The organism is Emticicia sp. W12TSBA100-4, from assembly GCF_040253585.1.
In the GTDB taxonomy this organism is placed as follows: Bacteria; Bacteroidota; Bacteroidia; order Cytophagales; family Spirosomataceae; genus Emticicia.
Genome location: NZ_JBELAU010000002.1, coordinates 230,686 through 346,028 on the forward strand (window position 1 = coordinate 230,686; position 115,343 = coordinate 346,028).

Genomic DNA, 115,343 nt, shown 5'->3' on the forward strand with positions numbered 1-115,343 from the left:
TAATTGAGAGCTGAGAATATCTACTTTTTCAAAAGTTACATCGGCTTTATTCAGTTCGGCATTTGTTTTTGCAGTTTCGAGGGCTTTTTCTGAAATATCATAGGCCGTAACTTTAAAATTCGGTAATTCTTTGGCCAATGAAATGGCAATACAGCCACTTCCTGTGCCGATGTCGAGAATTGATAACTGGTTATTAGTAACTGGTAACTGGTTTTTCTGTTTGTCAACAATATACTTTACCAACTCCTCCGTTTCGGGTCTTGGAATGAGTACCGAATCATTGACTAAAAATCTTCGTCCGTAAAATTCGGTTTCGCCCAAAATGTATTGAATTGGTTCGTGGGTGTTTAATCTTTCAATAATAGTTGCCCAATCAATGGCTTTTTCAAATGATTTATCGCTGAGAATATCAATTTTTCTAAGACCTAAATAAAATTCCATCAACCAAAAAACAATTTCTTTTGCTTCTTGTGATTCGTAGGCCGTAATTTGTTGTAGTAAATTATCGTATAATTGTTTGCTTGATTGCATAAATTTGCGTTGAAGTTGGCGAGTTTTCTACTCGTCGCACAAAAATATTCATTCATTCACTCATTCACTAATTCAAGCATTGGATTTCAAAGAAAAATATATGCTTCGTGCCTTACAACTGGCCGAAATCAGTCGGGGAAGTGTAAGTCCGAACCCAATGGTGGGTTGCATAATTGTGCATAATGACATGATTATTGGCGAAGGTTGGCACAAAAAGTACGGAGATTGGCACGCAGAAGTAAATGCCGTGAACTCAGTTAAAGATAAAACTTTACTTGCGGAAGCAACCGCCTACGTGACGCTCGAACCGTGTTCGCATTTCGGAAAAACGCCTCCGTGTGCCGATTTGCTGGTAAAACACCAACTAAAGAAAGTAGTGATTTGTAATCACGACCCATTTCCGTTGGTTGCTGGAAAAGGCATTCAGAAACTGCTTGATGCTGGTATTGAGGTAGTTACGGGAGTTTTAGAAGAAAAAGGAAGGCTATTAAATGCTCGTTTCTTTACGGTAGTTGAGAAAAACCGACCTTACATTATTTTGAAATGGGCTGAAACTGCCGATGGTTTCATTGCGGGCGAAAATTTCGAGCAAATCAAGATTAGTAATGCACTTTCGCACAAGCTTTCGCACAAATGGCGGAGCGAAGAAGATGCCATCATGGTCGGAACAAATACTGCTTTGCATGATAACCCAAGATTAAATGTACGAGAATGGACTGGCAGGAATCCAGTTAGGATTGTGATTGATAAAAATAGGCGTTTACCCGAGGACTTACATGTATTTGATAATTCAGTAAAAACATTGATATTATCTGACCCTTTTGCGTGGGAGGAATATCAAAAAGAAAAAATACAATCAATCATCATCGAAGGCGGAACGCAACTTTTGCAGAGCTTTATTGATGCTGAAGTCTTTGATGAAATCAGAGTTTTTAGAAGTCAAAAGCAATTAAAAAAAGGAATTTTGGCACCAGTTTTGCCTAAAAATATTACGATAATGTCTCGGCAAAATCTGTTGGATGATGAGCTAATCATTTATCAGTCAGATAAATAAGAATTATTTTATAGTGAATAATGGGTTTGAAACCCTATTTTTGTGTGTTAAATAAAACTTACTCCAAAGAAATTAGAACATGAAAATTGCCATCGTAGGCTGCGGAAATATGGGTATGGCGTTTGCTCGCTCGTTTTTGCAGTATGATTTAGTAAAAAAAGAAAACTTACTCCTTATCGAAAAAAGTCAAGAGCGAAGCGAAGCACTCCGCACAGCCAAAGAAGGCATGGTTGTGAGTGTGATTAACTCGCAAATTGCTGATTATGAGCTGATTATTCTTTCGGTAAAACCACAAGATTTTGCTTCTGTACAAGACGAACTCCGTGCCGTTATTCAGCCACAACAAGTGGTTTTGTCAATCATGGCGGGTGTACCGATGTCGAAAATACAGGCTGTTCTCGACCATAAATTAGTGGTGCGTGCTATGCCAAATACCCCAGCTATGTTGGGTATGGGAATCACTGGCTTCACGGCTTCGCCCGAAGTTGATGCACCGAAACTCCGCAAAGTTGAAAACCTAATTAATGCAACTGGCCGTTCGGTTTATTTGGAAGATGAAGGTATGATTGATGCCGTGACGGCATTGAGTGGCAGTGGACCAGCTTATTTTTATTACATCGTGAAGCACATGATTGAAGCGGGCAAGAAAATGGGATTTGATGAAGGAATGGCAAGTTTGCTTGTAAAACAAACAATGTTGGGTTCGTATCACCTCATCAATAATGCAGAGCAAAGTCTTGATGATTTAATAAAAGCGGTTGCTTCAAAAGGTGGAACAACCGAAGCTGCTTTACGAACTTTTGAAGAAAATAATATTCCAGCAGGAATCATGAAAGGTATTTTGGCGGCTGAAAATAGAGCTAAAGAATTATCGAAATAATATAAGGAAGGCTTCGGACTGGGCGTCCCCTTCACGAAGCCTTCCTTCATATTTGCAACTCTACACTTCAATAAAACCGTTTATCCATTTCTTATACCCTGCATATACGAAACTTTCGTAAGATTGTTGTGTCAAAGCCACTATTGTAGTCAATAGCATGAAAAGTTTTGACCTCAGCATCTAACATTCGTATGAAATTAGCTAAAATTTTACTTTCAACTTTTTTTCTTGCCAATACGCTTACTTTCGCACAATCCTCAGCTGTGTCGGGGAGTGGAGAGCGTACTACTTCGACAGGCGATAAAATAACTTTGCAGGAAGCCATTGATTTTGCTTTGAAAAATAACCTTTCAATCAAGCAAAATAATCTACAAGTAGAGCAGGGACTCAACACCCTCGAACAATCGAAATGGGCAAGGTATCCAACATTGAATGGCGGTACAAACTTCAACCTATTTTCTGGTCGAAATATTAATCCCTACACCAATGGTATCATTACGAACACCGTTGGTTCAAATGGTTTTGGTTTGAACAGTGGCGTAACCCTTTTTGATGGCTATCAAACCCGCAATGGCATTGCTCTCAATCAACTGAATTTAGAAGCATCTCGCCTTGATTTGCAAGCCATGAAAAACCAAATCACGCTTAATATTGTGGTGGGGTACTTAAATGTGCTTTCTCAGCAAGATTTATTGGCAGTTGCTCAACGCCAAATGGAAGTGACACAAACCCAGCTTGAGCGTACACAAAAACTCGTAAATGCAGGTTCGTTGCCCGAAACCAACCTTTTTGATATAAAAGCACAATTGGCCAATGATGAGGTAAGCGTTGTAAATGCCGAAAATGCCATTATTTCAGCCAAATTGACTTTAAAACAATTAATGAACGCAGGTGCTGACCGTGATATAGATGTGGTAAGGGTCGAAGTACCGAATCCAAACATTCAGCCTTATCCGACTTCCTCTGCTCAAGTTTATGAAATTGCTCAGAGCTTTTTGGCTGATGTGCAGGCGGCCGATATGCGTGTAAAGGCTTCACAGAAATCGGTTGATATTGCCAAAGGTTTGAAAATGCCAGTCGTAACAGCCAGTGCAGGTTTGAATTCATCATATTCTACTGCGGCCGAAAATGTGAGCGTTACACAAAAAATTGTTGAAACCGAAGCTGGTTATGTAAATGTTGGAGGAACTCGTTATCCCGTTATTGCCTTTTTGCCAACCTCAACTTCTACGAGCGAAAAAATCAATTATTTCCGTCAGCTCGGAGGAAATAGTAATGCTTCTTTAGGTTTGAGTGTCAGAATTCCGATTTTTAATGGATATAGCACCAAGTTTAGATTAACAACTGCTCAAATTAACCAAAAGCAGAGCGAAGTACAAGCCGAAAATGTACGTTTACGTTTGCGTCAGGACATCGACCAAGCCTACGTAAATCTCACAAACTCAGCCAAAAGATATTCGGCATTAGGTAATCAGGTGAGAGCTTTGGAAGAATCTTTCCGTGCGGCAGAGTCAAGGTTCAATGTTGGTTCATTGAATGCCTTAGATTACAGCATTTCAAAAACGAACCTCGACCGTGCCAGAATCAATCAGATTCAAGCCAAATACGATTATATTTTCCGAATCAAGATTTTAGATTTCTATCAAAATAAACCGCTTTCGTTTTAATTCTAATGATTGAATGAGCGAATGATAGAATTTTGAATGAAAAGCTGCATTGGCATTGTTAGGAAACTGTAAGCGACTCAATCGTCATTCGTAAATCGTAAATTCTTTACTGTCGTCCATCGACTATGGACTAAATAAAATTTCTCAATGAAAAAATCAAATAGACTCTGGTGGATTTTGGGTGGCGTTGTTGCCCTACTTGTTATATTTTTATTGGTTGCCAAACAACAAGGTTGGATTGGAAAAGAAAAACCAACCGAAGTTGAGTTTGTAAAAGTTGGTAAATCTGATATTACAGAAACCGTTTCTGCATCGGGGAAAATTCAGCCCGAAGTTGAGGTAAAAATCACACCTGACGTACCAGGCGAAATCATTGCTTTATACGTAAAAGAAGGCGATTCTGTGAAGAAAGGACAACTTTTATTGAAAATCCAACCAGAAAACTATATTTCGATTACGCAACGTGCCGAAGCCGTAGTGAATCAGACCAAGGCAAATGCCGAGCAGGCAAAATCAACGATTGCTCAAGCTGAAGCTCGTTTGGTAAGAACCCAAGCCGAATATAATCGCCAAAAAAGATTATTTGATGAAAAAGTTGTTTCGGCATCTGATTTAGAAATTGCAGAAACCAATCTGAAAGTTGCTCGACAAGATTTGGAAGCAGCTAAATCAAGCGTTGAGGCATCGAAATTTAACGTAAAAAGTGCTGAAGCAGGTTTGAAAGATGCTTCAGAAAATTTGCGTAAAACAAGTATTTATGCTCCAATGAGCGGTATCGTATCGAAATTGGCCGTCGAATTGGGTGAAAGGGTTGTTGGAACTTCACAAATGGCTGGTACTGAGATACTTCGTATTGCGAATTTGAATAATATGGAGGTTAGAATCAACGTAAACGAAAACGACATCGTGCGTGTAAGTTTGGGTGATACAGCCATCATTGATGTAGATTCGTATGCCATGACTGGTAAAAAATTCAGAGGAATTGTTACTGAAATAGCCAATACGGCCAATGGTTCGGGAACAGGTTCGTTGGCGGCTACTTCAACTGATGCCGTAACGGAGTTTGAAGTAAGAATCAGAATTTTACCAGAATCATATCGTGAATTAGTTGACCGTAAAGCTCGCAAAGTATATCCTTTCAAACCAGGTATGACTGCCACCGTTGACATCGTGACTGAAAAGAAACTGGGTGTAATGAGTGTACCAATTGCCGCCGTAACGACTCGTGGGGCAGACGATGCTGCAAGTAAAGAGGAGAAAAAAGATAGTGATGCTCCAGCAGCAACAACTCAAGAACCAAAACCTACGAAAAAAGATAAACCTAAAGAAGTAGTATTTATTCACGATAAAGGCAAAGCAAAAATACGTGAAGTAAAAACGGGAATTACTGATACAGCCGCAGGAACAATCGAGGTGATTAGCGGTTTGAAAGAAGGAGAAGAAATTGTTTCGGGGCCATTTATTGCAGTTTCCAAAAAACTGAAAGATGGTGAACTGATAACGAAAAAAGTAGAGAAAAAAGACGATAAAGACAAGAAGAAGGAATAAATAGTGAGTTCATTTTAAACTATTTATATGGTATATTTAAGGAAGTCTTTGCTTTGAGCGAAGACTTCCTTATTTTTTTTATTCAAGTCTTTTAATTTACTTAGCATTGAAAAAGTAGAACAAGTTTCCAAACTTGTTCATAATCGTTGGAATAGAATGAAAATCACAGTAATTGGAGGTGGAAGCTGGGCTACGGCAATCGTAAAGATATTGAGTCAAGGAAATGTGCAAATAAAGTGGTGGATGCGAAGCGTAAATGATGTAGAGCATATCAAAAAACACCATCATAATCCTAAGTATTTGAGTAGCGTTGAGGTTCATCCTTCTAAAGTAAAGCCTTACACGAATCTCAAAGAAGCATTGAGAGGCACCGAATGGGTGATTTTGGCCGTTCCTGCGGCTTTTGTAAGCGATGCCGTCAAATCTATATCAGCAGAAAATTTAGCCAATAAAAAAATCATTTCGGCTATTAAAGGTATGATTCCTGAAAGTAATCAACTTATTACTGATTATTTGGCAGAAAATTACGGGGTTTCGCATCAAAATATGGGAATCATTGCGGGGCCATGCCATGCTGAAGAAGTAGCTCTTGAAAAACAGTCATATCTCACAATTGCTTCTCCGAATATCGAACTGGCCACCGAATTTGCCGAATTGATGCGTTGCAGATTCGTTAAAACTTCTGTTTTAACCGATATTTATGGGGTAGAATATGCCGCAGTTATGAAAAATATTGTGGCTTTGGCTTGCGGAATCACACACGGGTTAGGTGGCGGTGATAATTTTCAGGCAGTAATGGTTTCAAATGCTATGCAAGAAATCAAGCGAGTAGTTGACGTAATTGCACCAATGGAGCGAGATTTAAGTGCCTCCGCTTACTTGGGCGATTTGCTCGTCACGGCATATTCGCAATTTAGTCGAAATCGCACTTTTGGTAATATGATTGGTCGAGGATACAGCGTACAAGCGGCTCAACTCGAAATGAATATGATTGCCGAAGGCTACTACGCCGTAAAATGTATCTACGAAATGATGCAGCAACACGCAATAGAAATGCCCATAACCAATTTTGCCTATCAAACTCTTTATAAAAATGCTTCTTTGAAAAAAGAATTTGAGATTTTGAAGGGAAAGTTGAAGTGATTTTCTTCTTCGATGCCTCGTTACCTTCGACTTCGCTCAGGCAACGAAGAAGAACGTTTTTCGGTGGGTGAGCGGATCGGACTGCCGAAGCAGCCGAACCCCACCGAAAAAACAATGAATCATCTTTCAATTACTAACCTTGCAATCGAAACAATTGGCTTTTCAATATCGGTTTTGTTTTCTTGCAAAAGTCTCACCACATAAAGTCCATTTGGTATTCTTGAGATATCAAGTTTTAGCTCGCCATTTGGCTCTTTATTGTAGCCTATTTTAAAGTTTTTTCCTGTGTAATAATCGTAAACTTCCAGTTTTTCTATTTTACCAAAAGCAGTCGCTTTTGTGCCATCTTCGGTTTCGAGGACTTCTGGCTTTAGCAAAACATCATTTGATAGTGCGATATTTGGGTAAATAGATAACTTTTTAGGTTGGGGAAGTTTTTCTTGGGTGTCTTCAATAGAGCAGATATTACTATTGCTTACGATTCCATAAGTCCCTGTCGAAAACTTGCCCTTTATATTTGCATAACCTACCACCACCACTTCTCCCAACACAGTTTCTTCCATTTTTAGATTGATATTCGGATTATCTTCGACTTTAATTTCTTGGGTTTCGTAGCCAATAAAACCAAACCGTAATTTTTGGTTTTTCTCTATTTCAATTTTGTATTCTCCGGCAGCGTTTGAAATTACCCCTTTCTCCGTACCCACAATCTGAATCGAAACCCCTGGTAAACCCGAGCCATCGTTGGCGTCTGTGATTTTACCAGAGATAATTTTCTTTTGGGCATTGACCGAGAAACTCAAAATCAGCATTGCTGCAATCGAATTTCTGATGAATTGTTTGTTTGAAAAATGAGGTAAGGTAATTCGTAGGTTCTGATTAGATAGCTTTTCAACAGGAACTTCGTAGAAAAGCTGATTTTCTTCAATAATCCATTCTGGAAACCACTGATTTATATCGAATTGGGTTTGGAGTTGAGTATTCCGAAAGCGTCCGCACAATGACTGGCTTTTCTTTGATGCAGTATTTCTGAAAAAAGCAATTAGTTCGGTATCAGACATTTGCGTGAAGTCTCGAACATTTTTTTGACAAGAGCTACAGAAGCCTCCTGTTGCAGTAGGAGTGAAATTATCCCAATTTTCGTGGCAAGGTTGGGAAATTGAGAGTTGAAGAATATTTTTCATAAGCATCAATGTTTTAGGTTTTGCAGTATTGATGCTTATGAGTTTAATTTTCCATAAGAAAATTAAAAAAAAATTTAAACCCTACTCAAAACCCTTGATACCAAAAATACTACGCCCGACATAATGATTTGTACGCTCGTCAGAACGCCCACGCTCATGTTGGTTTTAGCCGTTTCGAGATTCATAAAATGATGCACACTTACGCTGATTGATACCAAAATAATTCCGCACAAAACAGCGATAATGATACTTTTCATAAAATCAGATATTTTCGGATTTTTACGAAGCAACAAAATAGTTCTTAGCGATAGACACAATGGTATTATCGCAATGATGATGGCATAAATAATTTCCATGATATTAATTCAGAAAACTTCTGATTTTGGCAGCAGTTTCGGCGAGTTCTTCTGGTGAAAGTTTTAGTTTGTTATGAAAATTCATATCGCTCATGCTATTCATTGGAATCAGATGAACGTGGGCGTGAGGTACTTCCAAACCAATAACAGCTACACCTACACGCTTGCAAGGAACAGCCTTACGAATGGCTGGCTCGATTTGCTTAGCAAAAGCCATCAGACCCGCATAAAGCTCATCGCTGAGGTCGAATAAATAATCAATTTCTTGTTTAGGCACTACCAAAACGTGGCCAACGGCACACGGGAATACATCTAAAAACGCAAAATATTGCTCGTTTTCGGCAATTTTATGGCAAGAAATTTCACCTGCAATGATTCTTGAAAATATGGAAGCCATTTCTTTAGATATGAGATATAAGACTTGAGATATGAGAAAACGACGACTATTTTCCCAACAAATCGTTCAGAGCGTCTTTAATAGTTGTAAATTTATACTGAAAATTGGTTTCTTGTGAAAGCCTTTTGTTCAGCACAAAGTTACCACCAGTTACGACAATTCCCATTTCTCCGAAAACTAATTTTAATGCAAAACTCGGAACATTCGGCAACCAAAGTGGCTTTTTCAGCACTTCCGCAGCAACGTTTGTCATTTCTTGATTCGTTACAGGATTCGGTGCAACGGCATTATACGGTCCTTGCATTTTTTCATCTTCGATGGCTTTTACGAAAACCCCACAAAGGTCATCTACGTGAATCCACGACATAAATTGTTTTCCGCTTCCCAGAGCTGCTCCAAAACCAAGGTGAATAGGTTGAACAAGTTTAGGTAAAGCTCCACCTTTTTCGCTCAAAACAATGCCGATTCTAACACTCACGATTCGAGCAGCATTCGTCACTTTTTTTGCATGAATTTCCCAAAGTTTGGTACATTCAGCCAAAAAGTCATTTCCTAAAACACTACTCTCATCTAATTTAATATCGCCCGTATCGCCTCCATAAATCCCTATTGCTGATGCAGAGATAAAGCCTTTGAGTTGAATGTTTTTTTCTTGTAAATATTTATTAATCAACTCAATAGGCTGAATGCGAGAATCAATGATTTCTTTTTTCCGTTCGTCTGTCCAGCGTTTATCGGCTATGCCTGCCCCTGCTAAATGGACTACATAATCGGTTGCTTCTAAAGCACCTTCTTCAATATATCCTTTCTGAATATCCCACTGAAAAACCTCTACATTGGGTAATTTTTCTTTTTTTCTGCTCAAGTAGGATACCTTATGACCTTTTGCCAAAAGTAATTCTGTGAGCCGATGCCCAATCATACCCGTGCCCCCTGTAATTAGAATATTCATTTTCGATTAATTTTATTGGTTAAATCTTCACCCGTAGGAACGTCCAAATTGGACGTTCCTGCAAAATTTATCAGCATGCAGCTTTATAACACCATAAACAAAAAACAGGTAAATAGTCATTCAGCTACTTACCTGTTTATTTAACCCTTATATGTTAGAATTGTTTGCGAAAACCAGTAAAACGGAACGCCGCCCGCTAATTCTCCAATAAGCACTTACTTTCTCTTACGCTTACCTTTGTCTTTACTGCTTGTTCGGCTGCTTTTTGGAGCAGTTCGACTTGGTTTTTCTCTGCGGCCTCCTCTGCTGCTTGAAGTGTCTCGGTTGTTGCGTTTCTTACTGCTTGCTGGCATTGATTTGCCTTCCAGACCTACCAATTCCAAATCCATGCTTCTACGCTCCAAGTCAGTGCCTTTTACGGTTACTTTCACGGTATCGCCAAAGTTGATGACTCGACCTGTACGTTTTCCTACAACTCGATAATTATTTCTGTCCCATTCGTAAAAATCATCTTTCAAATCAGCCAAACGAACCATTCCTTCACAACTGGTAGAAGTAATTTCCACAAAAATTCCGAAATCAGTTACGCCCGTCACAACGCCCGTAAAAATCGTTCGGCGTTCTTGCAGACTCATGAATTCTACTTGTTTGTACTTAATTGAGGCTCTTTCGGCTTCGGCGGCGAGTTTTTCTCGGTCAGATGAATGTTTCGATTTCTTCTCATATTCATCGTGCGAAACCTTGTTTCTGTCTTTCGGTGAAGCTGTGAGATAATGTTGCAAAAGTCGATGTGCCATCATGTCGGGATAACGACGAATAGGCGACGTAAAGTGGCTGTAATGCTCAAAAGCAAGGCCAAAATGCCCCAAAGGTTCGGTTGTATAACGAGCCTTCGACATCGTGCGAACTGCCAGTTGTTCGAGTACATTCTGTACGGGCGTTCCCTCAACTTCGGCCATCATTTTGTTCATCGAATTCGATAAGGTTTTATCCGAATCAGTTTTGATTGAAAACCCAAATCGACCAGCAAAATTGGCGAAGTTCTGTAATTTCTCAGGATTTGGTGGCTCATGCACACGATAAACCATCGTTGGAGAGTTCTGAGCGGCTGGCGTTCCAGTTTTGAACGGTCCGCCGTGCGGTTCTGAGTTCTGAGTGTCTTTTGTCTCGTGTCTCTTGTCTCCCATCTTAAAAACAAACTCCGCCACTTTTTTATTGGCCAAAAGCATAAATTCTTCGATGAGCTTGTGGGCATCTTTTCTGATTTTTAGCACCACACCGAGCGGTTTACCCGTTTCATCAAGTTTGAATTTTACTTCGTTGGTTTCAAAATTAATAGCTCCATTTCTGAAACGCTCTTTTTTTAGAATCTTTGCTAAATGATTAAGCGTATGTAGCGGAAAACGGTACTTTTCAAGAACTTCGTCTGGCTCAGTTATAGGATTTAGCACATCGCCTTCTTCGTTTTCTAACACCTCTTGGGCATCTTCGTAGCTAAATCTATGGTCAGAGTGAATAACCGTGCGTCCAAACCATTCGTTTACCAGTCGTCCGTCGTGCGTCATTTCAAAAACTGCCGAAAACGTCAGTTTATCTTCATGTGGGCGAAGCGAACAAAGGTTATTAGATAATTTTTCGGGCAACATCGGAATCGTGCGGTCAACCAAATAGACCGAAGTGGCACGGTTGAGAGCTTCTTCTTCGAGTCGTGTACCTTCTTGCACGTAGTGCGTTACGTCGGCAATGTGAACGCCAATTTCGTAATTCTGATTTTCGAGGATTCTGAAACTCAGAGCATCGTCAAAATCTTTGGCATCGTGCGGGTCAATCGTGAAAGTCAGAATATCTCTAAAATCTCGTCTTTTCTTGATTTCTTCTTCGGTGATAGCCTCCGAAATGGCCGCTGCTTCTTCCTCAATGGCTTTATCGAATCGGATTGGTAAACCAAATTCGGCCAAAATTGCGTGCATTTCGGCATTATTATCGCCTGATTTTCCTAAGATTTCGGTCACTTCGCCAACTCCTTGCTGAATTTTAGTTGGGTATTCAACGATTTTTACGATAACCAAATCGTCTTTCGTTGCACCATTGATTTTATCTTTTGGAATAAAAATATCATCGTGCAGATTTTTGTGGTCGGGGCGAACGAGGGCATAATTTCCAAAAACTTGAATCTTGCCCACTATCTCTTTACGGCCACGTTCGATAATTTCGATAACTGCACCTTCTGGATTATCTCCTTTTTTATAAAATTCGCCATAAACGGCTGCTTTTACTAAATCACCATCGATTGCACCTTTTAAGTCATCGGCATTTACCCAAATATCGGGTTTTGTATCGTCATATCTGATAAAACCAAAACGAGCATTTACGTGGTCAAGGCGACCAACGACTGAATTTGCGTTTACATCAACAGTATATTTTCCTTTATCAACTTGGTGTACTTTCCCTTCTTCCAAAAGGTCTTCCACGAGCATTCCATACAAGGCTTTTTCTTGCTTATTTTTTACATCATAATGCGTAAATAGGTCTTGTAAAGTGTATGGACGCTCAATATTCACCGACAAAAAAGCCAAGATCTCGGCTTTTAGTTGGTCATAATATGATTTTTGTTTGTTTTTTGCCATTATTTGTGGGGCGAATTAGGCAAAAATCGCTGCCAATTCTACCAATATATTATTTTTTATAAACGATTTAATATTCCCAAATTTGAAAAGGGATTGAAATGCGAGTCAAAAGAGCAAATTTTGTAGCGACAAAGCAAATAAAATGCTCAAGACGACTCTCTTACAGACAAATTTACTACAATCAAAGGTAAATATCATTACTGTTGGGGAGAAATAAAGGAAAGAGGCTTATTTCAAAATACTACCACCAAACGATTTATAAAATCTAATAGCTTCTCCGCATTAGCGTTTGTTCGGAACAATTTTAGTTTTTTTCATTAGATTTGTTTGACAAAATTCCAACACAATGAAAATATCTACCAAGTGGAACAATTCTAAACAATAATGTAATCATCAAAAAACAGCTTATACTATCATAATTTTCAAGCAACCATCAAATGTATTTCGACCGAAAATGGTGCAGTTAAAAAAATACTACAAAGTGCTGTTTTTACTGTAAGCCTAAAATAATACCTAACCAAATATTGATAATTATGAATCTTCCTACCATTCGCCTTTTTCAACAAAAAATAAATCTTCGGGACTTATCAACTCCGCAAGAAGTTGTGGCTTATATGGGGGCAATGCAAGCCCAAGATTTAGAGATGTCGAAATGGGCAGTCGGGCTTCGTTTGTCAAATTCGACTAAAACCCTCATCGAAAATGCGTTGAATGATGGGTCGATAGTTCGTACGCACATTCTTCGCCCTACTTGGCACATTATTTCTGGGCAAGATGTACGCTGGATGATGGCACTTACTGGCAAAAATATCAAAACATTGGCAGCTACGTATGAGCGTAAGTTAGGAATGGATGCTGCTTTATTCACTAAAGCCAATGATTTGATAGTGAAAGCATTGGAGGGTGGCAAGAGCCTTACTCGCCAAGAACTTATGCAGAAATTAGAAAAAGGTGGTATAAAAACAGATTCCAGTCGAGCCGTGCATTTTATGATGAATGCCGAAACCGATGCGATTGTTTGTAATGGTACCCCTAAAGGAAAAGAAATAACTTATGCTCTACTTGACGAAAAAGTACCCAAAGGGTTGATACTTAACAAAAAAGAAAGCCTTTTTGCTTTGGCTCAACGTTATTTTAGAAGCCATTCGCCTGCTACCTTACAAGATTTCCATTGGTGGTCGGGCTTATCAATGACCGATGCACGAGCGGGATTGCAGAGCATCCAAAACGAGTTAGAACAAATGGAATATGAGGGAAAATCGTATTTCTTGCATCGAGAAATTGAGATTTCTGACTCAGAAGATTCAGTATTTATGTTACCTGCTTTTGACGAATATTGCGTGAGTTATAAAGACCGGAGTGCTGTTTTTGATAAACATTTGCAAGGACAAGCCATAACGAGCAACGGAATTTTTAAGCCAATCATTGTTATCAATGGAAAAGTCGAGGGCGTTTGGAAGCGAACAATTCTGAAAAATAAGGTTTTAATCGAACCTACTTTTTTTGATGCTTCTAAAAAAGTTGATGTTGAAAAAATGCAGTCAGCTGCTCAAGGTTTTGGAGATTTTTTGGAATTGGAGGTTGAGATTTAAAATTAATTTAAAGGAAAATATCGTTCATTGCCGTCAGTTAAAACTGACGGCAATGAATTTTTCAAAGCACCATTTTCAAATAGTAGTGCTGAACCATCAAAAATTCGCAATCGCTAATCTTCAATCAACATCACCTCCAACCGCCACCAAGCGATTTATAAAGTCCGATCACTGCTCCGTATTGACGTTTTTTGAGATTTATTAGCTCTATCTGAGATTGAAGGGCATTTTTTTGTGCTGTAATTACTTCAATATAAGTTGCTCTACCCGAGCGAAATAACTCCGATGAATTATTGATTGATTGCCTAAGCACATCTACTTCTTGTACTTTTAGGTCATACATATCATTGGTATTTTGAATCAAATTTAAATGATTATAGACTTCCGTAAAGCTATTCACAATAGTTTTCTGATAATTGGTGTAAGCCATTTTTTGGTCGGCCTTAGCTGCCATTAGGTCAGAAATAATCTGGCGACGGTTGAGCAACGGAGCAGTCAATCCGCCAAAAGTATTCATCGCAAAAGATGATGGATTTAGAAACAACAGTGCTTTAAATGCCTGTAAACCAACCGCTCCAGTAATATTGAGCGATGGATAAAAAGCAGCTTTTGCCGTAAATAAATTGGCATTGTTTGAGAGTAATTCGTATTCAGCTTGCTTAATATCTGGTCGATTTTCGAGCAAGCTTGATGGAACTCCCGAAGTAAGTTTTGGCGGAATCACATTTGCCCAAATCACCTTCGGACGAGCAATTGACTGTGGATAACGCCCTACCAAAAAATTGATTTTACTTTCAGCATCAATGATTTCTTGTTTCACATCAATTTTTAAGGCTTTTGAACTCAGCAATTGGGCATTTAATAAATCGACACCCAATTGGTTGGCTTGCCCTGCTTGTTTCAAAATTCTTGTCAATTCAACGGCTCTTTCTTGCAAAACGATGTTTTCTTCCAAGAAGTCTAACTCATTATCAAGAATCAATAACTCGTAATAAGCAGAAGCTATTTGAGCTACTAATTCGCTCACTACTAAACTTTTACCCGATTCGCTGGCCAGTAATTTTGCAGCAGCCGATGCTTTCTGGCTTTTCAGTTTTCCCCAAATATCAATTTCCCACGAGGATTGTACGCCCAAATAAAAATCAGGCACAATTGGCTGAGGAATTTTCTGTTTATCTGTGATATTATTTGAGAAATTTGTGTCAAAATTACCAACGCCATCAAATGTATATTTACCAAATTTTTGTTGTCCGATAGCAAAATTTCCTGCTAAATCTGGCTTTCCGAGTCCTTGCGTAAATCTTACGCCCGCACGAGCCATTTCGATTTTCTGCAAAGCCATTTGCAAATCAAAATTATTATTGATGGCCGAGTCAATGAGCGTAATAAGAACTGAATCTTTAAAAAAAACACGAGCTACTGGCAAACCCACCTGCAAACTATCCGATTGCTGAGTAAACTTCTGAGGCATAGCCAACATTGGTCGATTTTGCGGTATTTCTTGCTTTACTTTACAAGCCCCCAATAAACCAACGATAGCCAATAAGCAAATACTTTTATAGTTAAACATACGCTTCTTCTTCGATAACTTTTTTAGTTTTTTTCTTTCGTTTTCTACTACCAATTCCTGCAAAAATGACATATAAGCCTGGAATAATAATTACCCCGAACACCGTTCCGAACAACATTCCTCCTGCGGCGGCCGTACCAATTGTTTTGTTTCCAATTGCTCCAGCACCCGATGCCACCATGAGCGGAATCAAACCCGCAATAAAGGCAAAGGATGTCATCAAGATTGGGCGGAAACGTGCTACTGCACCGCCAACGGCTGCTTCAAGTACAGATTTCCCTTGTTTATGTTGGAGAATGGCAAATTCTACAATCAAAATGGCATTTTTACCCAACAAACCAATGAGCATGACCATTGCCACTTGAGCGTAAATATTGTTTTCTAAACCAAAAGTATATAAGAAAAACAACGAGCCGAAAATGCCGACTGGCAATGATAGAATTACAGGCAGCGGCAAAAAGAAACTTTCGTATTGGGCAGAAAGCAATAGATAAACAAATAATAAACAGATAGCAAAAATATACACCACTTGGTTGCCCGAAAGTACCTCTTCACGAGTCATACCCGACCATTCGTAAGCGTAGCCACGTGGCAAAGCAGTTTTGGCAACTTCTTCAACTGCTCTAATGGCATCGCCCGAACTGTATCCTGCTGCTGCTTCGCCATTGAGCATGGCTGACACGTACATATTATAGCGAGTTAATTGCTCGGGGCCGTACACACGCTCAATGCGACTAAAGATAGCATAAGGAACCATTTCGCCATTTTTGTTTTTGATACGTAGCTTCATAATATCATCGGGCAAGGCTCTGTATTTAGGGTCGGCCTGAATCATTACTTTATACATTTGTCCAAACAAAATGAAGTTTGTGGCATAAAAACTACCAATCAACGACTGCAAATTACTCATAGCAGCATCAACCGAAATTCCTTTTTTAGCGGCCATATCTTGGTCGATATGAATCATGTATTGCGGAAAATTTGGGTTAAAACTCGAAAAAGCATCTTTGATTTCAGGGCGTTTTTTCAGTTCTCCGATAAATTTCTCGGCAACTTCGGCCGTTTTTTGAAGATTTCCTGAACCAGTTTTATCTAATAATCTAACCTCAAATCCACTGGCATTACCAAAACCTGGTACGGCGGGCGGCGGAAAAAACTGAATCTCAGCATCTTTGATATGCTTCGTTTTTTCGATTAGTTGCTCAATAATATCGTTGGCAGTTGCTTTACGTTTGTCCCACGGTTTGAGGTTAATCGTACTCATACCAAACGAAGCCCCCACTCCATCGGTCATCATACTAAAACCCGACAAACTCGAAATCGACTCAACTTCGGTAATCGTTTGGGCAATTTTATCTACTTCGTTCATCACTTCTTCCGTACGCTCAAGAGTTGCTCCTACTGGCGTTGTTACGTTAGCGTAGATTGTTCCTTGGTCTTCGGTTGGAATAAAACTGGTTGGTAAAACACTACCAACGCCCCAAGTAGCCACGCAGAATCCGCCCAAAACCAAGACTGTCACCAAACGTCGATTGGCAATGAGGCGTAGCAAACTGCCGTATCGGTCAGAAAGTTTATCGTAACCACTATTGAATTTATGAAAGAAACGAGTCAAGAAATTTTCTTTTTGATGCTCTCCGTGGGTGTTTTTGAGCATAATCGCACATAAAGCAGGCGTGAGAGTAAGGGCATTTACGCCAGAGATAACAATCGAAATGGCCATCGTGACCGAAAACTGTCGATAGAAGACACCAACTGGCCCCGATAAAAATGCCACAGGCACAAACACCGCCGACATTACGAGCGTAATAGCCACAATTGCCCCACTAATTTCGTCCATTGATTCGATGGTGGCTTCACGGGCATTGAGGTGTTTTTCTTGCATTTTGGCATGAACCGCCTCCACGACCACAATGGCGTTATCGACCACGATACCGATTGCCAAAACCAAGGCAAAAAGTGTGAGTAAGTTGATAGAAAAACCAAAAAGCTGCATAAAAGCGAAGGTTCCGACCAACGAAACTGGCACAGCCAACACAGGAATGAGTGTTGAGCGGAAATCTTGTAAGAATAAAAACACTACGATTGCTACCAAAAGGAAGGCTTCGATGAGCGTTCGGATAACTTCGTGAATAGAAGCATCTAAGAATCTCGAAACATCATAGCTAACTGTATAGGTCATTCCCGGTGGGAAAGTTGTTTCTTTTAGATAAGCCAAACGGTCTTTGATATTCTGAATTACTTCGCTGGCATTTGAGCCTGGGCGTTGTTTCAATACGATTGCGGCCGAAGGTTTACCATTTTCTTTTGAAAGTACATCATAATCGAGCGAGCCAAATTCTAAATCAGCAACGTCTTTCAAACGCAACATTTCGCCACTTTCGGTTGCCTTGATTACTACATTTTCGTATTGCTCTTTAGTAGTCATTTTACCAGTATATCGCAATACATATTGCATCGACTGAGCCTGACGACCCGAACTTTCGCCCACTTTTCCTGGGGCGGCTTCTACGTTTTGTTCTTTGAGAGCTTTTACAATATCATCGGCTGAAATTTCGTAAGCATCCATTCGAGCTGGCTTGAGCCACACACGCATGGCGTATTCACGAGAACCCATAATATCGGCAAAACCCACGCCATCAATACGTTTTAATTCGGCCAACACATTAATATCGGCAAAATTGTAGATAAATTTCTCGTCAACGGTTGGGTCGTTGCTGATGAGATTGATGTACATGAGCATCGAATTCACCTCTTTTTCGGTCGAAACCCCTGCTTTGATTACCTCTTCGGGTAATTCGTCGAGAACGGTCGTTACACGGTTTTGCACGTTTACGGCTGCTACGTCGGGGTCGGTTCCTACCTCGAAATATACTTGAATGATACTCGTGCCGTCGTTTCCAGAAGTAGAAGTCATGTAGGTCATGCCTGGCACACCATTGATGGCACGTTCAAGCGGAGTTACTACGGCTTTGGCACAAACTTCGGAGTTTGCACCTGTATATTTGGTCGTAACGGTTACGGCAGGCGGAGCAATATCGGGATATTGTGTAATTGGCAGGCCAGTCATGGCCAAAACGCCCAAAATCACAATAAACAAAGATATGACCAGCGATAGCACTGGCCTGTTAATGAAATTTGTAAACATAGTTTTCGGTGGGCTTATTCGGGTGTATTTACGTAAGTTAGTTCCTTAGAAATCTCGTTCATTTCCACAAATTGTGGTTTTACGGTCATTCCATCTTTGATGTTCTGCACACCCTCATAAATGATTTTATCGTCTTCGTCCAAGCCCGATTCTACAATGTAATAATGCGGCATCCGATGCTTTGAAGTAATGGCTTTGGTTTTTACTTGATTTTTACTGTCAAGCACATAGACATACATACGGTCTTGAATCTCGAACGTAGCTTTTTGCGGAATAATCAAAGCATTTTTGTAGTTTTTCAATAATCTAATTTTTCCACTCGCTCCGTGTTTCAATACTTTTTCGGGATTATTGAATCTGGCTCTGAAAGCAATATTTCCTGTACTTTGGTCGATTTCGCCCTCGGTAGTTTCTATTTTCCCTTTAAATGGATGTTCTTCACCATTAGCCAAAATCAAAGTCACATTGCTCGAATTATGAGCATTTTCCTTGAAATTTGTTACATAATTGAGGTACTCTTTCTCCGAGACATCGAAATAGGCAAATACTTCACCGTTATTCGAGATATTCGTCAGCAGCGTTCCGTCTTCAATCAAAGAGCCAATTTTGTTTGGAATTCGATTCACGATTCCACTAAATGGAGCTTTGATTTGCGTATAACTTAGCTGAATTTTAGCGTAAGATTCATTAGCTTTTGCTTCCTCAACTTTGGCTTTCATCATCTCAACTTTATTTTCGGCAGCCTTCAATTCAGTATTCGACACAACATTTTTCTCGACCAATCTTTTTACATTACTGAGGTCGATTTCGGCTGCTTTCAATTCGGTTGTGATACTTTTCAAAACCGCACCTGCTTTCGCAATTTCTTCGTTAAGCTCTGGGTTATGAATTGTAAAGAGCAATTGCCCTTGTTTTACGTATTTCCCTTCGTCGATGAATATTTTATCGAGATAACCTTTTATTCTGGCTCTGATTTCTACATTCTGAACAGCGTTAATTTCGGCCACATAATCAGTTGACAGCGTGGTGTCAATCTTGATGGGAGAAGTTACTGGGTAATTCTCCGCAACTTGCTTTTGTTTGGTTTCTTCATTGGCACAAGACGATACAATTATTACCGTACAAATACCTAACAGTGCGTGTTTCATTTTCATTCTTTGGTCAGTTGTAAAGCTTAGATAATCAATGAGTTATTTTGAAATTATAGTAATTTTATTTGACCTACAAAGTTTTCTTTGAAAGTCAAAAATGATTATTAAAATCGTACAATGAATCGACTATTTACCGAATAAAATTGGGCAAATTGACTCATTTTCAAAATAATAGGGATATTAAATAGGTGTAGTTAAAAATACTTAGGAGGTGGGGTACTTAAACCTAAGTAAATCTCATAAGTATTTTTTAGGTAAAAATGTGCGTTGAAGTGTGCGAAAAAACCACGAACATCGAACGTAGAAACAATTCCATTTATGGGTTCATTAATCTCTTCAACACCTGTTTCGTTCGTATCAGCCATAGGGCTATTATCTTCGAGTAATTCTATACCAGTGTCCGTACAAGAAAAACCATCTTTTGAAGCCATATCAAGCAACATCGTATAACTACTCGAAAATAGGGTAGTTAGCAGTAGCACAATATAAATTTTATCAACGATTTTCTTTCTCACAATTCGGTAATTCTATTTGTTTAGCAAATATAACTTAAACAAGTCGAAATTGAGAATTGTTAGATTACAGAAGGATAGCAAAAAGTAGATTTTACAAATAAAAATGTTTAAAAATGCCTTTAAACAGCAGAAAAACAAGGTTTTTGTTAAAAATTAGAATTTTATTAGAAAATTGTAAATCAATTTCTATACTTAGTAAATTATCATTTTTTCTTGATTTTATATTAAAACAAAAAAGGCTCTCACTACTAAAAGTAAGAGCCTTTTGTCTATCAGAATAGATATTCTTATTTAAAAACCTCATTTAGTAAACCAGCCAATCTTACACCACCCTTCAAGAGTTGTTGATTAAGCATTTCTACGTTTTCAAAATCGTAGCGATAGCTTAGGCGTGGCTCTTGAGTTTTGATTCCTGCATACAATTTATCGGCCAACTGATACGACTCAAAAAACCATTCGGTCATGGGTTGTTTTTGCCACTCACGGCGTTGTTGCTTACTTACGTGATTGATATTCGCCGAATATTCGGTATAACTTAAGTTTTGAAATTCAATCAGTTTGCTGTCCCAAAGAGCGTGTAAGTTTGTGGCATCGGCAAACCAAAAGGCTTTGATTCGGTTTCCGCCTAAATCTTCCAAACGACCTACGTGCATTGGTTGGTGAATGTCACCCGCAATGTGAATTAACAAGCGAAGATAAAAACGCTTTTGTTCGAGGCTAATTTTCTTGTTTTTTAGTTCGCCAATCAAAAAATTGAGTTTTGTGTAGGCATCCGTTTTCGTGTCTTCCTGCAAATATTTGGTAAATTCTTCATTATTCAAACCAGTTTTGACATTGATATAGTGCCACGAGTCCAGATATTTATACGAAGTATCAGACTTTATAAAATCCGCCCAATTACTCGAAATAGCTACCGATTCTGTACCCAAAATTTTACGAATATTTCGTTTTGCTTTACAAGACAGATACGAACTGGCAATATGCCCCACTACTCGATGTCCAGTCGAACCCCAAGAAAAGCCTTGTAAGGATATTGCGAGCAAAAGAAGTAGTATAGATGTTTTTTTAAGCATTATGGTAATAGTTTGTTTGAAATTTTATGCAAATTAACGAATAAACCACGGGGTTTCACGATGTAAATGCACTGAGTTTCACGAAGTTTTAAAAAACATTGTGAAACTCAGTGCAAAACTCCGTGAGACTCCGTGGTTAAAATATCGGTCAAATGCTTATTTTTTCTTAACCTTCATAGCAACTGGGTCCCAGTTGATGATTTTTTTATCGAAATAACTCAAATTACAAGCCAAGGCTGGTGCTGCGGCACGGAATCCAAAAACAGGGTCTTGTATGGTTTCTTGACTTCCTTTACGCACATTTTCAAAGAAATTCTGGAAATGTTGAGCGTGAGCATCGTCAGTTTTAGGTGTCTCAAATTTTATCTCTTCCACTGGTGGAGCTACACGGTCAGACTCTGCATATTTAGCATCATATTCTTTCTTATACTCAGCTTGCATTTCGTTCGAGAATGTAGCGTAGCTTTCGCCCGCACCATAACCTGGAGCTTTTGGTAATTTACGCTTCGTAAGAGTCAAACCTTGGGCATTCCACAAAATCTCACCTTCTGTTCCCACAATACGAGTGACGTTTTTGATTGCCCCTGCATTGGCAAAATTTACACGCAACACAGCTTGGAATTTTGTATGTTTGTCAGTGTCGGGATAATCAAGCACCGTTACCATTACATCAGGCACATCACGGCCATCTTTCCAGTAGCTCAACTCGCCCGAAGCAAAGATTCTTTCTGGCCCAATCGCACCCGTTGCGTAATGCATTCCTGTAATCAAATGCACGAATAAATCGCCCGCTACGCCCGTGCCATAGTCACGGTAATTTCTCCAACGGAAAAAACGAGTAGCATCAAATGGACGTTTTGGGGCATCGCCCAAGAATGTATCCCAATCAATTGTTTTTGGCGAAGCATCTGGCGGAATCGAGTATGTCCACGCACCCAAAGCATTATATCGGTCATAAGTTGCTTCTATGAAATTTAAATCACCGATAGCTCCTGTACCCATCAATCTACGAGCTTCGGCATAAGCCGCTCCACTACTTGGCTGGCTTCCAACTTGCACGGTTTTGCCAGTTTTTCTCCAAGTATCAATCATTGCGTGGCCTTCGTCGATGTGTTGCACCATTGGTTTTTGACAATACACATTTTTGCCAGCTTTCATAGCAGCAATACTGATGTGGTCATGCCAGTGGTCAGGCGTGGCTATAATTACGGCATCAATATCTTTGCGGTCTAAGATTTCTCGATAATCACGAGTCGTGAAAAGGTCTTTGTTGAAAGCTTCTTTGGCGTGAATCAAACGGCCATCGTATAAATCGGCGGCTGCTACAAACTCAACATCAGGATTACGGAGAGCGGCACGAGTATCACCATGCCCTTGAATTCCGAAACCGATTGTTGCAAAACGAAGCTTATCGTTAGGGCTGATTTTCTTTAAATCTTTGATGATATTAAAAGGTTTGGCAAAAGTATCGGTTGCCAACAAAACTGAAGCCGCTCCTACGCCTTTAATAAATTTTCTACGAGATGATTGCATAATGAATTGATGATAGATTTTAGGCAATACTCAAAAAAACAGTATTGCAGGGTGAATATTTTTGAAGCGATGAATTTAGTGCAAAAAAAGGCTTTTGTAAATGTTTTCAGCGATTTTATTTTAAAAAAATTTAATAAAGAACTTCTTTCGACAAGCTCCGAGTATATATCGACCATTGACGCATAGTTCCGTGTGACCACAGGAGAGTATCGAATAGTGGATTTACTTATTTTGTCATATAATTTGTGATATATTTACTATCAATTATCAATCTTAAAAAATCTCTATTAATCAAAAAAACTTGAAATGCGACGTCGAATTTTCTTATCGCTATTTCTCTTTTAAAAATTTACCACGGAGGCACAGAGAACACGGATTTACACGAAGAATTCTCTGTGTAAATCTTAAAATCCGTGCCTCCGTGGTTAAGAAAAACAAAAAATATGCTCAATAAAATACTAACAATCCTACTTCTCGCAAGCTCAATTGCCACTGCTCAACCAAAATGGAAGCCCATCACGCAACAATCAAAACCGTGGTCGAGATGGTGGTGGGAAGGCAATGCCGTAAATCCTAAAGACCTGACCTACAACATGGAAGCCTATAAAAAAGCAGGTTTGGGAGGTCTGGAAATTACACCGATTTATGGCGTAAAAGGCTACGAATCGCAGTTTATAGATTTTCTTTCGCCCAAATGGGTTGATATGTTTAAGCATACCCTCAAAGAAGGTTCTCGCCTCGGCATGGGTATCGATTTGGCAAATGCTTCGGGTTGGCCTTTTGGTGGTCGTTGGGTTACGCCCGAAGATGCTTGTAAAGCTGTTTTTCATAAAACATATCAACTAAAAGAAGGTGAAACGCTCAATGAAAATATCACTTTTGTACAGCAACCAATTTTAAGGTATGTTTTGCCAAAGAAAACCGAACTTAAAGATTTAAAATACCCTATTTCAAAAAATGATAATTTGCAGGAATTAGCCATTGACCAAGTGCGTTTCGAGCAAGCACTGCCACTACAAACTTTAATGGCATATTCAGATAAAAATGAAGTTTTGAATTTAACAGAAAAAGTAAACAAAGAAGGCAAGCTAAATTGGCAAGCTCCCGCAGGAAATTGGACACTTTATGCAGTTTTTCAAGGTTTTCATGGCAAAATGGTTGAGCGTGCAGGGCCAGGTGGCGAAGGAGATGTAATTGATCATTTTTCGTCGAAAGCAATTAAAAATTATCTTTCGGCATTCGATAAAGCTTTTGCAAAAACTGATGTTTCGAGTATGCGAGCATTCTTCAATGACTCTTATGAGGTTGACGACGCTCGTGGACAATCTGACTGGACAGAAGCACTTTTCGATGAATTCAAAACTCGCCGAGGGTATGATTTACGCAATCATTTACCTAATCTTTTCAGCAAAGAAAAATCCGACCTTAACCACCGAGTTTTATTTGATTACAGAACCACAATCGGCGATTTGATTCTTGAAAAATACACCTCTGAATGGACAAAATGGGCTCACGCAAGAGGTAAAATAGTGCGAAACCAAGCACACGGCTCACCAGCTAATACTTTAGATTTATATAGCGTAGTTGATATTCCCGAAATAGAAGGAACTGATTTATTGAGAATAAAATTTGCATCATCGGCATCGAATGTGATGGGCAAAAAACTTACTTCTTCAGAATCTGCCACTTGGGAAAACGAGCATTTTCTTTCAAATCTGGCTGATGTGAAGCGTGCTTTAGACCTCTTTATGGTTGGTGGTGTAAATCACATTTTTTATCACGGCACAAATTATTCGCCCAAAGAAGCGGCTTTCCCTGGTTGGTTGTTTTATGCAGCGGTACATTTTACGCCTCACAATCCTTTTTGGAAAGATTTCGGTAAACTGAATAATTATGTGGCTCGCTGCCAAACTTTTCTGCAAGATAGCAAAGGCAATAACGATGTGTTGTTTTATTTCCCAATCACTGACCGCCTAACCGAGCCTTCACCCAAAGGTTTACTGGAGCATTTCGATGGCGTAACGCCCGAATTCAATGGTACAGACTTTAAAGAATTAGGTCAAAAACTCCTTGACCGAGGCTATGGCTTTGATTTTATTTCTGACAAACAAATCGGAAATCTAAACACCAAAAATCAAGTAATCCTGACGGGAGGAATCAGCTACAAAACCATCTTATTGGCTGAAAGTGAGCAAGTTCCACTCGAAACTTTCGAGAAATTGGTTGCTTTGGCAAAACAAGGTGCAACTATCATTTTCCATAAAAAACTCCCTACCGACATTCCAGGCCTGAGCAATTTAGATGCTCGACGAACAAAATTCAAGGCATTATTGGCTGAGTTAAATTTTGTAAAAAACAATGCAGGTTTCAGCCAAGCTAAAATAGGTCAAGGTTCGTTTTTAGTAGGCGAAAACTTAGACGAAATGATGATTCTTGCAAAAGTTTACCGAGAAACAATGATTGATAATGGCTTACAATTTGTCCGAAAAACACACACAAAAGGCAATTATTATTTCGTAAACAACAAAAGCACAAAAGCTTTTGACGGTTGGGTAAAACTTTCTGTTGATGCACAATCGGCCGCTTTGTATAACCCAATGACCGAAACTTTGGGCATGGCAAAATACAACGCTAAAACCAACGAAATTTATCTGCAATTGGCAGCGGGCGAATCGTGCATAATCGAAACCTATAAAACGCCAGTCTCGGGAGCAGCTTATACCTACTTCAAACCAAAGGGTGAAGCACAAGAATTGACAGGTACATGGAAGATTAGTTTCTTGGAAGGTGGCCCCGAATTACCAAAAACCGTAGAGACAAATACGCTCGGCTCATGGACAAAGCTGGACGGTGAAGCCTATAAAAATTTCTCTGGTACAGCGTCATATTCACTTGATTTTGCAAAACCAAACGCATCAGCAGCAGGCTATTGGCTTGATTTGGGCAAAGTTGCCGAAAGTGCTACTATTACAATCAATGGTAAGTTTTTGGGAACTTTACTTGGCCCAACTTACCGAATTTTTGTACCAAACTCATTACTAAAGGCACAAAATACTTTAGTCGTAAATGTTTCAAATTCAATGGCAAATCGAGTAATTGCAATTGAACAAAAAGGTGAGATTTGGCAGAAGTTTTATAATATCAACGTATCGGCAAGGTTACGACCAAATTTGGGAAAAGATGGCTATTTTACGACCCAAAACTGGCAACCAAGAGATTCGGGTTTGCTTGAAAAGGTGACTTTGACAGCAGTTGAGGTCTTTTAAACATAGCTTAATTTCAACAATTATATACAACTTCAATTCGTTTATCTTTAAATTTTCCTAATTTTGACGTAAAGCCAAATATAGAAAGATGAAAATACTCGTAATTGAAGACGAAGCGAAGACTGTGCAGCTCATCAAACAAGGGCTTGAAGAACAACTATGGGAAGTTGATGTAGCTTACGATGGCTTGATTGGCCTACAACTGGCCACCCGCAATGCGTACACAATTATTATTTCGGATATTATTTTGCCAGGAATCAGTGGTTTGGAACTTTGTCGACAGTTACGTAGCAAAGGTGTGGTTTGTCCGATTTTGTTGCTTACTGCCCTCGGCACAACTGATGATAAAATTGTTGGACTCGATGCTGGTGCGGATGATTATTTGGTAAAACCTTTTGAGTTTAAAGAATTAATGGCTCGAATAAGAGCTTTAACACGACGAAACTTTGGTTCGATTCAAACCGCTAATCTACTCAAAATAGCCGACCTCGAAATGGATTTAGATGCCAAAACCGTGACTCGCAGCGGCAAAGAAATAACACTAACCGCCAAAGAGTTTTCTTTGCTCGAATATTTCATTCGTCATCAAGGAAGAGTGATTTCTAAAGTGGAACTGGCCGAGAAAATTTGGGACGTAACATTCGACACTGGCACAAATGTGATTGAGGTTTATGTAAACTTTCTCCGAAAAAAAATTGATAAAGATTTTGAGCCAAAATTATTGCATACGCAAATTGGAATGGGCTACGTTATGAAAAAACAAATTTGAGTTCTGAGTGGTGAGTTCTGAATGGTCTGAAACAGCAAACAAAAACTCAGCACCGCAGCAGCGACATATTAAACTCAGCACTCTAAACTCAGCACTCTAAACTCATAACTCAGCACTCCTCTCATGTTAAACATTCGCTCTCGGCTTACTTATCAATTTATGGCTATCGTGACGGCCATTCTACTGTTTTTTTCGGTGGGAGTATATTTCTTTAGTAAACTTTATCTCGAAAAACGTTTTTTCAAACGCCTTCAAGACCGTGCAGTAACGACCACTACCCTACTTTTCGACCTCCAAACGGCCGATACTACGGTACTAAAACTTGTCAATACTGCCGATAAAGAATTATTGAGCGATGAAAGCATTTATGTTTATGATGAAAATCTGAAAAAACTTGTGTTTGCAAGTCAAGAACCCTATTCGAGCCTATTTGAAGAATTGATTCCGAGTATGCAAAAACAAAATAAACCAACGTATTATCATGCTGGATTCTATCAAACGCTGGGTATTCAGCTCAAAAAAGACACCGCAAATTATTGGGTAATTGTGAGTGCCATAGACCGAAATGGCAAAGAGGCTCTTGAAGATTTACGCAAGATTCTGACTGTAATGATACTCGTTGGACTATTGCTTTCGGGGCTTTCTGGGTGGTTTTTTGCCGATAAGGCTCTCGCTCCGATGTCGGGCATTATTACGCAAGTAAATGAAATTTTTCCTGCTAATACCGAAAGACGTGTCGAACACCCGAATCGTTCTGACGAAATTGGGCGTTTAGTTGCAACTTTCAATCAACTGCTCGACCGTATCCAAGAAGCATTTACGATGCAAAAAATGTTTATCGCCAATGTTTCGCACGAATTGAAGAATCCACTCACCAAAATTTATTCTCAGATTGATATTACATTATTGCAAAAACGCACACCCGAAGTATATGAAGAAAGTCTAAAATCACTCCAAGAAGACACCCGAACACTTACACAACTGACTAATACTTTACTGAACTTAGCCAACACGGTAGTCAATTCCGAAGCTATTCAACGCCTACCCTTACGTATGGACGAACTTTTGTGGGAAGCTAAAAGTCAGCTCAAAAAATGGCACGACAACTATGTGATTAATATTGATTTCAGTGATTTTCCCGAAGATGAAGAAGCTCTGATTATTGAAGGCAATGAGGCTTCATTAAAAGTAGCGTTAATGAATCTGATGGATAATGCCTGTAAGTTTTCAGAAAACAACAGCGTTTTTGTGAGTTTTTCGGCTACCGTAAAAGAGATAAAGATTTCGTTTATGAATAATGGGCCAATCATTCCGAAAGTTGATTTGCCTTATATTTTTCGTCCATTTTATAGAAGTAATTCCACTGCCAAAGCCACTAAAGGTCATGGTGTTGGTTTGGCGATAGTTTCGCAAATAGTAAAACTACATAATGGCGAAATCAGCGTGGTTTCTACTATTGATGAAACTGTTTTTACTTTGGTTTTTCGGAAATAAACTTCCCCTCCCCAATTTTAAGCTAAATTTAAAGTCGATTTAATTCGTCTTTAACCTTGACACTGTTAGTTTGTAACCATAAACTTAAAAAAACAAATAAGCGTATGGAAACGACAGAATCTAACAACAACGGCCTTTTGAAAGTAATCATCGGCGTAATGGTAGGAGTATTAGCACTTTTAGGCTATTTATTCATGGGGGCAAGAAACGAAACCCTCGAACTCCAAAAATCACTCACTTCAAAAGTAGAACAATTATCTTCTACACAAATCAAACTTGACTCTATCTCAAAATCATTGGATGAGAAAATTCTTGAAGTACAAAGCTTGGGCGGAAACGTTGCTGAACTGGAAGCAGTTAAAGCTCAACTCGAAAACGACAAGAAAAAATTGAAAACTGACCTTACTTTCTCAGTTCAGAAATACGAGTCAAAAATCAAAGATTATGAAACATTCTTAGCTACTAAAGATGATGATATTCGTAAATTGAAAGAAGAGAATGGAATGTTAGTTGCAAAAACGCAAACGCTCGAAAACGAAAAACAACAAGTTATCGTAGAAAATGCCTCTCTTAAAACTGAAAAGGAAGTTCTTTCTACTACTTTGGCTGATGTAAACACTAAAAACAGTGATTTAAGTCGTCAGGTAACTTTGGCTTCGGCAATGAAGGCTATCAATGTACAGGTTACAGCCCTTTCTTCAAAAGGTAAAGAGCGTGATGGTGGTGCATACAAAGCAAGACGAATCGACCAATTAAAAGTATCTTTCATTATGCCTTCAAATCCTGTGGCAGCACAAAACAACAAAGATATTTATGTTCGTGTACTTGATGCCAACGGTGCAGTTGTAGAAAACGGTAATGGTGGAATCGTACAAGCTGACGGAAAAGAAATCGGTTATAGCTTCAAACAAAGCGTGCCGTTTGAAAACAACGACCAACGTGTTGACTTAGTATCGGGCAAAGGTGCTAATTATACTAAAGGAAAATACAGCGTTGAACTTTACTCAGAAGGCTTCAAAATTGGTAAAGGAGCATTTGAAGTAAAATAAGTAGCCCTTTCTATTTAGTTTTATAGTAAAGACGGTCTGTGTTTTTCGGAACGCATTCCGTCTTTATTATTTCCACCAAATCCCTATTATACAATCACTTATCTAACCATCTATAATCATGAAACGATACAATTTAAAAATATTTCTCTGGGATGTACTACTCATTTGTGCCGAAATATTCTTTCAAATAGCGAGTTTCGTTTTTAAGATTTTTCGCCAATATCCACTTGCTTATACTGCTTTATTCTACTTATTTATCACGATGGCGTTTTGTTACTACCCAATTCTCGACCATTGGAGTGCTGGGTTTATTATGATGAGTCTGCCTTTGGCGGTCTTGTCTGGACTTACGGCGGCGTGTTACCTACTCATAAAAAAACAAAAAATCGTACCTGCAACGGGCTTCATTTGGGTACTTCTGGCTTTTCCGCTTATCAAACGTATGGTCGGAATTAGCAATGGAGAAATGAAGTCCGAGAATGTTTCTGCCTTAAAAGTGTTGAGTTTCAATGGCGAATGTTTCGACGAAAAACATAAAACCGACGAACATTGGACAAAATTACAGGCCGATATTGCTTGTTTTCAGGAATATTCACCCAACAAAGATATTGAGTCGAAATACGCTAATAACGTAGTAAAATTGACTAAATTCGATAAAAAAGGACTAATTGGTTTGGCGATGTTTTCGCAATATCCGATACTGAAACAATATAGCAAAGTTTGGGATAGAGGAAACCAACCCAACATTAATGGTTATTTGTGTGCTGACATTGCCTATAAAAACGATACCGTGAGAGTCGTGAATGTGCATCTTTGGTCAATGGGTGTACGCCTTAATTTGGCAATTGATGCCCTAAAAAAAGGACACATAAAAACCTTTGCCGTGGAATTGGCCGATAGTTTCCGCCGTTTGAAAGAAGGTTTTGAGAAACGTGACGAACAAATGCGTGAAGTAGAATCTTATGTTTCGGGAAGTAAATATCCTGTCATTATTTGTGGGGATTTCAACGAAACACCTTTTGGGTATTCTTACGGAAAACTCAAACTGAGTTTCAAAAACGCCTTTGAAGAAGCAGGACAAGGGCTCGGTTTTACACTAAATCGCCAACCTTATTTCGCCCGAATCGACCAACAATTTGTGAGCCACGACTGGCACGTAGAATCATGCAAAACGATTTCAAGCGTCGATTTCTCCGACCATTTTCCAGTAATGGCCAAATATAGTTTAAAGAAATCGCTTACTGAAACACCTGCTTTAGTAGCTATCAAGTAAAACAAGTATAGAACGCAGATTATGATGATTTTTATGATTTATCAAGATTTTTATATCAAATATCATAATAATCTTAAAAATCTGCGTTCTATATTTTTCAAACTTATTTAAACTTCACACTGCTGAAATTTCCGTTTACCACAATCTTGCAATCAGCCGAACCTTTACCGATTTTACCAGTATAATATTTCACTGGATTGAAATGATGGTTTTCTTTCTTTGCATCAGCATCAGAGTTGGTCGTAAACGAAATTCCACGTTCGTTCGGATAACTGAAATCTCCATAGTTAGCTTTTACTTCAAAATCATACGAAACGTTATCGCTTAAAATTAAATTAACTGGCGAATAACTGGCGTTGAGGTTCAATTCTTTAACATTCTTGCCCAATTCGCCTAATTTAAAACCTCCCGAAAATTCGAGTTTTAAATTCGATGATTCATTGATAGTTCCAATCAAACCACTTGAATATGAGATTTTTGCGTTTAATTTTCCTACTTCTTTAATATCAATTTCGCCAAAGCTATTATTGAAAATCAAATCGTCGGCATGTTCCATTTTTATACCCGAATACGAAGCCTTTAATTTTCCACCAGTCATCGAACGAATAGTCGAGCCTTTACTAAACGACAAACTAATATCCGACTGCGGATTAGAAATATCTTCGGCAATCAATTTTCCATAACTTTGATTGACCATCAACAGCGAAGTAAAAGATGGTAAGATAGTATTTCCGAACGAATTTTTGACTTTTAAAACATTTCCTTTCGGCATAAATACCTTATAATCAATCTTTAAAGAATTTTTTTCATTACTTCCACCTTTCCAATTCCACGTGTTATTATTATAATTTCCTCCTTCACGGTCAATCGTGGTTTTTATACTTACCGTACCATCAGCTTTTTTTCCTTGCACATCAACCGTACTAATAAAATTGGCGGCTCGCTCTTCAGAAGTAGCATTTGCCAAAATTGTTACCTCAACTTTAATCTCATCTTTATTCCAAAAGCTCACGTTTATATCTCCAAATTGATTTTCGAGTGACACTTTATCGCTGGCCGAAAGTGAATACGAAAACGTAACACTTTTTCGGCGTTCAATCCATTCTGGCGTCGAATTTTGTACTGGGTCTGTACCATTATTGGCAAAAGATATAATCGTTATGAGCGAGAAAAATACCGTCATTAACTTCCCCATCAATCGAGAATTAGGAGAAGCCGACTTATACCATTGTGTTTGTCTTTTCATTTTTTGCTTCTTTAATTTTCTGAATAATTTCTAACTGCTGATTTAACAACTCAATCTGCATACTAAGGTTTTGAATCATTGCTTTAAGCAACTCTTCTTGGTTCGGATTTTTGGGTAATTCTTGTTTAAGATTCTGATAATTTTGGTTCAAAACCGTTAATTCGGTATCAAACTGATGATAGAGTTCGGGGTCTTCTTTTTCGATGGTTTTTAATTCTTCACGCTTCGCTTCAACCAACGATGCAAACTGTGTTAGTTCTTTTGCATAAGTCGGACTCAAAGCCATGATTTCTGGATTCTGAGAAGCAGGTTTGGCATAATTATATGCCAAATAGCCCACCATCAAAAACACCGCAAAGCCAGCCACCATTCCCAACGCAAATTTCGGTCGGCTACCAATCCAATTTTGTAAACTCACGAGTTTACCTTCAGGCTTGGCATGAATGTTTTTTGCCTCTATTTTTTTCCATAAGTCAGCCGACGGCTCGTAGTCGTCAAATGCCTCACGGTTATCTCTTACAAATCTTTCTAATTTATTCATAATAATTACTCAAAACCCCTAAAGGAGGATTAAAACTGAATTTGAAAAGACCACTCTCAAGGCAAGACTGTAACTCGACAACATCCATCTTCTGTGGACTGTTGACTGTCAACTGTGGACTTTTATTTTATAATCTCCAACAGCCTCTTCTTTGCTCGCATGTATTGCGTGCGAGAAGTCGATTCGTTGATACCTAAAATTTTACCGATTTCTTCGTGGTCATAGCCTTCAAACAAATACAATGATAGCACTACTCTAAAACCTTCGGGTAGCTGTTCCATTCCTCGTTTTATTCGCTCAACCTCAAATTTTACTTCTTCTTCATTATAATGATTCGACTGCAAATCGGCGATGTCATGTTCGTCACCATCAAATTCGTCAATATCCACAAACTGCACTTTTCTTGACCTAATCTGATTAATGGCTTTGTTGACCACTATTTGTTTCAACCATATTCCAAACGTAGATTCCTGACGAAAATCTTTGATTTTGGCAAAGGCATCAATAAACGATTCTTGTAATACATCTTCGGCCTCTCCTACATGGTTGAGTATTCGCATACAGACACTAAACATGGCTTTTGAGTAGTGCTTATACAGTTCATACTGTGCTTTACTCTCGCCACGCTTGCATCGCTCGACCAAGTCGAAGTGCTTGTCAATGAAAATAGTGTTCGTCAGAAAAGTGCCGTGTTTTATGGTTACAGTCAAATGACGCAACTAAAAATAAAATGTTGCATGAAACGTAAAACAATTTTGAAAATTTTGAGACTTTTAGCAGTTGGCTATTAGCTTTTAGCTCTTTAGTCGCAATTTTTACGCAAATAAATCATATAGTTTTTAGCTAAAAGCTAATAGCTAACAGCCAAAACCTAAAACAACACATAAATAGAAGCCAAGCTAAGCCCCAAACCGAGTAGAAATCCAGCACCAACCTGTGCGGGCGTATGAGCATTCAATGCCAAACGTGCCGAAATGACGTATCCCGATAGAATAACCAAGAAGAGTAAAGGAAAAAAAAGACCATGCTCACCAAACTGCACCAATATACCAGCCAAAGCACCAATCATTCCTCCAACGCCGGCCGCATGAGCCGAAATCTGCCACCAAAGACTAATAATTCCTACGCATAAAATAACAGCTGCAATGCTCCACAAAATAAATCCACACGGAAAAAGCATGGAGTTTTTAGAATAAAGAAAATATCCCAAAGCGGTGTAGATGAGAGCGGTTACAAAATACGGCAATCGACGGTCTTTCAGATTATCAAGTTTTAGGCTGCTAATCATGCCCCAACGTTTGAGTAAATACACAAAATAAGCAGGCAAAGCAAAAGTATAAATAAATACAAAACCCACTACTGCCAGTTTCATGAGCATTTCGAGCGATTCAGCTCCCAGCGGAGCAGGTGCGATAAAGAGCAGTAATAAAAATAAAATTGTTGGCATCAACAAAGGATGCAAAGCTATCGAAAGAAAATTAGCGAGTCGAGTATTCAAAGAATAATTTGTTTTTTTTTCAAAGTTATCAAAATGAAAGCATCCCACAAAGATATGTCTTCCCTAAAAGTTTTTCATTTTCACGAACTAAAAATAAAAGTCCATCGTTATTCTGATGCAAATAAAAATATTAGGCAGTTTCTTTGGATATTATTACTAAACGAAACATCTTTGCATCCTATTTTAAGAAATGCACATCAGGCTCCCCATATCGCCAGTTCGACGATTCCGATATTTCAATATCAGACAGTAATTGTTTTGTCCAGATGGCAAAACCCCTTCTCATCAAAAAGTTTTCTTATTTTTTCATTTAAAACCATTTAGGATACAGCGTCTCCGTTTGAGGGAAAGCCCAATAAATGACGATGAATAACACAGCACTCACATCCGAAGATTTATATATTGTGCAAGTAGCCAACGAAAGCCACTATCATTTGGCCGAAACTATTTGTGATGAAATGGCCGAAAGTGCCAAAGCACGTGGCACAGGTATTGCCAAGCGTTCGCCCGATTATCTAAGAGAAAAAATGCGTGAAGGCAAAGCTATAATAGCACTTACTCGTGAAGGCGATTGGATGGGATTTTGCTACATCGAAACATGGGAGCATGGTAAGTTTGTAGCAAATTCGGGCTTAATCGTACATCCTGGATACCGTAAAAGTGGAATTGCTACCCGAATCAAGCAAAAAGCATTTGAGCTATCTCGCAAAAAATACCCCGATGCAAAAATCATTGGCTTAACTACGAGCTTAGCCGTAATGAAAATCAACTCTGATTTGGGCTACGAACCAACGACTTTCAGCGAGCTACCAGCCGATGATGCTTTCTGGAAAGGCTGCTCAAGCTGCGTTAATTACGATGTGCTTACTCGTACGAATCGCAAGCATTGTTTGTGTACAGGAATGTTGTTTGACCCTGCCGAGGCAAAAAAGAAAGAAGATGCAGGTAAAAAAGATGAAACTTGGAATTTCTTGGAAGAATTACCTTTGTATGAACGTTGGATGAGATTTAAGCAAAGAATTTTATTAAGACGTGAGGAACGCCGAAAAAAAAAATTAGAGGAAGCCGAATTGATGGCATAATCGACACTATAAAAGGAATAATTGAGTAAAACATAGCTGGTTATTTGAAAAACGTGCCACACTTTTGAAGTGTGGCACGTTTCGTTTCAAGATTATTTGGTTTTATTTGCATAAAAAAACGCTTCATGGATTCAAAACCTCTACCAAAAGATTATCTAAAACTACATTTCATTGTCATTATTCTGGGTTTTACGGCCATTTTGGGTCGTTTGACCGATGTTTCATCTTTGGGCGTAGTGTTTTATCGTACACTTTTAGCCGCATCAGGTATGTGGATTGTGGCTCAATTTCAGAAAAAAAGCCTAAAAGTTTCGTGGAAAGACGCACTCCCACTCTTGGGCGTTGGGGCAATCATGTCGTTTCACTGGATTTGCTTTTTTGGTTCGGCTCGTGCTTCTACGGTGGCAGTGAGTTTAGTTACTTTTTCTACGACCTCGTTTTTCACGAGTATCATTGAACCAATTGTCCGTAAAACCAAAATCAGTTGGGTAGAGGTTTTTCTTGGAATTTTGGTGGTTTTAGGAATGTATTTTGTCTTTACGTTTGAAGGGAAATATATTGTAGGTATTCTGATTGGTTTGGTTGGAGCTTTATTGGCAACCGTTTTTTCGGTAATTAATGCTCAATTTGCCCAAAAGTACGATGCTCAAATCGTTACTTTCTACGAAATGGTCGGAGCATTTGGTGCGATGTGGATTTACATTCCGATTATTATTTTTGCCTTACCGAATGAGCATTTTCAACTGATGCCTACGAACTACGATTGGCTTTGGGTGGGTATTTTGGGTTTGGTCTGCACGGTATATCCATATATTGAAATGATGCACTTGCTCAAAAAAATCTCGGCATTTACGCTCAACCTTTCCATCAATATGGAGCCAATCTATGGCATCATTATGGCCTATTTTATCTTTGGCGAAAGCGAAAAAATGACTTCGGGCTTTTATATTGGCGGTGCATTGATTTTATTATCAGTGGTGTTGCATCCGTTTTTGAAGAAGAAGTGATAAAGATTAAAAATAGTGAAGTATATGGCAAAAAAAGAAGAACATAAATGTATTGAAAGTGATGACTTGCTAAATCGGACAAAAGTCAATATTGAAAAATTTGGGCTACAAGTTATTATGGTCAGTTCAACCGATTATTTGCCATCATTTGCTTATAGTATTGGCTTATATGAAAAATATAAGCATCCAGAGATTATTTGCTTTGGACTTTCCAATAAGTTAGGGCATGAAATAATAAATGATGTTGCCAGTCTAATCAAGAATGGTGAAACCATTAGGGCTAATACAAATTATAGTACAATTTTTGAAAACAGTAAAGCTGAGTTTTTATCTATCGACCCCAAAAATATTGACGATTATTTTGGGGCTGCAATAGAATACTATAATTCAAATAACTTTCCTGCACTTCAACTTATTTGGACAGATGAAAATAATAGATTCCCTTGGGAAGAAAATTTTCAAGAGGAGCTTATTTATACCCAACCCTTACTTGATAGAAATGCTGATTTTAAATTTAGAGAAGCAAAGAATTTGGGTATTTTCACTACAAAACAATGGTTAGAACTTGGAGAACCGATTCTTAGAGTTGTTCACGATAATGACGGTGATTGGCAGTTTTTGACAGAAAATTTTATGTCTGAAGATGTAAGAATTGTTGCCTTAGAGCAAATGGTACTTAAAGATAAAACCTTAAATGACATCTTTTATCTTGATTATGGCCAAGCCGCAGAAAGAGAATCAGTTGGTGGAGAATGGACAATAATAGATGAGGAAGAAGAGAATGATTGATTATGTCCATTACACAATTTAGAAAATTGTGATACAAAAAAGCCTTTCAAAATAGTTTTTGAAAGGCTTTTTACATGATACCAGAAAAAATTATTTCTTTCCGTAACGTTTGTTGAATTTATCAACACGACCTGCTGTATCAAGCAATACGTTTTTACCAGTGTAGAATGGGTGTGAGTCAGAGCTAACCTCCACTTTGTAAACTGGGTATTCGTTACCATCTTCCCAAACGATACTTTCTTTGGTATTGGCACATGATTTTGTCAAAAATTTGAAACCTGTTGACAAATCCCAGAAAACAACTGGTCTATAATTTGGATGAATATCTTTTTTCATTACTTTATTTATTGAAATTCCTATTACTTTTCTAAAACGGACTGCAAAATTAGAGATTTCAATTGAAAAAACAAAAACTATACAATTATTTTAGTCGTTTTTTATGATAAATTTCCTTCAAACCATATAAGTATCACTTTTCATAGCCCAAAACCTTGAAAATACTTACAGCCAAATAGTTAAGACCGAAAAAATATTTTTACCTTCATACAACTTTAAAGGCATCTTCTGCATTTACATCATAAGAAACGTCTGTTACGAAACCACTTGATAGCAACCTCGACCATCGAAAGCTTACGAAGCAAAAACCCCATTGCCCAAAAGAATATTTTTGAGCAGTATGGAAGCTTTTTGTATCGGGTGGCGTATCGGTACGTGCGTGACCGCATGACGGCCGAAGATTTGGTGGTTGATTCTTTCCTCAAGATTTTTGAAGGAGCCGCCAATTTTAGATTCGATAATTTGCGGTCGTTTGAAGCTTGGATGAAAAGAATTGTGATTAATGAGTCGTTAATGCTACTCCGCAAACAGGCAAATTTTAATCTGATGCCCGAAAGCGAAGCCATCGAAGTGCCAGTCGATGATAATATATTGGATTCGATTTCGAGCGATGAAATTCATCAACTCATTGCCGAGCTACCCGATGGTTATCGAACTGTTTTTAATCTTTTTGCCATTGAGGGTTACTCGCACAAAGAAATTGCCGAGCAGCTAAATATCAACGAAGGAACGTCAAAATCGCAGCTAAATCACGCTCGAAAATTATTACAGAAGAAAATTCTATATAGGCAAACTGCTAAGCAAAGTAGCACGAGCCAAATGAATAAAAATCATGAAGACAGAGGAGTTTTATAAGAAAATTCAAGAAAAAGTCGGTGAAACTGAAATGGATTTTGAAAGAGAATTTCCTTTCGGCAAATCATCATTGCAAGAATCTCCATTCGGAGAGTCGCAGTTTCTTGAATGGAACAAACAAGATGTATGGCAACGCATCGAGCAAAAACAAACGAAGCGTAAAAAGCCATTTGTGTGGTGGCAAGCCGCAGCAGCAAGCATTGTTTTGCTGGGTGGATTAGGTATGTATTTTTATAATAATGAAACCGCAGTAACAGCTCATAATCAAGTAATTAAAGAACAAACTCCTACTATTTTAACACAACCAACCTTAAACCCTACTACTGAATCTACACAACTGATGGTCAATAATGGCAGCCACAAAAATAATGTGGAAAGAGCAATGACTATGAGCAAAGAACAAACAACACAAGCACTTGAAACAAACCTCAACGAAGAAAACTTAGAGACAGAAGAGCCAGACGTAGCTGTCAACGAAACTCAAAATAATGTTTCATCAAGCGAAACGGGATCGAATACAGCACAACAAACGCCAGCCAATGATAATTATAGATTTGTACCGTATCAGGGTTTTGTTGAGAAACGAGTCGCTCCACAACGCCGTGAACGAGTAGCGATTTTGGAAATCCCTGACGATGAAGAAGACTATAACCAAGCTCCACGAAAAGAGAAAAAGAATGGTTTGGTAGCTCGTTTGAGCAGAAAAATTGGTAAAAAAAGTACAGAACCCAACGAAGAATTACCTGCTGTGAATAGTGGCAAACCCAACAAAGTTTGGGCTTTTGTAAAAGAAAGTTTCAAGAATGAAACAATGGCCGCTGACTCGACAAATAGATAATAGGCGAACTTCTTCCGTAATAGATAACTTTTCAAATTAATAAACTAATTTCCCCTCCTTTTTTCAAGGAGGGGTCGCCTGACGGTAGTCGGCGGGGGTGGTTGAAAAGGCCGATAAATGCTTAAAAATATGCAGATTTGGAACAAACCACCCCGACTGGGCGTCTCCGTCAAAATTCGACTTCGTCAGAATTTTGCCACCGAGCGTCGGTCGCCCCTCCTTCAAAAGGAGCGACCGTCGCACGGGGGAAATTTCACAGAATACTGATTTTAACTGGAAAGTTGTTTAAAATAAAAACTCTCCCACTTCTAAATGAATAAACTGCTCACATTACTATTCTTGTGTTTGACAACGCTTGCTTTTGCCAAAGAAACCACCGACATTGACTCAATTGTGGTGAATATTGGTAAACGCAAACGAATTGTGCTTTGGGGACAAACCAAAGAAGACTTAAAGGCTCTCGAAAAGTACGATTTGAATAGAATTGTAGTGCAGATGAATCAAGATTTGGACGAAATGCCATCGAACGTTCGTCGAAGTTTCAGACAAGATTACGAAGGAAATAGCTACACCAAAGAAATGACCACCCAACGACAACTGGAAGGCATGACTTCGTGGCAACGCCTTAAACGCAATACCTATCTCAATCTTTCGGTGGGACTAAACTCAGCTAACTATCTATCTGTCAGCACCGTTACGTACAATCCGTTTAAAATGACGGAACAAATTTTTCGTCAAAACTTCCTGACTTCACCGAGTTTGAGCGTGGCATTGATGCGTCAAGAAAGTTTTATTCGTACTGGTCATAAAGAAATTGTACTTCGCTACGGCTTTGATGTAAGTTGGTATCATTTGAGAAGCATCAGCACCAAACGCAACGCTTATTTGCTTCGCCTCAATAGCCTTGATAATACAAAATATGATACAGTGGCGGTTTTCAAACCCGCCCGCAATGGCGATAATTACTACACCATTGACCGCCTAAACGCCACCGCTTTGCCGAAAGAAATAACACCTTATACCAACAATCAGTCGTTGTTTTATACTGATTTTAAGATAATTCCAACCATCAATTTCTACGGACAAAACAATCAAAAAACCTTCAATTTTGGCATTGGGGCTTATATCGGAATGTTGCTGAGAGGCAGCAGAAACTACGCCGAAATAAAAGCCCTCAATCGGCAAGAAACAAAAGTGAGCATCAAAAACCCAGAGAATCCCTACCGTTACGGAATCATTCTGAATATGGGCTATGGAGTAGTGAATCTTTTTGTGGAAGCTGATATAAAAAATGTTTTCTTGAATAAATTAGAACGAAGTTCGGCCACTCAGAATATTACGACCGTTGGTTTGAGATTTGGGAGGTGAAAAACCTTTTTCAATTGTATCTTTGAAAAATCTTTTTAAATAAATCCATTTTAAAGTTTTTTCTAAGCACTCTTCATGAAATCACAAACTAAAACCCTCCTACTTGCTTGCTTTTGTTGCTTTATTTTTGTGGTAAGCACATTCGCCCAACCTAAAAAACAAAAAGAAATTGCCGTCATTGGTTATTATGCTGGCAATAGTCAAGACATCGACCAGTATCAAGTCGATAAACTCACGCACATTATTTTTTCATTTCTGCACTTAAAAGGAAATGTATTGGCAGTTGACAATAAAAACGACAGTCTGACTATCAAACGTTTAGTAGAATTAAAAAAGAAAAACCCGAGACTCAAAGTTATACTTTCGTTGGGTGGTTGGGAAGGCTGCTATACTTGTTCGGGCGTGTTTTCTACCCAAAAAGCACGAGAAGAATTTGCCGTTTCGGTGAAAAAGCTTTTTGTAAGTTTCAATGCCGATGGACTGGATTTAGATTGGGAATATCCTGCCATTGCTGGCCCTCCTGGGCATCCGTTTATGCCCGAAGATAAACCAAATTTTACGGCACTCATCAAAACTCTCCGAGCAACTTTCGGCAATAAATACGAATTAAGTTTTGCAGCAGGTGGTTTTACTAAATACATTGAAGAATCAGTTGAATGGGAGAAAGTTACGCCGCTACTCGACCGAATCAATCTGATGAGCTATGATTTAGTGCATGGATACAGCGAAGTAAGCGGTCATCACACAGGTTTATATTCTACGCCACAGCTAAAAGAATCGGTTGATAATGGTGTAAAAATGCTCCTTGCCAAAGGTGTGCCTGCCAATAAAATTGCGATTGGAGCGGCCATGTATGGTCGGGTATTTAAGCTAAGTGCCACCGAAAACAACGGACTTTATCAACCTTGTAAGTTTGAGCGAGGGGTTTCTTATAATAGCTTGGAAAAATATTTAGTCGAACACAAAACCTACAAAAAATATTGGGATTCCACGGCTCAAGCTCCGTATCTGTTTTCGGAAGAAGAAAAATTGTTTTTCTCTTACGACGACCCCGAGTCAATGAAACTCAAAACTGAGTACGTAATCAAGAATAAACTAAACGGAATAATGTTTTGGCAATTACGTGAAGACAAACCACAAAATGGCTTACTCGAAGTGATTGATAAAACGCTGAAAGCAAAGTAGATTTTGATTTACGATTTACGAAGTATGATTTACGAATGCTTCGCCGTAACAATTAAATTATCAAATCATAAAAAACGTGTCTCGACCTTCCACTCCGCTCAGGTACCGAGACACGTTTTTTATCTGTGGACAATCGACCACCGACCATTGACTATTTTTTAGCAATTCTATAAAGGCGACCTTGGTCTGTAACGGCGTATAAAGCACCATCTTTGCCTTGTGTTACATCACGGAAACGTTGAAATTCTTCGGTTAATAATCTTTCTTCGCCAACAACACGGTTATTTTCGATAATCAAACGAGCAATGTGCATTCCGCTCAAACAGCCTACAAAAAGGTTGTTTTTCCATTCTGGAATCATATCTCCGCTATAAAAAGTCATTCCACTTGGCGAAACAGATGGGTCCCAATAATAAACGGGTTGTTCCATACCTTCTTTTTGCTGAATGACAGGCTCACCGATTTGTTTACCACTATACTCAATTCCGTAAGTAATCGTTGGCCAACCGTAGTTTTTGCCTGCCTGTACGTGGTTGATTTCGTCGCCACCTCTTGGGCCAAACTCATTCGAGAACAATTCGCCAGTTACTGGGTGAAAAGTCAAACCTTGCACATTTCTATGTCCGTAAGAATACAATTCTGGTTTTGCTCCTTCTTTTCCTATGAATGGATTTCCTGCAACTGGTTTTCCGTCAGTTGTGATATGAACAATTTTACCTAAGCTTGAATTTAATTCCTGTGCTTGTGGGCGAGTAACTCTATCCGAACGCTCACCTGTACTCACGAAAAGGTTTCCGTTTTTATCAAAGATAATTCTTCCACCGTAGTGCAGATTACCTTTGTGGGCAGGAGTTGCTCGGTAAATAACCGTTGCACCTTCAATTTTGGTTTCATCAGCCGAAAGTTTTCCTTTGGCTACCGATGTATGCGTTCCACCCGTTACATTTTCAGAAAAAGTCCAGTAAATCATGCGGTTTTTCTGAAAATTCGGGTCAATTGTAATACCCAACAAACCACCTTGACCATCTGAATTTACGGCTGGAGCCCCAGTAATTGGCTTGCTCAATTCGCCACTGACCTTTGCGATTCTCATTACACCGCTTTTTTCGGTGATAATTAATCTACCATCGGGTAAACTTTTTACACCCCACGGAGAAGTTAATCCTTCGGTTAAAACTTTAACTGCGTAAGGCGTTTGCGTTTTTACAGCCCCCACACGGGTTTGTCCCGCAAATGCCGATGGATAAGTAGAATTCGGAGCTTTTGTTTCTACCGAAGTGCTTGCACTTTGAGCACACGAAGCATAAGCAAGCGTACTGAAAGCCAAAGAAAATAAAATATGTTTTTGCATTTATTTATTGATTTTTACGATAAAACTACTACATTTTAAGCCAAAATACTATTAATTTCTTGTAATTCTGAGGCGTCGAAAGAAGTATTTTTTAGACATTCCAGCGAATCTGTCAATTGCTGAGGCTTACTTACACCCAAAATAACCGACGTAATGCGTGGGTCTTTCAAAATCCAAGATAAGGCCATTTGTGCCAAATTCTGTCCACGTTTTACAGCCAAATCATTGAGTTTGATTACTTTATTTACGTTTTCTTCCGTGATTCGATTTTCTTCAATCGCACCGTTTCCACGACCCGAAGCGGCTCTCGAATCGGCAGGAATACCTTTGATGTATTTGTTTGACAATAAACCCTGTGCCAATGGCGAAAACGCTACACAACCCGCACCATTTGCTTCCAAAACATCAAGTAAACCACCTTCTACCCAACGGTCGAACATCGAATATTTGGCTTGGTGAATGATACACGGCGTGCCTAATTCTTTCAAAATCTTAGCGGCTTTTTCGGTGTCGGCGGCACTGTAATTTGAGATTCCCACATACAAGGCTTTTCCTTGACGAACGATCAGGTCAAGTGCAGACATTGTTTCTTCGAGCGGTGTTTCGGGGTCTGGGCGGTGGTGGTAAAAAATATCCACGTAATCTAAACCCATTCTTTTGAGACTTTGGTCTAAGCTCGAAACCAAATACTTTTTAGAACCCCACTCGCCATACGGGCCTTCCCACATATAATAGCCCGCTTTGGTCGTAATCACTAATTCATCTCGGTAAGGTTTCAAATCTTTTTTCAAAACCTGTCCGAAAGTTTCTTCGGCCGAACCCGCTGGTGGCCCATAATTATTGGCTAAGTCGATGTGCGTAACGCCACTATCAAACGCCAATTTTAAGATTGTACGGGCATTTTCGAAATTATCAATGCCACCGAAATTATGCCAAAGACCCAATGAAAGTGCTGGAAGTTTTAGTCCGCTTTTACCACAACGACGGTACTCCATGTCTTGATATCGCTGCGGTGATGCTGTGTAATTCATAGAATTTGTAGGTTTTGTTTAATTAGAAACAATTTGAAAAGGCAAAAAACTGAACTTAGAATCTTTATTTCAAGTTTTAAACGTACGATAATGATTTTTATGCAACAATCACTATCGTGAATCTTAGTGCAAAGTTGGGATTTCTTCTCAGAAAAAGCATTGAACTGGAACAAGAAATAAAAAATTATAAGAATTTAGGTCGAATTCATGCAAGAAAGCATTCAGAACTATATTTCAAGATTTGTAAGCCTTACGCCCGAAGAATTATCGGTTGTAGAAAATTGTATGCAATTGCGGGAATTTCCCAGAAAAACGATGCTTCTCAACGCTGGAGATGTCTGTAATTTTGAGGCTTATGTGCTGAAAGGCTGCATCAGAGAATATTTTATTGACCACAAAGGGCAAGAATTAACGCTCGAATTTGCGGTGGAAGATTGGTGGGTAAGCGATATTACGAGTTTTGAAAACCAAACTCCGAGCATTATGTATATCGAAACGCTCGAAGATTGTGAACTTTTGGTACTTTCTCGTGCATCAAAAGACGAATTATTGGCTCGTGTTCCGAAGCTCGAACGAATGTTTAGATTGATGATCCAGCGACATTTGAGTGTGCTTCAAAAACGTCTGTTTCGGACAGTTTCCTATACTGCAATGGATAAATTTGAGGAATTTCTAAGACGCTACCCTTCGCTCCCGCAGCGAGTACCACAACATTATATTGCTTCGTATCTGGGCATTACGCCCGAATTTTTAAGCAAATTACGAAAACGACAAATGAAATCGTAGGGGCGTATCGTATACGCCCAAAACAAAAAAAGCATTGCTCGAAACCGAACAATGCTTTTTCTGTATCTATTACGCTATTATTTTTTATACATCACTTGTTTCACTGCATCTACCGTACGTTTTACGTTTGGTAACGTAGCTTCGATGAGCGTTGGAGCGTAGTGAAGCGGAATATCCATGTTATTTACACGAATCACTGGAGCATCTAAATAATCAAATGCATGACGTTGTAAGTGATAAGTAATTTCTGATGAAATCGCAGCTAATGGCCATGCTTCTTCAACTACTACACAACGGTTTGTTTTCTTCACTGAGTTGATAACGGTTGCGTAATCAATCGGACGAACAGTGCGTAAGTCGATTAATTCTACACTAATTCCATCTTTTTCTAATTCGGCAATTGCAGGAAGAACAACCCTTGGAATCATTTTTCCGAACGAAACGATAGTAACATTTGAACCTTCTTTTATTACATTAGCTTTGCCTAATGGAATAATATATTCGCCTTCTGGCACTTCGCCTTTATCGCCATACATTTGCTCCGACTCCATAAAGATAGTCGGGTCGTTATCACGAATTGAGGCTTTCAATAAACCTTTAGCTTCATAAGGGCTACTTGGCACTACAACTTTCAAACCTGGGGTATTTGCAAACCAGTTTTCAAAGTTTTGTGAGTGTTGAGCTCCTAACTGACCTGCATTTCCTGTTGGTCCACGAAATACAATCGGACAAGAGTATTGACCAGCTGACATTGCCATAAATTTGGCCGCCGAGTTGATAATTTGGTCGATAGCAACCAAAGAAAAATTGAAAGTCATAAATTCGATGATCGGACGCAAACCATTTACGGCAGCCCCAACTCCAATTCCACCGAAACCTAATTCGGCAATAGGCGTGTCGATAACTCGTTTTGCTCCGAATTCATCTAACATCCCTTGACTTACTTTATAAGCACCGTTGTATTCGGCTACTTCTTCACCCATCAAGAAAACGTTTTCATCACGACGCATTTCTTCCGATAAGGCTTCACGTAGGGCTTCTCTAAATTGTATTTCTCTCATTTTCGCTTAGAATTTTGCATTTTTGCGGACGTAAAATTAGTGCATCTGTCCCGAAACTCAAAACAATCTTGTGTAATATTCAATATTTTAAAAAGTGTTTAGCTATTAGTTATTAGCTGTTAGCTTTTTATATCCCATAACTACTTGACTATAAATTAATTACAATAAATTATATTGAATAATATGTATAGAAAAACCTGATGCTTCAATAAAAAGAAAAGCGTCAGTTTTTCAACCGACGCTTCATCTTTCACTTGTAAATAGTCATTATTTCACATCATTAGCACTAATTGCATTTCCTTGTAAAGTCGGTTTAAAAACATCAAGGTCATAGAACAGATATGCCAATTTTATTACCCCACGGGCATACGGCTTGAGGGTTCCATCTTTTGTTTTTTCAAAAACCTCTTTTACTTGTATTAAATAAGTATCTTCATTTCTGGCCATTGATGCCAAATAAGATATTGAGCCACTACCAAAAATTGTCTGGTTTGCTATCTTTTTACCATCTCGGAGCAACGAAACATCAAATTCTTGTACAAATAGTTGTTTCTTTTCTTTGCGGTCTCTTTCATAAAACGGAAAAGTTTTTAAGGCTAATTCAGTATCCTTACGCCCAAAAGCCAAATTGGATGGAGCAATTTTACCGTTAATGAAACATTGTACTTTGATAATTTTCTTTTTTTCTTCCTGAGGTGTCTCTACTACTTCTATGGCACTCTGGGCGAAGCTTATCGTTGATGTTAGACCTAAAGCAATAGCCATTACCTTGAGTCTGAGTTTGGAAAAGTTTATCATTTTACAGCAATATTTTTAGTTGAAGCTAAAAAGTTGAACATTTGTGTTTTGATGGTTAAAAGCAAAAGTTTTATTATTAAACGGTATCAAAAGGCGTGCCAAACCAGTTTTTTGCAAATTATTGCTTATTTTGGGCATAAAATCTGATATAATATTGTAAATCGTATTGAGTTGATTATACAAGAGTCCTGATTAAAGTCTTATTTTTAATTTAACAAAGAAAATTCTATCATGCCAATCAATATACGTCCAGCAATTTTAATCATCGAAAATGGGCAAGTACTTACCATGCAGTATAATTATGGAGGGCAAGAAGTATATAATTTGCCTGGAGGAAACTTAGAGCTGGGCGAACACCTAAGCGATGCCCTCGCCCGTGAAATGCAAGAAGAACTCGGAATAGAAGTTTGGGTTGGAGAAATGGTTTTAGTTGGAGAAGTCTATTTTGAAGACCGTAAAAAACACACGCTTCACCTGCTTTTTGAAGGAAAAATCACAGCAGGAATTCCAACACTAAACCCAAAAGAAACATCGGCACTGGCCATTAAATGGCTTACTATAAATGATTTAGAGATAGTAAACTTATATCCAAACCTCTCTAAATCTATAAAAGATTATTTGAAAGGAAAACTCAGCAATAAATATATTGGAAAGATTGACCAGCAGTGGTTTTGAAATAGTCCACGGTCTATGGCCACCAGTCAACAAAAGTAAGTTGAAAATTTATGCGTAGCCCAAAACAACATAAACGCTCCTGATATTCTCTAATCAAGAACTCGCCTTCATGGCACGAATCTTAGGTGAGTAAAGATAAAGCAAAGCTATTATCGAAAAACTTCCCATTGTTGCAAAAGCAATCGGGAAGCGACTGGCGTCGTTTCCGTAAATCCAAGCTGAAAAGAATGCTCCTAAACCAATACCTGCTTCGAGCGAAATATACATCGTAGCCAATGCTCTACCACGATTTTCTTCTTCGCATAAATCGACAGTCCATGCCTGCGTAATAGGAGAAATCACGCCTAAAGCCAAACCAAAAAGAATGGCAGAAGCTACAAAAGTATAAATATTGCTGGCAAAAACTGGTAACATCATTCCAACAATCAGGACCATACAAGCCCATCGAAGCACCGAAATTCGACCATTCCGGTCAGAGAACTTTCCTGCAACAACCCTTATAAACAACGATGCAAGCGTATAAATCAGAAAGAAGATTCCTTTGTTTTTGAGTCCGACTGTTTTGGTCAAATCAGGGGCGAGTGTTACGATTGCACCATAACTAAAAGAGGTCAAGAAAACCACAATTGCTGCTGGCAAAACCATTCGATCGAACATATCATTTCGATTGACTTTCAGTGAATTAAGTGTAAATTTCTCTTGTTTTTCTTTCGGCAAAGTTTCTTTCATGTTATACAAAATTGCTATCGAAATGAGTGCAAACATCGACGAAATATTAAACAACACATTTATCGAAAAAGTATCGGCTATCCAACTTCCCAAAGCAGGGCCAAACGCCATACCGAGGCTTCCCATAAGCCCGTGCACACCCATTGCTTCACCTCTTCGATGCACTGGCACGATGTCGGCAATATAAGCAGCCGTTCCAGTTGGTTTAAAGCCTGTGGAAAAACCATGAACCAAACGCAAAAATAAAAAAGGATAAACCGTTGTAACCAAAGGATAGAAAAAACCACAAACGAAACAAACCAACGACCCGAAGGCCATCACAGGAACACGGCCAATGCGGTCAGTGAGACGACCACTAAAAGGGCGTGAAAGCCCAGCCGTGAGTGTAAACAAACTGATAATCAAACCTTTATACTCTTCGCCACCCAGACTCGTCAGATAGTCGGGAAGCTCTGGAATAAGCATATTGAAACTACAAAAGAACACCAGCGAACTCAGACAAAGCAGCCAAAATTGGAGAGAAAATATACTATCAGATTGTTTTTTCATAAAAATCAAAAGCCGTCAAAGTCTCAGTGAAGTTTTTCTAAAATATGTAGGCTTCTATGACCTTTTAGAAGAATTTTTCTGCAAAAATAAGAGCAAAATCTCGAAACAGAAAGGCGGGGGTGAATTAGGATTTATGAATGACGATTTACGAATGACTTTTAACAACATAAATACTTAGTAGTCAATCACTTGCATTGTTTTAATAAACTTGTATTATTTTTATTTAGAGATTCTTTTTAATGATTGAAAACACTCATCAAAACTCACTACAAATGATATTTATTCAAAAATTCCTTTAAACCTTGTGCAACCAATCTAATCAAAGCCTACGTCCTTACCCACAGAATACAGGAATTACAATCAGTTTTATATCTATCCAATTTTTATGAAAAGATGTGTACACAATAATTTTTTATGTATTACTCTTAAACTAACAAAATCAAAATGAAAACCAATTTTTTCAAGATTACAGCTTTGTGCTTTGCATTGAGTGCAGCAATGATTGCTTGCGACAAAACAGCCAACACCGTAACATCAAGTGATCAACTCGCCAATGCTGTAATTGACAGTCAAACTGCCAACGAACAATCAGAAGCAGGCTATGAATTAGCCGATGAAGTAACTTTTATGCCTTTTGGAGGGCGTAATTTTAGAGAAACTGGAGAAGCTCTTGATAAAGGAAACGGATTTTTTCCGATGCTTGGCTTGGGTTGGAGTAAACCTTGGAAAGGAAAAGACGGAAACTGTGCAACCGTAACCAAAACAGTAGCCAACAACGTAATCACAATCGTATATGACTACACGACAGTAACAGGTGGTGTTTGTAATGATACCGAAGTTGGTGGAAAAATGACAATCACGATGCCAGTAAAACCAGATTCAACATTCTCTGGAACTTTAGTAAGAACCGTTACTTACGATAATTTAAAGCGTGATTCGCTTACTGTGAATGGTTCACATACCATCACAACAACAGTTGTAAGTGGCAAAGCAACTGCCAGCGAGAAATTGGCGAAAATGACAATTTTAAACTCAAATTCGGGTAAAACAATTACTTATACAAGCACTCGCTCAAGAACAGTTGATAACAAAGGCACATCGAGCCGTAGCGATGACGAATCATCAGTGACTGGTTCGACAACAGGGAGCTCAAGCGATGGCACAACTTTCTCAAGCAATATTACAAAGGCTCTCGTGACTAAAAACTCATGTTCTACGTCTAAGGGATTCCCTGTGAGTGGAACAGAAGAGATTGTAGCACAAGATGGCACGAAAAAAGTAGTTGATTACGGCGATGGTACTTGTGACTTGAAATATACAGAAACAACCAACGGTGTGACTGTGGAAAAAGAAAGAACAAGAGGCGGCAAAGGTGGAAAGGGGAAGAAGTAATCAATAATTTAATCATAGAATTTTTCAATTTTTCATAGAATAATAGAAAAAGGTTAGTAACACGTTTAAATATTCGGAAAGCGTTGCCAAAATTTTGGCAACGCTTTTTTTTATTCATCAACCAAAAACGTTTTCTTTGTGTAAATACAAAAAACAAATACCAATGAAACAATATGTAGTTGTAGCCCAAGATGGGCGTGATGAAGAAGCTCTCGACCGACGTATGGCTGCTCGACCAGAGCATTTGGCGGGAGCAAAAGCCCTAAAAGCTAACAATAATTTTATCGTAGGTGGAGCAATGCTCGACGATAATGAAAAAATGATTGGCTCAGTAATGATAGTGCAATTTGAAAACGACGAAAAAATGCAGGAATGGTACGATAATGAACCATATATCAGAGATGGTGTTTGGAAATTCGTGGAAGTAATGCCTTTCAGAGTAGCAAATATTTAAGTACCGCAGCTATCAATAATGTTTTCATAGAATCGTGCCAAGGGATTTATTCCTTTCAAACACAATTCTATGAAAAATTATTGTCTAACTAAGACAATACCTATAAATAACTGATAATCAATTAAATAAAGCCAAAATACTCTATCTTTAACATCAATCCTACGTTATTGAGTTAGCTTTTCGGCTAACCATAGGTATTCCTTTACAAATGAATCAATTTGCTTTTGAAAAGACTCATCTAATAGATTACCCTCAGTATCAAATTTCTTATCCACCAGTGGCGTAACAAGCATTTGAGGAGAAACAATACCAAATAAAGCACCGATTAATAAAAGCATTTGTTGGCTCGCTCGCATTCCTCCCATTGCACCAACCGAAGCCGTCACGATTCCAAAAGGTTTATGGCTTTGTTTTGGAAAATGGTCGAGTAGATTCTTCAATGCTGGCGAATAGCCTCCGTTAAATTCGGGCGTAACCAAAATAAAAGCATCGGCCGAAAATATTCTTTCTCCCAAATGTTTCCATTCATCGGGAACTGCTTCGAGCGAAGTCCATACTTTCTGAATCGCAGGAAGTGGAAAATCTCTCACATCCAATAAACTCACTTCGTGTGTGGTTGTTTCTGACAAAAATTTATGCAAAAACTTCGCAACTCTTACCGTTACGCTCTCGTGTCGGGGGCTTCCCGAAATAATCTCAATTTTCATAAATTGCTTATTATCAATACTCTACTTGATTACTAAATTCATCAGAAGCTCATCGGGATATCCATCAACAAAACCTCTGCATCGCTACTTGCTTTGATTTGTATTGCCTCAGTTTCGCTCACTCCCAAAGCATCTCTACGGCCTAATTTCTGACCATTTATCTCAATTTCTCCTTCCAAAACAAAAGCATAAACACCGTTTCCTTGACGTTTGATTGCGTAAGAAATATCAGTTCCTGCATCAAGGTTTCCGAGCGAAAACCATGCATCTTGATTGATTCCTACGCCACCATCATTAGATTCAAGCGGCGAAACTACGGTCTGAAATTTATTCTTACGTTCTTCAATCGAAAATTCTTGTTGGTCATAGCGTGGCTCAATATTTTTGAGTTTCGGAAATACCCAAATCTGCAAAAACTTCACCGCTTCACCATGATTTTTGTTCTTTTCGGAGTGATAAATCCCCGTTCCAGCCGACATGATTTGCACTTCACCTTTTTTGATGATGGCCGTATTGCCCATGCTGTCTTTATGCTCTAAATCGCCAGAAAGTGGAATCGAAATGATTTCCATGTTGTCATGCGGGTGTGTACCAAAACCCATTCCGCCCGAAACGGTGTCATCGTTTAAAACTCTTAAAGCTCCAAAATGAATTTTGTTTGGGTCGTGGAAACCAGCAAAACTAAAAGAATGATAACTATTGAGCCAACCATGATTGGCATGTCCACGTTCGTTGGCGTTGTGAAATATCGTTTTCATAATTAAAATACATTTACATTTAATGTATATACATATTTATTTTTTAATTAGTTCAATCTTGATTAATGAATAATTGAAAATTGGCAATTAACAATTGCAAGTTATTGATTATTAACTATTTGTGTTTTTACACTTCAATCGCACGATTCAAAAAAGCAATATAGGGCTGCATTGCTTTGAAGCCTTTCAAAACTGTTTCAGTAAAATTGGGTTTTAAGATTTCTTTTGCATCAATAACTGATGAGGCCGTGAAACTTTTGAGTTTAATCAACTCTATGGCAGGATTCGCATCATCATAACCTTTGGGTGGACGAACGGTTGCAGCGTCTCTATCAAGTCCATTCGGGAAAATGTTTTTGAAACTTTCCGCATTTAAAATATTAGTAAATTCATCAAAATTATAATCGATTTCGATGCGAATCTTCTTCAAATCATCAGGTTCGGGCATCCAAATTCCGCCCGCCAGAAAACATTGAGTTGGGTCGATGTGCAAATAATAACCTGCCGAATGAGCCTTTTTTCCACCTTTGCTAAACGATGCTCCAAAATTAGTTTTGTAGGGGTCTTTATTTTTAGAGAAACGCACATCACGATTGATTCTGAATGTACAATTTTTAACTTCGAGTTGAGCTTCTTCGATACTTTTATCAAACTTTTCGATGCCTTTGATGAGTTCTTGTACTACTTCGACGAAGTTATTCTTGGCTATTTCAAACATTTTGCGGTTGGCATCGAACCAAGGTTTATTATTATTTTCTTTCAATGCTGAAAGAAATTGTAGTGTCTGTGCTTGAATCATAATTTTGATTTATAAGGGTTAATTTTATAAAACTAACAAGTCAAAACTGCGAAAGGTTTAAGAAAATAGGATGATTTAAATCGGATTTATTATTAATTCTCTCTATTGACAAGTTCCTACGACTCAACTTCATTTCCAGATTTTTGCCCTTGTTCAAAAGCTGTAATATTGTTGAGCGTAATGAAAGCAATTTGTGTCAGTGCTTCTTCGGTCAGAAATCCTTGATGCGAAGTGATTAGCACATTCGGAAATGTCATCAATCGAGCCAATGTATCATCTACCAAAATTTCTTCCGAAAGGTCATTGAAGAAGATATTACTTTCTTGTTCGTAAACGTCAAGCCCCAAATAACCCAATTTTTTACTTTTCAGGCCTTCAACTACTGCTTGAGTATCAACCAACGCCCCACGACTTGTGTTAATGAGCATTACCCCTGTTTTCATTTGAGTAATTGACGTTTCGTTAATCAAATGAAGAGTTTTATCAGTAAGCGGACAATGCAACGAAATAATATCTGATTGCTGTAAAACTTCGTCGAGTGTTTTATATTTTACGCCCGAATCTATTAACCCTTGACTTGGGAAAACATCGTAAGCGATTACTTTACAACCAAAACCTTGCATGATGCGTGCAAATGCCTCACCGATTTTTCCTGTACCAATCACACCAACGGTTTTCTGATAAAGGTCAAAACCGATGAGTTTTTCGAGTGAAAAATTACCTTCACGTACTCGATTATAGGCTTTGTGCGTTTTCCGATTGAGGGTCATTATCAAGGCAACGGCGTGTTCGGCAACTGCATGAGGCGAGTACGCAGGCACACGGACAACACCAATATTTGCTTTTTTTGCGGCATCCAAATCAACATTATTGAAACCCGCACAACGCAAAGCAATGAGTTTGATACCCAGTTTTGCCAGTTTTTCGATGATTGCGGCATTTACTTTATCATTCACAAAAACACAAATGCCATCGAACCCTTCGGCCAGTCGCACGGAAGTTTCGCTCAGTGCCACATCGTAAAATGTGAGTTCGTGGGTTTGATTATGCTTTTCAAAGAAATCTTTGTCGTAAGGTTTTGTGCTAAAAAAGGCGATTTTCATGGAGAAAGATGTGTTTTATGTAAAATTATTTGGTGAAGATACGAATAATTATTGAGCATTACTTTTACCAATCTGATAGCTAATTGATAAATGATTGGAAAAACCTAAAGCCGAATGACTACTAAGTGCGTAATCAAAAATGAATTGTTTTGAATGAAATCCAAAGCCAAAATGAGCGTTGTTAAGTTTAGAAGTAAGCCCCGTACGGAGATAAAAATGCTTAACAATTTGATATTCTAAACCCGCCTTGATTAGCGTCGGTAGTTCAATGTCTTTTTCGGCTTCGGCAACTAATAGAATCTGTTTACTTGGAGTAAAAGAAAGCCCCAAACGAAGCACCGTTGGAATATGTTGTGAAGCAAAAAGTTTCGCTCCAGTGAGGTTATAAGCATGAAAACCCATTTGGAGTTTTGAGCTAAGTTTGGTCATTACTCCGAACTCGGTCAATAACGTATTTTTTGAAGCAAAATTTTCGATGGCGGCTTGAAAGTAGCTTACTTTTAATCCTAATGAAACTCGATTCATATTTTTACCGATGGCCAAACCGAGCTTTTGTTCATTATAAAGTTTATCGCCAAAACGCTCAATACCAAGTCCGATATTAGTAAATTTTGTATTGTAATTGCCTGATAATGAGAGCGTTTGCAGACCCGCAATAGTATAGCGAGCATGATACGATGTACTAACAAAATTTTCTTTCAGAAAACCTAAACCAGCGGGATTGCTGAATATGGAGTTGCGGTCGGCTATTGCGGTGGTGGCGTTGCCAATTCCCCAACTTTTTGCTCCAATTGGGAATGGTTCGCCCGAGGCTAAAATCAAATGTGTTTTCAAAAAAAACATCATTCCGCAGAAAACAAACGTTTTCCACTTTCTGATAAAGTTTTTATAACGAACAGCAATTGACTTTGACATTTCTCCGAATTTTGGGCAAAATAGAGAAATATCAAGAATCTGACAAGTAAAAAAGCCTTGAAATCAGACTTTCGGTACAGATTTCAAGGCTTTTTAAAGAGCTATATCGCTCAAGATTAATTAAACCTACGTTTTACGATGTCAATAAATTCTTCGGCTTCTGCACCTGTAATATCCCACATGTAGCGAGGAACGTATTTTTTCAAAATCAACTCTTTAGCCTCGCTGAAATCTTTACATAATTCGAGTTCTTCGAGTGCATGAGAAAAAGCCTGAATGTTTCCACCAAAAAGATTATTGGTAAATAAAAAACGTTGATTCAACGAAATTGCACCTGTAATGCCTTCGATGCGAGAATTTTGGTGATAATCCAACACCGATTTGCTCGATTGAGCTTGGTCATTGACCGATTTTTGGTCGCTGGCCAACTTTTCATTGAGTCTAATGTCTTCGGCTTCTTTCGGTGCTATTCTCTCGGCAATTGCTTCGTTTATTCTCGGCGTGAGCGATTCTACTTTCTGCTCATATATTGGCGTTGGCTCTGGTCTTGGTACGACAACAGGAGCAGCAACTTCTACAGGTTTTTCTACATAAACAGGTGCAGGCTCAACGATACGCTCAACAACTGGCGGAGGTGTTTCGATAACCCTTTCTATTACTGGCTGTGGCTCGTATCTTGGTTGTTGTACTTCTTCTCTTGATTGTGTTGTTGGCACTACAAAATCAAAGAAAGACGCACTTTCAGGTGCTACTTTTGGTGCTTCTTTGCTCGGTACTAATTCTTCTGGAATCGGTACGATTTCGGCAAATTGAGCTAAATATTTTTCTGGATTTTCGGCCGAAAGCGGAGTTTCTTCGAGCCAAGTCATGGCCTGATTGGCAAAAACAAATTCCTGACCGTTGAGTTTTTCGGCGATTTTGGGCAGAATATCTTTATTAATAAGAATATATTTTGTGAGCGGACGAATGTTTTCTTGACTAAATTTGAAACTTGGTAAATCTCGCATCAATTCTTTGTAGAATGTTTGCGGTTCGAGAATAAGCACTAAAGTTTCACCCACAGAATCGACCAAAAGTGGCTCAAAATGCTCTCTTTTTATCGAAATATGTTGCGAAACGGTATTCATAAAAGTTTTGAGTGCTTGCTGAACTTCCGAAGCACCAAAATCAAAATACGGACTACGAAGGCGTTGAGTATCGGCCTGCCATTTATCGAATAAAGCCTTGATAGTAAGCATATTCACTTGTTGAAGGCTGGTCAATCCAAGTATTTGCTTTCCCGTAATACTGCTATATTCGGCAAAAAAATCATTACACACCTTAGCGGCAAAAGCCTTACTGTATCTCTCGACAGCGGACAAATTCAATTTGTTCGACATTAGTAAATTCGTTTTTTTTGTATTTTATTAGTGGATGGCTATGGTTTTAGCTAAAAAAGCTACTTGACAGCAAAATTAACGCAACTTTGTTGCCAGTTTTTATTAGAACGAAAAAAATAATTAAATAATGTTTATCGAACCAAAAAGAGGGAGAATTCACGAACAAAGAACTGGCTGGATTGAAGTGGTTTGCGGCTCAATGTTTTCGGGGAAAACTGAAGAGTTGATTCGCCGACTGAAACGTGCAAAAATTGCGAAACAAAAAGTTGAGATTTTTAAACCTGCCATTGATGTACGTTACCACGAAATTGATATTGTATCGCACAACCAAACGGCGATTCGCTCTACGCCTGTGCATTCATCAGAAGAGATTTTATTGATAACTTCTGATTGTGAAGTTGTTGGCATTGATGAAGCTCAGTTTTTTGATCGAGGAATCGTGGAAGTTGTTAATAAACTGGCAGAAAATGGTAAACGAGTAATTATTGCGGGGCTGGATATGGACTCTCGTGGTATTCCGTTTGGTCCAATGCCAGCTTTGATGTCGATTGCCGAATACGTGACCAAAGTTCATGCTATCTGTGTTGTCTGTGGCGATATTGCCAATTATTCTTACCGAAAAGTGCCAAGCGAAGCACAAGTAATGCTCGGAGAATTAGATTCGTACGAAGCTCGCTGCCGAAAATGCTTTCATGCGGGATAATTACAAGATATGAAATCTGACGGGGCCGCCCGTGCGGATATGAATTATAAGACAACATTTCATTGCCAAATAATTCATATCTCATATTTTAATCTTTATCATTTCTCCAAAATAGCCTTCCAACCTTCATAAACTGCTTGATATTCAGCCACTTGTGAAGCATTTGGCTCGATAACTTTTAGTTTTGTAAGTTTGCTCATGGCTTCCTTTGGCGAACTATAAATTCCTACGCCGAAACCTGCTCCGAGAGCTGCACCTTTTGCTCCGTCGGTATCATATAACTCAACAGGTGTGTTGGTTACATTTACCAAAGCATTGCTAAAAATATCGCTCAAAAACATATTGGCATTTCCTGCACGAATCACCTTCGGAATTACACCATTGGCTTGCATCAATTCAAAACCATAATGTAACGAAAACGCAATTCCTTCTTGTGCTGCACGGAAAATGTGGCTTCTTGAATGAATATTAAAGTTTAGATTCTGAAACGAAGCTCCTAAAATTCTGTTATTTAACAGACGTTCCGCACCATTTCCGAAAGGCATCACCAAAAGTCCATTACTACCGATTGGTGCTTGAGCCGCCAATTGGTTCATTTCTACGTAATTGAGGTTATTTCCAAAATTTTCTTTTACCCAACGGTTCAAAATACCCGTTCCGTTGATACAAAGTAAAATCCCGATACGAGTAGTTTCTTCAGTCAATTGATGATTCACGTGAGCAAACGAATTGATACGAGATTGTGGGTCATACGAAACTTGGTCGCTTACGGCATAAACCACGCCTGAAGTTCCAGCCGTTGCGGCAATTTCACCAGGTTCTAAAACATCCAACGAAAGTGCGTTATTTGGTTGGTCACCCGCTTTATAAGTTACAGGAATTCCAGCTTTTAGACCCAGACGTTGAGCAATTTCGCTCGTTACTTCGCCGTGATTACTGAAAACTGGTTTTATTTCTGGAATCAAATTATCATCAAAACCATAATAGTCCATCACATCTGCCGAAACCTCATTTGCTTGAAAATCCCAGAAAATACCTTCTGAAAGCCCAGAATTTGAAGTCGTGATGGCATCTGTGAGCATCATGGCAATATAATCGCCTGGCAACATGATTTTATCGCATTGCTCATAAATATGTGGCTCGTTGGCTTTTACCCAAGCGAGCTTTGAAGCCGTAAAATTTCCTGGTGAATTGAGCAAATGATTCAAACAAACATCTTCGCCAATATCCGAAAATGCTTTTGCACCAATCTCAACGGCACGGCTATCGCACCAAATAATTGACGGACGCAACACTTTCTTATTTTTATCGACCATCACCAAACCGTGCATTTGGTAGGCAATACCAATCGCACCGATATTTTGAGGGTCAAAAACTTTTGATGCGTTTACACGTTTGATTGCTTCAATGGTGTTTGCCCACCACATTTCGGGGTCTTGTTCGGCCCAACCTGCTTGCGGAGACGAGATGCTCGCCTCAACATCGGGATATTGTGCCGAAGCGATAACTTGTTGTGTATCAGCATCTACAACCGATGCTTTGATAGATGATGTGCCAATGTCAATGCCGAGTAATAACATGCGATAGGTTGAAATAATGTTTTTAATTGTCAAAGTTACAATTATTTTTTATTGGTGCAAAATTGAGGGTTGGACTTTGAATTTATGTGATTTTTCTGCCTCTCGGCTTGACAAGTTGGAAACTTGTTCTACACACTCAAATAACATATTTCATTCTTCCCCACAAAATACCGTAATTTGTATTCAATTTTAAAAAGAACTCGTGCAGAATAATTATTATTTCCTTCGTCAGCTTACTAAGCAAATCGAAACCAAGATTGTGGGTTTGAAGCTGATGGAATGTTTTAGTCAGGAAAAAGATGAATTGGTGTTTGGTTTTGCGGCAGCTCGTGGCAAAAACCGAAACTATAAAGAGTTTTTTATCAAAGCAGTCATTCTACCTGACTTTTCGTCGCTGTATTTTACTGATAAGTTTGAGCGTGCCAGACGCAACAGTGTTGATCTGTTTGAGCAACTCATGGATTTAGAGGTTACGGGCGTTCGACAATTTCTGAACGAACGTTGCTTTTCAATTGATTTTGAGCAAGACTTTTCGATTGTTTTCAAGATGTACGGTACTCGCTCGAATCTTATTTTGTGTCATAATCAAGAAGTTATTGAGCTTTTTCATAGCCGAATTGTCAGTGATAAAAACTTGATAATTAATGACTTAGATAGACCAATCGACCAATCTTACGAGCGTTTTTTGAGCGAAAAACAAGATTACAGAAAGCTATTTCCAACATTCGGGAAGCTTGTCAATGCTCAGTTAGAAGTTAGAAAAAGCACTTGGGAGGAAGTGCAGAAGATAATTGAACAACTCGAAAACCCTCGTTATTATTTGGTACGTTGGGAGCATCAACTGCATCTTTCTTTGTTGCCAGTTGGCGAAATTATTCAAGAATTTGAGCAGCCGATAGAGGCCATGAATGCCTTCTATATTGCTTATAATAAGGTCAATTCACTCGATTCAGAAAAGGTAGAAGTGCTTCGAAAATTGACCAAAGAAAAAAAGCAAACCGAAGCCTATCTACAAAATTCGTATCAGCGAATGGAATCGCTTGATTCGGAAATAAAAAATGAAGAAATTGGGCATATTCTGATGGCCAATTTGCACCAAATCGAAGAACGTGCCGAGCGAGTGGAGTTATTTGATTTTTATAGAAATCAGAATATCACAATCAAACTTCGGTCTGACCTTTCTCCACAAAAGAATGCTGAAAATTTTTACCGAAAATCAAAAAATGAAAAAATTGAACTCGAAAAATTAATAGAAAACATCGAAAGTCGAGAGCAATTACTGACAGTCATCAATAATCATATCGAAGCTATTGAAGCAGCCGAAAATCTAAAGACTTTGCGTAGTTATCTGAAAGCCAATGGATTATCGCCAAATACAAAACTAAAAATCCAATCTTACAGAGAGTTATTCAAGCGTTTTGAAGTTGAAGGATTTGAGATTTTAGTCGGAAAAAATTCTAAAAACAACGACTTGCTCACACAGCAATATGCTTATAAAGAAGACCTTTGGCTACACGCCCGTGATGCAACTGGCTCACACGTGGTAGTGAAATATCGAGCGGGTAAAAAATTCCCGAACTCGGTTATTGAGACGGCCGCTTCTTTGGCAGCTTATTTTTCTAAGCGAAGAAACGAAACACTCGCTCCAGTAATCGTAACACCAAAGAAATTTGTAAGAAAACCAAAAGGCTTCGCCGATGGGCAAGTAATCGTAGAAAAAGAAGAAGTAGTAATGGTAGAACCGAAATTAATCTAATGATAGAATGAGTGAATGTTTTTTTATTCTATCATTCGCTCATTCCGAACGGGCGGCGAACCGCTTGAAAATTAAATTGTTTTCCAACCTTTTAAAACAAAAACAGTCAAGCATGTCAAACAATGATATTTTAAAGAAACTACGTGTTGCTCTGCAACTACGTGACGACCAAATAGTAGAGATTTTGAAACTGGCCAATTTCAATGCCTCTAAAGCCGAAATCGGTGCTTTTTTCAGAGATAAAGAACACCCCAACTTTAAACCTTGTGGCGACCAAATCCTGAGAAATTTTCTTGATGGACTCATCATACACTTACGTGGGCCAAAAGAAGACAAAAAGCCGTCGATTATTAAAAGCAAAATTTTGGTTCAAGACCCCAAAACACCTACCAAATAGTGTTGCGTAGAGCGTTGGCGGGCGTTTCTCTAAAAGTCTGATTATTCACTTTTGGAGTTTTCTCCGTTAAACCTCAGCAACACTGTGAGATTATTATCGCAAAAAATCTTTACAGGCATGGTATGCCTGTGCGTTTTGGCCTGTTCGCAACCTAAAAAGTTTATTGAACCAATTTCAAAGGAAATAACTATTCCGAGAAATACCGTAAACGTACCCAAAGACACGATTATTGTACCCAAAAAAGATACGGTTATCATAAAAAAAGACACGGTAATTATAAAAGTTGATACGGTAAAGAAAAAGCCTGATGGAGTACAAATTTTTGAGTTTTATGACATCACTTCACCAGATATTTCAATCAGTTTTCCTTCACACAGCATCGTGATGATACCAGTAACTAATGTCGGAAAAGACATAGGAGTAGCGAATAGTTTCTGTGAATATTGGCTTTATACCAAAGATGGGAAGTTGGTTTGCTATTGCAAAAATACGGTGAGTGGCTTACACCCAGTTTATGGAAATAGCTTCAACACAAACAATCATTTACCGCAGTTTACGAAGAAAATCGCTTATGGAGAATATCGCTTGGTATATAAGAATATATCGAAAGACCCTGTGAGACAAGATTTGGTTTTCGGAACTATTGCCAGCGAAAGCAAAGACCAAATTAATGTAAAAGTTGATAGTGGCGAAACTCGTGAGTTTTGGATAAAGATTTTCCCATCAGAGAGTAATTTCAAGATGAATAATAATAATAAAGATAAATTGTAAACTGATTATTGAAAAAATGACTTTCCGAAATCGTTTGCAATATTTATTGGTCGTGAGGCTGCAAGTCTCAAATAAGGAGGCGTTGAATCTTATTTTTTCGGGGAAAATTTTGGTAAATGGCTTTGCTGTGAAGTCAAACTGTGAAATCACACAAACCGACGAAGTTGTGTATGAAGGGAAAGTTTTGCAGGAAGCTAAAAAAATAATTTACATTGCCTATTACAAACCCCGTGGCATAGAAACAACTCTCAATACGGCAATTGAAGACAATTTGAAAGCAATTTTACCTTTTGAAGAAGAAGTTTTTCCAGTCGGAAGGCTTGATAAAGAATCAGAAGGTTTACTGCTTTTGACCAATGATGGAACAGTTTATGACAAAATCCTCCGCAATGAAAATAAGACTGAGAAAGATTATATCGTCGAGGTTGATAAGTTAATTACGGCTGATTTTTTGGAGAAAATGTCAGAGGGAATTGTGATTATGGGCAAAAAAACATTACCATGTAAACTCATTCAGATAGATAATTTTACTTTCAAAATTACTTTGATTCAAGGCTTAAATCGGCAAATTAGACGAATGTGTTATAAACTTGATTATGAAGTTTTGAGCCTGAAACGAGTCAGAATTGGCAATATTCACTTGGAAGATTTAAAAGCGGGTGAGTATCAAATTTTAAAAATGTTGTAGGGGCATATACATAATTGAATTACGCACAAGCCCCTGCAACATCAATTTCTTCCCTTCGGTTTTTGCCCAACTTTTTTGATTGGTCTTCCGTATTTCGCCCACTTTTCGGCCTTAATATCACGCCTAACATTTACTTTCTGATTTTTTGCAAGTTTTTCGTGAAAAGCAGGCCCTACATCCTCTTTTTTGGGAGCTTTCACCAATACGTGTTTCATTTTCACCTGTGGCATTTCTGCTTCGGTGAGTTTATCAGAAATGGTTAGATTTTCGGGCAATTCGAGTACAGGGATTTCGTAGTTCATTACGGCCTCGATAGCCTCCAACTGTTCAATTTCTTTCTCAGTAACAAACGTAATCGAAACACCTTTTTTATCAACACGGCCCGTTCGACCGATGCGATGCACGTAATTTTCTGGTACTTCTGGCACATCAAAATTAATTACGTGTGAAACTTCAGCGATATCAATACCACGAGCAATGATGTCGGTCGCAATCAGCATCGTGCAGCTACCATCTTTAAATGCACTTACTGTATTAAAACGATTATTCTGAGCTTTATTAGAGTGAATTACGCCTACTTTTTCGCCGTATTTCTTCGAGATTTTATCGTAAAGTTGGTCGGCGAGTTCTTTGGTTGCGGCAAAAATCAATACTTTACTCATGCTTTCGTCTGCCGATAAAATGAGTTCAAGTAGATTTACTTTTGTATTGAAATTCGGAACGTGGTAGAGTGTCTGCGAAATATTATCCAAAGGCGAACCCGCTGGTGCAGCTTCTACTCTGATGGGTTCGTTGAAATATACGTCTATGATTTGCTCTACATCATCGGTAATTGTGGCCGAAAAAAGCAAGTTTTGACGTCTGACTGGCAATAAATCAAGAATATTTTTGAGTTGAGGTCTGAAACCTAAATTGAGCATTTCATCCACTTCATCAATGATAAGTTTCTTGAGCGATTTTGTCTTGATAAACCCACTCGTCAGCAAATCAATCAAGCGTCCTGGCGTGCCTACCAAAATATCCGCACCTTCTTTCAGTTCTAAGATTTGCGATTTAATATTTACACCACCATACACACCTACCGTCGTCACACTCATGTAAGGCGTAAGTTTTTCGATAGCCTCTACGACCTGCACGACCAACTCACGGGTTGGAACAATGATAAGCACTTGCGGAGTTTTATCTTTTGAAAACTGATACTGACGCAAACTTGGTAGTAAATAAGCGAAGGTTTTACCTGTACCCGTCTGTGCGATTCCACATACATCTTTGCCCGACATCACCACCGAAAAAACTTTTTGCTGAATGGTCGTTGGCGTAGTGTAACCCAACTCGTCGAGGGCATTGAGAAGCTGTTTATTGAGATTTAATTCGTTGAAAGTCATCTTGTTTTTATTGATTGACCAACTAAATGGCCGTTTGTTATCAGATTTAGATAACAAAAATTCCTTATTTATGCTAAAAATAGTCCACAAAGGTAACGCTATTTTGGCAGTAAATAAGGAAATTTTGGTTGATGCCTACGAATATCGTGCGTTTTAGTGCATTTCGTTAGCTAAGTGTGGCACATCTTGATAGCTATTTTGTTTAAATTTTGAATCAAATTAGATGTGACACACTTGTTATTATAACTCCAAGACTTGTTTTTCTTTCAAAAGCTCGGTTTTGAGTTTTGAGTATGGAATTTTATGCGGAATCGTTTTAGCATTAATGGCCATCACGGCCGCTACTGCCGCCGACTGCCCCAGAATCATAAAAACAGGTTCCATACGAATCGAGCCATAAGCAATGTGCGAACTTGACACACAGACAGGTACTAACAAATTTTTACATTCATTTTCTTTGGGCAAAATTGACTCATAAGCTATCGAATAAGGTTTGTCGGGATGCACGCCAATATCGCCCTCATTCTGCACATAGACGTCGGGGCGGCCTTCCGTGGTTTTTACATAACGTTGGGCATTATGAGAGTCCAAAGCATAAGAACCCATTCCAACTGGATTCGGTACTACCGTTTTTCCCAGAGCATCGGCTTCTTTCATTACAAACTTCCCTATCATACGACGGGCTTCACGAATGTAAAGTTGGTGCGGCCAATTTCCGTTATCAATAAATTCATCTTTTGGCAAGCCCCATTGTTGCATTTTTTCTTTCACATCATTTGGCACACGGCTGTCGTTTTGCAAAAAATACATCAATCCTTTTTGATATAACTCGTGTTCTTTGATAATTTGTTGGCGTCGCTCATAACTTGCTTCTGGATAATCGTAGTTTTTCCCGATATAGTCAGTACTAAATGGCCCATGATTATTGGTATCGGTTTTGCGATTTGGAATAGCATCAAACTTATCGAATGTTTCACGCCAACCGCTCGCAAAAACTCTTGCATAAAGCTCATAACGTGCGGGGTCGTAGCCATCGGGTTTGGCAAACGGAATTCGATTTTCGGGATGATTACTCAAACACATTCTGAAACAATACGCTTGAATTTTATTATCGCCCGAGCCATACTCGCCTGCTGGTTCGGCTGAAACTTCGGGTAAAAGTCCACTTTTTGGGTCGTTTTCTACGATATAAGGGCTTATTTTTGCTTTAAAATGGTGTCCATGCTGAAAAACTTCGGTCTGAACGCCATTCCATTTTTCGCCATAAACGCTATTGGCTTCACGACCAACGTGGTAGCTTACACCAGCAGCAGCCATCAAATCGCCTTCATAAGTGGCATCAATAAACATTTTGCCTTCGTACACTTGCCCACTTAAAGTACGAAAAGAACGAATACTTCCAGAAGTTTTGGTAATACCTTTAGCAGAGCGGTCAAGCCATTCGTTGCGATAAACGAGGAGCTTATTTTCTTTCACGAAATCTTCAAAAACTTGCTCGGCGGCGTGTGGCTCAAAAATCCACATGGTGCGGTTTGCCCCGTCGAGGGCAGGCGTACCTTGCCCTTTATTACCGTATTCTTCTCTTTTTTGCCATTTCCAAGAGTTCGTATTTTGATAATGTGTGTAAAGTCGTTGGTAAAATTCACGAGAAAGTCCGCCAATGACTTGTTTGTTACCTGTATCAGTAAAGCCCAAACCTCCCGATGAAAGCCCGCCTAAATGCTTATCGGGCGACACTATAATAACCGATTTGCCCATCTTTTTTACTTGCACGGCGGCGGTTATGGCAGCGGAAGTTCCACCATAAATAATGACATCGGCTTTTCGGATTTTGGTTTGAGCGAATGTATTTTGAAAGAAAAAAACGTAGAGAAATATACTCTTATAAAAAGAATATCGCATAATTGTTTGAGTTTGATGGTTAAATAGAAGTTTTCAGACTCAAGTTAGTGAAAAAGTAGGGTTTGTTCGGTAAGTTTTTGTAAAAAGCCAAAATAAAAATAGCCAGTAGAAAGACATCTTCTACTGGCTATTTTTATTTATCAAAAATTAAATCCTACTCCATTGCTTTCAAAGCTGTCAAGAGCGTATCAATTTGCTCCATTGTGTTTGATGGAAAATTCGAAATTCTAATTTGTGTATCTTTATTTGGTCCGTAACCACTTCCAACAATCATGTTTTTTTCTTTCAAAGCTTCAATGATTCCTTTTGAAGATTTCTTAGTATCAGCAACTACCACGGTTTTCGAGCGATGCTCTGGGTTTTTCACCGCAATGCTGCACAAATTGCTGGTTTCGAGGTATTTATAGATTTTCTTTGCTTTTTCGTCGGTTTCTTTTCTGATAGTTTCAATCCCCGTTTTATTCATTTCCTCGGCCACTTTTCCAAGCAAATAAATACCCAAAACGTTTGGTGTCGCTGGAGTTTCATAAGTCTCATAATTTTTCCACAAAACAGGTAAATTATGGTGAGCTCCAATCGTTACACCATCGTATTTGGCTAATCGTTTGGCTTTCTCAAGACATTTTTCGTTGGCAATCCAAACACCTAAACCTGCAGGTAAACCAAAGGCTTTTTGCACCGAAAAGAAGGCAGTATCAATCAAATCTAAATCAAGTTCTGGAATCGGTGCCGACGAAACCATATCAACCGCCATCAAGCGTTTTTGGTTGCTGCGTTTGAGTTTATGAATATCCGCCTCACGCATTTGCACGCCCGTACTGGTTTCGTTTTGTGTTACGCAGATAAGCTCGGCATACTCTGGTACTTCTATTTCTCCGTAGCTAAAGCCTTCTCCGATTGGTTTTTCAAACTTATGAGCAAATTTTTGAGCCGCAATAGCATATTTGTAGAATTTATCTGAAAACGAGCCATTTACTAAGTGAAAACTTTCGTGTTCTACTAAATTCAATAAAATACGTTCCCAAACTTCCGATGCCGAACCTGTGAAGAAAATACCTGATGATGCAGGAATATTCATGAGCGTACGTAAGTTCTCAACACAATGTTGATAAATCTTGCGAAATTGTCCGCTTCGGTGAGAAATTGAACCAATTTGCTCGTCAATGGCTTGACGCATGAACTCTTCAAACTTAGGATTCAATTCAGCGGGACCGGCAGTGAAATAGATATTTTTCATGAAATGATTTTGTTACGGAGAGTCCAAAAATAAAAAAAGTCGGTGAGATACTCATCTAACCGACCTCAAATGCTTTAAAAAGTATAAATCTTTCTTGTTGTAGCACAATTCTCAGAATTGTCTTTCTACACTATTCAGGCAAAAAAGTAAGATAACTCAACTGAGACTCGTCAAACATATCATTCGTAATCTCTTGAAGCTGAGCGGCTTCGATGTTTTTTATTTCAGTGAAAATACTTTCAAGCGACTCTACTTTCCCGACATCCAAAATACTTTTGGCCATCATCAGCATAAAACTTTGATTGCTTTCTTCGGCCATCGCCAACTGACCCATCAACTGCTCTTTTACGGTGTGTAATTGCAGTTTTCCGAGTGGTTTCTCTTTCAAAAGTTGCATTTCTTTCAAAATCAGAGCATTGGCTTTATCAAGATTCGATTTATCGGTTGCGAAATAAATTCCCAGAAAACCAGTATCAGTAAATGGCGAATAAGTGGCATCAATGCCATAAACGAGGCCATATTTCTCACGCAAAGTCATATTTAGGCGTGAATTCATACCTGGGCCACCAAAAAGATTTACCAACATGAAAAATGGTAAACGTCGCTCATCAAGCATGGCATACGATGGCCGACCAATCGCACAATGTGCTTGTGTGATTTTCTTCGGAATTGTGATTTGTTGAGGCGTATATTCGCTCGGCGGAGTACGTTGTAGGTCTGATTTTTTTGCAGGAATATCTTTCAAATATTTCTCGGCAACCTTCACTGCTTTATTAAACGAGATATTCCCCACAATCGACAGCACGATTTTCTCGGTGTCCATGTTTTCGGCAATAAAATCTTGTAACTCCTTGCGAGTGAAGCCTTTAACGCTTTCTTGCGTACCCAAAATATTTGCTCCGAGCTGATGATTAGCAAACACAATTTCGTCGAAATCGTCTTGCAGGGCATCTTCGGGCGAATCTTGGTACATCGACATTTCTTCCAAAATTACACCTCGTTCTTTTTCCAGTTGATTTTCAGGAAAAACCGAATCGAAGGTAATATCCGCCAAGAGTTCTACCGATTTCTCGAAGTGAGCATCAAGTACCGAGGCATAAAAACATATTTTTTCTTTGGTCGTGTAGGCGTTTAATTCGCCACCTACTGATTCCAATCTATTAATAATGTGGTAAGATTTCCGCTTTTTCGTACCTTTGAAGGCCATGTGTTCCCAGAAATGGGCAAGACCAAGCTGATTGGGTTTTTCGTCACGACTACCCATGTCGAGCATTAGTCCGCAATGAACTACCTGCGTATAAGGTACTTGTCGGTGGGCAATTCTGATGCCGTTGGGCAAAGTATGTATTTGGTATTCAGTCATAAAACCCCCACCCCCTAAAGGGGAGGAAAAAATATTCGTATTAATAATTATTGACAAATTTAAGCAAAAGATAGTTCAATGCGTATAGGATTTGATTCAAAAAGGGCTTTTAATAATCATACTGGTTTGGGAAATTATAGCAGGTTTATTATTGAAGCACTAAAGCCCCCCAACCCCCGATGGGGGAGTTTAGGTGATATTGAGTACTTACTTTATACCACTAAATCTCCCAAACCTCAAGATTTAACTTGGTTGAATTCAAGTAACCAAAGATACGCAATAAAAACTCCCACATCGGGGGTTAGGGGGGCTTTATGGCGAAGCTGGCTAATCAATAACGATTTGAAGAAGGATAATGTTGATATTTTTCATGGTTTAAGTAATGAAATTCCTTTTGGTATCAGAAAATCGAGGGTAAAATCAGTCGTCACGATTCATGATTTGATTTTTGTGCGTTATCCAGAGCTTTATCCTGCTATCGACCGATTTTTTTATCAACAGAAGTTTCGATACGCCTGCGAAAATGCCGATGCTGTGGTGGCAGTGAGTCAGCAGACGAAAGAGGATATTATGGAGTTTTATAAAATTCCAGCCGAACGCATTCGGGTTATTTATCAAGATTGTCAGTCGTCATTTCATCAAAAGGTTGATAATCAATCGATTCCTACCATTAAAATTAAATATTCTCTCAATAAACCCTACATTATTTGTGTTTCATCTTTCAGCGAAAGAAAGAACCAAAAGCGTTTGGTAGAAGCTTTTCAGCAACTCGGTTTGAAAGATTATGAATTGGTTTTAGTAGGCGGGAAATCGAAATATGCTGAAGAAATAGCTCAAAATTCTCCACAAAATACAAGGGTTTTATACGGAGTACCATCTGCCGATTTACCTGCTTTGTATCAAGGAGCTTCCTTGTGTGTGTACCCTTCATTTTTTGAAGGTTTTGGTATTCCGATTGTCGAGGCTTTGCATTCGGGTATTCCTGTGGTAGCGGCTACTGGCTCATGCTTAGAAGAAGCGGGCGGAGAAGGTGCGTTGTATGCTAATCCACTTGATGTCAATGATTTATCTGATAAAATGCGACAGGTTTTGACAAATGGTTCGCTACGAAATGATTTGGTTTTGAAAGGGAAAGAGCATATAAAACAATTTTCAGCCGAAAATATTGCTGGGCAATTGATACAACTTTATCGGGAATTGTAGGTTTATTTATTTTTTCAAAGCAATTTGCAAACCTAAAGCCACCAAAACTGCACCCGAAATCTTGTTCTGAATCTTCCAAAATTGCTGAAAATTACTCAGTTTAGCAATGATTTTGCTGAAAAGCAGTGCAATTAATACATTTACCACAGTTCCGGAGAAATTAAACCAAAGTCCTAAAAATAAGATTTGAGAAGTGATATTTTCGCTATGATTGTCGTGGGACGCCACCCGTACAAACTGCGGCAAAAAAGCCAAGAAAAATAACGAAACTTTTGGGTTTAGCACATTCGTAATTGTGCCTTGTCGGAGAATTTTGAGATTGGTATTTTTATCGTTTTGACTTTGGTTAAAAATCATTGTTGAAGGTTTTTCCATGAAACTCTTGATACCGATAAAAATCAGATACGCTGCTCCTGCGTAGCGAATGATGTTAAACAAAATCTCAGATTGCTTAATAATAACCGAAAGCCCAACTACCGAAGCAAAAATATGTACAAAACAACCCAGTCCGATGCCCAAGGCAGCATAAATACCCGCTTTTGTACCATAACTCAGACTTCGAGAAATAACAAAAATCATATCATTCCCTGGCGTGATATTGAGCATCAAAGCCGCTAAAGCGAAAAGTAGGAAGTTTTGTAAATCGGGCATAGAATTTATTTTTTCAATCGAACGTATTTTTCAATATTCAATCTATTGATACCCGCTTTTTCAATTTTCTCAATACCTGTTTGAATGAGCATATCGTTTTTGATGCTTATTGTAAACTTGAAATCATTGTTTTCCCAAGCCTTCTCTTTGTAATATTCTAAACGTTCGGTATAAGTACTGTCTTGCAAAGTATAGCTGCCACCACCAGCATCGAAAGCAGTGGAATCATTATTATTGGGCAATGCGTGTTTCAGAAATGCAAAGTGAGAGTCATTGATAATTTTGATAAACGATACATTTTCGGTGTAGGAAGTTACCGTCGTATCTCCATTTTCGATGATAGTTCCCGAAAGAAGTTTCCAAGTCCCTTCAATTGGCAAAGAATTTTGTTGGATAGTTTCAGTCTTATTCGTTTGGCAAGCTACAAAAAATAGACAAAAAATAGGTAATAGGCTAATTTTCATTTTAGATAAGTTTCAGGTTTAAATGCGTTTTTTTTAGTGTGATAATTTGTTGGGTGGTTTTACAAGCAATGTAAAATGCACTACATACATTATTTGCCATTCGTTACAGATTATATCACATTTGTGCAATTACACTTTTTATTATAGAAGTACTCAAAAATCTCCACCTGCGTAAAATTGAAGTTTATCGGGCTTTAATTTTATTCTGCATCAATCCGATGGCTTTTACAAGCCTATTTTGACGAGTTTCTTCTTTTTTAGCATCCAAAATCCACTGAACATATTCTTTTTGGTGCGTAAATGATAAACTATCAAAAAATGTTTTTACATCAGCCGCTAACATAGCTTCGAGCAGATCTTGTGGTATTTCAACCACTCGTGGTTCAGTATCTTCTTCAATTGAAACATGCACACTTTCGCCATAAGTTTTGCCTACTTTATCACGCACTTCTTTATTCATAAAAAGCCCGTACTTGCCACCCATTGGCGTGAGTAGCCCACGGTATTCAACGGTATCAATGATGGCTTTAATTTTTAGTCTTTTCTTGCCGAAAGTTTCGAGAACATTAAAAGGAATATCGCAGTAAGAACCGTTATGTTCTTCGTCTTTTTGGATGATTGAGTCGAATTCGATTTTCATTGTTTATAAATTTAATAGGACAAGCTTACAGCTTGTCCTACAATTTTACAAAATTTCTTTCAGTTCGACCAATTTCTTTATATCAAAAGTTGGTTTCTGACCTGTTGGAATATCGTCTGGATTATAAAAAACCGTATCCATATTGGCATTGATTGCCCCCAAAATATCGGCTTCATAATTATCACCAATCATCAAACTTTCGGCTAAATCAGCTTTCGTGACTTCAATGGCATAATCAAAAATTCGACGGTCTGGTTTGCGAGTGCCAGCCAATTCGTTGGTAATGATTTCTCCGAAATAATGATGTATTTCGGAACTTTTCATTTTGTTTACTTGAATATCCTGCCAACCATTACTAATGATGTGCAATTCGTATTTTGGCAATAAATAGTCAAGAATTTCGACCGCACCTTCAATTAGATGAGCTTTTTTGGGCAACAGTTCAAGAAAATATTCATTGATTTCTAAGCCAAACGATTTTTTGAGGTCTTTTACTCCAAGATTTTCGAGCGTTTCTTGGAATCTTCGACGGCGAAGTTCATCGTGCGTAATCAGATTTTGTTCGAGCAAACTCCAATGACGCCTATTCACAATTGAGAACTCTTGCTGAAACGCTTCTAAAGTGCTAATATTCAGACTTTTAAAATCAAAAATTTCGTAAATATCAGCTAAACATTCAGCCGAGTTTCGTTCAAAATCCCAAAGCGTATGGTCGAGGTCAAAGAAAAGGTGTTTATAGGCCATAAAATTATGCTTTTGGTGCAAATTTTAACTGCAAACGCTCAACTGGCTGATCGTTTACTAAATGGCTTTCTACGATTTCTTTAATGTCTGATGGCTGTACATTTCCGTACCAAATACCTTCAGGATATACAACAACCGATGGACCAAATGCACAAACATCTAAACAACCCGATTTTTGAGCTCTGATTTCGGTCAATAAATTACGGTCTTTCAATTCCTCTTTGAAGGCATCGACCAAGGCCATACCTCTTTCACTTCCACAACATTTCTTTGGGGCTTCTTTATCGTTTGTACAAACAAATACGTGCTTTTTGAATTTCATTGTTAAAACTTTTATATGATATGTATTTAAAACAGGAACGCCACAAAGTTAATAAAAACTTCGTGGCGTTAACGTTATTTTTTTGTTGGATATTACCAACTAAATGGATTCCAGAAACCACCAATTCCCCAAATGATTGTGGCGATTACACAGCCCCAAAATGCTTTACGTACTTGGTCTTTGTCGTGGTCTGTAATAAAGTAAACCAATGCTAAACCAACTACGCCGAGGCAACAGCCCCACCAAAAACCACCAACCAAAGGCATATCTTTTGTAGGTACCAAATTAGTGTTAGTGTTAGAAATCAAATCTACATCTTTTAAAAGTTCTGGTTTTGCCTTTTTTACTTGCTCATAAGTCATGTCTGGGTGTTCAGCAAGGTATTGCTCCAATTTGTTTACTTTCGCAAACTCATCTTCAACTTCCACAGTTTTATACTCTAAATCTGCGTTGGTCGCAAAAGCTGTGCTGGCAACAAACGATAACATAACAAACAAGAATTTCACTGCTGTCTTCATAAAATTTTGAAATTGTTTAGTGGTTTATAATTTAACGGATATTTACAAGATGATATTATTGGACTAATCGTTGCACCAGGTTTTTCTTATGACAACTTTGGTTTATCTTCCCCCTATTTGCTTACGCTCACGAATTCCAAATCTCCCACGCTTTTTCGGCTTGGAGATGAAGCATCGGTAATCCATTATGTGTTTTTGCTCCTTGCTCTTTCCCCTTCTGTAGAAACAATGTTTCGAGCGGATTATATACTAAATCATAAAGAAAATGATTTTCGGTCAGAGATTCGTATGGAATATCTGGACATTGGTCAGATTTCGGGTAAGTGCCAACGGGTGAACAGTTGATAATCAACTGATAATCAGCTATTAATGCAGGAATTTCGTCGTAGCCGATGTTTTCATCTGATTTTGTTCGAGAAACTGTTTTATAGGCAATTTCTAAATCTTTCAGTGCCGCCACAACGGCTTTTCCTGCTCCGCCATTGCCTAAAACAAGTGCTTTGATTGATGGAATATTGACTTCCGACAGAAAATCTTCGAGCGAAGTTTTAAAACCGTAATAGTCTGAATTATAGCCAATTAGACGACCATCTTCCATGAATTTAATCACATTGACCGCTCCAACTTTTTCGGCCGAAGCATCGAGTCCATCCAAAAAAGGCATAACCGCCTGTTTGTGCGGAATCGTCACGTTTAAGCCTTTCAGATTCGGCTCATTATTCAATAACTGCATAAGTTCTTGAATATCGGGTAGCTCAAAAAGTTTGTATTCGTGGGTTTCGGAAAGACCCATTTGTTTAAACTTTTCGGTAAAATATTTTTTTGAAAATGAGTGTCCGAGCGGAAATCCGATTAGGGCGTAGGCGTTCATGGGTTAATTTGTCAATGTTTATTTCTTTTTTCGGCGGCGAACTACGAGTTCTTTGTAGCCAAAGGTTGGGTCAGGTTCTCTCACGAAATCATAATCAGGCATGATTCCGAGTACGATTTCGGCAGTTGTATAAATCAAACTTTCATCGCCCAAATGTCCGCCAATGGTTTTTCCTGTCGAATCACTCACCGAAATATGAATATGCGAGCCGTTTTTCGACAAAACACCAACCAAGGAAACAATCTCGAAATGCCCTTTGAGCATCTCGTATTTTTCTTGGTTGGCGTATCTGATATTTACTGATGTCAGGCTGCCAACGCAGGTAAGTACGCAAGCGGCTGATATATGTTTTTCGTCAATGAATCGTTGAAGTTCTTTCTTTAAATCCTGATTGGGGCGTAGTCTGAAAGCATAGCTTTGCGTGACCGATGTCGATAATTGCTGGGCATTGGTTTCCATAGCGAACAGACTGATTATCAAAACTTTAAAGAAAAACTTCGTCATTATGCTTTAACAAATTTTGCTCTCAAGATTCCAACAATCATTGGTAAAACTGAGATGAAAACAATTCCTAAAACAACTTTCTCGAAATTGTGTTTTACCCATTCGTTTGAACCTAAGAAGTAGCCCAAAAGCGTGATACTCGTTACCCACAAAACTGCTCCTAACACGCAAAACGTGATGTATTTACCGTATTTCATGCTACCCGCACCCGCCACAAATGGAGCAATCGTGCGAATAATTGGCATAAAACGAGCAATAATTACAGCTTTCCCACCATGTTTTTCGTAAAACTCTTCGGTTTTTGTGATGTACTCACGCTTTAAGAAAAGTATTTTTTCACGAGATTTAATGAAATTACTGAAGTTTTTCCCGACTAAATAATTGACGTTATCGCCCAAAAGTGCGGCAATAATCAATAACGGAATCACGAAAGCAATATCAAGTTTGCCAGTGGTTGAAGCCAACAAACCCACCGCAAAAAGCAACGAATCGCCTGGTAAGAGTGGCATGATAATAAAGCCTGTTTCTACAAAAATAATGAGAAACAAGATAGCATACGTGAGCGTATCGTATTCGGCCAAAAACCACTGAAGCGTAGTTAGTGGGTCTTTTAAAAAGTCTAAAATAAAATGTATGAATTCCATTATTAAATTAAGAATTAGGAATGTAGAATTAAGAATGTAGAATGAACAAAATTGAGAATATAGAATATTTCATAATAACAATTAAGATTATATTTTCAACAATTCTTAATTCTACATTCTCAATTCTTAATTAACTTTTATTCGTCTTGCGTGATACGCTTATCGCCGCTGTATTTGCCGAGTTTGAAACGTTTTTTTGTTTTTTCTGGTAAGAAATGAGCGAAAGTATCGCCACGAAGTCCGATACGGATAGTTTCGAGTGGAATTACTTCGTTTGGAGCAATGTTCCCGAGGTTTACGTTTGTGCCAACCAACTTCACGAAATATACTTGTTGTGATTTTTGTGGAGCTTCCCAAATGATTTTTTCGGCAGGAATGGCATGAATGATTTCATCAACCAAACCCTGACGCACTTCACCACTACTACGGAAAAGACCCACATTTCCACCTTCACGAGCTTCACCGATTACTTTCCAAGCACCTGCATCAAGCTCCGACTGCATCATTTCAATCCATTTGTAGGGAGCAAAAATCTTTTCGGCATCTTTTGAACCTACTTCCGAAAGCACTTTTGCACGAGTAGCCAAACGGCGAATGTATCCGCATTTTTCTTCGCTCGAAATTTCGATGGAGCCATCAGAGACCTCGGCGTGTTCGAGCTTGTATTGGTCTAAAACTCGTAGATAGTCTTCAAATTGGTCACGAGCCACGAATGCTTCGAAAAGTGTTCCGCCAAAATAAATCGGAATACCCGCATCTTGATATACTTTTACTTTATCTTTTAGGTTTGGCGTAACAAATGAAGTTGCCCAACCGAGTTTTACAATATCTATATGTGGTGCCGAAATCGACAACATATCTTCTACTTCTCTGATACTGAGACCTTTATCCATCACCATCGTTAGACCAGCTTCACGAGGTTTGGCTGTACGTTTCGGGACGTGATTTAAACTATAATTCATCATCTACTTTATCGTTATATTAGAAACATCGGCAAAGATAATAAATTTTGTGTTAAGGGTCTAAGACAAATGGCTTATAAGTCGAGAACTATACGTTTGTGTTGGTGAAGTTGCTTTTTTTCGGCACGAAACAGATAATTTTATGGCTAAAAAAACAAAGTCCTGTGAGAAACTCCCACAGGACTTTGAATGTTCGACACCTTCAGTGTCGCAATCCAATTTTTTATTTATCTCCCAGAATTGTATTCTGGGCTATTCATGTTTGACCACTTTGTGGTCTTTCTACTTTGATTCTACCACCTTACAACATATATTTCAAGCGAATCACTTCTTTTTCGGTCAAGAAACGCCATTTTCCACGTGGGAGATCTTTTTTGTCAAGACCAGCATAAGTGGTTCGATCGAGTTTTAGTACTTCGTAGCCCAAATGCTCAAAAATACGGCGTACGATACGGTTTTTCCCGCTATGAATTTTGATACCTACTACCTCAGCATCAGGCGTAACAAGAGCCAATTCATCAGGTTTGATGAAACCATCTTCCAATTCGATACCTTTGATGATTGCCTCAAAATCTTCGGTTGTAATTGGTTTATCTAACTCTACTTGGTAGATTTTCTTGACTTCGTTTGAAGGGTGCGAAAGCTTCTCAGCCACTTCGCCATCGTTTGTCAAGAGCAATAAACCCGTTGTATTTCTATCTAATCGACCCACTGGATAAATACGTTCGGAACACGCATTTTTCACTAAATCCATCACCGTTCTACGCTCATCTGGGTCTTCTGTAGTCGTGATAAAATCTTTTGGTTTGTTCAATAAAACATACATTAGTTTTTCACGATTCAGAATTTTCTTGCCATATTTGACTACATCGTTGGGCTTTACTTTATAGCCCATTTCTGTGACTTCTTTTCCATTTACGGTAATTTGCCCTGAAGCAATTAATTCATCGGCATCACGTCGAGAAGCAACTCCTGCATTAGAAATATAGCGATTTAACCTAATTAGCTCATCTTTGCCCGCTTCTTTTTCTTCTTTCAAAACTTTTTTCTGAAGTTTTTCGGGAAGCTTACTTTTCAAACGCTCGGTATCATAATTGGGTGCATCTATACGCCCAGATGTTGCTTGATTTTCTTTTGGTTCAAACTTATTTTTTGGTTTGAAGTCTCGGTTATGAGGTTCGTTTTTCTGAAAACGAGGCTTATCTGCTGAATAAGCATTTTTGCGGTCATTTGAAGTCGGACGTCCACTATCATCTCTTTTCTTAAAAGGATGAGCGGGCTTATCTTCTGAAAATCTTTTTGGTCTTTCATCAAAAGATACACTGTCTTCACGTCGGGCTGGGCGGTCGCTTGCAAACGAACGCTTTTCGCCAAAGGGTTTACTGTCTTCACGTCGGGCTGGACGGTCGCTTGCAAACGAACGTTTCTCACCAAACGGTTTGCTATCTTCCCTACGTGGCGGGCGGTCATTTGAAAATGTACGCTTTTCGCCAAAGGGTTTGCTATCTTCTTGTCGGGCTGGGCGGTCGCTTGAAAACGAACGCTTTTCGCCAAAGGGTTTGCTATCTTCTCGTCGGGCTGGGCGGTCGCTTGAAAATGAACGTTTTTCGCCAAACGGCTTGCTATCTTCTCGTCGGGCTGGGCGGTCGCTTGAAAACGAACGTTTTTCGCCAAACGGTTTGCTATCTTCTCGTCGAGCTGGGCGGTCGCTTGAAAACGAACGTTTCTCACCAAAAGGTTTGCTATCTTCTCGTCTTTGATTTGGATAATTTGCACGGTCTGTGCCAAATGATTTGTTGCCAGAAAAGGGCTTTTTATCACTGCTCTCTCTTCTTGGTCTTGAAGGTCTGTCTGAATTCCTCATTGGATTTGCAGCATCACTGCTGTAATTAAATAACTAATTGATTATCAAGCACAAAGGTACGAATTTTTAATTAAGAATGTTGAATTATGAATTAAGAATTTTGTACGAAGCTCTATATCAACAAAAAGACCACAAAGTTGGCTCTGTGGTCTTCATGATTTTTAATCTTTTGATTAAATAGGTTTGAAAATCAAATCACGATAATCCATCATTGATTTACGGATTACTTCGTGGGCATCTTCACGGCCATAAACGTTCGAAATTTCGATGGCGTTTTTCTCGTCTGGTAAGCTCTTGTAAGTCAAGAAATAGTGTTTCAAACGAGTAATGATAGCTTCTGGAAGTTCGCTAATATCAGTATATTTTTGATAAATCGGGTCAGCAACCAACACCGCAATGATTTTATCATCGGCTTCGCCTTTATCGAGTAGGCAAAGTCCGCCAATAGGAATGGCTTGCAATAAAATATCACCATGCGGAATGTGGTGGCTCGAAAGCACACAAATATCTAATGGGTCACCATCGCCTTCTTGTACTTTGTCAGTTCCACGCTCACGAGCCAGTTTGGCTACTTCTTCACCACAATAGGTCTGCGGTATAAAGCCGTATAGCGATGGAATAATGTTTGAGTATTTTTGTGGACGGTCAATTTTCAAATAACCCGACTCTTTATCTACTTCGTATTTAATAGTATCTGACGGTACGATTTCGACAAATACGGTAACTCTCTCTGGGGCATTTTCGCCTACCGAAATACCATGCCAAGGGTGTGCTTTGTAAACTGGTTTCATAATCTAAGAATTCAAATTTTCAGCAAAGAAACGCAATAAACAAGGATTTGACAAATTAGATGTGTTATATTAACACATTGACAACAAACAAAAAGAAAGAGTTTGAGTAGTTTTACTTAACAAATTTTATTTCAGCCCTACACCCCGAATAAATATTGAGCAAGTAGTTTTAAAGAAATCAAAGATTGGTTAAGTTTGAAGGATAAACACACGCAGTGTGTCGAGAAACATTTACCTAAATTTTATCAACAAAAAAAACATCTAATGAAAAAAATCCTAACTCTGGCTCTTTCATTGTCAGTAGCTATTTGTTCGTTTGGACAAAGCTCATTAAAGGCAAAAATTAATGCCAAAGCCGATGCCATCGACTCAAAAGTAGTAACTTGGCGAAGAGACATCCACCAAAATCCCGAACTTGGCAATCGTGAATTTAAGACTGCCGCAAAAATTGCTGCCCACCTAAAATCGCTCGGAATTGAAGTACAAGAAAAAGTAGCCTACACAGGTGTTGTGGGAGTTCTGAAAGGCGGAAAACCTGGCCCAGTTGTACTGCTAAGAGCTGATATGGACGCCCTGCCAGTAACCGAAAGAGCGGATATTCCGTTCAAGTCAAACGTTGTGACGGAATACAATAACCAAAAAACGGGCGTGATGCACGCTTGCGGACATGATACACACGTGGCAATTCTGATGGGTGTGGCCGAAGTGCTTTCGTCGATGAAAAATGATTTGGCAGGAACTGTCAAATTTTGCTTCCAACCAGCCGAAGAAGGAGCTCCAGCAGGCGAAGAAGGTGGAGCAGATTTAATGATAAAACAAGGCGTAATGGAAAACCCGAAAGTGGATGTGGCCTTTGGTTTGCACATTAATTCTCAGACAAATGTTGGGCAAATACGCTATCGTTCGGGTCCAGAAATGGCCGCTGCGGACACTTATACGCTTAAAATTAAAGGAAAACAAACGCACGGAGCGAGTCCGTGGAGTGGCACAGACCCGATTGTGACTGGCTCACAAATCGTGATGGCTTACCAAACAATTATCAGCCGAAATGTAGATATTACCGAAAACCCTGCTATTGTAACGGTTGGGGCTTTCAATGCGGGAATCAGAAGTAATATTATTCCCGAAGAGGCAACGATGATTGGTACAATCAGAACTTTCAGCGAAGCACAACAGCAACTTATTCACAGAAGAATGCAAGAAATTGCGACTAATATTGCTGAAAGTGCTGGTGCAACTGCCGATTTGAAAATAAATATTGGCGTGCCTGTCACTTACAACGACCCAACTTTAACCGAAAAAGTGGGGCCAACTCTAACGGCTTTGGCTGGAAAAGAAAATATTTTGACCGCTCCGCTCGCCACTGGTGCAGAAGATTTTAGTTTCTTTGGCAAAAAAGTACCTGCATTTTTCTTCTTTTTGGGCGGAAAACCAATCGGAAGCACGGCAGCAGCTCCTCACCATACGCCAGATTTCTTTATTGATGATAGCGGTTTAGGTCTCGGCGTAAAAGCCCTTTGCCATTTGACAGTTGATTATTTTGAGAAGAAGTAAAGTTATTTTACTTGCTGTGCGAAAACTGTAGATTTTCGCACAGCAAGTAAATATTATACACTTTCTAAGTCATTTGAAGGCACAACGAATAGTTTCACATCTAAATGGGATTCAATCAAATAAAGAGTTTCCAAAGTAAAGTTATGAGTACCCGATAACCATTTTGTTACTTCTGATGGATTTTTGTGCATTACTTCTGCCAGTTGCTTTTTATTCCATCCTTTTGCTCTAAGTGCATCATCAATTAATACAGCTATCAGCATATTTCTTTTAGTTTTATCAAAATCATTAGAACTTCTACGTGCAATAAAATTTGATACTACTGAACTCCTATATTTTCGTGGATTATGTGTACCGCTTGAATTTTCCATAATTTTATTTTTTAGTCATTAGTCTTCAAAAACCATATTTCCTTCCAATCTCTTACCGTCATCAGACCACCACAATTCTCCGTCTTTTAATGCTTCTGTTACTTTTTTAGAGATATATCTGAGTAAATAATTTTCTGCCTTTAATTTTTCGTCATCTTGTAAAGCTCTAACATTTTTCATTCCCCCACCACCTAATATTAGGCAAGTTGAACCATATCTGATGCAATAGAGACGTAGTTTTTTATCAGGAGAATCATATAAAGCACAAATACCATCACCAAGTGTACCTTCATTCGGTTTAAAAAAATTGCTCCCTTGCACCTGTTATGTTACCAATTAACTCTAATCTATCGGTAATTGAGCCAAGCTCATCGGTATATGAATCTTCATTTTCCTCGACAAACTGGTCAAAAAGAGTTTTCCTAAACTATCTATCCATATGGAATAGACGCTTGCTTTTTTCCCTGAAAATTCGTCGAGTTCTACAATTTCAAATTTCATAGAGTAAATACAAGTATTTTACTTTAAAGTAAAATATTTTTTAATCTCACTGCAAAATATTCCAAAAGCACGAAGAAAAGTTGTAAGAAAACAAGAACAACACTTCCCTACCTCAAACCCACAACCAAAGTAACAACCGCTTCGGCAGGTATTTCAATACCCGTACCTTTGATTTTGCTATGAGCTAAATTCTTATCTTTTGATGTCGTGTAGGTATCAATTACTTGATTTTTGCTAAGACTTGGCAGTTCGATTTGCTGATTTTGGGCAGGATTTACAATCACAACCACTAATTCTTTTGCACTTTTATAGGCCGAAACCATCAAATCTTTATTATCGGTTTCGATTTTTACACGCTGCATTTGTGGTCTGACGAATCTTGAAAAATTACCAAATGCCCAAAGAAGTTTTGAGTCATAAACTTCGGCATCGAATTTATTACTGTCGTTTTCGCCTTTTACGCCCTTATTGGCTACGTAAATCAAACCATCTTTATAATCATTGGCACTGACCGAAAGCCACCAATGCCACGCCGAAGCATTGGCGTAAGTCAAATCGGCATGAATAACTTTGGCTACGTACAAAGCTGTTTTCATGCCTAAATCTTGTCCGCCACCCTCAATTTCGCCAGCATTATCGCCCAAAACACAATATTCCGACTGCCAATAATTAATTTTTTGTTGCTGAATTTTAGCCGATAACTCTTGACGTTTACCGATTAGTTCGCTACTCGGCGAGGTCGTGAAATAGCTATGTCCACAAATCAATTTTTCGACCGAATTTAAGTTGCCAACGTAATTTTTACTCGCCTCCGAAAAGAAACTTTCAATCTGATTATCTTGTCCAACTTCGCTACGGTTACTCTTCGATTTGTACAAATAATCAATCTGTGCGGCATCCGTAATCACAACTTTTGTGCTTAGTTTTCGTTCGGTCATTTTTGTGTCGAGCTTCCGTACCGCCCAAGCCAAATCTTCGTTGTTGATAGGCGTTCCCTCTTGCGAACCAAACCCCGATTTCGATTTTGGTCCCCAATCCCACTGCGGTTCGTTGAATGGACTGATATAATCAAATTTCAATTTTGAAGAAACTTCCGCCAGAAAACCAGTAAAATCATCAATTTTATTTTTATCAAAATTCCAGTCACCCAACTTGCCACTGGCTATCGCCAAACCATTTTTTGTCATCGAAACTGGGGCAGAATTCAAGAAACCCAGCGTAAAATCTACGCCATTGCGTTTGGCTGCTTCCAAAAACCATTGTTGTCCACGCTGTTTGTTCCAGTTATATTTTCCGTTTTCTAAAAAGCACTCTGCTCTACGCCATTCGTTGGTTATTTTGCTATCAATTCCTTGTTCAGTACTGCCCGCACCGATATTAAAACGCCACATCGAAAGACCAATTCCTTTTGGGTTACCTGCTTGGTCGAGTTCTTTGCTAAATAAAAGACTCGCAATTTTTTCTCGCTTTTCGACAGGATAATTTTCGCCCACCATTTGCATCGACCAGCAATCCGAAGCCCCAAAACTGTGAATAGTTTGGTAGGTGGTTTGGGTGTCTATTTTTAGTTTTTGAGAGAAACTGATTTGAGAAATAAGTAAGAGAGAGACAAATAATTGCTTCATTGGCTTTGGTGAATTGAATAAAATGAGAATGCAATGATAAGCAAAATCTCATTACCAATTCTTACGAAGTTTCCGAACTTCGCATGGGTGTCGTGTGTTCTCCAGAACGCTTTTACAAAATAACATCGGGTGATGTCCAAACACCTCTGCGAAGTTTTTAACTTCGTAGAGCGGGAAATGGAATTAATCAAAAACTTCATTCTCATCATATGGTTCAATATCACTTTCTCTTAGCATATTTAAAAATTCACTAAAATTATTGGCAATTAGATGTAATTTAGTTTCAAGTCCATCTACATTAACTTTATCAACAAGATAAACTTTACCATAATATTTACCTTTAATTCCTAAATAAATTTCGTTGTCATATTCTGGTGCTATAAAAATGAAACAATCAGAATCATTTATGTAAAAACCATTTTGTTCAATATTTTCTTCTGTTAGGTTTCTTATCCATTCTATATCAAAATCTTTGTTGTTATTAATACTGTAAATAGAATTAGTACAAAAAGTAATTATTTCATTTTGTACTTCTAAATCAAATAACATTGGTTTAAAGTAAATACCATTATTCTCCAAAAGGAAATTTCTAAATTCAGTTGGAATTATAAAACCATAATTCTCTTCGAACTCCTCTATTTTATTTATTTCAAGGGGTGCGTTTTTAGTTTTAATTTTCATAAAAAAGATTAATTACACGTTGACATCATATTAGGTCTTTTTAAAGCACCTGCTGCTTCAATATTTAGTTCAGAAAATTTCATTTTTAATTCCACGTTTGGCTAAATGTTCTATATCCGTCATGGAATGATTAGTCAGTGTATTTTGCGTTCTTAGAACGCAATTCCAACAGATAACCACCCACAATTATACCAAAAAATCAAACAAAATCGCATAATATTTCTTCAAACAAAAGAAACTCTCTCGCCCAAAGTTGTGTTTATATTCAGATAAGCTATTCTATATTTCTACCCAAAATTATGCAATATAAACTCGTTTCTGACTACAAACCCACTGGCGACCAACCGCAGGCAATTGCCAAGCTCGTTGAGGGCATCAAAAAAGGCGAACGCTCGCAGGTACTACTGGGTGTAACTGGCTCTGGTAAGACCTTTACCGTAGCAAACATGATTGCTCAGCTCGACCGCCCAATCTTGATTTTGAGTCATAATAAAACGCTGGCGGCCCAACTTTATGGCGAGTTCAAAAGTTTTTTCCCTGAAAATGCCGTCGAGTATTTTATTTCTTATTACGATTATTACCAGCCCGAGGCCTACATTGCCACAACCAATACTTATATAGAAAAAGACCTTTTGGTCAATGAAGAAATCGACAAACTTCGACTTTCGGCGGTGTCATCGTTGATGTCGGGGCGTCGAGATGTCATTGTAATTGCATCGGTTTCGTGTATTTATGGTGCGGGAAATCCGACCGAAATGAAACGTAGTATTATTCAGATTGGGGTCGGACAAATCATTTCTCGCAATCAATTTTTGTTTCGTTTGGTCGAAATTCTTTATTCTCGTACCGAAGGCGAATTTATGCGTGGAAACTTCCGTGTCAAAGGCGATACAGTTGACCTTTACCCAAGCTATGCCGACTTTGCTTTTAGATTTATATTTTTTGGCGATGAAATCGAAGAAATTCAACGAATCGACCCATCAAATGGCAAAAAACTAAGTTCTGAAAAGCAAATTGCGATTTTCCCAGCTAATTTATTCGTCACTGGTCGAGACGTAATGGCCAACGCCATGCACCAAATTCAAGATGAAATGGTGAAGCAGGTAAAATATTTTGAATCTGATGGCCGATTATTAGAAGCACAACGCATACAAGAACGCACCGAATTTGACCTCGAAATGATGCGTGAATTGGGCTACTGCTCAGGTATAGAAAATTATTCTCGTTATTTCGATAATCGTCAGGCGGGGCAACGACCTTTCTGTTTGCTTGATTATTTCCCCGAAGATTATGTAATGGTAGTGGACGAAAGCCACGCTTCAATTCCACAAATCAGAGCCATGTGGGGAGGCGACCGCTCACGTAAAGAGTCGTTGGTAGAATACGGTTTCCGACTACCTTCGGCAATGGATAATCGTCCGTTGAAATTCCAAGAGTTTGAAGAAATGGTTGGGCAAACGGTTTTTGTAAGTGCCACGCCAGCCGACTACGAAGTACGTTTGACAGATGGCGTAGTTGTAGAACAAATCATTCGCCCAACGGGCTTACTCGACCCCGAAATTGAAGTTCGCCCAAGTATCAATCAAATTGATGATTTATTGGAAGAAATCAACGTAAGAGTTCAGCGAAAAGAGCGGGTTTTGATTACGACCCTTACGAAACGCATGGCCGAAGAATTGAGCAAATACCTCGATAAAGTGGGCATCAAAGGCCGGTATATTCACTCAGAAGTAAAGACTTTCGACCGTGTAGAAATCTTACGTGAATTGCGTTTGGGTGTGTTCGATGTGTTGGTTGGTGTAAACTTATTGCGTGAAGGTCTCGATTTACCCGAGGTTTCGCTCGTGGCAATCATGGATGCCGATAAAGAAGGTTTCTTGCGTGATATTCGCTCATTGATTCAGACAATCGGTCGTGCTGCACGTAACGAAAACGGCAAAGTTTTGATGTATGCCGATAGAATAACAGGCTCAATGCAAAAGGCAATCGACGAAACCAATCGCCGCCGAGCCATTCAGATGGAATACAATGCCGATAACGGTATTACGCCAAAAACTATCCTAAAATCGAGAGAAGCTATCATGGAGCAAACTTCGATTGCCGACAGCAAGGCCACAACCAAAATGTATTACAACGAGCCAGAACAAGTTTCGATTGCTGCCGACCCAATTGTTGGCTACATGACCAAACCACAGCTTGAAAAACTTATAGAAGAAACTCAAAGAAAAATGGAGCGTGCCGCCAAAGATTTGGACTTCTTAGAAGCAGCAAGATATAGAGATGAAATAGCACAGTTGAGAGAGAAGATAAAAAGCACCCCCATCACCCCCAACCCCTAAAGGGGAGTAAAAACTAAGTTCAAGAGTTGTTTTAACTCTTGAACTTACAAAAAATCGTAGAAACAGAAACTCCCCTTTAGGGGCGGGGGCTGGTTTTAAAACGGTAAATCATCGCTATTTCCACCAGCTAAATCAGGTGGTGGTGGCATCGGAACTGGAGCTGCTTTTGGAGCATAATTGTTCGAGCTACCGCTATTTCCACCATAAGATGATTGTCCACCCGATTCGGTAGCTTCGCCACCACCACGGCGTCCGCCAACCAATTGCAATGTATTTGCTCTGATTTTTACAGTAGTACGTTCAATATTCTCTTTATCAGTCCATTTTTCGGTTCTGATACGTCCCTCAATATAAGCCGTATCCCCTTTTTTCAGGTATTGTTCAGCAATATTTGCCAAATTATCCCAAAGTTCAATTCTGTGCCATTCGGTTTGTTCTACACGAACGCCGTCCTTATTATTATAACTTTCTGAGGTAGCAATACTAAAAGTCACTACTTTACCTCCACTCGGAAGCGTTCTGACTTCGGGGTCTGAGCCAAGATTCCCCAATAAAATCACTTTATTTACTCCAGCCATTTTATATAAATTGTTTTAAGATTGTTACGTAAATTTAATAAAAACTCGATACATCACAACTACTTCTTTGCCGAAAACCACGCACCTTTCAAATACTTTTCAATCAAAATCGGCTTTGGCAAAGTCTCTACTTCATCTAACGAATAAAACGCATATCCTGCGGGAGCTACAACTTCTTCATTCAAAACAATGTGCCAAAATCTCGCTTCAATTCGTTGATGTGTAAGGATATGCTTAATATTTTCCGAATGCCCCTTAATTATTGCTTTCGACAGCGTTTCTTGCAAAAAGTCATCATTTATTTCATCAAGTTCCGAAAGTTTTTCTTCGTTTTCTATCAAATAAAAATCATTTAGCCCTGTCCAAATATCGCCTTCGGGGCGTTGGTGCATCAAAAAAGTACCATTTTGTTCGATGACAAAATAATCAAAGAAACGATTCCGAACTTTTACCTTTTTTGATTTTATCGGTAAAATGCTTTGCATTCCTTTGGCATTTGCTACACACGATTCAGCAAACACACAAAACATACAATCAGGATTCGCTGGCGTGCAGTGAATTGCTCCAAACTCCATAATCGCCTGATTATAAATACTTGGCGATTCAGCCGAAATCAATTCATTGGCCAATTCGCTAAAAACTTTTTTTGCTTTATGGCTCGAAATATCAGTTTCTACGCCAAAAACTCTCGCCAAAACCCTAAAAACATTCCCATCAACCACCGCCACTTTTTCATCAAAAGCAAACGATGCAATCGCCGCTGCCGTATAAGGCCCAATACCTTTCAATTTCAATAAACCTTCATAAGTATTCGGAAAGATTCCATTAAAATCTTGCACCACAATTTTAGCTGTGATGTGCATATTTCTCGCCCTTGAATAATAGCCCAAACCTTGCCAAAGACGCAGCACTTCTTGTTCATCGGCACTCGCCAAGGCCTTCACGGTTGGATAATTTTCTACAAATTTTTCGTAATATGGCGAACCTTGTGCCACACGAGTTTGTTGCAAAATAACCTCCGAAAGCCAAATCTTATATGGATCTTTAGTTTTTCGCCACGGGAGGTCTCTTTTTTTCGTATGATACCAACGAATTAATAGTTCGGAAAAAGCCTTTGTTTCCAATTTTTATAGATGTTTGATACTGATTTGTCAGAAAAAAAATGTTTCAAAGACTCTTTTTTGCGGCAATACATTTTGTAACTAACTAATTATGAAGTAATTACAAAAAAAAAGTTTAAAACTTTTTGGCAGAGTCTTTATAAATCCGCTATCTTTGCAAACCCAAAATCAAACCAAAGAGTTTGAATGTATCAAAGTGAAGTTTTTAAAACCGAAAATTTTGGTCTAAAATTGTTGTATTTCACCTTGGTATTTTTTGAAAGTTAATTGATAATTTAAATAAACGTTTTTACTCGTGACTAAAGCAGAAGTTATCGTTGCAATTGCCGACAAAACTGGCGTGGACAAAGCAAGTGTATCCACAACACTTGAATCATTTTTTGAAATTGTAAAGGACACATTAGCTCAAGGCGATGCAGTTTACGTGAGAGGTTTCGGAAGTTTCGTAAATAAACACAGAGCAGCTAAAAAAGCTCGTAATATTTCGGCAAAAACTACCGTTATGGTTCCTGCTCATTCAGTTCCAGGTTTCAAACCAGCCAAAGAATTTACTGAACAAGTAAAAGCATCAGTAAAATAATCTTTAAGAATATTATGATTCTTTGAATAAATCATGGATAGCGTAAAAAATCAGCTATCCATGATGTTCTTTAAGAGTAATCGTAATTCACAAAAACATGAAAAAAAACTTCATCATTCTGATTGTCATTGCGGTAGCCCTCACGGGCTTTCTTTATTCTCGCCCAAAGGTAGTTGTGAAAGACGAAGCCAAAGCGAATAGAGATAAAGTTTCGGAAACAAAATCGGATGAAAAACACACCGACGACGATGGCCATGACCATTCAGAAACTTCGCAAGCACCAAAATTAACTGCCGAACAAGAAAAGAAATTAAACGAATTAAAGCAGAAGCTTGCCTCAGCAAGTGATAAAGTTGCTATCTACGACCAAATCGCTCAGGTATTTATTGCAGCCAATCGTTTTGATAGTGCTGCGGTTTATGCCGAAAAAATAGCCATTGCAGAACCAAGTACTGAAACTTGGATGCAAGCGGGAGACACTTACTATCAAGCATTTACGTTGTCGTTACGCCAAGAAAATGTGGCTAACTACGCCGAAAAAACTCGTGCGTGCTACCAAAAAGTATTGGAGAAAAACCCTCGTCAACTACAAGCCAAAACTAATTTGGCTATGACTTATGTACAATCAGATTCGCCAATGCAGGCAATCATGATGCTTCGTGAAGTAATTACTGAAGAACCGAACTTTGAGCCAGCTTTGATGAATTTGGGTGTACTTTCGATGCAATCGGGGCAGTATGATAAAGCCGCCGACCGCTTCAAGCAAGTTATTCGAATCAATCCAAATAACCAAAATGCACTTTTGGGCTTAGGTTATAGTTTAATCGAACTAAAGCAAAAACCACAAGCAAAAATTATTTTTGAAGACCTCAAGAAAAAAGTAAAAGAGCCAACTTTATTAGAAGAAGTAAATAAGGCTTTGGAGAGTTTAAAATAATTTGTTATCTTTGCGGTTCGATAAAAAGCCTCATTTCGAGTTTTAGAATGAGTTCGTTAGAAAAAATAAATTTCAAATAATCCTTCGGGAAAATAAATTATTACTATCATGCCTTGCGGAAAAAAAAGAAAAGGTCATAAAATGGCCACGCACAAAAGAAAGAAGCGTCTTAGAAAGAATCGTCACAAGAAAAAATAATTTTTCTTAGGTTTAGCAGCGTTATTTTTACGAAAATTAAAAATGAATACTGCTAAACCTTCCCTTTTCATAGCCTAATTATTATTTATTAACCCCTCGATTCTACCTCAACTTTGAGCAACGAATTATATATCAGTACCACACAGAAAGGTGATAGGATAGCCCTTGTTCAAGACAAAAGGCTCATCGAATATCACTTTGACGAGACGGAACATCAGTTCGCCGTCGGAGATATTTATTTGGGGGTAGTCAAAAAAGTAGTGCAAGGTAATAATGCCGCTTTTGTTGATGTTGGCTATGATAAAGATGGTTTTCTTCACTACAACGAGATTATCTCGTACAACTCTCTCAACAAATTCGTCAAAGATGTTATTGCTAAACGCCCAGTTAATCTTCGTTTGAAAGGTTTCAAGATGGAACCCGAAATTGAGAAATTTGGCAAAATCAATGATGTTGTTACGAAAAATACTCCCGTACTCGTACAGGTTGTTAAAGAGCCAATCTCAACCAAAGGGCCTCGTCTTTCTTGCGATATTTCGATTGCAGGACGAAACGTGGTTTTAGTGCCATTCGGTAATTCGGTTAATATCTCTAAGAAAATCACGAATAAGCAAGAGCGTCAAAGATTACACAAAATGGTGTCATCGGTGAAACCCGAAAACTTTGCGGTGATTGTACGAACGGTAGCCGAAGGCAAAGATATGGAAGAATTGAGCCGTGATATTGAGTTTTGTGTGGAGAAATGGGAAGAAGGAATGAAGGCTTTGCGTGATGCTAAGCCTCGTGACCGTATCATCAGCGAGATGGGTCGTGCATCATCAATTTTGAGAGATATGCTCAATGATGATTTCGACAATATTTATGTTGATACTAAAGAAAACTTTGAAGGCGTAAAAACTTTCTTGCATACCATTGCACCCGATAAAGAGAAGATTCTGAAACTTCACACGGGCAAAAACAAGCTTTTTGAGCAATATGGTATCGAAAAACAAATAAAATCGTTGTTCGGACGCTCAGTTAGTTTACCAAACGGTGGCTATTTGATAATCGAACATACGGAAGCATTGCACGTTATTGATGTAAACAGCGGTAACAAATCAACCCAAGAAGACGACCAAGAGTCAACGGCACTGGCTGTAAACTTAGAAGCGGCAAAAGAGTTGTGTCGCCAATTACGTATGCGTGATATGGGCGGAATTATCGTCGTCGATTTCATTGACATGAAGAAAAGCGAGAACCGTCGCATTATTCAGGAAGCAATGAAAGAAGAAATGAAAGGCGACCGCTCGAAATATACTATTCTTCCGATTTCAAAATTTGGTTTACTTCAAATCACTCGCCAGCGTGTTCGTCCAGAGATGAATATCGTTACTCGTGAAACCTGCCCTACTTGTAGCGGAACAGGCACGATTCAGGCGAGTATCATCGTTACAGATTTGATTGAAAACAACCTTGATTATATCCTTTCAAAACAAAACGAAAGCGGTATAAGCATTGTACTACATCCGTTTATCTATGCCTATTACAGAGAAGGACTTATTTCAAAACAAATGAAATGGTTCTTGAAGTATAGAACATGGGTAAAACTCATCAAAGATTCTTCTATTGGTATCACTGAGTTTCATTTCCTCAATAAATTGGGCGATGAAATTGAGATTGGGTGATTTTTATAACTTTTAGTTAAAGCTCTTGTTTTTCTTCGGTTTAAAACAATTTAATGTTCAACTTTTTCCTATTTATTAAAAAAAGGTTGATTAGAAATTGGTAAGAATTGTTTGTTCATACTACATTTTGTCTTTACATTTGTTTATAAAATCATGAGAAAAAATGGTAAATAATCAATTTAATGATGTACAAATTTCATTATTAAGGCTTTTAGATAGACCCATCACAGAACAAGAGGTAATTGAGATAAAAGACCTTTTAGTGAGCTATTTTGATAAGAAATTAAAGACTCAAATTGAATTTGATATCATTGAAAAAGGAATCAATGAAGCTGATTTTGAAGCCTTACGTAAAGGAACTAAACCAAGCAAAATTGTAAGAAACCGCCATGCAAGCAGTCATTGATACAAATTGTTTACTGCTTTCAATTCCGCCCAAAAACCATGAATTTTGGCTCTACGAGGCTTTTAGGCAAAAACGATTTACTTGGATTCTCAGCAATGAGATTATTTCTGAATACGAAGAGCAAATTAGCCTTTTCTACTCAGCCAAAACAGCCAATTTTGTTTTAGAAATACTACTTTCTGCATCAAATGTAAGATTTGTTGAACCATATTTTCGTTGGCAGTTAGTTTCGGATGCCGATGATAATAAGTTTGTAGATGTAGCAATTGCTTCAAACGCTGACTATATCGTTTCACAAGACCGACACCTCCATGCACTCAAAAAACTACAGTTTCCAAAACTAAACATCCTAAAAATTCACCAATTTGAGAAGCTTATTTAATCTCATATTACAAAGCCTTCATCAAAAATATTTTGGACAAGAATAAAAATTAGGTTATCGGTATTTTTCTATAATTTTGCTTTCCAAACATTTATTTGACCATCTTTTATAACCTCTACAAAACTCATTTTCTATGAAAAAAGTACTCGCTTTTTTGTTATTTCCTTTACTCACATTCGCACAAGCAGTTGATAAAAAAGAATGGAAACAACTCTTTAACGGCAAAAACCTTGATGGCTGGAAAGTTAAAATCAGAAACTACGACCTCAATAACAATTATGGCAATACTTTTCGGGTAGAAGATGGTTTAATGAAAGTCAGATACGATGCCAGTGCTTATCCTGCTTATAATGAGCGTTTTGGGCATATTTTTTATAAAGATAAATTCTCTTATTATAAGATTGCGGTGGAATACAGATTTGTAGGCGACCAAGCCATCGAAGGACCAGGTTGGGCAACTCGAAACAGCGGAATTATGGTACATGGCCAAACTCCCGAAAGTATGGGCAAAGACCAAGATTTTCCGATTTCGATTGAAGTACAATTATTGGGAGGACTTGGAAAAGGAAATCGTACGACTTGTAATGTTTGTACACCTGGAACAAATATTGTTTACCAAAACAAACTCGATAAGCGTCATTGCATCAACTCGACCTCAAAAACTTACGATGGCGACCAATGGGTAAGAGCCGAAGTGACAGTTTTGGGTGATTCGGCGATTATTCATTATGTTAATGGCGAGAAAGTTTTAGAATACCTAAAACCACAAATTGGTGGTGGAAATGTAAGCGGACACGACGAAAAACTAATGGCCGAAGTAAAGCTTTTGAAAGAAGGTTCGATTTCATTACAGAGCGAAAGCCACCCTGTCGATTTCCGTAAAGTTGAATTATTGAATCTTTGTGGCTGCACCGACCCCAAGGCATCGAATTATAAATCGTATTTCGTCAAATCTGATAATACTACTTGTGTTTATAAGAAGGGTAAAAAGAAGTAATTTCTCGCTAAACCTAAGTGTATTTTCTATGAAAAAACTATCGTTACTGGGTATTTTTTGCTTGATTCTATCATCAGTTTTCGCCCAAAAACAACCTCTTTGGTGGAAAAAGAATAATTTAAGGGTTATTCAGACCAATCTACCCGCGTACGAAGCTGCTAACTTAAACCCTGATTCATTAGTCAAGGATTTAAAAGACTTTTCGGCAAATACCCTCTTGATAAATGCGGGCGGAATTATGGCTTTTTTCCCGAGCAAACTTCCATTTCATTACATTAACCCATACATGAAAGATAATAATATGTTGGGAGAAGTGGTGCGAAAATGCCATGAAAATAATATCAAGGTAATCGTCAGATTTGATTTTAGCAGAGTACATGAAAGTATTTTTAAAGCTCATCCCGACTGGTGTTATGTTTCGCCCAAAGGTGAACGCATCATTAATACTGATATGTATGTGGTATCTATCAATGCACCTTACGTGCAGGAATGTGCTTTTAAAATCATTGAAGAGGTGATTGACCGTTTTCCAATTGATGGGATTTTCTTAAATATGCCAGGTTATCAAGTCAATAATCCGTATGAGGGAAAATATCATGGAATTGACCAAAATGAAGCCGATAAAAAGCGATTTGCAGAATTTAGTGGTGGACTGAAATTACCAACCGAAGAAAACAAAGCCGATAGTATCTTTCAAAAATATCTCGAATTTAAGAAATTTACGGTTGAAGATTGGGCCGAACGATTGAACAAACTTGTAAAATCGAAAAACGAACAAATTGCGATTTGTACTTATTTCGATAAACACGTTGATATCATTCGTCATGAATCTCAGACGAATAGTTTGCCATATTGGCCTTATTCTGCCTCCGAAAACGTCAATAGTGCCTCAACCTCGTTTCCTACGCATATCATCAGTAATAGTAGTATTCAGCAAATTTCATTTCAGTCTCGTTATAACGCCGTTGAGCCAGAGGAAGTTGGCATTAGACTTTACGAAAACATTGCCAATGGTTCAGGCTTGGATATTAGCATGATGGGCGATATGAGAGGCTACGAGGATGAACGTAATTTTGGGATTATAAAGAAGATTTATGCTCATCACAAAAAGCATGAACAGTATTTTGGAAAATATGCTTCAGTGGCTAAAATTGCCATTATTGCTCCTGGTTCTTGGCCGAGTGGTTTGCCAATGCAGGAATATCGAGGAATTCAGTTGATGCTAAAAGAAGCTCATATTCCATTTGATTTAATCGAAGATTCGCAAATCGGTCATTTAGCTGAAAAAATAAAACAATACAAATTATTGATTTTGCCAGATATAACTTACTTGAACTCAGCTTCGATAAAAGCTCTGAAAGAGGCATCTGAGCTTGGTGTTAGTCTGATTGCTACAAACACGACCATGTTTGATAACGCAGCTTTGTTAGCAGATTTGTTTGGGGCGAAAATCATCAGTAAAGAAAACGATGGCAGCGGAAACTATCTAAGCCCAACTAATAAAAAGCTTTTCAAGCGATTTACGAAGCAAAAGATGCTTTTTTGGAAGTTTAATTTAGGTAAATATGATTTTAGTGAGGCCGATTCGGTTTTTCTTCCAATATTAGCCAAAGGCCGTCCTGGCCCTCCCGAAATCATTGGAGGCCACGAACCAACTGGTTTTTATGGGATGGGTGTCAAGATAAAAAAGCAAAGTAAAAATGTTTTATTACCGATTAATTTAGGACGACTTTATTATTTGCATGGTTATGAAGAGCATAAGAATATATTGCTTGATGTGATAGATTATGTTTTTCCAGAAGCAAATGAATTGATAACAACGAATGCACACGAGCGAGTAGAACTTATTTTACAAAAATATAGTAGAAACACAGCCGAAAATAAACAGAGGACGACGAATGATGGTATGATTCTGCACCTTGTAAACTTGACGGGTTTTAGTGGCAATACTTATTTTGAGCCTTTGCCCATTTACAAACTATATTTCAAGATAAAGGCCGATTTTAAACCTTCAAAGGTATTTTCAATGGTCAGTGAGAAACCTATTAAATTTGTTTGGAAAGATGGTTATGTAGAATTTCAGCTCAATCAGCTCAATGCTTTTGATGGGGTAGTTATTGATAGATAATAACGTTAATTACTCATAAATGTCTTTTCTATGTCCAAGAGTTATTACATCAACAATTAGTTTATCGTCTATAACGCTATAAATAATTCGATAATCGCCTGTTCGGATACGATAAGCATCTCTCCCTTTCAACTTCTTATAACCATTTGGGCGTGGATTTGTCTCGAGTGATGCAATGGCAATAAAGATAGGCTCTGCTATTTTGTTGCTGAGTTTATCTAATTGCTTTTGAGCTTTTTTAGATAAAACAATAGTATAATTAGGCATTTTTTATGTTACGATTTTTTAAATAATCGGAAAATAAAATGCGAGTACCATCGTCTTCTTTTTTTGCTTCATCAAACAAACGGATATCCTCCAACTCTTCCAACTCTTCCATTATTGCATCAAATTCTTTCAAAGGAAGTATTACCGAAATTTTTTTTCCAGTATTGTCAGTAATATATTGTGGGTGTATTGCTGTCATATTGTCTTTATTTATGATAACAAAAATAGATAAATTCACTCATTTTAAAAATTTTCACAAAAAATAAGCTCTTCCGAAAAATCCGAAAGAGCTTACTTTTATTTACAGAATTTTTTACTTCAATGAATTTATCCAAGCGGCTATCTTCAAGGCATCGGCTCTCGGTACTTGCGGCATTGGAGCCATTTCGGTGGCGTATTCTGGCCAGTTTTTAGGTTGTGGCTTGTAGATTAATTCTACAATTTTAGTGTCCGAATATTTTCTTTTAGCTACATCTTTAAATGCAGGTCCAACCATTCGTTTATCGGCTTGGTGGCAAGCCACACAAGTATGTTTCTGTAACAACGGTTTTATCTCTTCAAATGTTGGAGCCTTAGCTACGGCAGTAGCTTTTTTAGCATTCACATCATCTGGTGTTGTTAGCTTTGCTTCTGCTGTTTTCTCTGCATTAGTCTTTAAATTGGCTGGGCGTGGAATATAGCTACTCATTTTTTCTCCACTCGGAATATTATTGAGTGTATAAAATGCCAAACCGTGCAAGAGCGTTTTTCCGTCGGTGTCTTTTACTCCATCAGCTTTTAGTTCGTGAATATAATGCTCACGCAAACCATCAACCAATAATCTTACTTTCAAACCATCATCTGATATTTTTAAGCCTTTTACGGTCAAGAATTTCTCATCAACAGTTGGGCTACCGTAAACAGGTTGGTATTTATAGATAAAACTACGGATTTGATAATTTTTGAAATCAGCAGCCGTTGCCTTATTCACAGGTTTTGTAAATTCAACTTCAAAACCATCGGGTGTGGCTTTCATAGTTTTCATTTCAAAAGGCATTTTTCCTGTCCAAACTAAGCGTTCGATACCCGCAGTTGTTGTACCTGCCGAACCCCAACCACGGTTGGTTTCACCGACAAACATTGAGCCGTCATTACCAAAAACCATGCGGAGTGTGCCTGACTGAAAACCATCTTTAAAAGGAAAGGCCGCACCCTGATATTCGCCGTTTACTTTTTCAATGAAAACACGTGTTAAGTTACTCTTACCTTGGTCACCCACAAAAAGTTGACCTGCAAATGGGCCAAATGCACCATTAGTTTCATCTTTGATGATTTCAGAAGTAGAGATACCCAAAACTCCGTGAGGCAACCAAACAGCTGGCAATTTTAATTCTGGAACATCTTTTTTCATTTCAAAAAGATACTTTCCACGCTCGGTTTCAATGTTTTCGGGTTTGATATAATAACCATTAGCATCTCTCGTTTTACGAGGGTCGATTTTAGCATAAAGTTGCTCAGTTGTGAGTTTTACTGGTGAATTTGGCTCGCTCGTCCAACGTAAACCCGCTGGATGACCCATGAAATCGCCTTTATTTACTTGAGCAATAAAGCCAGATCCCATCCAGTCGCCTTGATTATCGCCATACCAAAATTCGCCATCAATGGCACCGATTCCGCATGGCGAACGCATACCCGTTGCGTAAGGCTCTACTTTTCCATCTTCCGAAATCTTCATTGCCCAGCCTCTGCCTGGTCGGCGGCTTTCGCCTCTCCACCATTCTTCATCACCGAAAGCTACGTTTCCTGTAATAATCATTGAGCCATCGGGCATTAATTTTGGCCCGAACGTATATTCGTGGTAATGCCCCGAAATTGGTAGGTTGGCCACAGTTTCGTAAGAATCAGCACGACCATCGCCATTTTTATCGGTCAATTTGGTTAATTCACCACGTTGAGCACAGTAAAACGAGCCATTTTTATAGACCAAACCCAAGATTTCGTGCAAACCACTCGCAAATTTTCGGTAGTACGGAGCAGTTCCCGTATTCATGTACGCATTATTGATAATCCAAATATCGCCACGACGAGTAGCCAAAGCTACATCGCCTGAAGGCATCGTTGTGATACCGCCTACTTCCAAAAGCATTCCTTCGGGAACGGGCAGCGTAATGATACGGTAATATTCATTTTCAGCAGTATTTTGAGCAAATACACTCGAAAATGTCATTAATAAAATAAATATTTTTATGATGTTTTTCATTTGAATTCTTTTTAAGTTTTTAGAAACTACGTCTTTTACCAAATAATAGAATAGATGATTTTCTCACCTGCTGGAAGCACCAATTCTTTCATTCCTGCCGACTCACGGATACTTGGCGTACCTTCGATTACTTTTATGTAGTAGCTGTTTTCGCCAATGATAAATAAACCATCATTTGCTTTTGTAATGTTTTTAGCAACTGCTAATCTTGCATAAAGATTTGCGGCTGAACCTTTTACAGTAATCTCACGCTTAAACATTTTTCCGTCTTCGCTCGGTGTGGTTTTGTCTGTTAGGTTTACACCTGCGTAGTCATACTTGAATGTTGGCTGGCCAGCTTCATCTAACTCATATCCACGAGGGCGATAAGACGCATCTAAATCTCCCCACGCAGCAGATGCAGAACTCAATACATTCAAAAGCGGGGCATCACCAAGAGTTGTTAAGGTTCCCATTGGTTTTGAGCTACCATCGCCACGGTCGTTCCACATTGGGGTTGTGTTTAAGAAGCCACCTTTCCAGATTTGGAATAAAGCTCCATTGTCCAAATCATACGTATAATGAATATTTTCTTTGTTTCCGACCGAAACTGCGTGAACAACTCGTTTGCCTTTTCCTCCTTCACGAATATCCATGAACGAACGAAAAACTACTGGTTCGGTAGTTGGGTTGAGCATGATTGGTGAAGTAGGATTAGCCACCAACGTAGAATTTGCGTAATGAAGTGCTTGTTTACGAATCGTGGCCGACTCAGCATAAAGACCCAAAGCTGGTGCTAACCAACCATCGGCTTTCCAATAATACATTTCAAAATCAACGTCGCCCGCTGGGAGGTCAATCGTTGCTTGGCGGCTTTCGCCCGAATTCAACCACCCATTCTTAAACGCATCTACTCCGTTGATTTTCATTTGGGTATTGCCACCATGAACGGCCGTGAAAGTGTATTTTCCGGCATCTGGCACATTGATTTTACCAATATATTTTACAGCAAATTCGTTTTCGGCATTGCTCACATTCCAGTTCAAGAGAGCAACATTTCCACTTGTTTCTGGCTTTATTTTCTCAATATCGGCTACTGTACGGAAATTTCCTTTATAAACACCAAATTTCAAATCTTTAAAGGTAAGCGATTTCTGATTGAAACTTTTGTAGGTAATATTACGGAAAGCCACATTGCCGTGGTCGCCTTGAAAACGTAATGGGCCTTGCGAAACTTCATTGTCTATCAATGCTCCACGAGTTGGGCCTGTAAGTTCAACATTTTCGTGAATCAAAACACCATTTAAGATGATTGATAAGATTTTGGCATTGCTAATTTTTTTTCCTGCGGCATCGAAGCGTGGTGCTTGAAACGAAATCTTGATATTTTGCCACAAACCTGGTGCTTTTGCTGCATTTAGCCGTGGAGCTATACCTTGATAACCTTTCGAGCCTTCAGGTTTTGATTCGTCCCAACGCTCGTAAATTCCACCAACATCACCAAATTTAGGGCTTTTCTTTCCCCAACTATCGTTCAACTGAATTTCGTAACGGCCTTGTAAATAAATACCTGAATTAGAGCCTTTGGCCATCATAAAATCAAGGTCAAGGTCTAAATCGCCGTGTTCCATTACAGTCAAAATATCTTTGTCGATGCCATATTTTCCGATTTCATGCTTGCAAGATAAAATCCCTGTGCCTGCTTCGGTTGTAGTAATATTTGTTTGGTCGATACTTGCATTGATACCACCAACAATACTCCAATTTTCTTTGATTGGGCGAAACGCCGACATATCATTGAGCGGAAGCACTTGTTGGGCGTAAGTTGTACTTGCCCAAAGGCCACAAAAAATGATGTTTTTAATGAAATTTTTCGTCATTACTGAGATATTAAGGTTAAGATAACAAAGATAGAAGCAAAAAATGATTTGAGATAGGGTTTTTAAAAAATTTTAATATTTCAAGAAAAGCAATATTGTCTTGTGTTTTGTCGTAAACTTGCATTGAAGTAGCATAATTCTCTGAATTGTGTTAACGCAAACACAATTCAGGCATCGGGTCGCCGAAGCGGTTGTGCTACAAATATTCAAATTATCGTACATGAAATCTAATCGTATAATTCTTATTTTACTGTTTTTCGGCATTGGATATTTCCTTTATTTCAAAGAAAAGTCAGGGCCGATTGGAAATTTTTGGAAAGTTATCACTGGCGTTTTTGAGCCTAAAAGTTCAAAGTCAGAAGAGAAAAACCCGTACAAAGCTCCCGAACCCGACACCGAAGCAACGGCTACCAAAGGTGATAAAAACAATGAAGACGTAGCAACGGCAACCAATAAAAAAAGCGAAGACACAGAAGAAGAAACTTCGATTTTTGATAAAATAAAAGATAAAGTATTTAATACCGATACGCAAGCAGAAATTAGCAATAATGGCGAAATTCCTGATTTTGCTCTTCCCGCTATTCGTAAAGGTGACGAAATTATCAAACACAAAAACTATACTCTCCGCTACGAAGAAGACTACGAAGTGCCTGCTTGGGTAGTGCATAAGTTGCGTGGAGAATACACCAAAGGCACTGCCAGCCGAGGCGATAACCAGTTTATGCCCGACCGCAAAGTGAAAGATAATTCAGCTCTTTCGGGCGATTATAGCAGCACTGGTTACGACCGTGGACACATGGTGCCTGCGGGTGATTTTAAGTGCTGCCAAGAGCTAATGACCGAGACTTTTTATATGAGCAATATTGCCCCACAAGTACCTGATTTCAATCGTGGTATTTGGGAAAACATTGAGAGCCGAATCAGAGGTTGGGCAATGAGAGACGAAGAATTATTTATCGTTACGGGGCCAGTGCTACGCAAAGGTTTACCAACAATCGGACGATACAATAATGTGGCTGTGCCTGAGTTTTTTTATAAGATTGTATTATTTTATCAGCCAAAATCAGGTAAAAACCCTCGTGCAATAGCTTTTTTACTACCAAATGAAGCTTTGTTCGGCAAGCGAATGAATAATTTCGTGGTTTCGGTTGATGAAGTAGAGAAAGCAACAGGTTTAGATTTTTTTGCAAAACTTCCTGCCGATATTCAAACAAAAGTAGAAGCAAATAGCGATTGGACAGCTTGGACAAAAATTCAATAGTATAAGAAAAGGCTTCGTTAGACGAAGCCTTTTCTTGTTTTAAATCATACGCTTTAAGTAGAATGTAGCTACTTGTAGTTCTCCTTTTCTCCTAAAGAAAAACTCTACCTCCTTACCTTCTTTTCGAGACAAAATTTTATAAATCTCGCTAATAGTCATATCTTTTACATTTTGCCCATTCACAAAAATAAGTTCGTCACCTTCTTCCAAACCCGCAGCATCGGCTGGAGAACCTTCAATTACTTTATTAATCACGTATTGATTAAACTCGGAACCTTTGGCACGAACATCTAAGCCACTCATATCATGCTCAAATGATTCTTTCATTCGGTTTCGTAAAGGCTTCATAATCATATAGCCATCACGGTAATTGAGCGTTACGGTAAAGCGGCGTAATAATTCACAACCAATACTTCCTTGACGTTTAGTATCATCAGCAGTAAATTTCATACTGAACGACAGACTATCAGGAAACGAAGCCAAAATATTCTTCATTTCCAAACTTCCCATTCTGATTTTATCGACACGACCAATATTTCCATTGATTTCACCATTTAGCCCACGACCAAGATTCGCACGCATAACTCTATCAGGTAAATGAATTGGCTCTTTTTCTCCTGCATTCAGCAAAAGAGCATGACCAGCACCCGTATCAATAACCAGTCTCATTGGAATAAGTTTTTGGTCATTGCTCACCATCGCAATCGCATCGGTGTATGGTTTTGATTGAGTAAGTACAATCGGGTATTGTGTACCCATTGATTTTTTGTACTTGAATTTCTTTGGATCAGTGAGTGTGAGTTTTTTATTTTCAAAATCTATCGTTACAACAAAATTACTGAAAATATCATGTCCGAAAATACCGTGAATAGGCACGCCCAAAAACTCAGACAACTGCAATACATCTTCATCTAAAACAACCAAGCTTTGTTGACGAGCAATTACATCACCGATACGAATCGTATGCCCAACCGACACATTGGCCATGAGAGCTTCCCCTTCGCCAGCACCCGCAATCTTCACACGACGTACGTATCTAACCCCCAAAGTCAATGCCCGTTTGGGGTCTGTCACGATAGTTGAGCTAACGCCCGTATCAAGTATAAAACGGAGCGTATCAGAACCATCAAGTTGAGCTTTCAAAACAATGAGATTGGCATGTAGGTCAAAGTCAAACTTAGCAACTTTCTGATGTTTTCCTCTAAAATGATACCCGTAACGGTCATCTTTTTTTCTGTCTTTTTGACCAAAAGCCAACTGACTGATTATCAACAAGATAGCTATCAAGCGGAGTTTGGATAAGTTTTCCATAGCTATTTCAATTTTAACACGAATAATATGATATAATTTTTAGGAAAAATAGGCTTTTTCCACGAATTACAACACTAATTTAAAGAAAATAGTTTGAGGAATCATACTTATTTTTTGATTATTTTCGAGAAAAAGTACTCATAGGCAATAAATTAATAGGTATTTTTAGATATAAACCTCGAATAAGTGAAGTGTGTTGTAGAAAAGTACCTGAAAGAGCGATAAAATCGTAGTTTTGCAGTTCATTTTAAAAGAGTTTAGCCAATGAAAATTCTGCTTACGGGAGCAACTGGCGGTTTAGGATTTCGGACGTTGGAGTGTTTGATTGAAAACCCGAAAATTGAGAAAATAATAGCTACTGGGCGAGTAATCAGACCAACCCATTTTGTAGAACACCAAAAAGTAGATTACCAACTTGGTAATTTAGACGATGCCTATTTTGTCTCGAAACTCGTCGAACAAGTTGATTATATCGTTCATGCAGCGGCACTTTCTTCACCGTGGGGCAAATACGCAGCGTTTGAGAAAGCTAATGTATTGACGATGAATAACTTAATAAATGCCGCTAAAAAGCACCACATCAAGCGTTTTGTGTATGTTTCTACACCGAGTTTGTATTTCAATGGCCAAGACCGATTTAATGTAAAAGAATCTGACCCATTGCCCACGACATTTGTCAATGCTTATTCAAAAACAAAACATGAGGCAGAATTATTGGTCGAAAAGTCTGGAATCCCATACGTGACTTTGCGACCACGTGCATTGATTGGCCGTGGCGATACGATTATTATGCCTCGATTAATCAGAGCTTTTGAAGAAGGAAAACTAAAAATTATTGGTGATGGAAAAAATATAGTAGATTTGACCTCGCTGGCCAATGTGGCTGATTCTATTGAACTTGCTCTATTTGTTGGCGATACTGCACTCAATCAAATTTACAACATCACCAATGGCGAACCCGTACAACTTTGGGAAACGATTGAAAAAGTACTTTCAAGGTTAGGATATGAAATGAACAAAAAGAAAGTCCCCTACTCGGTTGTAAAATTTATTTCGCAACTCATGGAATTGAAAGCGAAACTAACAAACTATAAAGAACCAGCCCTAACCACTTACGGCGTCGGGATTTTAGCAAAATCATTTACGATGGATATTTCAAAGGCAAAATCGCTCTTGGGATATTCACCAAAAGTATCAACTAATGAAGCCATTAATGAGTTTGTGAGTTGGTATCGTGAAGTCAACGGTTAACAGTCTGCAGTCAACAGTTTTTTTATCTACTATTTATGAAAGAAGTTAAATTATACCTCAGTTATGCGGGTTATTGTGAAGCCAAAGAAAGCCACAGCATCAGAGAGGGAGCCAATAAAAGCATCAAATTTCATGCATTATTTGGACTGATTCAACACCCCGAACAAGGCTGGATTTTGTACGATACAGGCTACACAAAACGATTTTATGAGTGTACGAAAACATACCCAAATAAAATCTATGCCAATATGACCAAAGTTTTCGTGACTGAAGAAGATGAAATAAAGAATCAACTCAAGCATTTTGGTTTACAACCAACTGATATTAAGCACATTATCATTACTCACTTTCACGCCGACCATGTGGCAGGTTTAAAAGATTTTGATGAAGCAACTTTTTATTGTTCACGAGCAGCATTTAAGCAATATAGCGAAATCAGTAAATTTTGGGCGTTTAGTAAAGCCATTTTAAAAGACCTAATTCCCGAAGATTTCGAGAAAAGACTAAAAATCATTGAAGATTATGGAAAACTCCTCAACGATGAAATATTTGGAAAAAAATATGATTTATTCGGTGACGATTCTTTAATAATCTATGATTTACCTGGTCATGCTACTGGACAAATCGGCGTAAAATTAAAGACCCAAAAACAGCAGTATTTTCTGATTGCAGATGCTTGCTGGAACAAGAAATCTTACGAAGAAATGCGACTTCCGCCATCAATCGTTCGACTATTTTTTGATTCTTGGCAAGATTTCAAGGATAGCCTTCAGAAAGTAAATCTATTTCACAAAAAATTTCCAGAGATAACGATTGTACCTACGCATTGCTCGGCAACAACGTCGGCTCTTGTTTCAACTCATTACGACCTCAATGCTCTTTAAATTATCCATTTTATATTATTTAGTAGAAATAAAACTATCGAAATGGCTTTATATCCATAGCATTAGTTTTAGACGAAATTGGATAATCAAAAAACTCATTCAGCACTGCTTCACAAGTTTATTTTATAAGCCTTTTATACAGAATAAAAGCAGCTTTGAGGCTTTCCCAATCATCAACAAAGCCATTTTCATGGCAAATTTTGATGCTATTAATACTGTAAATATCAAACTCGAAGAAGCTTTGGCAGTTGCGATAAAATCGGAAGAAAGCCGAGATTTTTCGCCAACTATCAACAGCATTACATTGGGTTTATCATCAGGTACGAGTGGAAATCGAGGTGTGTTTCTGGCAAGCGAAAAAGAACGAGCCTATTGGGTGGCTTTGGTGTTAGATAGAGTGTTGGGATTTTCATTCAAAAAACGAAGCATTGCATTTTTTCTACGAGCCAACAGCAACCTTTATGATTCAGTAAAATCAAAATTATTGGCATTTCATTTTTTTGATTTGCTTAATTCGATTGATGTGCATATTGAACGTCTAAATGCCTTACAACCAGACATTTTGGTAGCCCAACCAAGTATGTTGTTTGAATTAGCTAATGCGATTGCAGCCAATAAACTTGACATAAAACCCACAAAGGTTATTTCAGTAGCAGAAGTTTTAACGCCCGAAGATAAGGCATATTTGAGCAACATCTTTAAACAAACCATTCATCAGGTTTATCAATGCACCGAAGGTTTTTTGGCCAGTTCGTGCGAATACGGAACGCTACATTTCAACGAAGATTTTCTGATAATCGAAAAGAAATATATTGACCGAGAGCAAAGTCGTTTTCACCCAATTATTACCGATTTGAGGAGACGTTCACAGCCCATCATTCGATATGAATTGAATGATATTATTCAAGAAAAAACAAATTGCCCGTGCGGCAGTAATTTTTTGGCCATTGAAGCCATCGAAGGGCGTTCGGATGATATTTTGGTTTTCAAAAATACTGAAAATCAAGAAGTTAAAATCTTTCCTGATTTTTTCAGACGTGCCATTATTTTAGCCGATAATTCCATCAGCGATTACGCTTTGATTCAAACTAAGCCGAATCATTTAATGCTTTATATAAAAAGTCAGCACAAAAAGTCATTTCAACTGGCTTGCGAATCAATACAAGATTTACTAAAAAAAAATAATATTTTTGAGGTCGAAATCAGTCAAACGAATCATAACCATACCCTCAGAGGCCAAAAACTTAGAAGAATAAAAAATGATGTCAGGAAAACCAATTAAAATAGTCGGTTTAGGGAAATACCTTCCGCAGGAAGTTTCATCGGCCGATTTGGAACAAAAACATGGTCTTCCACAAGGTTGGTCAGAGAAATATTCGGGCGTAAAATCTCGGCATCATATTACATTTGAGTCGATTGGATACATGGGAGCAAAAGCCATTGAGCAAGCCTTAGAAAAATGCCAAATGGAGCTGAAAGATATTGATATGCTGATTTCGGCAAGTGCAGGTTTTGATTATCCGTTGCCGAGCCAATCGAGTATCATCAAGAGTGAACTTAAAGATGGAATTACGGTCAATATTCCTGCTTTGGATGTTGATTCGAGTTGCTTGAGTTTTGTGAGTGCTTTTGAGATAGCAGCAAGTTTATTGGATGGTAAAAAGTATAAAAATATTGTCATTGTCAGCAGTGAAATAGCTTCAACAGGCATAAATCCAAGCAATTGGGAGACTTTAACACTTTTTGGTGATGGAGCTGTGGCGGCCATTTTACAATTCGACCCCAATACTGATTCGGCTTATATCAAAAGCACCATGCAGACTTACTCGGAAGGTGTTTATGACTCAACTTTCAAAGGTGGCGGCATGAAATTATTCTTCAAAGACAATCCTTACGACCCCGAAATACATTCGTTTGCCATGAATGGCCGAAAATTATTGCGTTTGGCCAAAACTCATTTACCTGATTTCATTGATGCGTTTTTCGAGGATATACCTATCAAAATGGAAGAAACCAACGCCATTATTCCGCACCAAGCTTCAAAACTGGGGGTTTCTATTTTATCGAGTTTATATCGAGTTAAAGAAAATCAAGTTTTGGGTAATTTGGCTACTTACGGTAACTGCATTGCCGCTTCCATTCCGCTTGTTTTGCACGATGCAGTTGAGTCGGGTGCAATCAAACGAGGCGACACTTGTTTCATTATCGGCACAGCAGCAGGTTTTTCGATTGGTGGGCTTTTATTGAAATTTTAGCTATTCTGTAACACAATCGCTTCGGCGAACCGATTTCTAAATTGTGTACGATAAAACACCACAAAAACAATGTTCAATAAAATAGGGGGATTAATCAATTATTGGCATGTCATTGCCTTATCGAGCGAACTGGAAAAAGGTAAATCTTTGAAGAGAAGCCTTTATCAAATTCCTGTATTACTATGGAGAGATAAGGCTTCGCAAGTTCATGCTTTATTGGATGTTTGTTCGCACAAAAAAGCCCCTTTAGAAGTTTGTGATTTTGCACAAAACCATGTTTTATGCCAATATCATGGTTGGAAATACAATGATGAAGGACGATTGATTGATATTCCGAGTTCACAGCATTTGATTCAGAAAATGAAGTGTAAAGTTGATAATTACTCCATTATCGAACAAAATGGCTTCGTTTGGATATATTTGGACACAGAAAATTCGTCCAAATCATCGCCCGAAGCACTGATCGAAGTTTCGAGCGAAAACTGGAAACACTACCAAACTTCGATGCTTTTTGAGACAAACGAAGAGCTTTTGGTTGAAAACTTTATGGATGCTACGCATACGCCAATGGTGCATGACAAGCTTATCAGAGACAACGATAAAAAAACAAAGCACTCAATAACAATTACCCAAACCAGCGAAACTGTGCATGTCAGCTACGCCGAAACCAACGAAAAAATTGGCTTAGGTCTTGATTGGATGCTGGGCGGAAACTTGAGAGTTTCGCATACTGATGAGTTTCTGATGCCTAATTTGGTGAGAGTAAATTATTACATCAACAAAATCCATCGTTTTCAGGCTTTTATTGCTTGCACACCTCTACAAGATGGCCAAACCATTGCTTTTGTGCGGTTGTCGTTTCAGTTTAAATGGTTTAATTCGCTCATAAAATTGGTTATTCCATTTTTGGCAAAAAAGGTTTTGAAACAAGATTTTATCATTACCCAAAAACAGTTTGCTAATATGCAGATTTTCAAAGAAAAACCCGACCAAAACATTGATTACGACGCCATGCACAACAAAGTGAAAAAGATTAGAAATAATAAAATAAATAGCTTGACTACCAGTGCAGAAACCACTTCCCAGCAAATTGATTTAACCTTATAATTCGTGCATTCGTGGCAAATTCATTTTTTGAAAAAATAAACTATTCGGCTTGTAACGAAGATAGCGAATCGGAAAGAAAAGCCTTGCGTCTGAACTTCGATGATACAGTTTTGTGTATCACAGGAAGCGGTGCGAGGCCACTTGATTTATTAATTGATAATCCAAAAAAAATTATCAGCGTCGATTTTAATGTTACACAAAACCATCTTTTGGCTCTCAAAATTGCAGCTTATCAATCACTCAATTATGCCGAATTTAGGTCATTTATTGGCTTAGAAAACAAGTTTTCCCGAAAAGATTTATACACAAAACTCTCCCATTTACTTACAATAGAAACTAAAAACTATTGGGATAAAAACTTCAATCTGATTGAAAATGGACTTTTGTACTGCGGAACATGGGAACGATTTCTCAGAATGATGGCCAAAGCAGCATTTTTCAGAAAAAAAGGTATAGAAAAATTGATGGCGTCAGAAACCTTGGAAATTCAACAAGAATATTGGGCGAAAAAATGGGATAATACTATCTGGAAATCATTTCTGAAACTCGTTTCTAATCGTTTTTTATGGACAAAAATCATTCGTGAACCTGGGGCATTATTGATTCCGCAGGAATTTGATGTGTATGAATATATGCATTCACGGATGAATCATTTGGCCAAAAATCATCTTCTTCGCACCAATCATTTTGCTAATCTTTTGTTTTATGGCGAATATAAACCCGATTGCATTTTGCCGCTGCATTTGAGAGAGGAACACTTTGAAAGTATCAAAAGTCAAGTACATAAAATCGAAATTATCTCCGATTCTTTGCTTAATGTGCTTGATGACAAAGAACTTACTAAATCTATCACGGCATATTCACTGTCAGATTTTTCGTCGTATGCCAATACTGAAATGTATCATGAAATTTGGACAAAAATCATTCAGCACTCAGCCAATAATACCAAATTCTGCGAACGCTTTTTCTTGGTAAAACGTCAGCCCGAAATCCTTCACCATCAAATCAAAAGAGATTATTTATTAGAAAAACAGCTTTCCGACCAAGACCTCACGGCCATCTACACTTTTTGTGTGGGAAAATTGAGCAAATAAAATATTCTTCAAACATCTACCACAATTTCGGGTTTATCGGATAGACCGTTTGGCATACTAACTTTTTATTCGTTTTTTTGGCATCAAAACATCAACACTTTTACTATGAAAAAAAATCTATTAGCCGCTGCGGCTATTTGTTTGTTTACTAATCTCGGATTTAGCCAAGCTCGCTTGGTAGAAAAAGTCGAAAAAAAAGGGAGTGAATTGGTCATTCCTTACGAAAAATATGTTTTTCCTAACGGCCTCACGCTCGTTGTGCATGAAGACAACAGCGACCCAATCGTACACGTCGATGTCACTTACCACGTAGGTAGTGCCAGAGAAGAAATCAAAAAGAGTGGTTTTGCTCACTTTTTTGAACACATGATGTTTCAAGGAAGCGATAACGTGGGCGATGAGCAACATTTCAAAATCGTAACGGCTGCGGGCGGAACGCTCAACGGTAGCACCAACCTCGACCGTACAAATTATTATGAAACTGTTCCGAACAATCAACTCGAAAAAATGCTTTGGCTCGAAGCCGACCGCATGGGCTTTTTGTTAGATGCCGTTACTCAAAAGAAATTTGAGGTACAACGCAGCACCGTAAAAAACGAAAGAGGACAAAATTATGATAACCGTCCGTATGGTTTAGTGGGCGAATTTACGAGCAAAAACCTTTATCCTTATGGCCACCCATACAGTTGGTTGACAATCGGTTATTTGGAAGATTTAGATAGAGTTGACGTAAACGACTTGAAAAAATTCTTCTTGCGTTGGTATGGCCCAAACAACGCCACTTTGACTATCGGTGGCGATGTAAAAGCAGCCGATGTAGTAAAATTAGTTGATAAATATTTTGGAAGCATTCCTGCTGGACCAGCGGTTGAAAAAACGGTATTGCCAGCCGTAAAATTATCGGGCGATAGATACGCTTCTTTCACTGATAATTACGCTCGTTTACCGATTTTATCGAAAACTTACCCAACCGTTCCGAATTATGATAAAGATATGGGAGCTTTATCGTGTCTTGCTCAAATCTTGGGTCAAGGTAAAAACTCTATTCTTTATCAACAAATGGTAAAAAACCAAAAAGCTATTTCGGCCAGTGGTTTCAGCCGTTTCAACGAGTTAGCGGGTGAATTTTCATTCCAACTAACACCTTTCCCTGGCAACTCGCTCGCAACGATGGATAGTTTATTCAAACAATCATTATTGGTTTTTGAAAAACGTGGCGTAACAGATGAAGACATTGAGAAATTTAAAGGTGGCATCGAAGCACAGTATATAAACGGTTTACAAAGTGTGTCTGGAAAAGTTAGCCAATTGGCGGCTTTCAATACATTTGCTGGTAACCCAAATATGATTGGTAAATTATTGGATATGTATCGTTCAGTAACCAAAGAAGACGTTTGGAGAGTTTATAACCAATATTTAAAAGACAAACCTTGCGTAACAATCAGCGTACTGACGAAAGGACAAGCTGTAAAACCAGCCGCACCTGATAATTATACCATTGATACCCAAAACTACACAGCACCAAATTATGGTTATGATGGTTTGAAATATACAAAAGCAAAAGATAATTTTGATAGAAGCAAAACACCAGGCAATGGTGCAAATCCAGTAGTGAAAGTGCCTCCTTTCTGGAAAAAAGATTTGCCAAGTGGTGTTAAAATTATTGGAACAGCCAACAACGAATTGCCAACCGTTACGATTTCAATCACTGTTCCAGGGGGGCATTTGGCTCAAGCAGCCGATACTTCTAAAATTGGTTTGGCGGGTATGGTTGCCGATATGCTCAACGAAGACACGAAAAAATACACAGCTGAACAAATGGCTGTTGAGCTTCAAAAATTGGGAAGTTTCATCAGCGTTTCACAAACATTAGATGGTATCAGTTTCAATGTACAGTGTTTGAAGAAAAATGTTGATAAAACGTTAGAATTGCTCGAAGAGAAAATGTTCAGCCCGAACTTTACGGCCGAAGCTTTCAATCGTTTACAAAAACAATCATTGGAAGGCTTTAAGCAATTAAAATCTCAACCAGCGGCAATTGCTTCTACCGTAATTGATAAACTCAACTACGGTACAGGAAATATCTTGGGTTTAAGCGATAATGGCACCGAAAGTACAGTAAAAAGACTCAGCCTAAAAGATGTTCAAGATTATTACAACAAATATATGACATCGCAAGGCACGAAAGTGGTAGTTGTAGGTGATATTACGGAAGGTGAAATATTGCCAAAATTGGCATTTTTGAATAAATTACCAAACAAAAAAATCAATTTGCCTAATCCAGCACCTGCTCCTGCTATCGCAAAAACTCAAATTTATTTGATTGATGTACCAAAAGCAGCACAAACCGAATTTAGAGTAAGCAATGTTACTGGCTTGAAATACGATGCAACTGGCGAATACTACAAAGCAGGTTTGATGAACTTCGCACTTGGCGGTGCATTTAATAGCCGTGTGAATCTCAACTTACGTGAAGATAAAGGTTGGACTTACGGTGCTCGTGCTGGTTTTGCTGGAGATAAATATACTGGCGAATACCAATTTAGCTCAGGAATACGTGCCAATGCTACTGACAGTGCATTAGTTGAGGTAATGAAAGAGTTAAAAACTTACGCTGCCAATGGCATTTCTGCCGAAGAATTGGCATTTACTAAAAGTGCAATTGGTCAACAAGATGCGTTGCGTTATGAAACAGGCAACCAAAAAGCAGGTTTCATCGGTCGAATTCTGACTTATGGTTTACCAGCTAATTTTGTAGAAACCCAAAACAAAATTTTAGCATCACTTACCAAAAAAGAAGCAGATGCTTTGGCTAAAAAATGGATTAATCCTGATAAGATGAATATTTTATTGGTAGGAGATAAAGCCAAAATCTTACCTGGCCTACAAAAGCTTGGTTATGAGATTGTAGAATTAGATATTGATGGGAATAGAAAATAATTTCTGACTATAAAAAGCCCTAAAAATAGTTATTTTTAGGGCTTTTTATCTATTAATGCATTCACGAAACACTTAAAAATCGGTTTATCTACGATTGCTACTTTTTTTTCTGAACTGGTTATTTATAAAAATATTCTAAAATGACACCTCAAAAACGCCAAGAAATTATCCATCAGATACTTGAAAACCTTTCGGCTCAAGTGCCTACTTACAAAAATAGCGAACCCGACTGGGGAATTTGCGAAGGAAATGTAGCTGTTTGTATCATCGACGATGAAGGAAATATTTACGGAAAAATTTGGGGAGATGATAAACTAAAAGGCCGCCGCTACTACGATGTGGCTTACAGAAAAGCTTCACAAGTTTGGATAACTGGCTACAAAACAGGCGAATTTGAACGTTTGATTTTTACTGATAAACTCAATTACCGAGATTTTGGCATTCCATTGCCCGAACTCATGGGCTGGGAAGGTGGTCAACCGATTCAGTTAGATGAAAAAACTACTATTTCGTGCGGTTTTAGCGGTTTTAAGGGTGCAACTGATTTGGCGATTGTGAAAAAAGCCGCAGAAACGGCTCTACAACAAATCTAAATATGTAGGGGAAAAGTTATTTTTCTTTTCCCCAAATTTCGTTCACAGGGTCTCCTTTTGAGCTTTTTCCCGAATGCTGCCATTTGTCTCCTTCAACTTTCGCATCAAAAGTCAAAGAAGCCCCTACTCTACTATTATCTCTTGAGAAAAATTCGAGTGTTTCGGTATATTTCCCATCTTTGAGCGTGTATGTACCTCCACCTGTACCAAAAAACTCCTTGGTTTCGGGGTTGATAGCAAACCATTGAAATCTTGTTCCCGAACATATTTTCAAGGTCTTACGAGCCGTACGCTTCATTTCGGTCATCTGTCCATCTTGCCCAGCACGTGCCGAGATTCGCCAATTTCCCGAAAGAGCATCTTTTCCTTCATCAATGCGTTTCCAAGTTGTCTTTGCTTGATTTTCTATCGTAAACTCGTTATCTTTTCTTGTAAATTTATAAGTGATTTTCGTTCCGACACTCTCGGGGTTTTTATCATTAAATTCGAGTGTCAGCGTAAGGCCAGCATCATTAATTTCATAAGTCCCACCATAGGTGCGGATGTAAAGGTTTTTCTCAAAAACTGCAATCGAAAGGTAATTTTCGGTGGCAATTATCACCGCTCTTTCGTTAGAAACACTGCTTTCGGGCTGCATTTCCCACGCTCCACGAAGTGTGCCAGCAAAGCTCTCAAAAGCCATCATCACCCAAAAAAAGATAGACCAAAAAGTTATTTTCATGTTCTTAAAATTTTAGATTGAATATTATTGTACTTTCAAGGTCGGCAAGGCTTGAAGCCTTGCCGACCTTCTGCATTGAAGTATTATTTATTTTTCAAAGCCCTTATCCCCCAACCTATCAAACCACACAAGACCATTAAAATTGTTATTCCCGCAAAAATCCATTTTATTAAACCTGAATTTGAAGCAAATATTGCCCAAAAATCAACTTTTTCTGGAAATGCTTGAAGCATTTGCACAATTCCGTAGTTTTCGCACAAATCAAATATTAATCCTCCAATTGGAAGGACATTCAAAATTGCAAAACGTTGCTTGTTCCAACCATTCTTTTTAAATAAAAAACTCACCAACAAAATAAAAGCTATTGTATAAGCAATCGGATAAATGACATCTATGAATGATTCGACAAAAAGATAAACTTCTCGACCTTTCTCGCCATACGATTCAATAATGCTGTAACCTTTTTCGGGTGTAAAACCAAAGCTCAAATCCATCAAACCACGATTGAGTTCGGGGTCAAATTGTTTTTGAAAATAGGGTAAAATCGCTCCCGAAAAAGTAAATTGTAAGGCTAAAAAGCCTAACACAAGATAACCACTGGCTCGGGCATAAAAGAAATCGGATAGTTTTTTCATGGGCTTGGATGTTTAAAAGAGAAATGTCTTACAAAACTATAAAATTTATCGTAAGATACTAATTATCAAGTTTTTGGAATAAATTTCCGTTTATCCATAAAGTGTTTTGACGAGAAAGTTTTAGGTGATAATTTCGTCAAAAATTTCAGATTCTAAGCCTTATGAACATCGTTTTTCTTGATGCCTACACCCTAAATCCGCTCAATGATTTAGATATTTCTATTCTTTACACACTCGGAAATGTAACACTTTACGACCGCACTTCGCCCGACCAAATTATTGAACGAGCCGAAAATGCAGACATTATCTTAACCAACAAATGTCCGCTTAACGCACAGACTATCAGTCAATTACCCAATCTAAAATACATTGGCGTAACGGCCACTGGCTATAATATCATTGATATTGATGCCGCCAAAGCCAAAGGAATAATTGTTGCTAATGTGCGTGGATATAGCTCGGCATCAGTTGCACAATTAGTGTTTTCATTGATTTTAGGTTTTACAAATCGAGTAGTTGAACATGCTCAAAACATTGAAAACACATGGACTTCCTGTCCAGATTTTTGTTTTTATCACTCGCCTTTAGTCGAACTCGAAGGCAAAACTTTGGGCATCATTGGTTTGGGCGATATTGGTAAAAAAGTAGCAAGTATTGGTTTAGGATTTGGCATGAAAGTTTTGGCAAATAAACGAGATTTAAGTTCGGGTGGTATGAGTGATGTAGAGCTTTGTAGCCAAGAGCAGATATTTCAAGAAAGTGATTTTATTACGCTGCATTGCCCACTAACCACTGATAATCAACAACTTATTAACAAGGTCACATTAGCACAAATGAAATCTTCTGCGATTTTGATAAATACTTCAAGAGGCGGACTAATCCACGAACAAGACTTAGCTGATGCTCTTAACGCTGGCGTGATTGCTGGTGCTGGACTTGATGTGCTTTCTGTTGAGCCACCAACTAAAATCAATCCGTTGTTGACCGCAAAAAACACCATTATCACGCCACACATTGCATGGGCGGGTGTAAATGCACGTCGAGAATTATTGAAAGGTGTGATTGAAAATATCGTAGCATTTCAACAAGGAAAGGCACCAAAAGGGGTAATTTAAAGCTTTTTTTGCAAATTTTCGTACCTTTGTGTGTCTATTTTAAAAGCAACAAACTACAATTTATAAAATCTTTTATGAAAAAACTATACTTTACTACCGTAGGAGTAATCCTACTGGGGATTAATCTATTATTTGCTCAAGACTCAAAAAACCAAGACGACGACAAATATAATATCCATATCAAAAAATCAACTATACCCATCAAATTAGATGGGCTACTTGATGAAGATTCTTGGAAAACTGCCGAAGTTGCCAAAAACTTCTTTCTGAATCGCCCTTATGATTCTTCTTTTGCTAAACTTCAAACTGAGGTAAAAGTACTTTTCGATGATAATTTCATTTATGTGGGTGCTATTTGCTACGAACCTCGTAATCTCTACACAGTAGCCTCTTTAAAACGTGATTTTGAAGGCGGTACAAGTGATGTTTTTACGGTAAATTTCGATACCTTTAAAGATAAACTCAATGGTTTTCAGTTTGCAATCAATCCCTACGGTGTGCAGCGTGAAGGCTTGATTTTTAATGGCGGAGAATCTTCTAATTTTTGGGATAATAAGTGGTATTCGCAAGTAAAAAATTATGAAGATTATTGGGTCGTTGAAATGGCAATTCCTTTCAAAACCCTGCGTTATAAAGTTGCTGATGAACAAAATACTTGGCGAGTAAACTTTGGCCGAAATGTATTGAAACAAAATGAAGTATCAACTTGGCGACCAGTTCCTCGTAATTTTCCGCCAGCAAATTTGGCTTTTGCAGGCAATTTGATTTGGGACGAAAATCCGCCAAAACCTGGAGCAAATGTTTCGTTGATTCCGTTTGTTTCTGTCGCTATTGAAAAAGATTTTCCACGCAATGAAAGTGATTTAAAAGCCCTTCCAACAACTTCAAATTTCCCTGCGGGCGTAGGTATGGATGCTAAGATTGCGGTTACGCCATCGTTGAACTTAGATTTAACAATAAACCCCGATTTTTCACAGGTTGAGGTTGACAGACAAGTGACAAACTTGAGTCGTTTTGAGTTATTCTTTCCCGAAAGAAGGCAGTTTTTTCTCGAAAACAACGACCTTTTTGGCACTTTTGGTTTTCCTGATACTCGTCCGTTTTTCTCTCGCCGCATTGGTATTACTCGGAATCCGAATACTGGAAACACGCAACGAGTACCGATTTTGGCAGGGGCAAGACTCAGCGGAAAACTCAACGACGATTGGAGAATTGGTGTAATGAATATGCAAACCAGAAAGGTAAATTTTGGTGAAGATAAATATTTACCAGCGGCAAATTATTCGGTGGCGGTTGTGCAGCGAAAACTCTTGAATCGTTCAACTTTGGGGGGTATTTTTGTGAATAAAGAAAATGATTTCAGCAGCCTAAGTGCCGAACAAACGGCGGGTTACAGAAAGTATAATCGAGTTGGTGGTTTAGAATTTAATTTTTATTCAAAAGATAACAAATTCCAATCTGAAAGTTATTATCATCAATCGTTTTCGCCAGAAAACAAGAAAGATGCAGGAAGTGCCGCTCACTTTATGGGTTATAGTCACCCAAATCTTGAACTAAACCTGGGCGTACAACGTATTGGCGAGAACTACCGTGCCGATGTAGGTTTTGTGCCACGCACAGGAATTTGGCAAATATACCGGCCTCTAACCATTATTTTGAATCCAAAATCACAAACGATTGCTAAGTATATCAATGCGTATGGCTTTGGTTCGGAGGGAAATGATGTTTATGATTTAAAAGGTAAAAGGCTTGATAGCGAAACGAATCTCTTTGTTTTTGCCAGTA

107 protein-coding genes (2 of these 107 only partly in view) are annotated in these 115,343 nt (G+C 38.4%); 49 read left to right on the forward strand and 58 right to left on the reverse strand.

The annotated features are described in order from the left end of the window. Positions 1-531: the 5' portion of a peptide chain release factor N(5)-glutamine methyltransferase gene (gene prmC, locus ABR854_RS03210; protein ID WP_350263908.1), read on the reverse strand. Its footprint begins 342 nt before the window's first position; 531 of the gene's 873 nt are visible here — the first part of the coding sequence; the start codon lies at positions 529-531; its stop codon lies beyond the left edge, outside the window. Positions 532-610: 79 nt separating this feature from the next. Here prmC and ribD point away from each other — a divergent pair, with 79 nt between their 5' ends. The 5 genes from ribD (at position 611) to ABR854_RS03235 (ending at position 6,823) form a co-directional block, all read left to right on the forward strand. Continuing rightward, on the forward strand, positions 611-1,585 hold the full coding sequence (gene ribD, locus ABR854_RS03215) for a bifunctional diaminohydroxyphosphoribosylaminopyrimidine deaminase/5-amino-6-(5-phosphoribosylamino)uracil reductase RibD (RefSeq protein ID WP_350263909.1): 975 nt from the start codon (positions 611-613) through the stop codon (positions 1,583-1,585). A 79-nt stretch (positions 1,586-1,664) separates the two neighbouring features. After that, on the forward strand, positions 1,665-2,465 hold the full coding sequence (gene proC / locus ABR854_RS03220; protein WP_350263910.1) for a pyrroline-5-carboxylate reductase: 801 nt from the start codon (positions 1,665-1,667) through the stop codon (positions 2,463-2,465). Between the two features lie 191 nt (positions 2,466-2,656). Beyond that, on the forward strand, positions 2,657-4,132 hold the full coding sequence (locus ABR854_RS03225) for a TolC family protein (protein WP_350263911.1): 1,476 nt from the start codon (positions 2,657-2,659) through the stop codon (positions 4,130-4,132). A gap of 147 nt (positions 4,133-4,279) precedes the next feature. Beyond that, positions 4,280-5,680: an efflux RND transporter periplasmic adaptor subunit gene (locus ABR854_RS03230; RefSeq protein WP_350263912.1), complete on the forward strand. Its 1,401-nt coding sequence runs from the start codon at positions 4,280-4,282 to the stop codon at positions 5,678-5,680. A 156-nt stretch (positions 5,681-5,836) separates the two neighbouring features. Next, the gene (locus tag ABR854_RS03235; RefSeq protein WP_350263913.1) at positions 5,837-6,823 is read left to right on the forward strand and encodes an NAD(P)H-dependent glycerol-3-phosphate dehydrogenase; all 987 of its coding nucleotides are present in this window, start codon (positions 5,837-5,839) and stop codon (positions 6,821-6,823) included. Positions 6,824-6,942: 119 nt separating this feature from the next. Here the strand turns inward: ABR854_RS03235 and ABR854_RS03240 are convergent, their stop codons facing one another. The 5 genes from ABR854_RS03240 to rnr form a co-directional block, all read right to left on the reverse strand. Further along, positions 6,943-8,007, reverse strand: coding sequence for a carboxypeptidase-like regulatory domain-containing protein (locus tag ABR854_RS03240; RefSeq protein ID WP_350263914.1), 1,065 nt, complete (start codon positions 8,005-8,007; stop codon positions 6,943-6,945). Between the two features lie 74 nt (positions 8,008-8,081). Beyond that, a complete protein-coding gene (locus ABR854_RS03245) occupies positions 8,082-8,363 on the reverse strand; it encodes a hypothetical protein (RefSeq protein WP_350263915.1) in 282 nt (93 codons plus the stop codon). A 4-nt stretch (positions 8,364-8,367) separates the two neighbouring features. Continuing rightward, positions 8,368-8,760 carry an HIT family protein gene (locus ABR854_RS03250; RefSeq protein ID WP_350263916.1) on the reverse strand — a complete coding sequence of 131 codons (393 nt, stop codon included), beginning with the start codon at positions 8,758-8,760 and terminating at the stop codon, positions 8,368-8,370. A gap of 46 nt (positions 8,761-8,806) precedes the next feature. Beyond that, a complete protein-coding gene (locus tag ABR854_RS03255; RefSeq protein WP_350263917.1) occupies positions 8,807-9,712 on the reverse strand; it encodes a TIGR01777 family oxidoreductase in 906 nt (301 codons plus the stop codon). A gap of 215 nt (positions 9,713-9,927) precedes the next feature. Beyond that, positions 9,928-12,339 (reverse strand): ribonuclease R, encoded by a 2,412-nt coding sequence (gene rnr, locus ABR854_RS03260; RefSeq protein WP_350263918.1) that lies wholly within the window; start codon positions 12,337-12,339, stop codon positions 9,928-9,930. A gap of 533 nt (positions 12,340-12,872) precedes the next feature. On the opposite strand from rnr, the gene ABR854_RS03265 reads away from it, so the two are divergent. After that, on the forward strand, positions 12,873-13,931 hold the full coding sequence (locus ABR854_RS03265) for a winged helix DNA-binding domain-containing protein (RefSeq protein WP_350263919.1): 1,059 nt from the start codon (positions 12,873-12,875) through the stop codon (positions 13,929-13,931). 130 nt (positions 13,932-14,061) lie between these two features. Here the strand turns inward: ABR854_RS03265 and ABR854_RS03270 are convergent, their stop codons facing one another. From ABR854_RS03270 to ABR854_RS03295, 6 genes are all read right to left on the reverse strand, one after another. Beyond that, on the reverse strand, positions 14,062-15,501 hold the full coding sequence (locus ABR854_RS03270) for a TolC family protein (RefSeq protein ID WP_350263920.1): 1,440 nt from the start codon (positions 15,499-15,501) through the stop codon (positions 14,062-14,064). Then, positions 15,494-18,649, reverse strand: a complete 3,156-nt coding sequence (locus ABR854_RS03275; RefSeq protein ID WP_350263921.1) for an efflux RND transporter permease subunit — start codon at positions 18,647-18,649, stop codon at positions 15,494-15,496. Before ABR854_RS03275 ends, ABR854_RS03270 begins: the two co-directional genes overlap by 8 nt. A 14-nt stretch (positions 18,650-18,663) precedes the next feature. Further along, entirely contained in the window at positions 18,664-19,797 is a 1,134-nt protein-coding gene (locus ABR854_RS03280; RefSeq protein ID WP_350263922.1) for an efflux RND transporter periplasmic adaptor subunit, read from the reverse strand. A gap of 197 nt (positions 19,798-19,994) precedes the next feature. Beyond that, positions 19,995-20,315 carry a hypothetical protein gene (locus ABR854_RS03285; RefSeq protein ID WP_350263923.1) on the reverse strand — a complete coding sequence of 107 codons (321 nt, stop codon included), beginning with the start codon at positions 20,313-20,315 and terminating at the stop codon, positions 19,995-19,997. Between the two features lie 287 nt (positions 20,316-20,602). Further along, positions 20,603-21,388: a S1/P1 nuclease gene (locus tag ABR854_RS03290; RefSeq protein ID WP_350263924.1), complete on the reverse strand. Its 786-nt coding sequence runs from the start codon at positions 21,386-21,388 to the stop codon at positions 20,603-20,605. A 156-nt stretch (positions 21,389-21,544) separates the two neighbouring features. Next, the gene (locus ABR854_RS03295; protein ID WP_350263925.1) at positions 21,545-22,921 is read right to left on the reverse strand and encodes a Gfo/Idh/MocA family protein; all 1,377 of its coding nucleotides are present in this window, start codon (positions 22,919-22,921) and stop codon (positions 21,545-21,547) included. A gap of 443 nt (positions 22,922-23,364) precedes the next feature. Between ABR854_RS03295 and ABR854_RS03300 the strand changes: the two genes are divergently transcribed. From ABR854_RS03300 to ABR854_RS03320, 5 genes are all read left to right on the forward strand, one after another. Then, positions 23,365-26,187: a glycosyl hydrolase gene (locus tag ABR854_RS03300; protein ID WP_350263926.1), complete on the forward strand. Its 2,823-nt coding sequence runs from the start codon at positions 23,365-23,367 to the stop codon at positions 26,185-26,187. Between the two features lie 88 nt (positions 26,188-26,275). After that, entirely contained in the window at positions 26,276-26,956 is a 681-nt protein-coding gene (locus ABR854_RS03305) for a response regulator (protein WP_350263927.1), read from the forward strand. 123 nt (positions 26,957-27,079) lie between these two features. Beyond that, on the forward strand, positions 27,080-28,450 hold the full coding sequence (locus tag ABR854_RS03310) for a sensor histidine kinase (protein ID WP_350263928.1): 1,371 nt from the start codon (positions 27,080-27,082) through the stop codon (positions 28,448-28,450). Between the two features lie 104 nt (positions 28,451-28,554). Then, positions 28,555-29,499, forward strand: a complete 945-nt coding sequence (locus tag ABR854_RS03315; protein WP_350263929.1) for a DUF8428 domain-containing protein — start codon at positions 28,555-28,557, stop codon at positions 29,497-29,499. 118 nt (positions 29,500-29,617) lie between these two features. Continuing rightward, positions 29,618-30,772, forward strand: coding sequence for an endonuclease/exonuclease/phosphatase family protein (locus tag ABR854_RS03320; protein WP_350263930.1), 1,155 nt, complete (start codon positions 29,618-29,620; stop codon positions 30,770-30,772). 103 nt (positions 30,773-30,875) lie between these two features. Here ABR854_RS03320 and ABR854_RS03325 read toward each other — a convergent pair whose 3' ends face one another. The 4 genes from ABR854_RS03325 to ABR854_RS03340 all read right to left on the reverse strand — a co-directional run bounded on the left by ABR854_RS03325 (position 30,876) and on the right by ABR854_RS03340 (position 34,057). Beyond that, positions 30,876-32,018 (reverse strand): hypothetical protein, encoded by a 1,143-nt coding sequence (locus ABR854_RS03325; RefSeq protein WP_350263931.1) that lies wholly within the window; start codon positions 32,016-32,018, stop codon positions 30,876-30,878. After that, positions 31,993-32,559: a hypothetical protein gene (locus ABR854_RS03330; RefSeq protein WP_350263932.1), complete on the reverse strand. Its 567-nt coding sequence runs from the start codon at positions 32,557-32,559 to the stop codon at positions 31,993-31,995. Before ABR854_RS03330 ends, ABR854_RS03325 begins: the two co-directional genes overlap by 26 nt. A gap of 122 nt (positions 32,560-32,681) precedes the next feature. Continuing rightward, a complete protein-coding gene (locus ABR854_RS03335; protein ID WP_502881173.1) occupies positions 32,682-33,269 on the reverse strand; it encodes an RNA polymerase sigma factor in 588 nt (195 codons plus the stop codon). Positions 33,270-33,430: 161 nt separating this feature from the next. Continuing rightward, positions 33,431-34,057 (reverse strand): hypothetical protein, encoded by a 627-nt coding sequence (locus ABR854_RS03340; RefSeq protein WP_350263933.1) that lies wholly within the window; start codon positions 34,055-34,057, stop codon positions 33,431-33,433. 365 nt (positions 34,058-34,422) lie between these two features. On the opposite strand from ABR854_RS03340, the gene ABR854_RS03345 reads away from it, so the two are divergent. The 3 genes from ABR854_RS03345 to ABR854_RS03355 all read left to right on the forward strand — a co-directional run bounded on the left by ABR854_RS03345 (position 34,423) and on the right by ABR854_RS03355 (position 36,935). Then, positions 34,423-35,139: a GNAT family N-acetyltransferase gene (locus ABR854_RS03345; RefSeq protein ID WP_350263934.1), complete on the forward strand. Its 717-nt coding sequence runs from the start codon at positions 34,423-34,425 to the stop codon at positions 35,137-35,139. Positions 35,140-35,264: 125 nt separating this feature from the next. Beyond that, entirely contained in the window at positions 35,265-36,146 is an 882-nt protein-coding gene (locus ABR854_RS03350; RefSeq protein WP_350263935.1) for a DMT family transporter, read from the forward strand. A gap of 24 nt (positions 36,147-36,170) precedes the next feature. Next, the gene (locus tag ABR854_RS03355) at positions 36,171-36,935 is read left to right on the forward strand and encodes a DUF4262 domain-containing protein (protein ID WP_350263936.1); all 765 of its coding nucleotides are present in this window, start codon (positions 36,171-36,173) and stop codon (positions 36,933-36,935) included. Between the two features lie 90 nt (positions 36,936-37,025). Here ABR854_RS03355 and ABR854_RS03360 read toward each other — a convergent pair whose 3' ends face one another. After that, positions 37,026-37,271 (reverse strand): type B 50S ribosomal protein L31, encoded by a 246-nt coding sequence (locus tag ABR854_RS03360; RefSeq protein WP_188766739.1) that lies wholly within the window; start codon positions 37,269-37,271, stop codon positions 37,026-37,028. A 267-nt stretch (positions 37,272-37,538) separates the two neighbouring features. On the opposite strand from ABR854_RS03360, the gene ABR854_RS03365 reads away from it, so the two are divergent. From ABR854_RS03365 to ABR854_RS03380, 4 genes are all read left to right on the forward strand, one after another. Continuing rightward, a complete protein-coding gene (locus ABR854_RS03365; RefSeq protein WP_350263937.1) occupies positions 37,539-38,126 on the forward strand; it encodes an RNA polymerase sigma factor in 588 nt (195 codons plus the stop codon). Then, positions 38,104-38,964 carry a hypothetical protein gene (locus ABR854_RS03370; RefSeq protein ID WP_350263938.1) on the forward strand — a complete coding sequence of 287 codons (861 nt, stop codon included), beginning with the start codon at positions 38,104-38,106 and terminating at the stop codon, positions 38,962-38,964. Before ABR854_RS03365 ends, ABR854_RS03370 begins: the two co-directional genes overlap by 23 nt. 312 nt (positions 38,965-39,276) lie before the next feature. Then, complete coding sequence (locus ABR854_RS03375) at positions 39,277-40,332, forward strand: hypothetical protein (protein ID WP_350263939.1); 1,056 nt, start codon at positions 39,277-39,279, stop codon at positions 40,330-40,332. 75 nt (positions 40,333-40,407) lie between these two features. Next, positions 40,408-41,517, forward strand: coding sequence for a glycoside hydrolase family 18 protein (locus ABR854_RS03380; RefSeq protein WP_350263940.1), 1,110 nt, complete (start codon positions 40,408-40,410; stop codon positions 41,515-41,517). 151 nt (positions 41,518-41,668) lie between these two features. Here the strand turns inward: ABR854_RS03380 and ABR854_RS03385 are convergent, their stop codons facing one another. Then, on the reverse strand, positions 41,669-42,868 hold the full coding sequence (locus tag ABR854_RS03385) for a PQQ-dependent sugar dehydrogenase (RefSeq protein WP_350263941.1): 1,200 nt from the start codon (positions 42,866-42,868) through the stop codon (positions 41,669-41,671). 35 nt (positions 42,869-42,903) lie between these two features. Then, a complete protein-coding gene (mgrA, locus tag ABR854_RS03390; protein ID WP_350263942.1) occupies positions 42,904-43,899 on the reverse strand; it encodes an L-glyceraldehyde 3-phosphate reductase in 996 nt (331 codons plus the stop codon). 207 nt (positions 43,900-44,106) lie between these two features. Between mgrA and ABR854_RS03395 the strand changes: the two genes are divergently transcribed. Further along, complete coding sequence (locus ABR854_RS03395) at positions 44,107-44,685, forward strand: Crp/Fnr family transcriptional regulator (RefSeq protein ID WP_350263943.1); 579 nt, start codon at positions 44,107-44,109, stop codon at positions 44,683-44,685. Positions 44,686-44,762: 77 nt separating this feature from the next. Here ABR854_RS03395 and ABR854_RS03400 read toward each other — a convergent pair whose 3' ends face one another. Further along, the gene (locus tag ABR854_RS03400; RefSeq protein ID WP_350263944.1) at positions 44,763-45,746 is read right to left on the reverse strand and encodes a pyruvate dehydrogenase complex E1 component subunit beta; all 984 of its coding nucleotides are present in this window, start codon (positions 45,744-45,746) and stop codon (positions 44,763-44,765) included. Positions 45,747-46,013: 267 nt separating this feature from the next. Further along, a complete protein-coding gene (locus tag ABR854_RS03405; RefSeq protein ID WP_350263945.1) occupies positions 46,014-46,544 on the reverse strand; it encodes a hypothetical protein in 531 nt (176 codons plus the stop codon). 231 nt (positions 46,545-46,775) lie between these two features. On the opposite strand from ABR854_RS03405, the gene ABR854_RS03410 reads away from it, so the two are divergent. Continuing rightward, positions 46,776-47,219 (forward strand): NUDIX domain-containing protein, encoded by a 444-nt coding sequence (locus tag ABR854_RS03410; protein WP_350263946.1) that lies wholly within the window; start codon positions 46,776-46,778, stop codon positions 47,217-47,219. Positions 47,220-47,312: 93 nt separating this feature from the next. Here the strand turns inward: ABR854_RS03410 and ABR854_RS03415 are convergent, their stop codons facing one another. After that, on the reverse strand, positions 47,313-48,497 hold the full coding sequence (locus ABR854_RS03415) for an MFS transporter (protein WP_350263947.1): 1,185 nt from the start codon (positions 48,495-48,497) through the stop codon (positions 47,313-47,315). Positions 48,498-48,941: 444 nt separating this feature from the next. On the opposite strand from ABR854_RS03415, the gene ABR854_RS03420 reads away from it, so the two are divergent. Continuing rightward, positions 48,942-49,889, forward strand: coding sequence for a hypothetical protein (locus tag ABR854_RS03420; RefSeq protein ID WP_350263948.1), 948 nt, complete (start codon positions 48,942-48,944; stop codon positions 49,887-49,889). A gap of 163 nt (positions 49,890-50,052) precedes the next feature. Next, positions 50,053-50,343: a YciI family protein gene (locus ABR854_RS03425; protein ID WP_350263949.1), complete on the forward strand. Its 291-nt coding sequence runs from the start codon at positions 50,053-50,055 to the stop codon at positions 50,341-50,343. A gap of 164 nt (positions 50,344-50,507) precedes the next feature. Here ABR854_RS03425 and ABR854_RS03430 read toward each other — a convergent pair whose 3' ends face one another. The 6 genes from ABR854_RS03430 to ABR854_RS03455 all read right to left on the reverse strand — a co-directional run bounded on the left by ABR854_RS03430 (position 50,508) and on the right by ABR854_RS03455 (position 56,004). After that, a complete protein-coding gene (locus tag ABR854_RS03430) occupies positions 50,508-51,050 on the reverse strand; it encodes an NADPH-dependent FMN reductase (RefSeq protein WP_350263950.1) in 543 nt (180 codons plus the stop codon). 41 nt (positions 51,051-51,091) lie between these two features. Further along, positions 51,092-51,808, reverse strand: a complete 717-nt coding sequence (locus ABR854_RS03435; RefSeq protein ID WP_350263951.1) for a pirin family protein — start codon at positions 51,806-51,808, stop codon at positions 51,092-51,094. Between the two features lie 127 nt (positions 51,809-51,935). Then, positions 51,936-52,607 (reverse strand): DUF2461 domain-containing protein, encoded by a 672-nt coding sequence (locus tag ABR854_RS03440; RefSeq protein ID WP_350263952.1) that lies wholly within the window; start codon positions 52,605-52,607, stop codon positions 51,936-51,938. Between the two features lie 116 nt (positions 52,608-52,723). After that, positions 52,724-53,710 carry a 2-hydroxyacid dehydrogenase gene (locus ABR854_RS03445; RefSeq protein ID WP_350263953.1) on the reverse strand — a complete coding sequence of 329 codons (987 nt, stop codon included), beginning with the start codon at positions 53,708-53,710 and terminating at the stop codon, positions 52,724-52,726. A gap of 48 nt (positions 53,711-53,758) precedes the next feature. Next, positions 53,759-54,625 (reverse strand): PorV/PorQ family protein, encoded by an 867-nt coding sequence (locus tag ABR854_RS03450; RefSeq protein WP_350263954.1) that lies wholly within the window; start codon positions 54,623-54,625, stop codon positions 53,759-53,761. A 116-nt stretch (positions 54,626-54,741) separates the two neighbouring features. After that, a complete protein-coding gene (locus ABR854_RS03455; protein ID WP_350263955.1) occupies positions 54,742-56,004 on the reverse strand; it encodes a DUF8457 domain-containing protein in 1,263 nt (420 codons plus the stop codon). A 127-nt stretch (positions 56,005-56,131) separates the two neighbouring features. On the opposite strand from ABR854_RS03455, the gene ABR854_RS03460 reads away from it, so the two are divergent. After that, on the forward strand, positions 56,132-56,707 hold the full coding sequence (locus tag ABR854_RS03460; RefSeq protein WP_350263956.1) for a thymidine kinase: 576 nt from the start codon (positions 56,132-56,134) through the stop codon (positions 56,705-56,707). 98 nt (positions 56,708-56,805) lie between these two features. Here ABR854_RS03460 and ABR854_RS03465 read toward each other — a convergent pair whose 3' ends face one another. Further along, complete coding sequence (locus ABR854_RS03465) at positions 56,806-58,287, reverse strand: xylulokinase (RefSeq protein ID WP_350263957.1); 1,482 nt, start codon at positions 58,285-58,287, stop codon at positions 56,806-56,808. Between the two features lie 202 nt (positions 58,288-58,489). Between ABR854_RS03465 and ABR854_RS03470 the strand changes: the two genes are divergently transcribed. The 4 genes from ABR854_RS03470 (at position 58,490) to ABR854_RS03485 (ending at position 61,899) form a co-directional block, all read left to right on the forward strand. Then, a complete protein-coding gene (locus ABR854_RS03470; RefSeq protein ID WP_350263958.1) occupies positions 58,490-60,043 on the forward strand; it encodes an NFACT RNA binding domain-containing protein in 1,554 nt (517 codons plus the stop codon). Positions 60,044-60,155: 112 nt separating this feature from the next. Next, positions 60,156-60,440: a DUF1456 family protein gene (locus ABR854_RS03475; protein WP_350263959.1), complete on the forward strand. Its 285-nt coding sequence runs from the start codon at positions 60,156-60,158 to the stop codon at positions 60,438-60,440. 84 nt (positions 60,441-60,524) lie between these two features. Continuing rightward, complete coding sequence (locus ABR854_RS03480; protein ID WP_350263960.1) at positions 60,525-61,211, forward strand: hypothetical protein; 687 nt, start codon at positions 60,525-60,527, stop codon at positions 61,209-61,211. Between the two features lie 16 nt (positions 61,212-61,227). Beyond that, complete coding sequence (locus ABR854_RS03485; RefSeq protein WP_350263961.1) at positions 61,228-61,899, forward strand: pseudouridine synthase; 672 nt, start codon at positions 61,228-61,230, stop codon at positions 61,897-61,899. A 41-nt stretch (positions 61,900-61,940) separates the two neighbouring features. Here ABR854_RS03485 and ABR854_RS03490 read toward each other — a convergent pair whose 3' ends face one another. After that, positions 61,941-63,284, reverse strand: a complete 1,344-nt coding sequence (locus ABR854_RS03490) for a DEAD/DEAH box helicase (protein WP_350263962.1) — start codon at positions 63,282-63,284, stop codon at positions 61,941-61,943. Between ABR854_RS03490 and ABR854_RS03495 the strand changes: the two genes are divergently transcribed. After that, positions 63,274-63,441, forward strand: coding sequence for a hypothetical protein (locus tag ABR854_RS03495; protein WP_350263963.1), 168 nt, complete (start codon positions 63,274-63,276; stop codon positions 63,439-63,441). The genes ABR854_RS03490 and ABR854_RS03495 overlap by 11 nt on opposite strands. An 83-nt stretch (positions 63,442-63,524) precedes the next feature. Here the strand turns inward: ABR854_RS03495 and ABR854_RS03500 are convergent, their stop codons facing one another. The 3 genes from ABR854_RS03500 to ABR854_RS03510 all read right to left on the reverse strand — a co-directional run bounded on the left by ABR854_RS03500 (position 63,525) and on the right by ABR854_RS03510 (position 67,786). Next, entirely contained in the window at positions 63,525-65,186 is a 1,662-nt protein-coding gene (locus ABR854_RS03500) for an FAD-dependent oxidoreductase (protein ID WP_350263964.1), read from the reverse strand. 154 nt (positions 65,187-65,340) lie between these two features. Continuing rightward, on the reverse strand, positions 65,341-66,423 hold the full coding sequence (locus ABR854_RS03505) for an aminotransferase class V-fold PLP-dependent enzyme (protein ID WP_350263965.1): 1,083 nt from the start codon (positions 66,421-66,423) through the stop codon (positions 65,341-65,343). Between the two features lie 130 nt (positions 66,424-66,553). Next, a complete protein-coding gene (locus ABR854_RS03510) occupies positions 66,554-67,786 on the reverse strand; it encodes a M16 family metallopeptidase (RefSeq protein WP_350263966.1) in 1,233 nt (410 codons plus the stop codon). Between the two features lie 78 nt (positions 67,787-67,864). Here ABR854_RS03510 and ABR854_RS03515 point away from each other — a divergent pair, with 78 nt between their 5' ends. Then, entirely contained in the window at positions 67,865-68,989 is a 1,125-nt protein-coding gene (locus tag ABR854_RS03515) for a glycosyltransferase family 4 protein (RefSeq protein ID WP_350263967.1), read from the forward strand. 6 nt (positions 68,990-68,995) lie between these two features. Here the strand turns inward: ABR854_RS03515 and ABR854_RS03520 are convergent, their stop codons facing one another. The 12 genes from ABR854_RS03520 to ABR854_RS03575 all read right to left on the reverse strand — a co-directional run bounded on the left by ABR854_RS03520 (position 68,996) and on the right by ABR854_RS03575 (position 77,964). Beyond that, positions 68,996-69,640: a LysE family translocator gene (locus tag ABR854_RS03520; protein ID WP_350263968.1), complete on the reverse strand. Its 645-nt coding sequence runs from the start codon at positions 69,638-69,640 to the stop codon at positions 68,996-68,998. A gap of 5 nt (positions 69,641-69,645) precedes the next feature. Then, positions 69,646-70,104 carry a hypothetical protein gene (locus tag ABR854_RS03525; RefSeq protein WP_350263969.1) on the reverse strand — a complete coding sequence of 153 codons (459 nt, stop codon included), beginning with the start codon at positions 70,102-70,104 and terminating at the stop codon, positions 69,646-69,648. A gap of 184 nt (positions 70,105-70,288) precedes the next feature. Next, complete coding sequence (locus ABR854_RS03530) at positions 70,289-70,744, reverse strand: YdeI/OmpD-associated family protein (protein ID WP_350263970.1); 456 nt, start codon at positions 70,742-70,744, stop codon at positions 70,289-70,291. A 45-nt stretch (positions 70,745-70,789) separates the two neighbouring features. Then, positions 70,790-71,488, reverse strand: a complete 699-nt coding sequence (locus ABR854_RS03535; protein ID WP_350263971.1) for a YjjG family noncanonical pyrimidine nucleotidase — start codon at positions 71,486-71,488, stop codon at positions 70,790-70,792. Between the two features lie 4 nt (positions 71,489-71,492). Continuing rightward, entirely contained in the window at positions 71,493-71,810 is a 318-nt protein-coding gene (locus ABR854_RS03540) for a (2Fe-2S) ferredoxin domain-containing protein (protein ID WP_188766777.1), read from the reverse strand. A 92-nt stretch (positions 71,811-71,902) separates the two neighbouring features. After that, on the reverse strand, positions 71,903-72,328 hold the full coding sequence (locus ABR854_RS03545) for a hypothetical protein (protein ID WP_350263972.1): 426 nt from the start codon (positions 72,326-72,328) through the stop codon (positions 71,903-71,905). Between the two features lie 127 nt (positions 72,329-72,455). Beyond that, positions 72,456-73,199: a shikimate dehydrogenase family protein gene (locus ABR854_RS03550; RefSeq protein ID WP_350263973.1), complete on the reverse strand. Its 744-nt coding sequence runs from the start codon at positions 73,197-73,199 to the stop codon at positions 72,456-72,458. Between the two features lie 18 nt (positions 73,200-73,217). Next, positions 73,218-73,703 carry a PPC domain-containing DNA-binding protein gene (locus tag ABR854_RS03555; RefSeq protein ID WP_350263974.1) on the reverse strand — a complete coding sequence of 162 codons (486 nt, stop codon included), beginning with the start codon at positions 73,701-73,703 and terminating at the stop codon, positions 73,218-73,220. After that, the gene (locus ABR854_RS03560; RefSeq protein ID WP_350263975.1) at positions 73,703-74,347 is read right to left on the reverse strand and encodes a VTT domain-containing protein; all 645 of its coding nucleotides are present in this window, start codon (positions 74,345-74,347) and stop codon (positions 73,703-73,705) included. Before ABR854_RS03560 ends, ABR854_RS03555 begins: the two co-directional genes overlap by 1 nt. Before the next feature lie 137 nt (positions 74,348-74,484). Then, positions 74,485-75,309 carry a phosphosulfolactate synthase gene (locus ABR854_RS03565; RefSeq protein ID WP_350264085.1) on the reverse strand — a complete coding sequence of 275 codons (825 nt, stop codon included), beginning with the start codon at positions 75,307-75,309 and terminating at the stop codon, positions 74,485-74,487. Between the two features lie 301 nt (positions 75,310-75,610). Further along, positions 75,611-77,173, reverse strand: coding sequence for a pseudouridine synthase (locus ABR854_RS03570; RefSeq protein WP_350263976.1), 1,563 nt, complete (start codon positions 77,171-77,173; stop codon positions 75,611-75,613). A gap of 173 nt (positions 77,174-77,346) precedes the next feature. Continuing rightward, a complete protein-coding gene (locus ABR854_RS03575; protein WP_350263977.1) occupies positions 77,347-77,964 on the reverse strand; it encodes an inorganic pyrophosphatase in 618 nt (205 codons plus the stop codon). 264 nt (positions 77,965-78,228) lie between these two features. On the opposite strand from ABR854_RS03575, the gene ABR854_RS03580 reads away from it, so the two are divergent. After that, on the forward strand, positions 78,229-79,518 hold the full coding sequence (locus ABR854_RS03580; RefSeq protein ID WP_350263978.1) for an amidohydrolase: 1,290 nt from the start codon (positions 78,229-78,231) through the stop codon (positions 79,516-79,518). 53 nt (positions 79,519-79,571) lie between these two features. Here ABR854_RS03580 and ABR854_RS03585 read toward each other — a convergent pair whose 3' ends face one another. From ABR854_RS03585 to ABR854_RS03600, 4 genes are all read right to left on the reverse strand, one after another. After that, positions 79,572-79,889: a helix-turn-helix domain-containing protein gene (locus ABR854_RS03585; RefSeq protein WP_350263979.1), complete on the reverse strand. Its 318-nt coding sequence runs from the start codon at positions 79,887-79,889 to the stop codon at positions 79,572-79,574. Positions 79,890-79,907: 18 nt separating this feature from the next. Continuing rightward, positions 79,908-80,210 carry a hypothetical protein gene (locus ABR854_RS03590; RefSeq protein WP_350263980.1) on the reverse strand — a complete coding sequence of 101 codons (303 nt, stop codon included), beginning with the start codon at positions 80,208-80,210 and terminating at the stop codon, positions 79,908-79,910. Positions 80,211-80,497: 287 nt separating this feature from the next. Continuing rightward, positions 80,498-82,015 (reverse strand): glycoside hydrolase, encoded by a 1,518-nt coding sequence (locus tag ABR854_RS03595; RefSeq protein ID WP_350263981.1) that lies wholly within the window; start codon positions 82,013-82,015, stop codon positions 80,498-80,500. A gap of 183 nt (positions 82,016-82,198) precedes the next feature. Beyond that, positions 82,199-82,696 (reverse strand): SMI1/KNR4 family protein, encoded by a 498-nt coding sequence (locus tag ABR854_RS03600; RefSeq protein ID WP_350263982.1) that lies wholly within the window; start codon positions 82,694-82,696, stop codon positions 82,199-82,201. Positions 82,697-82,995: 299 nt separating this feature from the next. Here ABR854_RS03600 and uvrB point away from each other — a divergent pair, with 299 nt between their 5' ends. Further along, positions 82,996-85,035: an excinuclease ABC subunit UvrB gene (gene uvrB / locus ABR854_RS03605; RefSeq protein WP_350263983.1), complete on the forward strand. Its 2,040-nt coding sequence runs from the start codon at positions 82,996-82,998 to the stop codon at positions 85,033-85,035. A gap of 95 nt (positions 85,036-85,130) precedes the next feature. On the opposite strand, the gene ABR854_RS03610 is transcribed toward uvrB, so the two are convergent. Next, positions 85,131-85,613, reverse strand: coding sequence for a single-stranded DNA-binding protein (locus ABR854_RS03610; RefSeq protein ID WP_350263984.1), 483 nt, complete (start codon positions 85,611-85,613; stop codon positions 85,131-85,133). A gap of 59 nt (positions 85,614-85,672) precedes the next feature. Continuing rightward, positions 85,673-86,737 carry an A/G-specific adenine glycosylase gene (gene mutY, locus ABR854_RS03615; RefSeq protein ID WP_350263985.1) on the reverse strand — a complete coding sequence of 355 codons (1,065 nt, stop codon included), beginning with the start codon at positions 86,735-86,737 and terminating at the stop codon, positions 85,673-85,675. Between the two features lie 292 nt (positions 86,738-87,029). Here mutY and ABR854_RS03620 point away from each other — a divergent pair, with 292 nt between their 5' ends. The 7 genes from ABR854_RS03620 (at position 87,030) to ABR854_RS03650 (ending at position 94,026) form a co-directional block, all read left to right on the forward strand. Next, on the forward strand, positions 87,030-87,314 hold the full coding sequence (locus ABR854_RS03620) for an HU family DNA-binding protein (RefSeq protein WP_188766788.1): 285 nt from the start codon (positions 87,030-87,032) through the stop codon (positions 87,312-87,314). A 97-nt stretch (positions 87,315-87,411) separates the two neighbouring features. Next, the gene (locus ABR854_RS03625; protein WP_350263986.1) at positions 87,412-88,251 is read left to right on the forward strand and encodes a tetratricopeptide repeat protein; all 840 of its coding nucleotides are present in this window, start codon (positions 87,412-87,414) and stop codon (positions 88,249-88,251) included. Positions 88,252-88,562: 311 nt separating this feature from the next. Then, positions 88,563-90,113 carry an Rne/Rng family ribonuclease gene (locus tag ABR854_RS03630; RefSeq protein WP_350263987.1) on the forward strand — a complete coding sequence of 517 codons (1,551 nt, stop codon included), beginning with the start codon at positions 88,563-88,565 and terminating at the stop codon, positions 90,111-90,113. A 163-nt stretch (positions 90,114-90,276) separates the two neighbouring features. Beyond that, positions 90,277-90,519 carry a DUF8507 family protein gene (locus ABR854_RS03635; RefSeq protein ID WP_350263988.1) on the forward strand — a complete coding sequence of 81 codons (243 nt, stop codon included), beginning with the start codon at positions 90,277-90,279 and terminating at the stop codon, positions 90,517-90,519. Further along, the gene (locus ABR854_RS03640) at positions 90,503-90,901 is read left to right on the forward strand and encodes a putative toxin-antitoxin system toxin component, PIN family (RefSeq protein WP_350263989.1); all 399 of its coding nucleotides are present in this window, start codon (positions 90,503-90,505) and stop codon (positions 90,899-90,901) included. Before ABR854_RS03635 ends, ABR854_RS03640 begins: the two co-directional genes overlap by 17 nt. Before the next feature lie 133 nt (positions 90,902-91,034). Then, on the forward strand, positions 91,035-91,898 hold the full coding sequence (locus tag ABR854_RS03645) for a 3-keto-disaccharide hydrolase (protein WP_350263990.1): 864 nt from the start codon (positions 91,035-91,037) through the stop codon (positions 91,896-91,898). Between the two features lie 28 nt (positions 91,899-91,926). Next, entirely contained in the window at positions 91,927-94,026 is a 2,100-nt protein-coding gene (locus ABR854_RS03650; RefSeq protein ID WP_350263991.1) for an alpha-amylase family protein, read from the forward strand. 9 nt (positions 94,027-94,035) lie between these two features. Here ABR854_RS03650 and ABR854_RS03655 read toward each other — a convergent pair whose 3' ends face one another. The 4 genes from ABR854_RS03655 to ABR854_RS03670 all read right to left on the reverse strand — a co-directional run bounded on the left by ABR854_RS03655 (position 94,036) and on the right by ABR854_RS03670 (position 98,391). Further along, positions 94,036-94,293: a type II toxin-antitoxin system RelE family toxin gene (locus ABR854_RS03655; RefSeq protein WP_350263992.1), complete on the reverse strand. Its 258-nt coding sequence runs from the start codon at positions 94,291-94,293 to the stop codon at positions 94,036-94,038. Beyond that, positions 94,286-94,492: a RelB antitoxin-like protein gene (locus tag ABR854_RS03660; RefSeq protein ID WP_350263993.1), complete on the reverse strand. Its 207-nt coding sequence runs from the start codon at positions 94,490-94,492 to the stop codon at positions 94,286-94,288. Before ABR854_RS03660 ends, ABR854_RS03655 begins: the two co-directional genes overlap by 8 nt. A gap of 114 nt (positions 94,493-94,606) precedes the next feature. Next, a complete protein-coding gene (locus tag ABR854_RS03665; protein ID WP_350263994.1) occupies positions 94,607-96,532 on the reverse strand; it encodes a c-type cytochrome in 1,926 nt (641 codons plus the stop codon). A gap of 35 nt (positions 96,533-96,567) precedes the next feature. Beyond that, positions 96,568-98,391, reverse strand: a complete 1,824-nt coding sequence (locus ABR854_RS03670) for a 3-keto-alpha-glucoside-1,2-lyase-like domain-containing protein (RefSeq protein ID WP_350263995.1) — start codon at positions 98,389-98,391, stop codon at positions 96,568-96,570. A 220-nt stretch (positions 98,392-98,611) separates the two neighbouring features. Between ABR854_RS03670 and ABR854_RS03675 the strand changes: the two genes are divergently transcribed. Further along, on the forward strand, positions 98,612-99,652 hold the full coding sequence (locus ABR854_RS03675) for a DNA/RNA non-specific endonuclease (RefSeq protein ID WP_350263996.1): 1,041 nt from the start codon (positions 98,612-98,614) through the stop codon (positions 99,650-99,652). Between the two features lie 39 nt (positions 99,653-99,691). On the opposite strand, the gene ABR854_RS03680 is transcribed toward ABR854_RS03675, so the two are convergent. Further along, positions 99,692-100,963, reverse strand: a complete 1,272-nt coding sequence (locus tag ABR854_RS03680) for an aspartyl protease family protein (RefSeq protein ID WP_350263997.1) — start codon at positions 100,961-100,963, stop codon at positions 99,692-99,694. A 264-nt stretch (positions 100,964-101,227) separates the two neighbouring features. On the opposite strand from ABR854_RS03680, the gene ABR854_RS03685 reads away from it, so the two are divergent. From ABR854_RS03685 to ABR854_RS03720, 8 genes are all read left to right on the forward strand, one after another. Further along, on the forward strand, positions 101,228-102,214 hold the full coding sequence (locus ABR854_RS03685) for an NAD-dependent epimerase/dehydratase family protein (protein WP_350263998.1): 987 nt from the start codon (positions 101,228-101,230) through the stop codon (positions 102,212-102,214). A 35-nt stretch (positions 102,215-102,249) separates the two neighbouring features. After that, positions 102,250-103,098 (forward strand): MBL fold metallo-hydrolase, encoded by an 849-nt coding sequence (locus ABR854_RS03690; protein ID WP_350263999.1) that lies wholly within the window; start codon positions 102,250-102,252, stop codon positions 103,096-103,098. Continuing rightward, positions 103,088-104,380, forward strand: coding sequence for a F390 synthetase-related protein (locus ABR854_RS03695; protein WP_350264000.1), 1,293 nt, complete (start codon positions 103,088-103,090; stop codon positions 104,378-104,380). The genes ABR854_RS03690 and ABR854_RS03695 overlap by 11 nt, the downstream gene beginning before the upstream one ends. Further along, complete coding sequence (locus tag ABR854_RS03700; RefSeq protein WP_350264001.1) at positions 104,358-105,353, forward strand: 3-oxoacyl-[acyl-carrier-protein] synthase III C-terminal domain-containing protein; 996 nt, start codon at positions 104,358-104,360, stop codon at positions 105,351-105,353. Before ABR854_RS03695 ends, ABR854_RS03700 begins: the two co-directional genes overlap by 23 nt. 69 nt (positions 105,354-105,422) lie before the next feature. Then, a complete protein-coding gene (locus ABR854_RS03705; RefSeq protein WP_350264002.1) occupies positions 105,423-106,460 on the forward strand; it encodes a Rieske 2Fe-2S domain-containing protein in 1,038 nt (345 codons plus the stop codon). An 11-nt stretch (positions 106,461-106,471) separates the two neighbouring features. Continuing rightward, a complete protein-coding gene (locus tag ABR854_RS03710; protein ID WP_350264003.1) occupies positions 106,472-107,554 on the forward strand; it encodes a DUF3419 family protein in 1,083 nt (360 codons plus the stop codon). Positions 107,555-107,659: 105 nt separating this feature from the next. Continuing rightward, complete coding sequence (locus ABR854_RS03715) at positions 107,660-110,494, forward strand: M16 family metallopeptidase (protein WP_350264004.1); 2,835 nt, start codon at positions 107,660-107,662, stop codon at positions 110,492-110,494. Between the two features lie 140 nt (positions 110,495-110,634). Beyond that, on the forward strand, positions 110,635-111,087 hold the full coding sequence (locus tag ABR854_RS03720) for a GlcG/HbpS family heme-binding protein (protein WP_350264005.1): 453 nt from the start codon (positions 110,635-110,637) through the stop codon (positions 111,085-111,087). Positions 111,088-111,103: 16 nt separating this feature from the next. Here the strand turns inward: ABR854_RS03720 and ABR854_RS03725 are convergent, their stop codons facing one another. Next, entirely contained in the window at positions 111,104-111,808 is a 705-nt protein-coding gene (locus tag ABR854_RS03725) for a membrane or secreted protein (RefSeq protein ID WP_350264006.1), read from the reverse strand. A gap of 83 nt (positions 111,809-111,891) precedes the next feature. Beyond that, positions 111,892-112,443: a hypothetical protein gene (locus ABR854_RS03730; RefSeq protein WP_350264007.1), complete on the reverse strand. Its 552-nt coding sequence runs from the start codon at positions 112,441-112,443 to the stop codon at positions 111,892-111,894. A gap of 161 nt (positions 112,444-112,604) precedes the next feature. Between ABR854_RS03730 and ABR854_RS03735 the strand changes: the two genes are divergently transcribed. Together ABR854_RS03735 and ABR854_RS03740 are read left to right on the forward strand one after the other, a co-directional pair. Then, a complete protein-coding gene (locus ABR854_RS03735; protein WP_350264008.1) occupies positions 112,605-113,558 on the forward strand; it encodes a D-2-hydroxyacid dehydrogenase in 954 nt (317 codons plus the stop codon). Between the two features lie 74 nt (positions 113,559-113,632). Then, positions 113,633-115,343: the 5' portion of a DUF5916 domain-containing protein gene (locus ABR854_RS03740; protein ID WP_350264009.1), read on the forward strand. The gene runs 626 nt beyond the window's last position; the window shows 1,711 of its 2,337 coding nt (coding positions 1-1,711); its start codon is at positions 113,633-113,635; its stop codon lies beyond the right edge, outside the window.

Coding starts and splice junctions, on each gene's coding strand:
- ABR854_RS03380 (WP_350263940.1), top strand. CDS start 40,408: ATGAAATCACAAACTAAAACCCTCCTACTTGCTTGCTTTTGTTGCTTT.
- uvrB (WP_350263983.1), top strand. CDS start 82,996: ATGCAATATAAACTCGTTTCTGACTACAAACCCACTGGCGACCAACCG.
- ABR854_RS03245 (WP_350263915.1), bottom strand. CDS start 8,363: ATGGAAATTATTTATGCCATCATCATTGCGATAATACCATTGTGTCTA.
- ABR854_RS03385 (WP_350263941.1), bottom strand. CDS start 42,868: ATGCAAAAACATATTTTATTTTCTTTGGCTTTCAGTACGCTTGCTTAT.
- ABR854_RS03440 (WP_350263952.1), bottom strand. CDS start 52,607: ATGATTCAAGCACAGACACTACAATTTCTTTCAGCATTGAAAGAAAAT.
- ABR854_RS03695 (WP_350264000.1), top strand. CDS start 103,088: ATGCTCTTTAAATTATCCATTTTATATTATTTAGTAGAAATAAAACTA.
- ABR854_RS03375 (WP_350263939.1), top strand. CDS start 39,277: ATGAATAAACTGCTCACATTACTATTCTTGTGTTTGACAACGCTTGCT.
- ABR854_RS03300 (WP_350263926.1), top strand. CDS start 23,365: ATGCTCAATAAAATACTAACAATCCTACTTCTCGCAAGCTCAATTGCC.
- ABR854_RS03545 (WP_350263972.1), bottom strand. CDS start 72,328: ATGAAGACAGCAGTGAAATTCTTGTTTGTTATGTTATCGTTTGTTGCC.
- ABR854_RS03455 (WP_350263955.1), bottom strand. CDS start 56,004: ATGTCGAACAAATTGAATTTGTCCGCTGTCGAGAGATACAGTAAGGCT.
- ABR854_RS03665 (WP_350263994.1), bottom strand. CDS start 96,532: ATGAAAAACATCATAAAAATATTTATTTTATTAATGACATTTTCGAGT.
- ABR854_RS03345 (WP_350263934.1), top strand. CDS start 34,423: ATGAATAACACAGCACTCACATCCGAAGATTTATATATTGTGCAAGTA.
- ABR854_RS03280 (WP_350263922.1), bottom strand. CDS start 19,797: ATGAAACACGCACTGTTAGGTATTTGTACGGTAATAATTGTATCGTCT.
- ABR854_RS03415 (WP_350263947.1), bottom strand. CDS start 48,497: ATGAAAAAACAATCTGATAGTATATTTTCTCTCCAATTTTGGCTGCTT.
- ABR854_RS03650 (WP_350263991.1), top strand. CDS start 91,927: ATGAAAAAACTATCGTTACTGGGTATTTTTTGCTTGATTCTATCATCA.
- ABR854_RS03565 (WP_350264085.1), bottom strand. CDS start 75,309: ATGAATTATAGTTTAAATCACGTCCCGAAACGTACAGCCAAACCTCGT.
- ABR854_RS03645 (WP_350263990.1), top strand. CDS start 91,035: ATGAAAAAAGTACTCGCTTTTTTGTTATTTCCTTTACTCACATTCGCA.
- ABR854_RS03730 (WP_350264007.1), bottom strand. CDS start 112,443: ATGAAAAAACTATCCGATTTCTTTTATGCCCGAGCCAGTGGTTATCTT.
- ABR854_RS03405 (WP_350263945.1), bottom strand. CDS start 46,544: ATGATAAACTTTTCCAAACTCAGACTCAAGGTAATGGCTATTGCTTTA.
- ABR854_RS03570 (WP_350263976.1), bottom strand. CDS start 77,173: ATGAGGAATTCAGACAGACCTTCAAGACCAAGAAGAGAGAGCAGTGAT.
- ABR854_RS03525 (WP_350263969.1), bottom strand. CDS start 70,104: ATGAAAATTAGCCTATTACCTATTTTTTGTCTATTTTTTGTAGCTTGC.
- ABR854_RS03500 (WP_350263964.1), bottom strand. CDS start 65,186: ATGCGATATTCTTTTTATAAGAGTATATTTCTCTACGTTTTTTTCTTT.
- ABR854_RS03400 (WP_350263944.1), bottom strand. CDS start 45,746: ATGAGAGAAATACAATTTAGAGAAGCCCTACGTGAAGCCTTATCGGAA.
- ABR854_RS03625 (WP_350263986.1), top strand. CDS start 87,412: ATGAAAAAAAACTTCATCATTCTGATTGTCATTGCGGTAGCCCTCACG.
- ABR854_RS03435 (WP_350263951.1), bottom strand. CDS start 51,808: ATGAAAACGATATTTCACAACGCCAACGAACGTGGACATGCCAATCAT.
- ABR854_RS03640 (WP_350263989.1), top strand. CDS start 90,503: ATGCAAGCAGTCATTGATACAAATTGTTTACTGCTTTCAATTCCGCCC.
- ABR854_RS03595 (WP_350263981.1), bottom strand. CDS start 82,015: ATGAAGCAATTATTTGTCTCTCTCTTACTTATTTCTCAAATCAGTTTC.
- ABR854_RS03295 (WP_350263925.1), bottom strand. CDS start 22,921: ATGCAATCATCTCGTAGAAAATTTATTAAAGGCGTAGGAGCGGCTTCA.
- ABR854_RS03530 (WP_350263970.1), bottom strand. CDS start 70,744: ATGAAAATCGAATTCGACTCAATCATCCAAAAAGACGAAGAACATAAC.
- ABR854_RS03305 (WP_350263927.1), top strand. CDS start 26,276: ATGAAAATACTCGTAATTGAAGACGAAGCGAAGACTGTGCAGCTCATC.
- ABR854_RS03575 (WP_350263977.1), bottom strand. CDS start 77,964: ATGAAACCAGTTTACAAAGCACACCCTTGGCATGGTATTTCGGTAGGC.
- ABR854_RS03585 (WP_350263979.1), bottom strand. CDS start 79,889: ATGGAAAATTCAAGCGGTACACATAATCCACGAAAATATAGGAGTTCA.
- ABR854_RS03550 (WP_350263973.1), bottom strand. CDS start 73,199: ATGAACGCCTACGCCCTAATCGGATTTCCGCTCGGACACTCATTTTCA.
- ABR854_RS03600 (WP_350263982.1), bottom strand. CDS start 82,696: ATGAAAATTAAAACTAAAAACGCACCCCTTGAAATAAATAAAATAGAG.
- ABR854_RS03675 (WP_350263996.1), top strand. CDS start 98,612: ATGAAATCTAATCGTATAATTCTTATTTTACTGTTTTTCGGCATTGGA.
- ABR854_RS03580 (WP_350263978.1), top strand. CDS start 78,229: ATGAAAAAAATCCTAACTCTGGCTCTTTCATTGTCAGTAGCTATTTGT.
- ABR854_RS03370 (WP_350263938.1), top strand. CDS start 38,104: ATGAAGACAGAGGAGTTTTATAAGAAAATTCAAGAAAAAGTCGGTGAA.
- ABR854_RS03420 (WP_350263948.1), top strand. CDS start 48,942: ATGAAAACCAATTTTTTCAAGATTACAGCTTTGTGCTTTGCATTGAGT.
- ABR854_RS03655 (WP_350263992.1), bottom strand. CDS start 94,293: ATGCCTAATTATACTATTGTTTTATCTAAAAAAGCTCAAAAGCAATTA.
- ABR854_RS03460 (WP_350263956.1), top strand. CDS start 56,132: ATGTTTATCGAACCAAAAAGAGGGAGAATTCACGAACAAAGAACTGGC.
- ABR854_RS03410 (WP_350263946.1), top strand. CDS start 46,776: ATGCCAATCAATATACGTCCAGCAATTTTAATCATCGAAAATGGGCAA.
- ABR854_RS03240 (WP_350263914.1), bottom strand. CDS start 8,007: ATGAAAAATATTCTTCAACTCTCAATTTCCCAACCTTGCCACGAAAAT.
- ABR854_RS03635 (WP_350263988.1), top strand. CDS start 90,277: ATGGTAAATAATCAATTTAATGATGTACAAATTTCATTATTAAGGCTT.
- ABR854_RS03225 (WP_350263911.1), top strand. CDS start 2,657: ATGAAATTAGCTAAAATTTTACTTTCAACTTTTTTTCTTGCCAATACG.
- ABR854_RS03735 (WP_350264008.1), top strand. CDS start 112,605: ATGAACATCGTTTTTCTTGATGCCTACACCCTAAATCCGCTCAATGAT.
- ABR854_RS03720 (WP_350264005.1), top strand. CDS start 110,635: ATGACACCTCAAAAACGCCAAGAAATTATCCATCAGATACTTGAAAAC.
- ABR854_RS03700 (WP_350264001.1), top strand. CDS start 104,358: ATGATGTCAGGAAAACCAATTAAAATAGTCGGTTTAGGGAAATACCTT.
- ABR854_RS03490 (WP_350263962.1), bottom strand. CDS start 63,284: ATGACTTTCAACGAATTAAATCTCAATAAACAGCTTCTCAATGCCCTC.
- ABR854_RS03560 (WP_350263975.1), bottom strand. CDS start 74,347: ATGGAATTCATACATTTTATTTTAGACTTTTTAAAAGACCCACTAACT.
- ABR854_RS03315 (WP_350263929.1), top strand. CDS start 28,555: ATGGAAACGACAGAATCTAACAACAACGGCCTTTTGAAAGTAATCATC.
- ABR854_RS03450 (WP_350263954.1), bottom strand. CDS start 54,625: ATGTCAAAGTCAATTGCTGTTCGTTATAAAAACTTTATCAGAAAGTGG.
- ABR854_RS03670 (WP_350263995.1), bottom strand. CDS start 98,391: ATGACGAAAAATTTCATTAAAAACATCATTTTTTGTGGCCTTTGGGCA.
- mgrA (WP_350263942.1), bottom strand. CDS start 43,899: ATGAATTACACAGCATCACCGCAGCGATATCAAGACATGGAGTACCGT.
- ABR854_RS03690 (WP_350263999.1), top strand. CDS start 102,250: ATGAAAGAAGTTAAATTATACCTCAGTTATGCGGGTTATTGTGAAGCC.
- ABR854_RS03350 (WP_350263935.1), top strand. CDS start 35,265: ATGGATTCAAAACCTCTACCAAAAGATTATCTAAAACTACATTTCATT.
- rnr (WP_350263918.1), bottom strand. CDS start 12,339: ATGGCAAAAAACAAACAAAAATCATATTATGACCAACTAAAAGCCGAG.
- ABR854_RS03510 (WP_350263966.1), bottom strand. CDS start 67,786: ATGACTGAATACCAAATACATACTTTGCCCAACGGCATCAGAATTGCC.
- ABR854_RS03540 (WP_188766777.1), bottom strand. CDS start 71,810: ATGAAATTCAAAAAGCACGTATTTGTTTGTACAAACGATAAAGAAGCC.
- ABR854_RS03230 (WP_350263912.1), top strand. CDS start 4,280: ATGAAAAAATCAAATAGACTCTGGTGGATTTTGGGTGGCGTTGTTGCC.
- ABR854_RS03515 (WP_350263967.1), top strand. CDS start 67,865: ATGCGTATAGGATTTGATTCAAAAAGGGCTTTTAATAATCATACTGGT.
- ABR854_RS03275 (WP_350263921.1), bottom strand. CDS start 18,649: ATGTTTACAAATTTCATTAACAGGCCAGTGCTATCGCTGGTCATATCT.
- ABR854_RS03680 (WP_350263997.1), bottom strand. CDS start 100,963: ATGGAAAACTTATCCAAACTCCGCTTGATAGCTATCTTGTTGATAATC.
- ABR854_RS03445 (WP_350263953.1), bottom strand. CDS start 53,710: ATGAAAATCGCCTTTTTTAGCACAAAACCTTACGACAAAGATTTCTTT.
- ABR854_RS03520 (WP_350263968.1), bottom strand. CDS start 69,640: ATGCCCGATTTACAAAACTTCCTACTTTTCGCTTTAGCGGCTTTGATG.
- ABR854_RS03425 (WP_350263949.1), top strand. CDS start 50,053: ATGAAACAATATGTAGTTGTAGCCCAAGATGGGCGTGATGAAGAAGCT.
- ABR854_RS03485 (WP_350263961.1), top strand. CDS start 61,228: ATGACTTTCCGAAATCGTTTGCAATATTTATTGGTCGTGAGGCTGCAA.
- ABR854_RS03395 (WP_350263943.1), top strand. CDS start 44,107: ATGCAAGAAAGCATTCAGAACTATATTTCAAGATTTGTAAGCCTTACG.
- ABR854_RS03715 (WP_350264004.1), top strand. CDS start 107,660: ATGAAAAAAAATCTATTAGCCGCTGCGGCTATTTGTTTGTTTACTAAT.
- ABR854_RS03610 (WP_350263984.1), bottom strand. CDS start 85,613: ATGGCTGGAGTAAATAAAGTGATTTTATTGGGGAATCTTGGCTCAGAC.
- proC (WP_350263910.1), top strand. CDS start 1,665: ATGAAAATTGCCATCGTAGGCTGCGGAAATATGGGTATGGCGTTTGCT.
- ABR854_RS03555 (WP_350263974.1), bottom strand. CDS start 73,703: ATGACGAAGTTTTTCTTTAAAGTTTTGATAATCAGTCTGTTCGCTATG.
- ABR854_RS03270 (WP_350263920.1), bottom strand. CDS start 15,501: ATGTTTAACTATAAAAGTATTTGCTTATTGGCTATCGTTGGTTTATTG.
- ABR854_RS03310 (WP_350263928.1), top strand. CDS start 27,080: ATGTTAAACATTCGCTCTCGGCTTACTTATCAATTTATGGCTATCGTG.
- ABR854_RS03535 (WP_350263971.1), bottom strand. CDS start 71,488: ATGGCCTATAAACACCTTTTCTTTGACCTCGACCATACGCTTTGGGAT.
- ABR854_RS03325 (WP_350263931.1), bottom strand. CDS start 32,018: ATGAAAAGACAAACACAATGGTATAAGTCGGCTTCTCCTAATTCTCGA.
- ABR854_RS03360 (WP_188766739.1), bottom strand. CDS start 37,271: ATGAAAAAAGATATTCATCCAAATTATAGACCAGTTGTTTTCTGGGAT.
- ABR854_RS03265 (WP_350263919.1), top strand. CDS start 12,873: ATGAATCTTCCTACCATTCGCCTTTTTCAACAAAAAATAAATCTTCGG.
- ABR854_RS03685 (WP_350263998.1), top strand. CDS start 101,228: ATGAAAATTCTGCTTACGGGAGCAACTGGCGGTTTAGGATTTCGGACG.
- ABR854_RS03250 (WP_350263916.1), bottom strand. CDS start 8,760: ATGGCTTCCATATTTTCAAGAATCATTGCAGGTGAAATTTCTTGCCAT.
- ABR854_RS03660 (WP_350263993.1), bottom strand. CDS start 94,492: ATGACAGCAATACACCCACAATATATTACTGACAATACTGGAAAAAAA.
- ABR854_RS03465 (WP_350263957.1), bottom strand. CDS start 58,287: ATGTTATTACTCGGCATTGACATTGGCACATCATCTATCAAAGCATCG.
- ABR854_RS03725 (WP_350264006.1), bottom strand. CDS start 111,808: ATGAAAATAACTTTTTGGTCTATCTTTTTTTGGGTGATGATGGCTTTT.
- ABR854_RS03705 (WP_350264002.1), top strand. CDS start 105,423: ATGTTCAATAAAATAGGGGGATTAATCAATTATTGGCATGTCATTGCC.
- ABR854_RS03475 (WP_350263959.1), top strand. CDS start 60,156: ATGTCAAACAATGATATTTTAAAGAAACTACGTGTTGCTCTGCAACTA.
- ABR854_RS03330 (WP_350263932.1), bottom strand. CDS start 32,559: ATGAATAAATTAGAAAGATTTGTAAGAGATAACCGTGAGGCATTTGAC.
- ABR854_RS03355 (WP_350263936.1), top strand. CDS start 36,171: ATGGCAAAAAAAGAAGAACATAAATGTATTGAAAGTGATGACTTGCTA.
- ABR854_RS03255 (WP_350263917.1), bottom strand. CDS start 9,712: ATGAATATTCTAATTACAGGGGGCACGGGTATGATTGGGCATCGGCTC.
- ABR854_RS03320 (WP_350263930.1), top strand. CDS start 29,618: ATGAAACGATACAATTTAAAAATATTTCTCTGGGATGTACTACTCATT.
- ABR854_RS03290 (WP_350263924.1), bottom strand. CDS start 21,388: ATGCTTAAAAAAACATCTATACTACTTCTTTTGCTCGCAATATCCTTA.
- ABR854_RS03505 (WP_350263965.1), bottom strand. CDS start 66,423: ATGAAAAATATCTATTTCACTGCCGGTCCCGCTGAATTGAATCCTAAG.
- ABR854_RS03235 (WP_350263913.1), top strand. CDS start 5,837: ATGAAAATCACAGTAATTGGAGGTGGAAGCTGGGCTACGGCAATCGTA.
- ABR854_RS03430 (WP_350263950.1), bottom strand. CDS start 51,050: ATGAAAATTGAGATTATTTCGGGAAGCCCCCGACACGAGAGCGTAACG.